The sequence below is a fragment of the Klebsiella sp. C283 genome, assembly GCF_048822555.1.
Lineage (GTDB): Bacteria > Pseudomonadota > Gammaproteobacteria > Enterobacterales > Enterobacteriaceae > Klebsiella > Klebsiella quasipneumoniae.
Window position 1 is genome coordinate 54,604 of record NZ_JBMEZS010000002.1, and the last position, 111,830, is coordinate 166,433.

The window sequence follows — 111,830 nt, forward strand, 5'->3', positions numbered from 1 at the left end:
CCCCGGGCCTGCAGCCAGCGCAGGGCCGCCAGCGACTGGCTGACGGCGGTTTCCACCGGGCAGGAGCGCGTTTTCAGGCTGATCACCACCGCTTCGCTGGTCAGCGGCAGTTCGTGGGGCGGTACGCCGTTTAGCTGCACCGTCGCCATGCCGTTGCGTACGAGGAAGCTGGCAATATCCGTGGCGCCGGTAAAGTCATCGGCAATGACACCAAGCTGCATCTTGTCTCTCCTCACTGTTTATGGCCCGGCAGGGTAATGCCGTTGAAGATCTTGATCACCGCGCTGTCATCTTCCCGGCCGAATCCGGCGTTGCTGGCGGAGGTGAACATATTCAGCGCGGTGGTGGCGAGCGGCAGCGGGAAGGTCAGCGCCCGGGCGGTGTCATTCACCAGGCCGAGATCTTTGACAAAAATATCGACGGCGGATTTTGGCGAGTAATCGCCATCCAGGACGTGCTGCATACGATTCTCAAACATCCACGAATTACCCGCCGCGTGGGTCACCACGTCGTACATCGTCTCCAGCGGGATGCCGGCGCGGGCGGCGAGGGCCATCGCTTCGGCGGCGACGGCGATATGCACCCCGGCCAGCAGCTGATGGATGATTTTTACCGTCGAACCGAGGCCAATGTCGCTCCCGATGCGGTAGACTTTGCCGGCCACCGCGTCCAGTACTGGCGCGAGGCGGGCGAAGGCGGCATCGCTCCCGGAGGCCATCACCGTCATGTCGCCGGCGGCCGCTTTCACCGCGCCGCCCGATACCGGCGCGTCGAGCATCAATAGCTGGTATTCCGCCAGCGCCGCGGCAATCGCCTGGGCATCGGCGGAGGCGATGGTTGACGACACCATCACCGCGGTACCCGGCTTCAGATGGGCGGCGAGGCCGCTCTCGCCGAACAGGATCCCCCGAACCTGGGCGGCATTGACCACCAGCAGCACAACTGCATCCAGTTCCGCGGCGAACGGCACCGCGCTGGGGCCCGCGCCTTTGGCGCCCGCCGCCAGCAGTGCGCGACAGTTGTCGGGATTGATGTCAACGCCCCAGGTGTTCAGGCCCGCCTGCAGGCAGGCGCGGGCGGCGCCCATGCCCATCGAACCCAGTCCAATCACGCAGACGTTAGTGTGTGCAGTCATGACGGTCTCCTTGTGAATATTCGTTAATTAATGTGATTTAATGATAGAATAAAGCGTTGCCATGTGAAATTATGTGAGAGTTATCACGAATAACCCACATGAATATAAAAAATTCACAGACGGAAAGTGGCTGCGCGACGGCGATTCTTGCCCTAAAATAGCGTAAAAAACAGCGGTCAAGCGCGATAACAGCACAGGGGATCTTCAGGTTCCCGGCGTGAGTGGTAAACTCTGGTGTGAAAAAATGGTAAGGGGAGAGCGGTGATTCCAATAGAACGTCATCAGCGTATTTTAGCCCTGGTGGAGCAGCGCGGGGCGGTGAGCATTAATGAGCTGACGGAGATCCTCGGCGTGTCCCATATGACTATCCGTCGCGATGTCAGTAAGCTGGAAGAACAGGGGCTGCTGGTCAGCGTCTCGGGCGGCGTGCGCGCCGTCAGCCGTCTGGCCGCAGAGCCCAGTCATCTGGTGAAAAGCACTCTACAGAGTGAAGAGAAACAGGCCATCGGCGCGCTGGCGGCCAGTCACATCGCCAAAAACAGCTGCATCTATCTCGATGCCGGCACCACCACCCTGGCGCTGGCGCGGGCGATCCTCGACCGGGACGACCTGCAGGTGGTCACCAACGATTTTGAGATAACCCAGCTGCTGATCGATGCCAGCCAGTGCGGCGTGATCCACACCGGCGGCACCCTGTGCCGGGAGAACCGCTCCTGCGTGGGCGAATCGGCGGCGCGTACGTTACGCCACCTGGCTATCGATACGGCCTTTATCTCCGCCAGCGGCTGGGACAGTCGCGGGATATTCACCCCTGATGAGAACAAGGTCACCGTCAAGGAGACCGTCAGCCAGGTCAGCGCCAGAAGCATCCTGCTGTGCGACAGTTCGAAATATAATCAGGTGGCCACGTTTATGGCGTTACCCTTGACCCGCTTTACCACCATCATTACCGACCGGCATCTCTCCGATGCTGCCGCCACACATATCGCCCGGCACGCTTGCGAGGTGCTGCGCGCCGGGTAAGGCGCGCGGCCTTCGCCGGGCTAGCGCTGCCAGTGCTCGATCAGCGCCGCGCCTATTCTGGCGATCTGCTGGTTACGCTCGGCCATGGTCGCCGGCGTATCCCGCAGATAGATCACCACGATGCGCTCCGCTTTGCCGTTCGGGCCGAGCAGGGCGACAATGCCGCGTGAGCCCCGCTCGCCGGCCCCGGTTTTATCGGCGATAAACCAGCCCGCCGGCAGCACGGCGCGGATCAGCGGACCGGCCACCTGGTCGTCCACCATCCACTGCAGCAGCTGCTGCTGCGAACGGGCGCTCAGACGCTGGCTGGTTAGCAGCTTGCGCAGGGTGGCGGCCATGCTGGCTGGGGTGGTGGTGTCGCGCACGTCGCCGGGAAGCGCTTCATTGAGCTCCGTTTCCCAGCGGTCAAGGCGGGTGACGTTGTCACCGATCTGGCGCAGAAAAGCGGTCAATCCCGCGGGGCCGCCAACGCTCTTCAACAGCAGATTGCCGGCGCTGTTGTCGCTCATGGTGATGGCGGCGGCGCAGAGTTCACCAACGGTCATCCCGTCGGCAAGGTGTTTTTCGCTGACCGGGGAGTAGTCCACCAGATCCTGCTGGCGGTAGCGGATCCGCCGATCCAGCTGTTCGTCTCCGGCATCCACCCGGGCCAGCACCGCGCCGCAGAGCAGCACTTTAAAGGTGCTCATCAGTGGAAAGCGCTCACTGGCGCGCCAGGCGGCCAGCGTGCGGCCGCTGGCCAGATCCATTTCTAACATGCCCACGCGGCCCGCCAGCTGACTTTCGCTGCGTGTAACTTGCTCGAGCGGCTGAGGGCTGGCGAATGCCGCCAGTGGCAGGGCGGCAATCAGGGAGATAAGGCACAGGCGAACATAACGCATAACCGCAATACTTCCTTGAATCAGGGCCATTAAAGGCGAGTAGAGGAGTGATAAAATAGAATAACCTGGCGTTTTGCTGATTCACAATTCCTCTTTTTTCCTTCATCATTTGTCATCTTTTATTTCGAATAATCAATATTTAGCTCAGCCTAAGCACGCTATTTTTTGACTCAAGGCCGCAATGAACTATAAGAAAGTACTTAAGACCGCACTCTGGCTGGCGCCGCTGATTGCTGACGATACGCCCGCCGCGCTGCGCGGTTTGCCAATGATCTATGCCATCCCGGGAGGAACTGGTGCACCCGATAATTAAGGTCATGCTGGTGGGCGGTAAGGCGGATGGACTGCTGGTCAGCGTCGCCGACGATGCGACCGAGGTCTCAGTGACCCCTGCGCAATACGGTGCGCCGTCCGGCCAGCCGCTCAGCTATCGTATCGTGAGTCAAACCATTGACGATGAACGCTATTTCTTTGGCGTTTTCAGTGACGCCCATCAGGATAGCGACAAGCTGACGCGGGTGGCGCTGACCCGCGGAATGAAAAAAATGTTCTGTTAAACCCGGTCGGAGAGAGGGGGCGATAGTATCCCTGCCGCGGCTTTGCTACTGTGGCAGCCTTCTCTCTCCGGGCCAGGACGCATCATGATTCAGTACATCCGTATTCAAAACTTTCGCTCAGTCAGGGATATCGCGCTGGAGCTGGGGCCGCTGAACATTGTCTTCGGCCCTAACGGCTGCGGCAAATCCAATATTTACAACGCTATCCATCTGTTGACCGCGGCTGCCGACGGCAGGCTGTCGGGATTTATCAGCGAAGAGGGGGGCCTTGAAAATATGATGTGGTCCGGAGATCGTTCTCCCCTCGATCGCCATCCCCGCCGGCTGCAAATCGCCTGTCGGACGGAGAGCTTTGATTATGAACTGCAGGTTGGTTTCCCGGAAAAATTGCCCTATCCGACGCAGTTCATGCTCGATCCCATCGTCAAAGAAGAGAACATCTGGCTGGCGGGCTATTCCCGTCGGCCTTCCTCCCGCGTACTGCAGCGTAAGAATCAGGCGGCGTTCCTCGTCGATGTCGCCGGGGAGAAAAGCACCTTCACCGAGAGTATTTATGAAAACGAGTCGGTGTTCGGTCAGCTTGGCGAGCCGCACCGTTTTCCTGAGGTGTCGCGGGTGCGCGAGACCCTGCGCCGCTGGCGGTTTTACCATGAATTCGCTATCGGCCGCCATTCACCGCTGCGCCAGCCGACCGTCGGCTACCGTTCGCCGGTGCTCGACAGCGACGGCCATAATCTGGCGGCCGCCTTTCAGACCATTGTCGAGATCGGCGCGGAGGAGATTTTGCACGAGATCCTCGCCGACGCCTTTCCCGGCTGCCAGTTTTACTGTGAAAACGAGCACTCGCGTTTCGCGCTGAAAATGCGCCGGGAGGGGATCCGCCGCCCGCTGCTGGCGGCGGAGATGTCCGACGGCACGCTGCGTTTTCTCTGCCTCGCCGTCGCGCTGCTCAGCCCGCGCCCGCCGGCCTTTCTGGCGATCAATGAACCGGAGAACAGCCTGCATCGCGACATGCTCCCGGCGCTGGCCAGGCTGATCGTCGAGGCCTCCCGCTACAGCCAGATCTGGCTGACCAGCCACTCGGCAGAGCTGGCGGATCTTATCGCCGCCGGGGCTGCCTGCCAGCGCTATGCGCTGGAGAATAGCGGCGGAGAGACGCGCATTGTGGAGTGAACCCCGTCATCCCTGACGGGCGCGCCCGGTCAGGCGGGGGTCTGCGTCTCCGCTGCCGGCAGCAGGCTTTTGCCGCCGCGCAAGGTGATGAACGAGAGCAGGGTAAAGCTCAGGGTGATGCAGCCGAGGATCAGATAGGCCTGATGGAAGCCGACGGTGTCGTACATCCGGCCCACCCAGGCGGAAAGTACCACCCCTGAGAGCTGTTTCGACAGGTTAAAGCCGATCAGAAACAGGGTGGCTGAGAGCCGCGGGTTAAAGGCGGAGGAGATATATTTAAAGGTCCCGACCAGCAGGAAGGGGATCTCAAACATATGCAGCATCTTGAGGATCACCACCTCCACCGCCGATGAGGCAAAAGACGACCCGAGAATACGCACCGACATGATCATCCCCGCGGTCAGCAGGGCGTTTTTGGCCCCGATACGGTTAACGATGGCCGGGGCGCAGAACATGATCACGGCATTGAGCAGCTCGCCACCGGTGGTGACGAAGCCAAACACTTCGGTACCGCGCTGCGGACTGGCGAAGAAGCTTTTGAAAAAGTTAGCAAATTGCTGGTCAAACACGTCGTAGACGCTGGCGACCCCCACCACATAGACGATAAAGCCCCAGAAGCGCGGCATACGCAGCAGCTCTGCCGCCGTACGCAGCGAAAAGGCCTGGCGATTGGCCCCGAGCGCCTCGATAACCTGGGCGCTGTTGCTGCTTTCCGGACGCGACAGCCAGAGCAGAAGACCCAGCACCAGCGCAAAGCCGGAGGCGATCCAGAAGGTAATATTGGGGTCGATGCCGAACAGCACGCCGGTTATCGAGGCGCACAGCGCCCAGCCGACGCAGCCAGCGACCCGCACTTTGCCATATTCAAAGCGGTTTGCCCGGCTGACGCGCTCGATATAGGCTTCCACCGCCCCGGAGCCGCTGGAGAAAACAATCCCCAGGTAGATCCCGCCCACCAGCGAACCGGCGATAATATTCATCTGCAGCAGCGGGGAGAAAACGAAAATAAAGAACGGCGCGAACAGAATTAACAGCACCGTAATAGTCCACAGCAGATGTTTGCGCAGGCCGAGCTTATCCGACATTAAACCAAATACCGGCTGAAAAATAATCGCGAACAACGAGATGGAGGAGAAGACGATCCCGGTTTCCGTTTTGGTTAAATGGTTAACGTCCGCCAGCCACACCGGGAAAAACGGGAAATAGGCCGACATAATGAAATAGTAAAAGAAAAAGAACAGCAGGAAATAGACAAAATTATGCCGTTCTCGCGGCGCCAGTTCAGAGAATTTCATCACCATGATCCCTTGTTATTCTGTTTGTAGGGTGGGGGCTGCCGCCCCCACGGATTAAAGGCAACGCAATGAGACCTCGTACTGCCAGCGCGTTTGGGTCAGGAGCCACTGCGGCAGCACGCTTGGGGTCCAGGAGTCATCGCCTCCCACCCCCATATGCAGGCCGTCAAGGGTGATCCACACGCCGTCTTCGGCCTGCATCTTGTGCCAGTGGTCGGTCTCCATCAGCTGACGGGTGCTCCACGGCTGAACGGAGAAGTGGAAATGACCGTTGACGTGCCAGCGTCCCCAGTCCAGTGCCTGAGTATCACAGCGCAGGCCGTTTTCCGTCGGGAAGATGTAGGGGGTGGTCATCGCCGCCAGCGGCTGCTCCCAGCGGGCGAAGCAGGCGCTGCTCCGCCGGTCGGGGTAGTTCTCATGCGGCCCCAGCCCCAGCCAGCTCACCGGCGCCTGCTGATCCGCCACCTGGAAGTGCAGCCCGACCCGCGGCAGCGGCGGCAGCGTTTCCGCGCGCTCGCCGTCCACCGCCAGCCGCACCGTTCCGTCCGCGGTAAAGCGCAGACGCCAGTGGCTGACAATCACCACCTCGTCGCCGCGCAGGTAGTGCCAGCGGCTGTCGACAAGGGTCTCATTCGCCAGACGCTGGGCGTCGCACTGCACGCAGCGCGCCTCAAGGTCGAACAGGCCGGCGCTTTTCCAGCGCTCCACCCAGGCGTTGGGGTCGATGCGCTCCACTTCGCTGACCCCGATGTCGTTGTCGAGCGGCGCACGGATAAACTGATCCCGCAGGGGGGTCAGCAGCTGCTCCTGACCGCCAACCGACCAGCCACTCAGCAAACCGGTCCGGCGATCGACGGTCCAGCACTGCGTGCCGGCGCGGATCTGCCAGGCCTCATCGCTGACGATAAGATCCGGGGCGCCGGCTGGCACCGTGGGCGCAGGCAGCGCCAGCGGCGCCGGCAGGGGATATTGCTGCCAGGCGACGCGATGATCCGCCGGGGACCAGGCTGTCGCCTGGGGCTGGACCACCTCCAGCGTCAGCCACACGGCGCGGGCGCCTGGCGGCAGGATCAGACTGTCGAGCAGCGTTATCTCGTCGCTGCCCTCAGGCGGGAGCGCCAGCGTCAGGTTGCCGTGGTACAAGGTTTCACCGGCCGCCTGCACCTGCCAGCGCAGCGCTTCGTTATCGGTCTGGCGGAACAGGTATTCGCTGGCGATGCGCACCCGCAGCGGCGAAGTCGACAGCAGGGCGAACTGGAAATACTGCTGGGCGTGCTTCGCCTCGACCAGCGACGGATGCGGCGTGCGATCGGGGAACACCAGGCCGTTCATACAGAACTGGCGATCGTTCGGCTTATCGCCAAAGTCGCCGCCGTAGGCCCAGCCGACGCTGCCGTCGTCAAAGATTTTGCGGATCGCCTGGTCGGCCCAGTCCCAGATAAACCCGCCCTGCAGCCGTGGATACTCGCGGAAGGCCTGCCAGTAATCGGCGAAGTTGCCGAGGCTGTTGCCCATCGCGTGGGCGTACTCGCAGAGGATCAGCGGCCGCTGCTCGCCGGGCAGGCTGATCCATTTTTTGATCCCCCACTTCGGTACCGCCGGGATCGGCTGGTCGCGTTCGACGCGGGCGTACATCGGACAGATAATATCGGTGGCGGTGGTATCCGCGCCGCCGCCCTCGTACTGCACCGGACGGGTCGGGTCGTTACGCTTCAGCCAGTGGTACAGCGCTTCGTGGTTGCCGCCGCCGCCGGATTCGTTGCCCAACGACCAGATGATAATGCACGGATGGTTGCGGTTGCTCTGTACCATCCGGGTGACGCGGGCGCTGAAGGCTGGCAGCCACGCCGGATCGTCTGACAGCCGATTCATCGGCACCATGCCGTGGGTTTCAATATTGGCTTCATCGACCACGTACAGACCGTAGAGGTTGCACAGCTCATACCAGCGCGGGGCGTTGGGGTAGTGCGAGCAGCGGACGGCGTTAAAGTTGTTCTGCTTCATCAACAGAATGTCCTGCACCATATCCGCCTCGGTGACCACCTGACCGCGCAAATGATGATGCTCATGGCGGTTAACGCCGCGGATCAGCAGCGGTTTGCCGTTAAGGCGCAGCAGGCCGTCGGCGATCTCGATGCGGCGAAAACCGATATCCCACGCCTCGGCCTCCAGCAATGCCTCGCCGCGCCACAGGGAGACCACCGCCCGGTAGCAATCCGGGGTTTCCGCGCTCCAGTGCGCCGGCTCCGCCACCGCCAGGGAGAAATCGACCCGTTCGGCGTAGCGGCCGCGTTCATCCACCGTCGGGGTGCCTAACGGCTGACGGTGGGCAACGACAGGCTGCTCGCCGCGCCACAGGCTAACCCCGACGCTGAGCCCGGCAAGCGCCGCTTCTGTCGCCTCGACGGTCGCCTGAACCTGCAGAGTGCCGTCGCGGCAGAGGGCGTCAAGGGTCGGCGTCAGCTGGACGTCGCTCAGCCGCTGGTGCGGCTTATTCAGCAGCCACACCGAGCGGAAAATACCGCTCATCCGCCACATATCCTGGTCTTCCAGCCAGCTGCCGGCGCTCCAGCGCATGACCATCACGCACAGGCGGTTGTCGCCCGGACGCAGAAAGGGGCTGAGATCGAACGCCGCCGGCAGGCGGCTGTCCTGGGAGTAACCGACCCAGGCGCCGTTGCACCAGAGATGAAAGGCCGAGTTAACGCCGTCGAAAATAATCTGCGTCTGCCCGTCCGCGCGCCAGGCGTCATCGATCGCAACGTGCAGGGAGTAACAGCCGGTTGGGTTATCCTCTGGCACCCGCGGCGGGGTGGTGTCGATGGGGTAGCGGACGTTAGTGTAGATCGGCGCGTCATAGCCCTCCATCTGCCAGTTGGAGGGCACCGGCGTGCCGCGGCTGCCCGGCAGGTCCTGCGTCAGCCACTGCGCATCGACGGCAAACGGGCTGCGGGCGTAAGCAAATTGCCACTCGCCGTCCAGCTGACGACGACGGGGCGAAGGATGATTATCGCGGGCGGCAAGCTCATCGCGCCAGCTGGCGAACGCGGGATGGGCCGGCAGACGGTTGAGATGGGTAATGGTCTGGTTCTGCCAGTCTTCGCGGGCGAGGACGGCGTGGAAGTCAGGCGCGTGGCGGCGACTGGTATCGCTTATTGGCATAGTAATCCCCGGTGAGTCAGAAAATGTCGATCGCTAAACAGAATGAAGAACGTTATCGGGTAATTTGTTTTTTCCAGCAACGACGGCGGAAATGAAATTAACAGACGATCACGAAAGCGGGGGTAATACGCTGTTTTTTGTCGTGCGTTAAACATAAAATGTTAGCGCACGACATTTTGTCGATGAGGAGAAACTATGCCGCGTCGTACCGCAACCCTGGAGGATGTCGCCCGCGCGGCGGGCGTCTCCCAACAGACGGTCTCCCGGGTTCTGAACCGTCCGGAAGTGGTGTCAGCCCGCACCCGCGAGCAGGTGATCCGCGCGATGCAGACGCTGCACTACGTGCCTAACCGCTCGGCGCAGCTGCTCGCCGGCAAAGCGGCGCCCTCCATTGGGCTGATTACCGCCTCGCTGACCCTGCATGCCCCCTCGCAGATCGCCGCCGCGGTAAAGAGCCATGCCAGTCTGCACCAGCTGGAGGTGGCGATAGCGATGCCAGCGCAGGCCGACTTCGCCGCGCTGCAGGCCCGGCTGGACGAACTGCGCGCCCAGCATATTCGCGGGGTGATCGTCAGCCTGCCGCTGGAGAGCGCCACCGCCGAGCGGCTGGTTAAAGAGAACCCGGATATGGCCTGCCTGTTTCTTGACGTCTCCCCGGAGGCCGATGTCTGCTGCGTGCGCTTCGACCATCGCGACGGCTGCGGAGCCTGCGTGCGCCATCTTTGGGAGCTCGGGCATCGCGAATTTGGCCTGCTGGCGGGGCCGGAAAGTTCGGTTTCAGCCCGTCTGCGTCTCGCCAGCTGGCGCGAGGCGCTGCACAGTCTGAACATTGCCCGTTCAACCACGGTGTTCGGTGACTGGAGCGCCGCCAGCGGCTGGCAGAAAACCTTCGAACTGCTGCACCTCCAGCCGCGGATCAGCGCCATTGTGGTGGCCAACGATCAGATGGCGCTCGGGGTACTCAGCGCGCTGGCCCAGCTCAATCGCAGCGGCAGCCAGGCGGTGTCGGTGACCGGCTATGACGATACCGCCGACAGTCTCTACTTTCAGCCGCCGCTCACCACGGTGGCGCAGGACTTCGATCTGCTGGGCAAACGGGCCGTGGAGCGGCTGATTGCTCTGATGGCGGCCCCGCAGATGCGGATCCGCGAGCTGCTGCCGACCCGGCTCATCGTGCGCCAGTCGGCGTGGCCGCTCGCCGACGCGGAGGACCGGCAGCAGACCCTGGCGCAGCTAAAAGCGTTGGTGGAGAAGCTTTAGCCGCAGGCCGTTGAGGATTTATTGAGGTTGACCATGCTAACCTCGGGATCAAACGTAGAGAGGTCAGGATCCTCTGCCTGCGAAAAATGCAAAATACAATCTATCCATGCAAGCATTGATTTACCGCCAGTCACATGGCGGTTTTTTTTTGCCTCACCCCCGTTTTCCGCGTTGTTCCGTTGGTTTTTTCGCCTGGCATCCCCGGCGGCGGCATGCTACATCTTTCTTCCGGAATAGATGCCGAACACGGCGGGAGACAAGGTCATGATGGTGATTGAGGGCAAAGAGGCGATTGCGCGGGTAGACTGGCGGCGGGTGCGGACCATCGTCGCCGAGGCCGGGCTGAATGAACGTGATGTTCAGCAGCTGGAGCAGGCGTTTCGCCAGAGCACCTTCTGCTGGTTTGGCTATGAGAACGGTCAGCTGATTGCCGTGGCGCGCGCCATCAGCGACTGCACCTGGAGCAGCTACTTGTCGGATGTGGCGATCGTCCCCGACCGACAGGGGCAGGGTTACGGACAACAGCTGATGCTGGCGGTCCGGGAGCAGCTGCTGCCCTTTGGCAAAATTTTTATCTATGCGGTGGCCGATAAAATCGCGTTCTATCAGCGTTTTGGTTTTGCCATGCTGACCACCGGGATGGTCTGCGCTGGCGAGGAGGGCATGCGCAAAATGCACGAGCAGGGCTATATCCGCCAGCCCTGAGCGCGGATGCCGGGCAACGCCTGGCTTAAGCGTGCAAACCAGGCGCAGGCTCCGTCAGAGGGGCCTTTCAAGCACAAACAGATATGCTTCCCGCGACCAGAACAGGGCGGTACGGCGGCGCTCCACCGACATGGTTTTTACCTCCCAGCCCTCGCGGGTATAGCTGCTGAGAAACTGGCTCATTTTGTCAGGGTCGGCTTTGGCTTCGCCAAAAAACAGGCTGCCCAGCAGGCCCTCTTTATAGATCACTACCCGACACTCTTTCTTCATCATCGACCATCCTGGCGACCGGTTTACTGTGGCCGTCTATTGTCCGTGGCTGCGAGGATTTTGCAATCGGAGAAGCAGCAAACTGTTTACGGTACTGCAGCGGGCTTAGCGCGAAGCGCAGGCGAAAATGGTGGCGCAGGGTGCCAGCGCTGGCAAATCCGCAGCGCTCAGCGATCTGGTCGATGCCCATCGTGCTCTCCGTCAGGTGCTGACGGGCGCGCAGCAGACGCTCCTCCAGCAGCCAGCGGGCGGGGGTTTTGCCAGTGGCCTCTTCAAAGCGGCGCAAAAAGGTGCGCGTTCCCATGCCGGCGCGCTGCGCGAGGGAGGCGACGGTGTGGCTGGCGGCGAGATGCTGGTGCAGATAATCAAACAGCTGGCCAAGGCGCAGACTCTCCCGGCTGCGGGCCACCGGACGCAGGACCTGCTGCGCCTGACCGCCATCGCGATGGGGAGAGACCACCAGGCGGCGAGCGACCACATTCGCTGCCTCGCTGCCGAAATCCTCGCGCACCAGATGCAGACAGAGGTCGATCCCCGCCGCGCTGCCGGCGGACGTCATCAGCAAATCATCGCCCACGTAAAGGACATCCTCCACCACCTGGATCTGTGGAAAACGGGACTGCAGCGCCGCGGTGTAGCGCCAGTGGGTTGTCGCCTGGCGGCCATTGAGCAGCCCGGCGGCGGCGAGAACGAACACTCCGGAACAGATGGAGATTATTCGGCATCCGCGGGCGTGAGCGGCGGCCAGGGCGGCGCACAGCGCTTCGGGGACCGGGGCGTCGATGCCGCGCCAGCCCGGGACCACGATGGTCTGCGCCTGGGCGAGAAGCTCAGGGCCGCCGTCGGTCATCAGGCGGACCCCGCCGGTGGCTCTCAAAGGCCCTTCATCGACGGCGGCGACGGCGAACTGGTACCAGCGCTCGCCCATTTCCGGGCGCGGCAGGCCGAAGATCTCCACGGCCACGCCAAACTCAAACGTGCACAGGCCATCGTAGGCGAGGGCCACCACGCGGTGAGGTGACAGTGTCACCGAAGGGGTTGTCAGGATGTTAGCGTTTTCTGTCATGGTTGCCGGCAGATAAGGGTAATGGGCGTCAGTAAAGTAGTGTTATCACAGACAAGGAGAAGACGCCATGAGTGTAGTAACCCAATTTACCCCCGCCACCTCCGCCGAGGCTATCCGCTGGTTTCGCCATAAGCTGCATCTCGAGACCGACTGCGCCGATGTGCACAGCGCCCAGCGTGCCGGCGAGGTCGACTTTGTCCTGCTGCACGTGGTCGGCAGCGAGGAGGCCTTCGCCAGGCGTCACCTGCCCGGCGCGCTGCATCTTCCGCACAGCCAGATCAGCGCCGAGAGAATGGCGGCCTGGCCGGCGGAAACCCTGTTTGTGGTCTATTGCGCCGGGCCGCACTGCAACGGTGCCGACGTTGCCGCGCTGAAGCTGGCCGAACTGGGGCGGCCGGTGAAAATGATGCTCGGCGGGATCACCGGCTGGGAAGATGAGGGTTATGCGTTTGTCGCCGGTAAGTGAATATTTTTCATGTACCATGAAATATTCTCGTTTGCGGCCCGTCGATCTGCATGCCAGTATCTGGACATATAGCCATCCAGATGTCTAAAAATTCAAATAATGAACTATCACGGTGGGCAACTAACGCGCCCACCGCTAAGGAGACAGCATGCAACGTCAACAGGCCCCGTTCCGCGCAGACATCGTCGGCAGTTTTTTGCGTCCGGACAGTATCAAACAGGCGCGTCAGCAGCTGGCGGAGGGGCTTATCGACGCCGGTCAGCTGCGCGAAATTGAGAATAACGCGATCCGTCATCTGGTCCAGCAGCAGTGCGACTGCGGCCTGCACGTGGTCACCGACGGCGAGTTTCGTCGCGCATGGTGGCATTTCGATTTCTTCGACGGCCTGCAGGGCGTTGAGCGTTACGATGCCGAGCAGGGGATCCAGTTCAACGGCGTGCAGACCAAAGCCCACGGCGTGCGCGTTACCGGCAAGCTGGCGTTCGGCGACCATCCGATGCTGGAGGATTTCCGCTATCTGAAAAGCATCAGCGGCGACGCGCAGCCGAAGATGACCATTCCCAGCCCGAGCGTGCTGCACTTCCGCGGCGGTCGGAAAGATATTGATGCCACCGTTTACCCGGATCTCAGCGACTACTTCGACGACCTGGCCACCACCTGGCGCGACGCGATCCGCGCCTTTTATGACGCCGGCTGTCGCTATCTGCAGCTGGACGATACCGTCTGGGCCTATCTGTGCTCCGATGCCCAGCGTCAGCAGGTGCGCGAGCGCGGCGACGATCCGGATGCGCTGGCGCGCATTTATGCCCGGGTGCTGAACCAGGCGCTGGAGGGCAAACCGGCCGATCTGACGGTGGGCCTCCACGTCTGCCGGGGTAATTTCCGCTCAACCTGGATCTCGGAGGGCGGTTACGAGCCGGTGGCCGAGGTGCTGTTTGGCGGCGTCAATGTCGATGCCTTCTTCCTCGAATATGACAACGACCGCTCCGGGGATTTCGCGCCGCTGCGCTTTATTCGTCCCGGCCATCAGCAGGTGGTCCTCGGGTTGATCACCACCAAAAACGGCGAGCTGGAGAACCCGCAGGGGGTCAAAGCGCGTCTCGCCGAGGCGGCGCAGTATGTTCCGCTTGAGCAGATCTGCCTGAGTCCGCAGTGCGGTTTCGCCTCCACGGAAGAGGGTAACGCCCTCAGCGAAGACCAGCAGTGGCAAAAAGTTCGTCTGGTGACCGCCATCGCCGCCGACGTCTGGTAATGCCTTTCTTAGCGCAGCGTTGCACCGTGATGAGGCAACGCTGCCATCTCCTTCCTCTCCGCTCTCCGCCAGCGCCGCATCCCGCTGTTCTCACAACCTGGCACCGTTTTTGCCTTATCACCTCTGGTTAGCTGTTAATTCTTTATTTTTGCGCTACTCAGGAGTGAATCATGCAACGAAGAACGTTATTAAAAGCTTTTGCACTCTCCGCCTCTGTAATGGCTATGGGTCTCTCATTCCAGGCCTATGCCGCCGACACCATTAAAGTCGGGATTATGCATTCGCTCTCCGGGACGATGGCGATTTCCGAAACGCCGCTGAAGGACGTCGCCCTGATGGCCATCGACGACATCAACGCCAAAGGCGGGGTGCTGGGCAAGAAGCTGGAGCCGGTAGTGGTCGACCCGGCCTCCAACTGGCCGCTGTTCGCCGAGAAGGCGCGCCAGCTGCTGGCCCAGGACAAGGTGGCGGTGGTGTTCGGCTGCTGGACCTCGGTCTCGCGTAAATCGGTGCTACCGGTGTTTGAGGAGCTGAACGGCCTGCTGTTCTACCCGGTACAGTACGAAGGGGAAGAGATGTCCCCCAACGTCTTCTATACCGGCGCGGCGCCTAACCAGCAGGCCATCCCGGCGGTGGAATACCTGCTGAGCGAGGACGGCGGCGGCGCCAAACGCTTCTTCCTGCTGGGAACCGACTACGTCTATCCGCGCACCACCAACAAGATCCTTCGCGCCTTCCTGCATGCCAAAGGGATCCAGGACAAAGATATCGAAGAAGTCTACACCCCGTTCGGCTATAGCGATTACCAGACCATCGTCGCCAATATCAAAAAATTCTCCGCCGGCGGCAAAACGGCGGTGGTCTCCACCATCAACGGCGATTCCAACGTGCCTTTCTACAAAGAGCTGGCTAACCAGGGTCTGAAAGCGACCGACGTGCCGGTGGTGGCCTTCTCGGTGGGGGAAGAGGAGCTGCGCGGCATCGATACCAAACCGCTGGTCGGCAACCTCGCGGCATGGAATTACTTTGAGTCGGTCGATAACCCGACCAATAAAGCCTTTGTCGCCGACTATCGCGCTTACGCCAAAGCGCACAAGCTGCCGAATGCCGATACGGTGGTGACCAACGACCCGATGGAGGCGACCTGGGTGGGTCTGCATATGTGGGCGCAGGCGGTGACCAAAGCCGGCACCACCGACGTGGACAAAGTGCGCGACGCCATGGCCGGGCAAACCTTTAAAGCGCCGTCCGGTTTTACCCTGACGATGGATGCCACCAACCACCATCTGCACAAGCCGGTGATGATCGGTGAAATCGAAGGCAACGGCCAGTTCAATGTGGTCTGGCAGACCGATGAGCCCGTCCGCGCGCAGCCGTGGAGCCCGTGGATCCCCGGTAATGATAAGAAACCTGACCATCCGGTGAAAACCGTCAGCCAGTAAGCGCCAGGGCCGACGGGGCGGGAGCGTCGATCCCGTCGGCCGCTGACCAGAGGAGAACGACATGAACGCATTGCGTCTCATGAGTGTGTTGGCGCTGCTGCTGAGCTTGCTGCCATGGCGGGCGCAGGCCGCGGAGGCGGATGATTTCGTCGCCGCCAGCCGCAGCCAGCAGGCGCAGCTGTTGACCCAGTGGGCGGCAGCGCCGCAGGCGGATCGCCTGCCGTTGCTGCGGGCGTTAACCAGCGAAAGCCTGGTAATGGACGACGGAAAACATGCCTTCCGCGTCCGACAGGGCGGCTTACAACCGCTGGGCGCCGCCGCCGCGCCGCAGGGCGACACCCGGCCGGTCCGTCTGACCAACCGCCTGCGCAATCTGGCTGCCGGCGCGCTGGCCAGCCATCTTATTTTAAGTGACAACGTCACAGATCGAGCGTCCGCGGCGCGCACCCTACAGCGGGAAGCGACCCCGGCCATGGCCGCTCTGCTGCAGCAGCGGCTGAAGGCGGAGAGCGATGATAATGTGCGGGGCCTGCTGGAGGTGGCGCTGGCGCGCCTGCAGTTGACTCAGCCTGAGGCCAGCGCGCGGCTGTCCGCCGTGACGCTGCTCGGCCATTCCGCGGACCCGGAAACCCAGGCGCTGCTGATCCCCTTTACCGATGCCCAGCATGAGCCGGATGCGGCGGTGCGCGAGGCGGCCAGCGACAGCCTGCAAAAGATCAAACATCGTCTGCTGCTCGGCGATCTGCTGGGCCAGGCCTTTATGGGGCTGTCGCTGGGCTCGGTGCTGCTGCTGGCCGCGCTGGGGCTGGCGATCACCTACGGCCTGCTGGGGGTGATTAACATGGCCCATGGCGAGATGCTGATGATCGGCGCCTACAGCTGCTGGCTGGTACAGCAGGTCCTGGCGCAGCTCGCGCCGCAGTGGCTGGCCTTTTATCCGCTGGTCGCGCTGCCAGTGGCCTTCCTGGTCACCGCCGGGATCGGCATGGCGCTCGAGCGCACCATTATTCGTCATCTGTATGGTCGGCCGCTGGAGACGCTACTCGCCACCTGGGGGATCAGCCTGATGCTTATTCAGCTGGTGCGGATGCTGTTCGGCGCGCAGAACGTGGAGGTGGCGAACCCCGCCTGGCTCTCCGGCGGCGTGCAGGTCCTGCCGAACCTGATCCTGCCGTGGAACCGGCTGGCGGTGCTGGCGTTCGTCCTGCTGGTGCTGTGCTTCACCTGGCTCATCCTGAACCGCACCCGCCTCGGAATGAACGTCCGCGCCGTGACGCAGAACCGGGCGATGGCCGCCTGCTGCGGCGTGCCTACCGGGCGGGTGGATATGCTGGCCTTTGGTCTCGGCTCCGGTATTGCCGGGCTGGGCGGCGTGGCGCTGTCGCAGCTTGGCAACGTCGGCCCGGAGCTGGGTCAGGGCTATATCATCGACTCGTTCCTGGTGGTGGTCCTGGGCGGCGTCGGTCAGCTGGCCGGCAGCGTGGCGGCAGCCTTTGGGCTGGGCATTTTCAACAAAATTCTCGAACCCCAAATGGGCGCGGTGCTGGGCAAGATCCTGATCCTGGTGATGATTATTCTGTTTATTCAGAAACGCCCGCAGGGTCTGTTCGCGCTGAAAGGGAGGGTTATTGACTGATGAGCCAACCCATTACCTTAACGCTGGCGCAGCGCGCGCCGCGGCCTCTGCGCTGGCTGGGGATCCTGCTGGTGCTGGGGCTGCTGAGCATGCCATTCCTGGCGCTGCTGCCGGCCTCCCATCCGCTGGCGGTGCCGAGCTGGCTGCTGACCCTGAGCGGTAAAATCCTCTGCTACGCCATCGTGGCGGTGGCGCTGGATCTGGTCTGGGGCTACGCGGGTATGCTATCCCTTGGCCACGGGATTTTCTTTGCCCTCGGCGGGTACGCCATGGGCATGTACCTGATGCGCCAGGCGGCGGGGGACGGTCTGCCAGCGTTCATGTCTTTTCTCTCCTGGAACGAGCTGCCCTGGTTCTGGTGGGGCACGCAGCATTTCGCCTGGGCGATGGCGCTGGTGGTGCTGGTTCCCGGCCTGCTGGCGCTGGTTTTCGGCTGGTTCGCCTTCCGCTCGAAGATCAAAGGGGTCTATTTCTCGATCATGACCCAGGCCTTGACCTATGCCGGTATGCTGCTGTTCTTTCGCAACGAGACCGGGTTTGGCGGTAACAACGGCTTCACCGGATTTACCACGCTGCTGGGCTTTCCGGTCACCGCCACCGGCACCCGGGCGGCGCTGTTTATGGCCACGGTCCTGCTGCTGTTGCTGACCCTGTGGCTGGGCTCGGCGCTGGCGCAGAGTAAGTTTGGCCGCATCCTCACCGCGGTGCGGGATGCCGAGAACCGCCTGATGTTCTGCGGGTATGACCCGCGCGGCTTCAAGCTGCTGGTGTGGACGCTGTCGGCGGTGCTCTGCGGCCTGGCGGGGGCGTTATACGTCCCGCAGGTGGGGATCATCAACCCCAGCGAAATGTCGCCGACCAACTCCATCGAGGCCGCCATCTGGGTGGCGCTCGGCGGGCGCGGCACCCTGATCGGCCCGGTGCTTGGCGCCGGGCTGGTCAATGGCGCGAAAAGCATTTTCACCGTGGCGATGCCGGAGTACTGGCAGCTGTTTCTTGGCCTCATGTTCATCATCGTGACCCTGTTTTTACCCCGCGGGGTGATGGGTCTGCTGCGTCGAGGAGACCGCTAATGCAACCGGATGAAGGACTGTTTACCCGCCAGCTGCCCGGAGATCGCTTCCGTGCGCAAACCGACCCGGTACTGCAGCTGGAGAACATTAACGTCAGCTTTGACGGTTTCCGGGCGCTGACGGATCTGTCGCTGGCGATAGGCGTCGGCGAGTTGCGCTGCGTGATCGGCCCCAACGGCGCGGGCAAGACCACCCTGATGGACGTGATCACCGGCAAAACCCGGCCGCAGAGCGGCAAAGCGATCTATGACCAGTCGGTTGATCTGACCACTCTCGACCCGGTGGCCATCGCCCGCCAGGGTATCGGGCGCAAGTTTCAAAAGCCGACGGTCTTCGAAGCGCTGACGGTGGCGGAAAATCTCGCCCTGGCGATGAAGGGCGATAAATCGGTGTGGGCCAGCCTGCGCGCCCGGCTGAGCAGCGAACAGGACGATCGGCTGAATGAGGTGCTGCGCCTGCTGCGCCTCGACGGCGAACGCTACCGCCAGGCGGGTCTGCTGTCCCATGGCCAGAAACAGTTTCTTGAGATCGGCATGCTGCTGGTGCAGGAGCCGCATCTGCTGCTGCTTGATGAGCCAGCGGCCGGCATGACCGATGCGGAAACCGAATATACCGCGGAGCTGTTTCGCACGCTGGCCGGACAGCACTCCCTGATGGTGGTGGAGCACGACATGGGGTTTGTCGAGACCATCGCCGACCGGGTGACGGTCCTGCATCAGGGTCAGGTGCTGGCGGAGGGGTCGCTGCGGGAGGTGCAGGCCAATGAGCAGGTCATTGAAGTTTATCTGGGACGTTAAGGAGCGCCAATGTTACAGGTGAGTCAGTTACATCAGTACTACGGCGGGAGCCACATCTTGCGCGGGGTGGATTTTACCGCCCGTCAGGGCGAGGTCACCTGCCTGCTGGGGCGCAACGGCGTCGGTAAGACCACCCTGCTGAAATGTCTGATGGGGCTTATTCCGGCGCGCAGCGGCGAGGTGCGCTGGCAGGATCAGAACATCACCCACCGTAAACCGCACCAGCGGGTGCAGGCCGGGGTGGCCTACGTCCCCCAGGGACGCGAGATTTTTCCCCGCCTGACGGTGGAAGAAAACCTGCTGATGGGGCTGTCGCGCTTTCCCGCCCGCGAGGCGCAGCAGGTGCCGGAGGAGATTTACCAGCTTTTCCCGGTGCTCAAGACCATGAGGCAGCGGCGGGGCGGTGACTTATCCGGCGGTCAGCAGCAGCAGCTGGCGATCGGCCGCGCGCTGGCCAGCCGTCCGCAGCTGCTGATCCTCGATGAGCCCACCGAGGGGATCCAGCCCTCGGTCATCAAAGAGATTGGCGAGGTGATCCGTCAGCTGGCGAGCCGCGGGGATATGGCCATTCTGCTGGTGGAGCAATTCTATGACTTTGCCGCCGGGCTGGCGGACCACTACCTGGTGATGTCGCGCGGCGCCATCGTCCAGCAGGGAAAGGGCGGAGATATGGAAACCGACGGCGTGCGCGCCCTGGTGACTATCTGATCGGGCCGGCGGCGCGCGCCGCCGGTTTCCATGCTATTTACGCAGCAGCCGCTGCAGGCGCGCCTGGCGCCAGTTTTTGATCCATTCGCCAAAGACGAACAGACGTAATCCTCTCACCACCAGCAGAGCGCCCCAGATCAGAGCGACCCAGCCGGACCAGTAGTACTGCGGGTTCGTGTACCGGTTGAGCACCGCCAGCAGCACGCAGACCACCAGCGCCACCGACAGCGAACGAAAAAAGCGGCTTTCCTGCTGCACCCGCGCTTTCGCTTCCTCAATACGCAGATCCAGCGAAGCTTGCGGACCCGGCGCGCCCTCCCGCGAGGCTTCGCCGCCGATCTCGGCCACCGTCACCTCAAAGACCGCGGCGAGGGCGCTGAGGGTTTCCAGCCCCGGGCGTTCGCCATTCTCAATGCGCTGGATCGTGCGGACGCTGAGCCCCGCCATTTCGGCCAGCTGTTCCTGGGACCAGGCGCGCTGCAGCCGTAATTGTTTGACCTGATTGATGCTGTTCATATTCATATGCTCCATGACGTTCTGCGGATGTAAACCTGTGATGGAGTATGGAAAAGCGGGCCGCCAGCCACCACGACAGCGACCCGACAACGGCCCGACAGTAACCTGACAGCCGCATGTCAGCTGGCGTCAGGCCCTGGCCAGCGGAGAATCCGGCTGCCAGGGACGGGCATTCATCCCCCGGAAAATCATCAGCCAGGCGGCGACAATAGCCACGATAAGAATGACAAACAGCGACCAGTGCGGCAGATGGGTGAGGATCAACCCGGTGAACATCGGGTTGAAGGCCGCGCCCAGCCATCCCAGCGACTGAGCGGAGAAGTAGCTGGCCTTCATTCCCGGCGGGGCGATATGGTCAATCAGCATATACTCGCCGGGGGCATAAATCACCTCGCCAAGGGTGAAGATCGCCGCCGAGATCCCCCACGCCCACAGGCTGGCGCCGGAGAACATAAAGCCCACGAGGCCGATCACAAAGCAGACGGTACCGAAGGTCATCAGCGGGCGGATATTTCTCGCGCTCAGCCGCCGGCCAACGGCGTACTGCAGGGCGACGACCACCGCGGCGTTAACCGGCAGCACCACGGCCACGACTTTCTCGGCGAAGTCGCTGCTGGCGACCACCAGCACGTACTGCGAGATACAGGAGGCGAAGGCGCCGCCGACGAAGGAGGCCAGCAGCCCGGAACAGGTAAACCACAGCAGCGCGCGGTCTCGCAGCAGCACCGAAGGCGTCCAGGCGGCAGCTCCCGGCTGGGCGGCGGCGGCCCCATCCCGCTGGAGAAACAGCTGAATAAACACCAGCGGGAAGGCGGCGCAGGCCGCCGCCAGCCAGAAGGGCAGATTAATGCTGTGCATCACCAGCAGCGTGCCGATAGGCGGCCCGACGGTCCAACCGATGTTGAGGATGGTGTAGTTCAGCGAGAAGATGCGCGCTTTTTTCTCCGCCGTCAGCCGGTCGGCGAACCAGGCTTTCAGCACGGTGGAAAAGACCGAATAGGCGCAGTTGATCAGCGCAAAGAAGATCACCACCAGGGTCGCGTTATTGACCAGCGGTATCGCGCTGAAACCGAGGATAAATACCAGCACTGACCACACCATATAGCGCTTTTTGTCGAACTTGTCCGCGAGGATGCCAAAGCCCATGCTGAACAGCACGCCGACCACCAGGGCCAGCGACAGGGCGTAGCCAATCACATCCACCTCCAGCTGATAGCGTCGGGTGAGGTAGATGGTCATAAACGGCAGTGTGGCCCCGCGGCCGATAGTCAACAGTAACGACGATGCCAGCAGCGCGATGGTGGAGCGCCGGAGTGTGGTGATCATGATTTCCTTGCCTGTCATGATGTTATAATTTTATGTCTTCGATCACAAATAACACGGTCATCACGCCTTGTACAGGTCGCCCCGGTCGCGATCGGCACTTCTGAACCTGCCAAAAATAATGATCTATCCTGGCGGCCGCTTTTTCGCTACTTTGATTTTGTTCACAAAAATTCTAATAACGACAGAGGCAGGGGTATGACGAGGAAAGATGGACTGCTGGCGCTGCTGGTAGTGGTGGTGTGGGGGCTTAACTTCGTGGTGATTAAGCTGGGATTGCACAATATGCCGCCGCTGATGCTGGCGGGCCTGCGCTTTATGCTGGTGGCCTTCCCGGCGCTGCTGTTTGTCGCCCGGCCAGCCATTCCGTTGCGCCTGCTGTTGGGCTATGGCCTGACCATTAGCTTTGGCCAGTTTGCCTTTCTGTTCTGCGCTATCGGCCTGGGCATGCCGGCGGGGCTGGCGTCGCTGGTTCTGCAGGCGCAAGCCTTCTTTACCATCATCCTCGGCGCCTTCGTCTTTGGCGAACGCCTGCAGGGCAAGCAGCTGGCGGGGATCGCTCTGGCGATCTTCGGCGTGCTGGTGCTGGTGGAGGGGAGCCTCGGAGGGGAACATGTCCCGCTGGTGGGCTTTATGCTCACCCTGGCGGCGGCGCTCAGCTGGGCCTGCGGCAATATTTTCAACAAAAAAATCATGTCCCAGGCGACCCGGCCGCCGATCATGTCGCTGGTGGTGTGGAGCGCATTGATCCCGGTGCTGCCGTTTATGCTCGCCTCGTGGCTGATCGATGGCCCGCAGCTGATGCTGGCGAGTCTGCGCCAGATCGATGTGCTGACGGTTCTCTCGCTGCTTTACCTGGCGTTTATCGCCACTATTGTCGGCTACGGTATCTGGGGCTCGCTGCTGGGGCGGTATGAAACCTGGCGGGTGGCGCCGCTGTCGCTGCTGGTGCCGGTGGTGGGGATGGCCAGCGCCGCGCTGCTGCTGGGAGAGACGCTGAGCGGGCTGCAGCTCGCCGGGGCGGCGCTGATCATGGCCGGGCTCTATATCAACGTTTTCGGTCTGCGTCTGGTGCGGCCGGGCATGGCGCGCGGGTAAAAAAAAGCCCCGGAGACGGGGCTATACACAAGTATGCGTGTAATGGCATCACAGGTCGTGCTGCTGGTAGTACGGCACGCCAAGTTCGTCAGATTTATCATTGCCGGCCGCCATATGATTGAAATCAAACGGCGAGTCGTTATGTTCCGAAGGGAGAATCATTGTGTCACGCTGGTTTTGCCGCACCGGCGTGGTGGTTTGCTCCGCATAGCTGAAGCTGGATGCCAGCGACAGAACGACGATGGCTGCGGCAGCGAATAGTTTCATGATTTCCTCAATACGTCTTTAATAATGCAGGCGATTAACAACAGTTATTTAGCGGATGCAGATAGCGGGATTCGCCAGGTACATTCGTTATGCGATATTTGTGGGGCGGAACATCGAAATAGTTTTTAAACGTTCGCGTCAGGGTCTGCTGCGATTCGAAACCGTAGCGTTCCGCCAGGTACAGGATTGGCTCATTGCTCTGCTTGAGCTTTTGCGCAATCTCCGTCAGCTTACGGCTTCGGATGTACTGGCCGAGGGAATGGCCGGTCTCTTTCTTAAACATACGTTGCAGGTGCCACTTGGAGTAACCTGAGCGCTCAGACACTTTTTCCAGCGACAGGGGCGATTCCAGGTTATCCTCGATCCACGACAAAATACTATGGATAGTGATGGCGTCATTATTACGTCTGGACATCATCTTACCTCTTCTTATTTTTACGGCAGGACCTTCTTGAGGAGTTGCTCAAGCATGGCGACTTCGTCCGCCGACAGATTTTTTGTTAACTCCTGGTGTAACTTCTGACCCACAACCTGATGACACTGCTCGCAAAGGGCTGCGCCGTCTGGCGTCAACTGCACCAGCACGCCACGCTTGTCAGCGGGGTTGGGTAACCGTTCAATCCAGCCTTTACACGCCAGGCGGTCGAGCATACGCGTCATCGCGCCCGGGTCGACGGAAAGCACGGTTTTCAGCTCAACGGGGGTAATACATACCTCGCAACGAATGGAACAGAGCACCCGGAACTGGGTCGCGGTAATATCCATGGGTGAGAGGTAGTCGTTGAGCAGGCGATCTTTTTTCTGGTTAACCATCTGGATCAAGCGGCCCAGCGGGATCATCTCGTTGAACAGGTCGCTGGTACTTTTCATGATGGTTGCCCAGGCAATGATTTAGTTGCGAGTGATACTATTGCCCAGGCAATCATAAGTCAACATTATGAATTGGCCGATGCCACGATTTGCTAAAACAAGAAAATTCGACACGGGTCACTGTTTGTGAATTTTCTAACGCTTGTTAATTTTTGGCGAAGGTGATTTATCAGCAGGCTGGCGTTGGAATTGTTGAAGACGGTATACTCACGGCGTGAAACCATCCTTAAAAAATGAATATTTACGGGACTTTTTTTAACTATGTTTGATTTGTTTAAAGCGATAGGGCTCGGCCTGGCGGTGCTGTTACCGCTGGCGAATCCGCTGACTACCGTGGCGCTGTTCCTTGGCCTGGCGGGCAATATGAACAACGCCGAGCGGAACAAACAGGCGTTGATGGCTTCGGTGTATGTCTTCGCCATCCTGATGGTGTCGTGGTATGCCGGCCAGGTGGTGATGAATACATTCGGCATATCAATACCTGGGCTGCGTATCGCCGGGGGGTTGATTGTGGCCTTTATCGGTTTCCGCATGCTGTTCCCCCAGCAAAAAGCCCACGATTCGATGGAAGCGAAGATCAAATCGGAAGAGCTACAGGATGAGCCAACCGCCAATATCGCCTTTGTGCCGCTGGCCATGCCAAGCACCGCCGGTCCGGGCACCATCGCGATGATCATCAGTTCCGCCTCAACCGTGAAGCACGGCGTGGACTTCCCGGAGTGGGTGGTGCTGGCGGCGCCGCCGATTATCTTTGCCCTGTTGGCGATCATTCTCTGGGGTTGCCTGCGCAGTTCGGGGGCGATTATGCGTCTGGTAGGCAAAGGCGGCATTGAGGCCATTTCGCGGCTGATGGGCTTCCTGCTGGTCTGCATGGGCGTGCAGTTCATTATTAACGGCGTGCTGGAGATCATTTCGACCTGGCATCCCTGACCGCGGTGATGCGCAGAGAGACAAAAGCCCGCCGGAGCGATACCGACGGGCTTTTTTTTGCGGCTCAATCAAGAGTGGTGCGGCTGGTGCTCTTCCAGCGATACCGGCCAGCGACGGAAGATCAGCAGGGCCCAGATCAGGCCTGCCAGCGCCGGGATGGCGCCGATGTAGCCGATGGAGGCCATAGAGAGGTGCAGACTCACCTGGCTGCCTACCAGCGCGCCGGCGCCAATGCCGATGTTAAAGATGCCCGAGAACAGCGACATGGCGACGTCGGTGGCGTCCGGGGCGGAGGCCAGCACTTTCACCTGCATGCCGAGACCGATAATCATGATCGCCACCCCCCAGAAGATGCTGAGCAGCATCAGGTGGTGCGGGTTATGCGAGGCCGGCAAAAGCAGCAGCAGACAGGCCAGCAGCAGGCCGATGGCGAGGCTTATCAGCCCCGAAGCGTGCTGATTACCGAGCTTGCCGAACAGAATGCTGCCGATAATCCCGGCCCCGCCGAGGATCAGCAGCAGTACGGTGGCAAAATTGCCGCTCAGACCCGCCACCGTCTGGACGAAGGGTTCGATATAGCTGTAGGCGGTATAATGGGCGGTCACCACCACCACGGTCAGAATGTACACGCTGACCAGCGCCGGGCGACGGAACAGCACCGGCAGGCTTTTCAGCGAGCCTGAGTGTTCGCTCGGCAGCGTCGGCAGCAGTTTCACCAGGCAGGCCAGAGTGGCTAAGGCGCCGAGGCCGATCGCCAGGAAGGTCATCCGCCAGCCAAAATACTGGCCGATGATGCGGCCGATCGGAATGCCAAACACCATCGCCAGCGCGGTACCGGTGGCGATCAGGCTCAGCGCCTGCGCCCGTTTGCCCGGAGGCGCCATGCGGATGGCCAGCGCCGACGTTATCGACCAGAACACCGCATGGGCGAAGGCGATGCCGATGCGGCTGATGACCAGCACGTCAAAATTCCATGCAAAGAACGACAGCACATGGCTGGCGATAAACAGAATAAACAGGCCGATGAGCAACCGCCGACGCTCCACTTTGCTGGTCAGCAGCATAAACGGCAGCGACATTAACGCCACCACCCATGCGTAGATGGTCAGCATCATGCCCACCTGGGCGGTTTCCATGCCGAAGCTGTCGGCAATATCCGACAGCAGACCGACCGGGGCAAATTCTGTGGTGTTAAAAATAAACGCGGCGATGGCCAACGTCACGACACGTAGCCACGCTACCTTGCGTGAGACCGTATTCGTAGTCATAAGCTCTGGACTGGTGATTCAGGGGAAGATGTGACGCTGATCTTAAAACGTTTGCTGGCGAAAAGACAATCATTTTGTGATCTGCATCTCATTTCACTGCAAGCGGCCAGGTACGGTTAAGCAATTAATTTTGCTATGGATAGTGTCAGGGGGGCGCTTTTATGTCATGTTGAAGGAAAGTAAAAAAAGTAAGGACAGTGTATGCAGGAAATACAATTTTATCTGGTCGATGCCTTCAGCGATAAAAACTTCGGCGGCAATGCCGCGGCCGTTTGCCCCCTCAGCGAGTGGTTAGCCGACGATGTGCTGCTGAAAATGGCCCAACAGCATAACCAGTCCGAAACGGCGTTCTTCGTCCGCACCGACGAAGGCTATGAGCTGCGCTGGTTTACCACCCTTGGCGAGATCAACCTCTGCGGCCACGCCACCCTGGCGACGGCGCACGTTATTTTTGAATATCTCGACCATCCCTCGGCGACGATTACCTTTAGCACCCGTTTTGTCGGCGACCTGCGGGTGACCCGCAGCGGCGACTGGCTGACGCTCGACTTCCCGGCGTGGACGACCACCCCGGTGGCCAATCCGCCGGCGGACCTGCTGGCCGGGCTGGGCCTCGAAGCGGCCGTCGAGGTACGGGAAGGGCGCGATTATCTGGTGCTGCTGGCGGATCGCCGGCAGGTTGAAGCGGTGCAACCGGACATGGCGCGCCTGCAGACGCTCGGTAAAATGATCTGCGTGAGCGCGCCGGATGAGGAATATGACTTTGTCAGCCGCTTCTTCTGCCCGGGAGAAGGGGTGCCGGAGGATCCGGTGACCGGCTCCGCCCACAGCATGCTGATCCCCTGGTGGGGCGACAAGCTGGGGAAAACCACCATGATGGCGCGCCAGGTCTCCGCCCGCGGCGGGGATCTGCGCTGCCAGTGGCAGGGCGACCGGGTGCTGATCGGCGGCCAGGCCACCACCTATCTGCGCGGGACTGTCTATTTACGTTAATCCTCACCGCCGCGTCGTTCCGTTGTCCGGGGACGGCGCGGCGTGCGTCATCAGGCAAGGGAGGCGCCACCGCACATCACCAGCTCCTGTCCGGTCATCGCCGATGCGCCCTCACTCAATAACCAGCTTATCAGCGAGACCACCTCCTGCGGGGTAATGAGCCGCCCCAGCGGCGGCAGCCGCGGCGGAGAGCTTTCCCTGCCAGGCTGATGGAGCATCGGCGTATCGGTTGCCCCGGGCGCCACCACGTTGACCGTCACCCCTGCGGGCGCCAGCTCTGCCGCCCAGCTTCTGGCAAGGGCGACCAGCGCCGCTTTGGTGGCCGTATACTGGGAACGACCCGCTGCGCCTCGTGATGTTCGGCTTCCCAGCAGAACAACCCTCCCGCCCGGCTCCATGGCCGGGGCGAAGTGATTGACCAGCGTTTGGGCCGCGTCGACATGTAAACGCCACAGCGACTCGCCGCGCAGTGGATCAAGATTGCCCAGGGGCGCGGCGGTCATCGAACCCGCGGCGTGGATGATGGCCTGAGGAGGCTCAATCTGTTCCAGCGCCGCCAGCAGCGCGCTGCGTTGGCTGACATCGACCTCCAGATGGCGAAAGTTCGGCTGTGAGAAGGGCGGCAGCGAACGGCTCATGCCGACCACCTGCCAGCCGTCCTCCAGCAATTGCCTCACCACCGCGGCGCCGATCCCGGAGCTGGCCCCGGTGACTATGGCCCGCTTCATTGCGCCTCCAGCATCGCTGCCGGTATCTTGAATACCGCCTTTCTGACCGGCGCTGGCGTCGAAACCGCACACAGCGCCTGGTGCGGTTCGCCGGGGTAAAAGACCGCGAAGTCACCGGGACGCAGCAGAATAGAGACACTCTCCGGGGCCGGCTGACAGAGATAGAGGTCGGGCTTAAGCTCATTATCCTGCGGGCGCATCACGGCAGCCATGCCCGCCTGGATCCGCTCTTCGCCGGCCAGGATGACCTGAATATCCGCCCACTGGCGATGATATTCCGTATGCCGCTCGGCCGCAGGCTGGGTTTGCGCCACGCCGAGGGTGCAGAACCACGGCGCGCCGTCGGGCTGGAAGCGGCCATCCTCTCTGGCGCTCAGGGCGGCCAGCGAACAGGCCTCGCTGCTCAAAAGCTGCTTTAACGCCGGCGGCAGACCAGCCTGGTGCAGCGCCTGCAGGGTACCGATAATCATGCGCTTTCTCCTTTCACCCACTGTGGCGAAACGCGAACATACTTGATCGCCTGACGGTACCAGGTGTAGGCGATATGCAAATTACCGTCTGCTCCCTGTTTGATGCTGGGGTAGGAGAACTCCCGGTTCAGCTTCTGCTCCGAATTATTGGTCATGCAGTAGCCGTCGCCCTCGTCAAGATTACGCAGCCACGGCCAGCTTTTGCCGCCGTCAGGCGAGATCGCCACCGTCATCGGCGCGCGGGGCGCGCCCCAGAAGGCGCTTTTTCCGGTTGTTTCCGGCTCCTTACGGCCATCGTCATCCGCAATTTCATCGTACAGTGAGGCTCGGCGTTCGGTGGCCCCGGCGGCGCTCATATTATTAAACACCAGCGCCAGTTCGCCATTGTCGAGAGTCGTCGCCTGAATGGACGAGTTGTTGTTCGGCAGCGTCGTTGGCACCGGCGCAGACCAGCTTTCACCCTGGTCGCTGGAGCGGCTGAACCAGATGTGATCCGCCCAGCGACTGCGAAAGAAGGCCGCCAGTCCGCCGTCGGGATGCGCGGTGATGCTCATATGGACGCAGCCAAGACTCTCCGGGACCGCCACGTCGCGCCAGCTTCTGCCGCCGTCGGAGGAGATCTTCACCGCGCTGACGTCATTATTACCCACCCATTTCTCGCCGGGTGCAGTGCGGCAGTAAAACACCGGCAGCAGCCAGCTGCCGTCAGGCATGACGCTAATCGGCTGGCGAATAAAGGTACCGGGCTGATCCAACAGGGTGTCGATGGGTCCCCAGCTTTGCCCGCCGTCGTGTGACTGGCGGTAGCGCACAATGGCGGTATCCTGGTTGCCGGCGAATTGCGCCGTCCATAACAGCCACACTACCTGGTCCGGCGCCTGAAACAGCACCGGATTTTGTTCCGAGCGGTCAGGATCGTCGGAGAGCTTAACCGCTTCGCTCCAGCGATCGCTGCCGGGGGCTAACCGCGAACCCCAGATCGAAATGTCGGCTTTCCCCTCCTGGGAGCCGCCGAACCAGACGCACATCAGGCTGCCATCATCCAGCTGAAGCAGGTTGGCGGCATGATTTTGCGGGCAGGCGTTGGGGAGCATCGCCCATGCGATATGTTCATCTTGCTGGTACTGGCGAATGACGCCGTCGAAAGAAGGAATTGCGGACATGTTTTAGACTCCACGTTGCTCAACAGGGGCAGGGGATGATTGTGATTTATTCGGGATCAGGCGATCGATGACCATAATGATCGCCGGGGTCGCCAGGGCGACATACATGTTATTGATGCCGAACGGATCGCCAAGTAAATACCAGACGGAGGTCACCACGCAGGCGCCGATCAGACCGGCATTGGCGCCGCGGGTGCTCCTGAAGAAGGGGGCATAGAAGGCGATGACCGCTACTACGGTAATGGACAGGCGGATGGCGCGGGTGAAGAAGGAGAGTTTCAGCACTTCCGGCACCAGCAGCACAAAGATCAGCGGCAGGAAGCCGATAATTAACGATGCCCAGCGCGTGGCTCTGAACTCCTGGTCCGGAGTTGGGTTACGCCATGGCACGTAGAAATCTTTCACCACCAGCGAGGCAATGGCCAGAGCAACGGTACTTACGCTGACGAATATCGAGGCCACAAGTGACGTTGTCACGAGACCCGCCAGCCAGGGATTCATGTCCTGCAGAAATACCGGCAGGGCGTACAGGCTGTTGATTTCCGGATGCAGATACTTCGCCGCCACGCCGATGATGGCGATGGCAAGGGCGATGGGCAGGCAGAAAAAGAAGGCGATCCACGTGGAGCGCTTTGCTGACCGGACGTCTTTGGTGGAGCTGATCGCCTGGATAACAAACTGGGTGCAGAAGATGGAGCCGATAGTGCCGATAAGCCAGGCGAAGATAGTGCCAGCGCCAATGTTGCCATCCCACGTCCAGTAGTAATCCGGCATCTTCTCAATCATCGGCGTGAAGCCGCCGGTTTTGGACAGAGCAAAACCCAGAATGATCAGCAGACCAGCGTATTTTAACGCGCTGTGTAACATGGTGACCCAGGCGACGCCTTTCATGCCGCCGAAGGCGAAATAGAAGGTACTGACGATGGCGGTAATAAAGGCGGCCACGGGTAAGTTGACTTTTAAGACGGTGGAAATAGCCGCGGCGCCGCTGACGTAGTTGCCCACGTTAACCAGCAACAGCGCATAAATCATGATCAGGGAGATGATATTTTTGGTACTGGTGCCATATTTCTCAGCGATAGCCCCGGATATGGTGATTTTCCCGGTGTTATAGATGCGCTTTACCAGAATCAAACCGAACAGCGGGAAGCCGATGGCCGCCCCCAGCACGGACCATGAGGCGGCAATTCCGCTCTCAAAGGCGGCCTGAGCGGTACCGATGGTTGATTTGGCGCCAATATATTCCGACATCAGTAATATACCGACAATAAAGGCCGGCATGGCGCGCGAGCCTTCCATAAAATCCCCGGAATTCTTACTACGAATACGGAATGTCAGCCAGGTGGTAAACAGAATATAGGCAATGACAATGCCGACAATAATAAAGGTATCTTCAGCGGTAAAATGATTCATCTTAGCCTCTCTCTGGGCGTACGAATCCTGGGTACGGCGGTACCCGGTCTGTTTTATTTACGAAACGCAGCGGGTATTACGCTAAATAACGGGCAATGATGCCGCGTATTTCCTGCAGCTGCTGGTCACTAAACTGCACCGCGTAGCGGCTGTCGCCCACCTCATGGCCCATCAGCTGCAGCGCTTTTTTCACCGCCGCGGGTGAGAACGCTACGTTGTACAGGTCGGTGCGCAGGCCCGTTACCCGCTCCTGCGCCTGGCGCGATCCGGCGATATCACCAGCATGGAACAGCGACCAGATAGCGTTGATCTCGGCAGGCGCGACGTTGGCAAGCCCCGAGATGCAGGCTGAGCAGCCGTCGACAAACCCCTGATGGATAAGCGAGTCCGGGCCGTTGAGAACGTCGAAACCGTCAATGTCGCGTACCGCGTCAAGAAAGCCTTTCAGACTGTCGTAGCTGCCAGCGCTATCCTTGATGCCAATGATATTGTCGTGCTGCGCCAGCTTACGCGCTGTCTCCGGCGCAAGGGTGTTACCGGTGCGGGCGGGAATGTTGTAAAGAAAGAGCGGGACGCTCAGCGCGTCGGCGATCGCCGTATAGTGGTTTATCAGCTCTTCCTGCTTCAGGGGCACGAACCACGGGGTAATGGCCGATACCGCGTCAACCCCGAGGCGGGCGATCTGCTGGCCAAGCCGGCGGGTCTCCCGCGTGGAAACCTCCCCGATGTGGGCTACCACCGGCGCGCGACCGGCGGCCGCCTCCACGCAGGTTCTGGCGACGGCGATCTTCTCTTCCTCATTGAGGACAAAAAACTCGCCGTTGGTGCCGCCGCAGAATATGCCGTTGCCCGCGGCGATCTGGCGCTGCACCTGCTGCTGCAGCGATGGCAGGTTAAGGGCTCCCTCGGTGGTAAAGGGGGTAACGATGGCGGTGAGTACGCCGCTAATGGCTCTCCTCATTTGATTTTCTCCTGTTAGGCATGTTCCGGAAACAGCGTCTGGTAGATAGCCGCGATCTCTTCACGGCTGACGCTGCAGGGGGCGTTATTCATCAGGCGCTTCACGTTCTGCGCCGCCGCGCTGAGGGCGGGGATGCTATCTGCGGGAACGCCGAGCGCGGCGAGGTTATCGGGCAGCGGTAAGCGTTTGACCAGCGCCGCCAGCCATGCCACCAGCGCATGGGATTTCTCTTCCTCGCTGAGGGTGAGGTCCGCGTCGGGGATCAGATCCCAGACCTGAGCGAACTTCGCCACCGCGTGGGGGCGGACCACCCGCATGCAGGGCGCCAGCAGAATGGCGTTGGCCACCCCGTGCGGCAGGTGCCAGGTGCCGCCGAGCGGATAGGAGAGCGCATGCACCAGATGGGTGCCGGCATGGTTGATCGCCGCGCCGCCGTACCACGAGGCCCAGAGCATCTCCAGCTTCGCCGTCAGATCCTGCGGCTGATCCACCGAGCGTTCGATATGACGCACCAGCTTGTGTAAACCGATTAACGCCGCGTTATCGCTTACCGGGTTGGCCACGGTGGAGGTGAAGCACTCCAGCAGATGGCACAGAGCATCGATCCCGGTCGAGGCTGCGATGCTGGCCGGCATGCTGGTGGTCAGCTCCGGCAGCAGGGCGACGTAGTCCGGGAGCAGCACCGGGGAGATGATCCCCACTTTGGTCTGCTGCTCGGGGATCGCCAGAATAGCGTTCGGCGTTGCTTCGGAGCCGGTCCCGGCGGTGGCAGGGATCAGCAGAGAGCATAGCCGTCGTTGCGGCTGTTCACCCGCCAGCAGGGCCGTCAGAGTGGGGGCTTGCGGATGCAGCAGCACCGACAGCAGTTTCGCCACGTCCAGCACGCTCCCACCGCCAATGCCGACGACCATCTGCGGTTGAGAAGCGCCCAGCTGGCTGACGATCTCCGCCACATCCTGATGACTGGGCTCGGCAGGCACACTGTTAATGACCTCAACCTGGCGCCCGTCAGCCGCCAGCAGACGCTGGATCGCCCGGGTCGCCTCCAGCGCCCCGACGTTCTGGTCGGTCACCAGCAGGATACGGATTTTATCTGCCAGCAGCGGGAGCAGGGCCGATGAGGCGCCAGCCCCGCTGATGATCGTGCTGTGTATCGTCGCCACGCGTTTCTCCTTGGTAGTGGTTGATTGAATTCAATCATTCACGAGTCGTTCTACTCGTCTGGTGGGGAAAAGTTATAATTTATACGGCGGTTTAATAACTTGAGCTTGCTCACATTTAATCAAATATGATTGAATATAATCAATTTCAGGTTTGCAACGTTTACAACGACCACAAGGCAGGACAATGAAAGACGGCAATAACAGCGTGCTGGTGCTGGCAGATGACTTTACCGGAGCCAATGACGCCGGGGTCAGCCTGGCGGAGGCGGGTATGTCGGTAGAAGTGGCATTCTCCGCCGGGCAGGCGTCATCCGCACGGGCGTTAATACTCAACAGCGACAGCCGGGCGATGACCGCCGCCGCGGCCGCCGACAAGGTCACCGCTCTGCTGCGCGGCGCGGCGCGATTCGCCCCGCGCTGGCAGATAAAGAAGATCGACTCCACGCTGCGCGGCAACCCCGGCGCCGAACTGGAAGCGATGATGACGGCGCAGGGCTGCCGGGTGGCGGTTGTGGCGCCGGCTTACCCGGCGGCCGGGCGGCATACCCGGGACGGACGCTGCTATGTACACGGGATACCCCTCGATCACACCGAATTTGCCAGCGATCCGAAGACGCCGGTTAGCCGGGCGGATATTGCCGGCATTCTCGCCATGCAGAGCCGGTTGCCGAGCCGGTCGCTGAGCGCCGCCCAGCTTCCGGGAGCGTTAGCGACGGCGGGCGAAGCGAGGCAGGTACTGATTATTGACGCCTGGGAAGAGCGTCATCTGGATCAGGTTATTGACGCCGTCGCTCCTCATGCGCAGGAGACCCTGCTGGTCGGCTCGGCAGGCCTTTGCGAGGCGCTGGCGCGCCGCCTGCGCCGCAGCGAGCAGGGGCCGCTGCTGGCGGTGGTCGGCTCGATGAGCGAGATGGCGCAGCGCCAGGTCGCGGCGCTGCAGGCTCATTCCCGAGTGAGAAAGATCGAAATTGATGTCGAACAGGCCTTTAGCGGATCGCCGAAGGAGGAAGCCTCCCGGATCGCCGAGGTGCTGCGTGAGGGTGATCACTGCGTGGTGACCACCCGCCCGAATAACGCCGTCCGGCACGGGATTGAAGCCCAGTGCCGCGAACGCGGTCTCAGCCGCGCGGCCTACGGGGAGCACATCTGCGCCTGGCTTGCCGACGTTACGGCACAGGCGGTGGCGCTGTGTCCCCCTGGCGCGCTGTACCTCTCCGGTGGCGATGTGGCCATCGCCGTGGCTCAGGCGCTCGGCGCCAGCGGTTTTCAGATCCGCGGCCGGGTCGCGGAGTGCGTCCCCTACGGATACTTCCTCGGCGGCCGCTGGTCGCGGCCGGTGATGACTAAAGCCGGAGGATTCGGCACCGACACCACGCTATTACATGTTGTGAATTTTATTGAGGAGAAACTGAGTGTCTAACATCATTGCAGTCACAATGGGCGACCCGGCAGGGATTGGTCCGGAGATTATTATCAAATCCCTCGCCGAAGGGGCGCTGAGCGGCGCGCCGGTGGTGGTGGTGGGCTGCGCGCAGACGCTGCGGCGTATCCTGGCGTTGAACATCACCCCGCGGGCGGAGCTACGCATCATTGACCATCCCGCCGAGGCAAGCTTTGCCCCGGCGACGATTAACGTCATCGATGAGCCGCTCAGCGACCCGCAGGGGCTGCGTCCTGGCGAAGTGCAGGCCCAGGCCGGGGATCTGGCGTTTCGCTGTATTAAGCGGGCGACCCGCCTCGCGCTGGAGGGCGCCGTCGCGGCCATCGCCACCGCGCCGTTGAATAAAGAGGCGCTGCATCTGGCGGGGCATGCTTTTCCCGGCCATACGGAACTGTTGGCCCACCTGACGCAAACCACCGATTACGCCATGGTGCTGTATACCGAAAAGCTTAAGGTTATCCATATCACCACCCATATCGCCCTGCGCCAGTTCCTTGATACCCTCAACCAGCCGCGGATCGAGACAGTGATCGGCGTGGCGGATCGCTTTCTGCGCCGCGTCGGCTATAAGCGTCCGCGCATTGCGGTCGCTGGCGTGAACCCGCACGCCGGGGAGAATGGCCTGTTTGGCGATGAAGAGATCCGCATCGTCGCCCCCGCGGTTGCCGCCATGCGGGAGCAGGGAGTGGAGGTAACCGGCCCCTGTCCGCCGGACACGGTGTTTATGCAGTGTCATGAGGGGATGTACGACATGGTCGTGGCGATGTATCACGACCAGGGGCATATTCCGCTGAAGCTGCTGGGATTCTATGATGGGGTCAATATCACCGCTGGGCTGCCGTTTATCCGCACCTCTGCGGATCATGGCACCGCGTTTGATATTGCCTGGACAGGTAAAGCGAAGTCTGAGAGCATGGCAACCTCCATTGAGCTCGCCATGCACATCGCGCAGGAATAACATGAAGGGATATAACCGGTTAGAGCAGATTATGGACTTCCTGAAAAGCCATAATCTGGTGACAGTCGACCAGCTGGTGGCGGCGACCAACGCCTCGCCAGCCACCATTCGCCGCGACCTGATCAAACTCGATCAGGAAGGGGTGATCAGCCGCACGCATGGCGGGGTGACGTTGAACCGGTTTATTCCTGCCCAGCCGACGACGCTGGAGAAAGCCCAGCGCAGCCCGCTGGAAAAGCAGGCGATCGCCAGCGCGGCGGCAGCGCTGGTGAAAGCCGGCGACGCCATTGTGCTCGATGCCGGCACCACCATGATTGAGCTGGCGCGGCAGATCACCCATCTGCCGCTGCGGGTGATCACCAGCGATTTACATATCGCCCTGTTTTTGTCGGAATTTAAGCAGATTGAAGTGACGATTATCGGCGGGCGCATCGATGACAGCAGCCAGTCGTGCATCGGCGATCACGGCCGCCGCCTGCTGCAGACCATCTGGCCCGATCTCGCCTTCGTCAGCTGCAACGGCTGGGACCTTGAGAAAGGGATCACCGCCCCGACGGAGGAGAAGGCCGCCCTGAAACGCGATCTGATGGCCAATGCCCGCCGGCGCATTCTGCTGGCGGACAGCTCCAAATACGGCGCCTGGTCACTCTTCAACATTGCCCCGCTGGAGTCGTTGACCGATATCGTCACCGACGGCCACCTGCCGGAAGCGACCCGCGAGGCGCTGGTGACCCTTTCCCCTCAGCTAATCATTGCCGACTGATCCAGACGCGGCCGTCTGCCGTCAGGGCAGACGCGCGATATTGGCTTTGATCACCGCAACCGACTGGCTGAACTTCGCCTGTTCTTCGCCGGCCAGCCGCAGTTCGATAATCTGCTCCACGCCCCCCTGGGCCAGCACCGCCGGCACCCCAGCCGCCGCGCCGCTGACCCCGTACTCACCGTCAAGAATGCAGGAGACCGCCAGCGCGCGGTGGCTGCCGGTAAAAATATTGCGGCAGATCTCGGCGATGGTGCCTGCCACGCCATATTCCGTACAGCCTTTGCCGGCGTAGATCTCAAACCCCAGCTTGCGCACTTTGTCGGCCATCGCCTCCCGGTCGAGCGGCCGGCCGGTGCGTTGCTGGTAGAGGTCGGCGATCGGCGTGCCATATACCGAGGAGTGCGACCATACCGGAAACTGGGTATCGCCGTGCTCGCCGAGGATAAAAGCGTCGATGCTCTGGGCGCCAATGTTCAGCTCCTGCGCCAGCAGACGGCGCAGGCGGGTGGTATCCAGCCAGACGCCGGTGCCCAGCACCTGGCTGCGCGGCAGGCCGGAGAGCTGCCATACCTGCCAGGTGATGATGTCACACGGGTTGGTGGCCACCAGGAAGATGCCGTTAAACCCGTTGGCCATCATGGTCGGCACGATGCTCTTGACGATTTTCGCGGTAGTGGTCAGTTCATCGAGACGGCTCTGGCCGGGGCGCAGCGCGCCGCCGGAGACGGTGATCACCGCGATGTCGACATCGGCGCAGTCGCTGGCCTCGCGGGTGGAGATGGTCATCATTCCCGGCAGATAGGCCGCGGCATCGCTGAGGTCCTGAGCGTGGGCCTCGGCGCGCGGCTGGTTAAGGTCGACGAGGATCAGCTCCTCACAAATGCTCTGGTTGAGCAGGGCGTAGGCCGCTGACGCGCCGACGTTACCGGCGCCAATAATCATCACTTTACGGGCTTTGGTGCGCATATTCAGGTCTCAAAAACGGACGGTAGGGTATAAAGTTAATGCGTTTCAGTTAGTTAGCGCAAGTGGTGGGTGGCAATATAAGTTAATGCTATGGCGGAAACCGTTCCGGGGCGCGCTACAGTGGCGTAAAAAAAGGAGCTCACCTATGTATACCATCACCGACATCGCCCCCACCGACGCCGAATTTACCGCCCTGATTGCCGCCCTCGACGCCTGGCAGGAGACACTCTACCCGGCGGAGAGCAACCATCTGCTGGACCTCGGTCAACTGCCGCCGGAGACAGTGATCGCCCTGGCGATCCGCAGTCCGCAGGGCGAAGCCGTTGGCTGTGGGGCTATCGTCCTCAGCGAGGAAGGTTTTGGCGAGATGAAGCGGGTCTATATTGATCCACAGCATCGTGGGCAACAGCTGGGAGAAAAGCTGCTGGCGGCCCTGGAGGCGAAAGCGCGCCAGCGCGACTGCCATACTCTGCGCCTGGAGACCGGCATCCATCAGCATGCGGCCATCACCCTCTATACGCGCAACGGCTATCAGACCCGCTGCGCGTTTGCTCCCTACCAGCCCGATCCGCTCAGCGTCTTTATGGAGAAACCGCTGTTTGCCGATCTTCGTTCAGCAGCGCTATAAACGCTTCCAGCTGGCGGGTTTTGGCGCCCCGACGCCACACCAGCCAGGTGGTGAGCCAGCGCCACTCTTCCGCCAGCGGCCAGGCGGAAACCTGCTGATGGCCCGGCATACTCTCCAGCATACTGCGCGGGATCAGCGCCAGCCCAGCGCCGGCGATCACGCAGGCCAGCATCCCGTGATAAGACTCCATCTCATGGATCCGGCCCGGAGTGGCTCTGTCGGCATGGAACCAGCTCTCAAAATGCCGGCGGTAGGAACAGTTGGCGCGAAAAGCGTAGACATTAGCCCCGTTCACTTCGCTGGCGCGGGCGATGGGCGCGTGGCCGTATGGGGCGACGATCATCATCTCTTCAGGGAACACCGGCAGCCCCTCCAGGCCCGGGTGCACCAGCGGTCCGTCAACGAACGCGGCGCTCAGGGCTCCCTCCAGCACGCCGTCGATCATCGTCCCGGAGGGGCCGGTGGAGAGGGCGAGATGAATTTTCGGGTAGCGCTGATTAAAGTGGGCCAGGGTGGTGGGGATCCGCACCGCCGCGGTGCTCTCCAGCGAACCGAGAGAGAACAGTCCCTGGGGTTCGTCGCCCGCCACTACCATTCGCGCCTCGTCCACCAGGGCGAGGATCTGCTGGCTGTAGCGTAAGAAGCTGTGGCCCGCGGGCGAGAGGCGCAGCCGCTGGTTCTCGCGGATAAACAGCTCAACGCCAAGATCCGCCTCCAGCTGGCGGATGCGGGTGGTGAGGTTGGACGGCACGCGATGCACTTTCTGCGCCGCCTGGGTAATGCTGCCGGTGCTGGCGACGGCGTTAAACATCTCTAGCTGAGTCAGGTCCATACTATTCTTCTTTTGTGAATGCGTTGCTTAATATTATTCATTTTCAATGAATGGAAAGGTAAGCCAGAATACGTTCACTTCGCAAGCAACGAGAGAGAGAATAACGATGAATTTATCTGCAACGCACGCCGTCTCCGTCAACCCGACTACCGGCGAGGTGGTCTCCTCGCTGCCGTGGGCCAGCGAACGCGAGGTCGACGCGGCTATCGCTCTCGCCGCGGCGGGCTATCGCCAGTGGCGTCAGACGCCGCTCGCCGCACGCGCCGACGCGCTGCGCCGCATCGGGGCCGAGCTGCGCGCCCGCGGTGAAGAGGTGGCCCAGACGATCACTCTCGAGATGGGCAAACCGATTGCTCAGGCTCGCGGCGAGGTGGCGAAATCCGCCAATCTCTGTGACTGGTATGCCGAACATGGCCCGGCGATGCTGGCGACCGAAGCCACGCTGGTGGAAAATAACCAGGCAGTGATCGAATATCGTCCGCTGGGGGCCATTCTGGCGGTGATGCCGTGGAACTTCCCGGTCTGGCAGGTGCTGCGCGGCGCGGTGCCGATCCTGCTGGCCGGCAACAGCTACCTGCTGAAGCACGCCCCGAACGTGATGGGCAGCGCCCGCCTGCTGGGCGAGATTTTTGCCGCCGCCGGCCTGCCGGAGGGCGTGTTTGGCTGGGTCAACGCCACCAATGACGGCGTTACGCAGATTATCAATGACGACCGCATCGCGGCGGTGACCGTCACCGGCAGCGTCCGCGCCGGGAAAGCGATTGGCGCTCAGGCGGGCGCAGCGTTGAAGAAATGCGTGCTCGAGCTGGGGGGATCCGATCCCTTTATCGTTTTGAATGATGCCGATCTGGATGAAGCGGTGAAGGCCGCCGTCACCGGCCGCTATCAGAACAGCGGCCAGGTGTGCGCCGCGTCGAAGCGCTTTATCCTCGAAGCCGGCATTGCCGAGGCCTTCACCCGCAAATTTGTCGACGCCGTCGCGGCGCTGAAGATGGGCGATCCGCGCGACGAGCAGAATTACGTCGGGCCGATGGCGCGATTCGATCTGCGCGATGAACTGCACCAGCAGGTAACGGCGACCCTCGATGAAGGCGCAACCCTGCTGCTGGGGGCGGAAAAAATCGAAGGGGCGGGCAATTACTATGCGCCAACGGTCCTGGGCAACGTCACCGCCGGCATGACCGGCTTCCGCCAGGAGCTGTTTGGTCCGGTCGCGACCCTGACCACCGCCCGTGACGCAGACCATGCGCTGGCCCTCGCCAACGACAGCGAATTTGGCCTGTCGGCAACGGTCTACACCACCGACGAGGCGCAGGCCCAGCGCTTTGCCCGCGAGCTGGAGTGCGGCGGTGTCTTCCTTAACGGCTACTGCGCCAGCGACGCCCGGGTGGCTTTCGGCGGCGTGAAGAAGAGCGGTTTTGGTCGCGAACTGTCGCATTTTGGCCTGCATGAGTTCTGCAATGCGCAGACCGTCTGGAAAGACCGTCGCTAATCTGCGTTTGCCCCTGACGACCGTCGTTCTCGTCTGCTATACTCGCCCACCAAAATTTGACGGTGGGCAAGGAGCCGCGTGTGGCGACGGTGATCAATAACGCAATGCTGGAAGCCATTCTGGCAGAAATCAGGCCGCTGATTGGCCGCGGTAAAGTGGCGGATTATATTCCGGCGCTGGCCAGCGTCAGCGGCGATAAGCTTGGCATCGCTATCTGTACGGTGGACGGGCAGCATTTTGCCGCCGGCGATGCCCATGAACGATTCTCCATCCAGTCGATCTCCAAGGTATTGAGTCTGGTGGTGGCCATGAACCACTATCAGGAAGAGGAGATCTGGCAGCGGGTAGGGAAAGATCCCTCCGGTCAGCCCTTTAACTCGCTTCTGCAGCTCGAGATCGAGCAGGGCAAACCGCGCAACCCGTTTATCAACGCCGGGGCGCTGGTTGTCTGCGACATGCTGCAGAGCCGGCTCAGCGCGCCGCGCCAGCGAATGCTGGAGATTGTCCGCCGCCTGAGCGGCGTGGCCGATATCGCCTACGATCCGCTGGTGGCCCGCTCTGAGTTTGAGCATTCGGCGCGCAACGCCGCTATCGCCTGGCTGATGAAATCCTTCGGCAACTTCCATAATGATGTCGCCACCGTGCTGCAGAACTATTTCCACTACTGTTCGCTGGAGATGAGCTGCGTCGAGCTGGCGCGAACCTTTCTGTTTCTCGCCGACCGCGGCATTGCCCCGCATCTCGAAACGCCGGTTATCGCGCCGATACAGTCCCGCCAGGTGAATGCCCTGATGATGACCAGCGGCATGTACCAGAACGCCGGCGAGTTTGCCTGGCGCGTCGGTCTGCCGGCGAAATCGGGCGTCGGCGGCGGAATTGTGGCAATTGTGCCGCAGGAGATGGCGATCGCGGTCTGGAGCCCGGAGCTTGACGAGGCGGGGAACTCCCTGGCCGGCGTGGCGCTGCTGGAGAAACTGACTCAGCGGATGGGGAGGTCGGTGTTCTGATGGTCGATCAGGATCGATTATTTGCTCGCCTGGCGCGTTCGACGTTTCGTTCACGCTTCCGGCTGGGAATGAAAGAGCGGCAATACTGCCTCGATAAAGGGCCGGAGGTCATCGACCAGCATGCCGCCGATTTTATCCGTCAGCGGCTGGCGTCCGCCGCGCCGGCCAATGATGGCAAGCAGACGCCGATGCGCGGTCACCCGGTGTTTATCGCCCAGCACGCGACCGCCACCTGCTGTCGCGGCTGCCTGGAAAAATGGCACGCCATTCCCCATGGCCGCGCGCTGAGCGAGCAGGAGCAGCGCTATATTGTGCAGGTGATCCACCGCTGGCTGGTGCTGCAGATGAATGGCCCGTCTGTGCGCTAATTTGCATTTGATCGGCGCCGGAGTATGCCTGATAAATATTCTCATGTTATGATAATCCGCTAACTAACTATTAACATAATAATTGCCTGAAACAATTAGACGGATAATTACTGAATGTCTTCACTGTCGATTCGGTCATTTACGCTGTTTCGTGAAGAACAACCCGTGCGCGATGCACTGGTCTTATTTACGTTAACGCTATTGCTGCATTTTCTGGGCGCGATGCTGCGTCTGGTGCAGGAGCTCTCTTTCTTCTGGCCGCTCAACGCAGTGATGGCCGGGATCTTTGCGCGCTACGTATGGCTTAATCGCAGCTATTTTTATGCCGTCTGCTTTGCGGCAATGCTGGTCTATGACGGATTAACTTCGCGCTGGGGAATGGGCTTTGCCTCATTGCTGATTAACTTCTCCAATATTGTCTTTATTGTGACCCTGGCGCAGCTGGTGCTGTGGGATAAACGACGCGCCGACTCGATGCCCGGCCCGATTAACGCGCTTAATTTATTCTGTTTCTGTCTGTTAGCCGCGCTGCTGTGCGCAGCGGTCGGCGCGTTGGGGTCGGTGGACGTCGAGCGCGCCACCTTTATTCCCCAGCTGGCGGACTGGTTTAGCGAGCAGTTCTCGACGGCGGTGCTTATTCTGCCGTTTATTCTGACCCTGACGCTGCCCTCCGCGTTAAGCGGTTTTCGCTTTCGCCAGCTGCTGCCCGCGCTGGCGCTGGTGCTGTCGATTGCCCTCGGCGTGGCGGTGGGCGGCGCCGGCAGCATTACCTTCCCGTTACCGGCCCTGATCTGGTGCGCCGTGCGCTATCCGCTGCCGCTGACCTGCCTGTTGACCTTTCTCACCGGCATCGGCGAGATACTGCTGGTGGCCAACTCGTTAATTCACTTTGCGCCGGATACGCGAATGCAGCCGTGGCAGTTGTTCTCCACTCGCCTGGGGATCGCGGCGATGCTGATAAGTCCGGTGATCGTCGCCTCCAGCGTCGAGGCGATTAACATGCTGGTGAAACAGCTGGCCCTGCGCGCCGATTTTGATTTCCAGACCCGGGTCTATTCCCGTTCCGGGCTGAGCGAGGCGCTGAAGCGTCAGGCCTTGCCGGCCGATAAACTGCTGACGGTGATGGTGCTGGACATCGATGGCTTCAAAAGGGTGAACGATGCCCTGGGCCATGAGGGCGGAGATTGCGTACTGACTCAGTTTGCCCAGCAGGTCAGGCAACTGGTGGGCGAGCAGGGTATGGTCGCCCGTATCGGCGGCGAGGAGTTTGCGGTCGCCGCCGTGGTCGACAGTACCCAGCAGGGTTACCTGCTGGCGGAGAAGATCCGCCACGGCGTAGAGTCGCAAGCTTTCGGTTGGGGACATAACCCGATCCACCTGACCATCAGTATGGGACTGGAGACACGCGAGGTGGGCCAGGCCCGTATTACCGAGCTGTTTAACCAGCTGCTGCTGGCGGCGGACGATGAAATGGTCAAAGCCAAACAGACAGGCCGTAACCGCATCTGTATGCCGACGCTGACGGAAAGCGCACCATAAGAAAATCCTATAGGTGTTATGCTTGTGTTAATGCTTGGTTAAAATATAGTGATGTGGTCAAAAACAAGGAGCTAGTATGATCACATCATTTTCACTGCGCACGCTATCGCGTGACGATATTCTTCATCACCTTCCGGCATTAAGCGATATCCTGGCGAGCTGCGTGAACGGCGGCGCCTCGGTGAGCTTTATGCTGCCTTTCAGTCAGCAGACGGCGACGACCTTCTGGCAACATGTCGCCAACAGCGTGGCGGCCGGGGAGCGCATCGTGCTGGCCGCCCTTGACGCTGAGGAACGTCCCGTCGGCACCGTGCAACTGATCACCAGCCAACCGGAAAACCAGCCCCATCGTGCGGACGTGGCCAAACTTTTGGTTCACCAAAATGCCCGTCGCCTGGGGATTGCCAACGCGCTGATGGCGGAGCTGGAGCAAACCGCCCGGCGGGTAGGCAAGACGGTGCTGGTGCTGGACACGGCGACCGGCAGCGGGGCGGAACAGTTCTATGTCCGCTGTGGCTGGGAAAAAGTGGGCGAAATTCCGCGCTATGCGCTGATGCCTGACGGTGAGATGACCGCCACTTCACTGTTCTATAAGTTTCTTCCCTGACGGCGGTTATTACAGAATCCTTTGATCAAAACAGGGTTTCACTGGTAGTAAAACCTGATAAGTTATTGGACCAATTACTCAGGTTGTATGACTACTCTTAGAGGGAACCCATTGTGAAAACATTAAACCGTCGTGATTTCCCCGGCGCGCAGTACCCTGACCGTATCATCCAGTTTGGAGAAGGTAACTTCCTGCGCGCATTCGTTGACTGGCAGATTGACCTGCTCAACACGCATACCGACCTGAATGCTGGCATCGTGGTCGTTCGTCCTATTGCCACCGATTTCCCACCCTCCCTGAATACCCAGGACGGCCTCTATACCACTATCATTCGCGGTCTCAACGAGCAGGGCGAAGCGGTGAGCGACGCGCGGCTGATCCGCTCGGTCAACCGGGAAATCAGCGCTTACGCTGACTACGACGCTTTTTTACGTCTGGCGCATAACCCCCAGATGCGGTTTGTCTTTTCCAATACCACTGAGGCGGGCATCAGCTACCATGCCGGGGATCGGTTTGATGACGCACCGCCGGTAAGCTATCCGGCAAAACTGACCCGCCTGCTGTTTGAACGCTATCAGCATTTTGCCGGCGCAGCCGATAAGGGATGGGTGATCATCCCCTGCGAACTGATCGATTATAACGGCGAGGCGTTGCAGACGCTGGTGCTGCGCTATGCCTCCGAGTGGCAGCTGCCGCAGGCCTTTATCAACTGGCTGACGTCGGCAAATACCTTCTGTTCCACGCTGGTGGATCGCATTGTGACCGGCTACCCGCGCGATGAAGTGGCGGCTCTGGAGGCGCAAACCGGCTATCAGGACGCTTTCCTCGATACTGCCGAGCACTTTTATTTGTTCGTTATTCAGGGGCCCGCCTCATTAGCCAGCGAGCTGCGACTCGATAAGCTGCCGCTCAATGTGCGCATCGTGGACGATATCAAGCCCTATAAAGAGCGCAAAGTGGCGATCCTCAACGGGGCGCACACCGCCCTGGTGCCGGTGGCCTTCCTGACCGGGATCGACACCGTCGGCGAGGCGATGAACGATGCGGAAATTTGCGCGTTTGTCGAAAAGGCGATTTATGACGAGATTATTCCGGTGCTGGATCTACCGCGCGATGAGCTGGTGTCATTCGCCAGCGCCGTGACCGGACGCTTCCGTAATCCCTATATCAAACATCAGCTGCTCTCGATCGCTCTCAACGGCATGACCAAATACCGCACCCGTATTCTGCCGCAGCTGCTGGCAGGGCAGAAGGCGCATGGCGCGCTGCCGCCGCGCCTGACCTTCGCCCTGGCGGCGCTGATCGCCTTCTACCGGGGAGAGCGGGAGGGGACAAGCTATCCGGTACAGGATGATGCGGAATGGCTGACGCGCTACCAGACGCTCTGGGCGCGCCATCGTGACGGCCAGATATGCACCCGCGAGCTGGTTTCCGCTGTGCTCAGCGTGGAGTCCCACTGGGAGCAGGATCTCAGCCAGATCCCCGGCCTGGTGGAGCAGGTCGCCGCTGACCTTGACGCTATCCTGACCCGCGGTATGCGCGACGCCGTCAGGCCGCTCTGCTGATAGCGGAGTCTATTCACCCGGCTGCGGCCGGGTTTAATCGCACTCGAATTAGTTACAACATACTTTTTTATTAACCGGATTAAGCCGGTCGGCAGCCTCGCTGCAAAAGGCTTTTTAGTGCCAAATCGCCCTGCACAGGGGGAGAATTGTGGTTAAGCCGCTTGAACAAATACCTGCGCAGGAAAATAATGGCCTTAACACATATTTCCTGCCAATGTTCGCAGGCTAATTCATTCATCTGTAAGGAAACTCGCATGGTCATCGATATCCGGGAAATTCGGCCGCATGACAAAGCCGAATGGCTTCAGCTCTGGGAAGGCTATACCCGCTTCTACGGCAGCCCGCAGCCGGAAGAGGTGACCGAATGCACCTGGCAGCGGATGCTGGAGGTGAACTCACCCGTGCTGGGCAGAGTCGCGGTGGTGGATGATACGGTGGTGGGTTTCGCTATCTGCATTCTGCACGAAGGCACCTGGGTCACTACGCCGATCTGCTATCTGGAGGATCTGTTCGTCGATCCTGCCTTCCGCGGACAAGGCATTGCCAGAACGCTGATTAAGTCGCTGCAAACCGAAGGGGCTGAGAAAGGCTGGTCACGTCTGTACTGGCATACTCGCCGTGATAATCCCGCCCGCCACCTGTATGATGAATTCACCCCGGCTGATGATTATGTGCGCTACAGGATCACCCTCGACTCCTGAAGCGATAAGATGTTGTTAAGCTTTTCCCGCTATAACAGGGGAAACAGGCTCAGGAGAAGCAACGATGGAAAAACGTCTCGAAACAGTGGTCAATCTGATAATGTTTCTTTCGCTATTGGCGACGGCCTGGGATCTGTCACTGGTGCATCATCTCGCCTGGTAGCAACAAAATAGCCTGAATCGCGGCGCCCTGCAGGCGCCGCCTGTCTTATTCACCCGCCATTATGCCGGCGCTGAAACTCCAGTCCTCCAGCTGGTTAAACTGGATCACCACCATCACGTCCTGCGGGCTGACCGCCATCTCATCGGCTAACCGCGCGCACAGCCGACGGTAGAGCCCCTGTTTCTGCGCCCGGCGGCGCGGCTTCCCGGCGAAAATATGAAACAGCACGAAGCGGGCGCTGCGCCCGCCGCTGAGATAATGCGGGTCGTAAATGCGCTGTCCGTCGGCGGTCTGCTCGATAAACTGAAATTTGTCCGCCGGCGGCACGTCAAACTCCGCCACCAGGCATTCATGGAATAGCGCCGACAGTTGAGCAAACTCCGCGGGACGCCAGGCCGCGCCAAGCGAAATACGCGTCAGAGGCATGGCGCCTCCTGCGCGTTCAGGCAGGTCAGGGCGCTGGCCGCCGCCGGCCAGCCGGCGTAGAACGCCAGGTGGGTAAACATTTCGACCATCTCCTCCTGGCTCAGGCCATTTTGATAGCCGTAGGCGATATGCCAGGGCAGTTGCTCCGTTTTGCCCAGCGCCGTCAGGGCGGAGAGGGTGATTAAGCTGCGTTCGCGGAGCGACAGCTCGCTACGCGCCCAGATATCGCCAAACAGCACCGTTTCGGTCAGTTCGGCCAGTTTTGGCGCAATGGCAGCCAGCGTGTGGCGATCGACAGGGGGGGTATGCATTGTGACTCCCGTTACAGGTTGAAGTGGTCGTCACTGTCGCACGCTGAGGAATGTGTTGAATATCGCAATGTTCAGGATAGTTAATCCTGAAAATCAGGATGGTCAGCTGGCCCGCTCTTATTTATGTGTTGGTTATGTTTTACGACTTGCTCAGGCCAACCGTCAGGCGGCTCTTTTTCGCGCCACGATAAACAGACGCGGGAAGCGCAGAAGCACCATTCCGTTACACTGTAACGGATAGTGGTCGGCCAGCAATGCCAAATAGCGGGTCAGAAAGGCGCTCCTGGCCGGTTCATCTAGGCCCGTCAGATAAGGTCGCAGTCCGGTGCCCTGCAGCCAGTCGACGATCGCCTGATGCGAAGCGAGCGGATGAAAATAGGTGGTGCGCCAGATATCAACTTCGCAGCCCTGACGGGTGAGCAGATCGTACCAGGCGTTCGGCGGAAGCAAGGGCTGGCGACCACGGTCCGGCAATCCCAGCTCGCCGGCGACCTGACGCATCAGAGTATGGGAGGGCTCCTGCCAGTTATCCGGCATCTGCACCGCCAGCGTACCGTTCTCCGCCAGCTGGTTAACCAGATGCGGAAACAGCGTCTCATGATCCGCCAGCCACTGCAGCGAGGCGTTGGCATAGATGACGTCTGGCGGTTGCGCAGGCCGCCAGCTGGCGATATCGGCCTCGATAAACTCACAGTCAGGTAAGGCCTGCGTCGCCTGGCCCAGCATGGCCGGGGAGTTATCGATACCGACGATCGCCGCCAGCGGCCAGGCGGCACGCAGCAGGCGGGTACTGTTGCCCGGCCCGCAGCCAAGGTCAACGACGCTCTCGACCTGCAGGTGAGCGATACGGGAAAGCAGGTCAGCCGCCGGGCGGGTGCGCTCAGCGTCAAACTGCAGATACAGGGAAGGGTTCCAGTCGGCCATCGGGCGTTGTCCTGTGTAAGGGAGACAGGGCAAAGCATAGAACGCCCGGGGCCGCCTGTCAGGGGGAAATGATCCACTGCAGCATCTGCCGTGCGTGACAGTGTCACCGATAAAGTGACCTCAGCAGGCTATCCCGTGCGTGATGTGCACATTGTCAGGGAGTAAGCGGATTGGGCAGCATCTGCGCCCGCAGCGGGCGCAGTGGCTTATTCGGCGTTCTTGAGCGCTTCGGCGCGGCTGGCGGTGGCGTAAACAAAATCCAGCATCGGCTCGAGATCGGTATCGTAGCCGGCCTGAATAATCTTCCCGCGCAGCCATTCGATTTCACTGGTGATATCGGGAGGGAAAATGTTGTTATCCTGCGCCCGGCGCAGCCATTTCAGCAGAAAGTTGTTCTTTCCTCTGATACCGCCCGACTTTTTCGACTTTCCGTGCATCTTCAGCGCGACCAGGACGCAGTAATAGAAATGAACGCGCTGATTAAAACTTTGGTGCATGTCTGTGTTTCCCGCCAGAATCAGGAATTCACCGTGTGGGTCAGTGATTCGGATTGGACTACGGCGGCGGGCCGGATCGTTGCGCGATCTCTGTTGTTTTCCGCCACCGTCCTTGCATCTGTCGCCAGACGCTGAAGGGGATGTTGGCACGGAAGCCGAATCGTCGTCAATTGCCGATTCGTTTTTTGCCGGTGTCGGCGGCCCGCGGCGTTCCGCGAGCCGGGCCTGGCTACGTCCTGACCGCGGCCCGCTGTTGCAGATATACGCGTAAAATCAGCAGGAAAGCGAACACTACGACGATTGCCGCCAGCAGATACAGGGTGGCGAGATCGTAGTAACCGGCGACCCAGCCGGCCAGCGGCCCGGTCAGCCCCAGCGCGAGATCAAGGAACGCCGAGTAGGTGCCAAGGGCGGTCCCCTGGTTTTGCTCTTCCACCTGTTTTACCGCCTCAACCCCCAACGCCGGGAAGACCAGCGAAAAACCCGAGCCGGTGAGAAAGGCGCCGATCCCCGCCACCCAGGCCGACGGCGCCAGCCAGATAAGCAGCAGGCCGAGACATTCGATGACGAAGCAGGCCAGGGATACCGGGACCCCGCCATAGCGAGTGATGGTGTTCCCCAGCACCAGGCGAACACAGATAAAGCCGACGCTGAACAGCGAGAGGGTAAACGCGGCGCCCTGCCAGCTGTGCGCGGCAAAGTAGAGGGTGATAAAGGTGGCAATAACGCCGAAACCGACGGTGCCAAAGGCCAGCCCCAGCCCATAAGGCCAGATTTTGCGCACCACCGCGTGAAAGGGCGCTCTGACGCCGGCGGTCACGCTGACGTCCTGCCGCGTGCGGGCGAACAGCAGGCCGATGGCGGCGACCAGCACCACCACCGTGGCAAAGCCGCTGATGCCGAAATACTGGTTAAGGGTGACCCCCAGCGGCGCGCCGACCGCCATCGCCACATAGGTTGCCACGCCGTTCCAGGAGATCACCCGCGACGTATGGATCGCGCCGACGGTTTTGATCCCCCATAGCGTGGCGCCGGTGGCGGTAAAGCTTTCGCCGACGCCAAGAAACACCCGGCCCGCCAACAGCGCGGCAATCGCCAGCATCGGCATCGCCTGCAACATTACCGCCAGCAGCGTGAAGGCGCCGCTGAGCAGACAGCAGACGATCCCGAGGCTAACCACTTTTTTCGGGCCCCAGATATCGGTGTAGCGCCCGGCGTGCGGCCGGCTTATCAGCGTCGAGATGTACTGCAGGCTGATCACGATCCCGGCGACAAAGGTGCTGTAGCCCAGCTGATAGTGAATATAACCCGGCAGAACGGCCAGCGGCAGACCAATAGAGAGATAACAGATACAGGTAAAAACAACGATCGAAATGATGCGCAGATTAAGTTGCGTGGTGCTGACGGAAGTGCTCATAGGGATAAAGGGTGAATACATAGGGATGTTTAGCATAACGCGCCGCGAAGAGGCTGGCGAGTGGCGAGGGCGTTTTATCCGTGATCGATGGCCTCGCCGCCGTCATTAACGGTGTTGCCGCTGACGCCGGCTTCGGGGCATGATGACGGTATCTTGCCGCCGCCTTGAGGAGAGAATATGTCCCAGGAATTCGCCGATATTGACGTTATGTTCATTGCGGGCTTCGGCCCTATTACCCAAAGCACCGCGCAAAGCCGTGATTTCTATTGTCAGGCATTGGGATTACCGCTGAAGTCGATGCCGGGTAACGAGGCGTATCTGCTTAGCGAGCAGGATGCCATCGGCGGGGTGAAGCATTTTGCGCTGTGGCCGCTGGCGCAGGCGGCGCAGTCCTGTTTTGGTCAGGAGCAGTGGCCGGAGACGGAGCCGGTGCCGCAGGCGTGGATTGAATTTGAGGTCCGCGACCTTGCTGCGGCGACGGCGCGGCTGCAGCAGCAGGGGTACCATCTCCTTGTTGCCGCGCGCGACGAGCCGTGGGGGCAGACCGTAACCCGTCTGCTCAGTCCGGAAGGTCTGCTGGCCGGGCTTACCGTGACGCCGTGGCTGCGGGCGGAACAGGCTTAACGCCCCCGCCGGGCGCGGTGCGGGTCACCTCCGGGAGGTTATTGAGGCTCCTCGTGATGTGAAACGTTTCGCACTTCCCCCCAGGCGCGGTTTTGCAGCACGGTGCGATAGCCGTCGCGGTCGACGAAAGTGACGCCGTTGACCTCCCAGTAGGGGTTGAATGCCGTGACGCGCAGAAACCCGGCGGCGTCCATGGCGCTGCATTGTGCCTTCCAGGCCTCAGGCTGAGAATAGTACAGCACCAGCAGATCTTCATCTCCTGGCGAGGGGGTAACGGGATGGTGGCGGCAGTGGGTGAATTCCAGATGCCAGCTGGCATCCGGCGAACCGATCATCATCCCGCTGAATCCTTCATGATCGGTAAAGCTTCCAAGTTGCTGCAGCCCCAGCCCGGCGCAATACATGCTGGCGGTGCTCTCCAGTTCGCTGACCGGTCTGGCGATGCGCATGTGGCAGAACGACATAATGACTCCCAAAAGGTGTAGGCCGGGTCAGGCGCAGCCGCCACCCGGCAAAAAAGCGGCATCATGGCCGCGACCTGGCGCCCGGCGGCGCTGCGCTTGCGCGGGCCTACGGAGCGGAGGCGCCCTGTAGCCGGCTAAGCGCCGCCAGTAGGCCGGGTCAGGCGCAGCCGCCACCCGGCAAAAAGCGGCATCATGGCCGCGACCCGTCGCCCGGCGGCGCTGCGCTTGCGCGGGCCTACGGAGCGGAGGAACCCTATAGCCGGCTAAGCGCCGCCATGTAGGCCGGGTCAGGCGCAGCCGCCACCCGGCAAAAAGCGACATCATGGCCGCGACCTGGCGCCCGGCGGCGCTGCGCTTGCGCGGGCCTACGGAGCGGAGGAACCCTATAGCCGGCTAAGCGCCGCTATGTAGGCCGGGTCAGGCGCAGCCGCCACCCGGCAAAAAAGCGGCATCATGGCCGCGACCTGGCGAAAACGATTTTGTCGCTCGGGTGGATACTGTAGCGGCAAAACGCCTCTGCGTTTGTCGGTAAGAGCTCAGGTTCGCCTCCGGCGAGTGCGTCGCGGTTTCCTCTTTTAGCTTAGCCGTTCGCGGCGCTTTGCAACAGGATGCGCCACTCGCTGAGGGCGGAGGTGCTGAACCCCTGGCGCCAGATAAGCTGGGTGGTCGCCTCGCACAGCGGTTCGCTTAGGCTGTTTTCGGGAAGCGTCATCAGCGCCAGCACGCTCTGCGGCAACAGGCAGGCGTAGCGCCCGGAGGCCACGCAGGCCAGCATGCTGTGATAGGAGCTCACCTCATGCACCTCCACGGCCGCCTGTTGTTCCGCCAGCCAGCGCTCTCCCAGCGTCCGATAGCTGCAGCCGCTGGCAAATGCCGCGAACCGCAGCGGGCCAGCGCTCTGCGGACGGACCAGCATCAGGGTTTCCTGAAACACCGGGACAGATCCCAGGCCGGGCGGGCATGCCGGTTGGCCATCCGTCCCTGGCGGCAGGCAGACCAGCGCGGCATCAAGGGCGGCGGTTAATACCCCCTCGGTTAACTGGCGGGTCGGCCGGGTGCTGAGCGTGACATCCACCTGCGGGCACCGCTGTTGGAAGCGGGTGAGCAGCGGCGGCAGACGGCTGGCGGCGGTCGCCTCCATCGCGCCCAGCCGCAGGCTGCCGCCGGGCGTGGTTGGATGCAGACTCTGCTTTGCCTCTTCCGCCAGGCTCAGGATCCGCCGGGCATAGCTGAGAAACTGAACGCCTGCCGGCGACAGCACCATTTTTTTGTTGCCGCGGACGAAGAGTTCCACGGCAAGCTCCTCCTCCAGTTGCTGAATACGGGTGGTGATATTGGACTGGGCGCGGCCAAGCCGTTTTGCTGCCAGAGTGACGCTTTGCGTGTCGGCCACCTGGATAAAAATCTGCAGTGTGCTGTGGTTCATATTTTTATTCTCAATATGATAATGATGTTGATCTTATCATCTTTAAAAGAGATGGTAAGCCTCCGGCATCGCTCATGAACGAGGAACCCATGCAAAATTCACTGCTTTCGCTTCTTGATATTGACTACCCCCTGATCCAGGCCCCGATGGCGGGCGTTTCCACCCCCGCGCTGGCTGCCGCGGTGAGTCATGCCGGGGCGCTAGGTTCGCTGGGGCTGGGCGCTTCAACCGTTGCCCAGGCGGAAGCGATGATCGTCGCCACCCGCCAGCTGACGGACCGGCCGTTCAATGTCAATCTGTTTTGCCATGCGCCGCCCCGGCGCGACGTCCGACGGGAGGCGGACTGGGCTGAGACGCTGCGCCCCCATTTTACCCGCTTTGGCAGTATCCCTCCGGCGTCGCTTAGGGAGATATACCAGACGTTTATCGGCCACACCGCCATGCTGGAGCTGCTTCTCGATCTCTCACCCGCGGTGGTGAGCTTTCATTTCGGCCTTCCTGAGCGCGAGGCGATCCAGCGCCTGCGACAGCAGGGGATCGTCACCATGGCCACGGCGACGTCGCTTAAGGAGGCGCAGGTCATTGAGGAGCAGGGGATTGACGTGGTGGTCGCTCAGGGCTTTGAGGCGGGCGGGCACCGGGGGATCTTCGACCCGCAGGAGCCAGACGCGCAGATGAGCACCTTTACTCTGGTGCAACATCTGCGGCGTCAGCTGACCATCCCGGTGGTCGCCGCCGGGGGCATCATGGATGGCGCGGGGATCGCCAGCGTGATGCAGCTGGGGGCGCAGGGCGCTCAGCTCGGCACGGCGTTTTTACTCTGTCCGGAATCGGCCGCCGACGCCGGCTACCGCGCGGCGATCGCTAACAGCATTGACGGGCGTACGGTACTGACCTCAGCGATATCCGGGCGTCCGGCACGTTGTCTGGCGAATACCTTCTGCGCAGTGGGGGAAGCCTGTCCGGCGAGCGCTGTGCCGGATTATCCGCTGGCATATGATATCGGCAAAGCGCTGGCCGCCGCCGCGAAAGCCCAGGGCGTCCATGAGTATGGCGCACACTGGGCCGGGCAGGGTGTGGGGTTGATCCGCGAGTGTGACGCCGCCAGTCTGGTCCGCCAGCTGGCGGCTGAGTGCGGCTGGAATTAATATCTGACGGTTAGCGGCGGTGTGCCAGGCGGCGCACCAGCCGATCGCCGGCCATTTGTACGCCCTGAACCATCGCCACCAGGATCAGCACCGTGCCAAACATCACCTCATTATTGAACCGCTGATAGCCGTAGCGGATGGCGAGGTCGCCGAGTCCGCCGCCGCCGATCACCCCGGCCATCGACGAAAAGCCAATCAGCATCACGATGGTCAGCGTAATCCCGGCCAGCAGCGTCGGCAGGGCTTCCGGCAGCAGAGATTTAAAAATCACGTGCCAGACGTTGCCGCCCATCGACAGAATGGCTTCGATTCTCCCATAATCCACCTCGTCGAGCGCGTTTTCCGTCAGGCGGGCAAAGAACGGAAAGGCGCCGATGGTCACCGGCACGATAGCGGCGGTGCTGCCCAGCGTGGTGCCGACGATCAGGCGGGTAAAAGGGATCAGCGCGATCAGCAGCACGATAAACGGTAACGATCTGCCGATGTTGATCACCGCCCCCAGCAGCGCGTTCAGTTTCGGCATCGGCGCGAGGCCGTTGGCGCGGGAAATAAATAACAACACACCGGTGGGCAGCCCGATCAGCACGGTAAACAGGGCCGCCAGGCCCACCATATAGAGCGTATCCAGCGTGCCGTCGAGTAATAACGGCCACAAATCTTCCCAGCTCATGCTACTCCGCATAATGGCCTCCCCTGAACGCCGTGACGGGTAAGAAAATCCTGTTCAGCCTGCGGGTCGTGCAGCAGCGACTGACGCAGCCGCGACCACGGGGTCACCAGCAGGTCGGCGAGTTTGCCGCTTTCGACAATTTCGCCCTGTTCCAGCAGCGCCGCGTGGTCACAAATGGTTTTCACCACCTCCAGCTGGTGCGTTATCAGCACAATGGTCAGATTGAGCCGCTGGTTAATATCCGCCAGCAGAGCCAGCACCGAGGCGGTGGTCTCGGGATCCAGCGCGCTGGTCGCCTCATCGCACAGCAGCACCTCCGGTCGGGCGGCCAGCGCCCGGGCGATGCCGACGCGCTGTTTTTGCCCGCCGGAAAGCTGAGACGGGAAGGCGGCGGCCTTGTCGCTGAGATCCACCAGCTCCAGCAGTTCGCGCACCCGCGCTTCGCGAGCGGCTCGCGGCACCCCGGCTATCTCCAGCGGCACCGCGATGTTGTCGGCGACGGTGCGGGCATGCAGCAGATTGAAGTGCTGGAAAATCATCCCGGTACGCAGGCGATAATCCCGCAGCGCCGCCTTATTCAGCTGTGTAATATCCTGTCCGTTCACCAGAATGCGGCCCGAGGTGGGCCGCTCCAGCAAATTGAGACAGCGGATGAGCGTACTTTTGCCGGCGCCGCTGCGCCCGAGAATGCCGTATATCGCCCCTTTCGGGATCTGTAACGCGATATCGTTCAGCGCCGGTCGGCCGGTTCCGGCGTAGGTTTTGCTCAGCCCTTCGATGGTTATCATGACTGAGGGGCCACCGGGATCACCGAGCCGTTGTAGTTTTTACGGATAAACTCCGCTACCTGCGGCGACGTCAGGTCTTTCGCCAGCGCCTTAATGCGCGGGTCATTGGCCAGGGCTGGGGTGGTCACCAGGATATTGGCGTAGGGGTTATGCTCGGCGCTTTCCAGCCCCAGAGCGTCTTTCGCCGGCACCAGCCCGGCTTCGAGGGCGTAGTTACCGTTAATCACCGCCAGGTCGACATCGTCGAGGGAGCGCGGGATCTGCGGCGATTCAATCTCCAGGATCTTCAGGTGTTTCGGGTTCTCGACAATATCCTTCGGCGTCGCCAGAGTGGTGGCCGGGTCGGTAAATTTAGGGTCCAGCTTGATAAGCTTCTGCGCCTGCAGCAGGAACAGCGCACGGCTCAGGTTGGTGGTGTTATTCGGCACCGCCACCGTGGCGTTGTCGGGCAGCGACGAGAAATTTTTATGTTTATGCGAGTATATCCCCAGCGGCTCAATGTGCACGGTGGCCGCGACGGCAAAGGTTTTACCCAGCGCTTTTTCCTGATCCTTCAGGTAGGGAACATGCTGGAAGTAGTTGGCATCCACGTCGCCACTGGCCAGCAGTTCATTGGCGTTGACCCCGCTGGTCAGCTCCACCACCTTCAGATCGAGGCTGGGATCGATTTTTTTGATGTAGTTGAGGATCTCCGCGTGGGGAACCGGGTCCGCGGCGACGCGCAGCGCGGCGGCCTGGGCTGACGTCCATGCCAGAGAAAGAGACAATGCGACCCCTGCCAGTTTAAAAGCGGCATATTTCATGGTGTGTTCCTTTTTAGTTATGGTTAAACGATCAATTGCTCGGCGCGTTCGCGAAACACGTCCTGATAGTAGCGTTCCGCCACGTCCGGATGGGAACGCAGACGGCCCTTGAGATAATTCCAGCCGACATCGCGCAGCAGCGGATTGAGCGGGTCGCTGTCCGGACCGCGCGCCTCACGCGCCAGCTCGGGCGGTAGGGTATAAACCGGCACCACCGCGTCAAGCTGGGCGCCAAGGAAAAAAGCGATGGAGAGGCGCTGCTGCTGCGCCGGCGGCGACACCACCCGGTGAACGGTAGCGCGCAGATAGCCGTTGGTGGCCAGCTCCAGCAGTTCGCCAATATTGACCACAAAGCTGCCGGCCAGCGGCACAGCGTCGATCCACTGCCCGGGCGCCACCTCAACCTGCAGCCCTTTCTGTTCGTCCTGCAGCAGGAAGCTGAGAAAACCGGAATCTTTATGGGCGCCGACGCCCTGGCTGCTTTGCGTCTCCTGCTGGCCGGGATAGCGGATCAGTTTGATATGCTCGTTGGGTTTGTCGCCATAGAGTCGGTCAAAGGCATTCTCCGGTAGCTGCAGCGCTTCGGCAAAGGCGCGCAGCAGGCGGATCCCCACCTGGGTCATCTGCTGTTGCCAGTGAAGTAATACCGGTTTAAGCGACGGCAGGGCGGCAGGCCACAGATTCGGACCCTGCAGGCGCTGCCAGCGCGGGGCGTCATCGCTGAGGGTCAGCGCCGGACGTTCGGCGCCGATATCAAACTGCTCTCGCCAGTCAGGCTGGCCGCGCGTCAGCTCAGAGGCCGCGCGGTTATAGCCGCGAAAATGGGGGGAGTGGATCATCGCCACCTGCTGTTTTTGCGCCTCATCGAGGGCAAAAAAGCGTTGGGACTGGCGCTGAACTTCATATTGAAGCGCGTCGTCGACACCGTGGTTGATCAGATAAAAGAAGCCGATGTCGCGGGCGGCGTGGCGCAGGTCGGCCAGGAAGGCCGCTTTATCCGCGGGGTCCGCGTAGCGGGCCATATCGAGAATCGGCAGGGTTGTCGCGTTCATTGTTTTCTCCGAAAACGGGATAATATGTTATGGGTCGATTCAGGTTCAGGGTTCGGGCACAACAGCAGCGCATGGTGATTTCCTCTGTTCGGGGCTGAGCACAGCTTGCCTCATGGCCAGATAATCAACCAATAACGTTATTTTCTAATTTATGTTCGCGCGGGGTTCAGTGCTTTTGCGTTAAATAGATAAAGGCGTAAGGGCGAACTGAAGCCGTTGCGCCCGTCACCGAGAGTCAGTAAGGTGGGCGCACTTTTTTAATGCGGAACGGATGTATCCTCATGCACAGTTCAAAAGATCCCCTGCACGGCGTGACGCTGGAAGCGCAGCTCAATGCCCTGGTCGCGCGCTACGGCTGGGCGGAAATGGCCCGCCAGGTCAACATTAACTGCTTTAAAAGCGATCCCAGCATCAAGTCCAGCCTGAAATTTCTCCGCCGGACGCCGTGGGCGCGTAAAGAGGTGGAGGCGATGTATCTGGCTTCGCTCTACGACGATGCGCCGGCAGAGAAAGCGGATCCATGGGCAAACTGGCAGAAAAAATAACCCTTACCACAGGACATCATTATGCAGAGCTGGAGCAGTAAAGATTTCACCGCAGACCGCGCGTGGGGCGCGCTGGATATCGCCAATTTTTCCGGTACCACCGTGCGCCTGCACTGGACCGACCAACCCTATATCTGGCACATCAACGACGGTCAGGAGGTGTTTGCCGTCATGGATGGTCAGGTGGCGATGCATGTGAAAGTCAACGGCGAGGAGCAGGTGATCGTGCTGAACGCCGGCGATATCTTCTACGCCGAGGTGGGATGCGAGCATGTCGCTCATCCCCAGGGGGCGGCGCGTATTCTGGTGATTGAGAAAGAAGGGTCGGTCTGATCCCGCCGGCGGGCCATTCGTTAGTCCGCCGTTTCATCGCCTGTCAGACTCCATATACCGCGTTGATATAAATCACTTATCCAGCTTTCGATATACTTAATTCTTGTTTGCCATTCCCTTCACCCCAGCACTATCTTTTGCCGCAGACGCCTGAACAGGCACAACCGCGGGAGAGATCATGGCAACCTTGCAGTGGGACCACGCAGTACAGTTTGTGAATCAGCCGGAAGCGGCGATTGAAACCTTTGCCGGACAGCAGCTGCGGGCGGTGGCCGGCGGGCGCCATCCGGGATGGGGAACCCGCAATGCGCTGAGCTATTTTGGTCTGACCTATATCGAATTCCTCGCCATTTCCGACCCGGACGAACTGCGCGCCGCGACGGACAGGTTTCTGCTCTCGCGGGATGCCGCGCGGTTGCTGCCGGAGAACGAAGCGCTGTTTCGCGTCGCGCTGCGCAGCGACGACATCGACGCTACCCATGACCACTTGCGTCGCAAGGGGCTGGCGGTGTCACCGATCGTCGATGGCCAGCGCCACGATCCGCAGGGCAATGTCATCCGCTGGCGGATCTTCACCATCGATGGCGACACCGACGGACTGGTCTATCCTTTTGTGCTGCAGTGGGGAGAAGACGACGAGACCCGGCTGGCGCGGCTGCGCGCCCAGGGGCTGGACGTGCCTCATCCGCTGGGCGACATTGTGCTCGAGCAGGCGGTGTTCGAGGTGGACAATCCGCAGGCGGTGCGCGATCGCTGGCAGGCGCTGCTGGGCTTCCCGCCACAGGTGGAGCAGGGGCTGGACGTGGGCGGCCAGTGGTTTACTTTCCGCGAAGGAGCCGCCAACCAGCTGACCGAACTGGTGTTTCGCGTCGCCAACCCGGCGCTTAAGGGGCAACGCTTTCGCGTTGGCAACGGCGTGTATCGCTTTATATAAAGGCTGACTCTAGCGTGCCGTGGCGCGCAGGGCCCCCGGCGGCTGGCCGGTGATGCGTTTGAAAGCCCGGCTGAAGGCCGCCAGCGACTGATACCCGAGGCGGAAGGCCACCTTTTCCAGCGCCTGGCCTTCGTGGGTGATGTACTGCACCGCCAGCCGCATACGCAGCTCGGTCAGATAGCGGGCGGGGGTGGTGCCGGTGGCGGCAAGAAAACGCTCGGCGAAGAGAGAGCGCGACAGCCCCGCCTCCCGCGCCAGATCTTCCACTTTCCAGTTCACGCCCGGACGCTGATGCATGGCGTAGATCGCTTTCGCCAGCCGGGGATCGCGCAGGACCTGCACCCAGCCGGTGGCGTTACCGCACCCGCATGCCACCCAGCCGCGGACAATCAGCGCGGCCACCACGTCCGCCAGCCGGGCGAGGATCCCGGCATAGCCCGCCTGGCGGGTGAGCGATTCCCGCTCCATTGCGGCCAGCAGCGGCTGGATCTCCGGCCAGGTGTGGAGCAGGCAACTCACCCGCATCACCTCGGGCATGGCCTTCACCAGCGGCTGCATGCCGCCGAGCTCAAAGTCCATGCAACCGCTGAAAATCACGGCGCGCTCCGGGCAGTCAGGCTGGCCGCCAGCGTTGATGCAACTTACCGTGCTGCACACCGTTTCGCTGTTCAGCTGCGCCACATTCACCACCGCGGCCTGCGGATCGGAGAGCAGGGCGTGTCCGTCACCGTTGGGAATAAACAGCGCGTCGCCGCTCTCCAGGGTGAACTGTTCTCCGCTGGCCATGCGCAGCAGCACCGGCCCGCGGCTGATGAAATGGAACTGGGCTTTGCCCGCCACGGCGCTAAAGCCGACGCCAAACGGGCGGGAGGTTTCGATGCGCCGGTAATTCACGCCGGAGAGGCGCATACCGCGCAGCAGTTCGCTGGTCAGGTCGATAGTAGGCTGGCTCATGGTAATTCCGGACGAATAATCAATAACTGAAGAGTATGCATCATATATCGTCCAGAGGTAAGCCCCTAAGATGGCCAGGATGTTAATAAACCTGGAGAGATGTATATGACTTCCTGCATAGCTGCTGATGCAAGCCTGACCCCCGTCAGGCCTGCCTGGCGTGCCGTCTATGCCCTGGCCCTCGGGGTGTTCGGCCTGATCGTGGCCGAGTTTCTGCCCGCCAGCCTGTTAACGCCGATGGCCAGCAGCCTCGGCGTCAGCGAAGGGATGGCCGGGCAGGCGGTGACCGCCACGGCGCTGGTGGCGTTAGTCACCGGCCTGCTGATCGCCACCGCCACCCGCAATATCGACCGCCGCTGGGTGCTGATGTTTTTTTCCGTGCTGCAGATTGTCTCCAGCCTGATGGTCGCTTTTGCCGGTTCGCTGGCGTTTCTCCTGCTCGGTCGTCTGCTGCTGGGGATCGCCATCGGCGGTTTCTGGGCGATGTCCACCGCCACGGCGATGCGTCTGGTGCCGGCGGCCCATGTGCCGAAGGCGCTGGCGATCATCTTTTCCGCGGTATCTGTCGCCACGGTGGTGGCCGCGCCGCTCGGCAGCTACCTCGGGGAGCTGATCGGCTGGCGCAACGTGTTTATTCTCTGCGCGATACCCAGCCTGCTGGCGCTGCTCTGGCAGCTGTGGGTGCTGCCCTCCATGCGCCCGGAAAGCGTTGGCACCTTCTCCACGCTGTTCAGGGTGCTGCGCCGTCCCGGTATGCTGGGCGGCATGCTGGCGTCGATCCTGATTTTCAGCGGCCATTTCGCCTTCTTCACCTACCTGCGTCCGTTCCTTGAGACCGTCGCGCAGGCCAGCGTTGAAGGCGTTTCACTGATTTTGCTCGGCTTCGGTATCGCTAACTTTATCGGCACCTCGGTAGCGAGCTATCTGCTGAGCCGCAGCCTGCGTCTGACCCTGGCGCTGGTGCCGCTGATGATGAGCGTCCTGGCGCTGCTGATGGTGACGTTTGGTCATCTGAGCGTGCTCGACGGGCTGCTGGTCGCCCTCTGGGGGTTTGCCTTCGGTCTGGTGCCGGTGGCCTGGTCCACCTGGCTGGCCACCACCGTGCCGGATGAGGCGGAAAGCGCGGGCGGTCTGCTGGTGGCCTCTATTCAGCTGGCCATCAGCGCCGGCGCCGCCGGCGGCGGGGCGGTGTTCGATCTGCACGGCGCCAGCGGCGTCTTCACCGGCAGCGGTGTGCTGCTGTTGACCGCGATGGTCGTGGTTTTCACCGCCGTGCGGGTGAAACCGGTCGCCCGCGCCGACCAGCCGGAGACCGGTCGCTTATCCCGCGAGATCGATAACTAAATTGGCCGACAGGCTGCGGGAGCAGCACAGCGCAATATGCTGCTCCGCTGCCTGTTTTTCCGCCTCCGACTGCACGGTATCCCGGTGGTCGACCGTTCCCTCCCGCACCGGCGTCAGGCAGGCGCCGCAGATCCCCATTTCGCAGGAGAGCGGCACATCGACGCCATGCTCCTGCAGCACCCGGGCGATGGTTTTGTTCCCCGGTACCGGCCAGCGCTCCCCGGTGGAGGCGAGGGTGATGGTGAAGGTTCCGTCCGCCGCCGAGGCCGCCGTCGTGGCGGGCGGCTGGAACGCTTCGCTGTGCAGTTGCGCCTCCGCCCAGCCGGCCGCCAGCGCGGTGTCGCGCACCTGGTTCATAAACCCTGCCGGTCCGCAGAAATAGACCCGGGTGTCGGCGTCCGGCGCGCCCAGATCCTGCGTCAGCCGCAGGCGCGGACTCTGTCCGTCGGCAGAGCAGTGGATCAGGCAGGTTCCGCCGGTGAGCTGGCTGGCGATCTCGGTGGCGAAGGCGGCCTCCTGCGCGCGGCTGACGTAGTAGTGCAGCGTAAAGCTGGCGCCGGACGCCGCCCGGGCGTGGGCCATCGCCAGCAGCGGCGTAATGCCGATCCCGGCGGCGAGGAGCACCACGTGGCCGCCCCCGCGCAGGGGAAAGTGGTTGCGCGGGGCAGAGATCAGCAAGGGCTGCCCCGGACGCAGGGTGTCATGAATATAACGGGAGCCGCCTCGCGACTGCGCCTCGCGGGCGACGCAGAGCAGATAGTGATCCCGCCCGGCCGGGCTGCCGGTCAGCGAATACTGACGGATAAGCCCGCAGGGGAGATGGAGGTCGATATGGGCGCCGGGCGTCCACGCCGGCAGCGGTTGCCCATCGGCGCTCACCAGACGAACGGCCAGATTTTTCGCGCCCTGGCGCCACAGGCCATCGACCACCACCGGGAGTATGTCGCGCATAAGACCTCCACTCATACCAGAAAGAAATTGCCAAAGCCCATCTTCTTCAGCCCGCGCCGGTAGGCGATAGAGCTGCGGTCTGCCGGAATATGCGCCTCCAGGGTCAGATCCAGCGGCAGCCGCTCCGGGCGCTGGGTCTCAACCATCAGGCGATCCTCCTCAAACACCCGCAGGTTGAACGCATGAACGTCTTCTACCGGCACATGCAGGTCAAAATTGCGGGCGATAGGGGCGAACATCCGCGTCACGCGCGACGACACCGGCGAGGCGGCGTTCATGATCACCAGCTTCGCATCGGCAGGAAAATGGATGGTCAGCGTGGCGGTGAAGGGCAGATGCATTTCAAAGTGACGCAGCCACTGGAACCCTTCCGGCGCGCGGAAATCGGAGCTGGCCGGATAATTGCCCACCGAGCTCCAGTAGTCGGCAACAAAACCGAACGGTGTCTCCTGCGGGGTGTAGTCCGGCACCTGCTGATTGTCCGGGTCGGCAAAGGTATCAGTGTGGATCCACGCAAAGTGGGCGACATCGAGAAAGCCTTCGACCTGGCGGCCGGCAAAGCCCTTCACCTCGAAGGCCGGGCAGTTGATTTGCTGAAAGCCGGCGTCGTCCCAGTGCGGCATGGTCGGTAACGGCGGCGGATTGTCCGGATCGCAGGCCAAACAGGTCCAGATCAGCCCGTAGCGCTCCTCCACGGCGAAGCTGGTGAGATGCAGTTTGGCTGGAATGGGTTGCCCCGGACTGGAGGGGATGCGGTTGCAGCGGCCATCCTCGCCAAAGCGCAGGCCATGATAGGGGCAGACGATGCCTTCTTCTTCATGAAACCCCAGGGTCAGCGGGACGCCGCGGTGCGGGCAGACGTCGCGGGCGACCACCACCTGACCTTTAATGCGATAGATAACCAGCTGTTCGTCCAGCAGGGTGGCTTTCACCGGGGCGCCGCCAATATCGCAGGCGCGGGCCACCGGGTGCCAGCAGCGGGCCAGCCGCAGCCAGTCCTCTGGATCAAAGGTGCAATGGGCGGGGGGCGTCGGGATGGTTGTCTTCATGATTTCTCTTCCTGCTCACATCGGTGATTGTTTTATTGTTGTGAGATTATTGTTGTCATATTAGGGTGTTCACATCCATCACCATTAATTCACTCTGCTGTTGCAAAAAAGAGTACAGGGTCGCCATGAGTCCATTTTCCCGTTTCGCCCACTATTTCATCGCCGTGGCCCGCTGCGGCAGCCTGCGCCGGGCCGCCGAGCAGCTGCATATCTCCGCCTCGGCGATTAACCGCCAGATCCTGCAGGCCGAGGAGGCCTTCGGGACACCGCTGTTCGAGCGGCTGCCGGAGGGACTGCGGATGACCACCGCGGGCGAACTGCTGTATGACAATCTGCTGCGCTGGCAGAAGGAGTTTCGCCAGACCCGGCAGAAATTTGATGAGCTGCAGGGGATGAAGCGCGGGAGCGTCAGCGTCGGTATGGTGCAGGCGCTGGCGGAAGGTGGCTTCGCCGCCGCGCTGGCGGAGATTATCGCCAGCTGGCCGTGGCTGGAGCTGGATCTGCAGGTGGCCGACAGCCACACCGTCAGCCAGAAAGTGCGTCAGGCGGATCTTGACGTCGGTCTGATCCTCGATCCGCAGGGGCAGGCCGGATTCAGCGTGCTGGCCTTTGCCGAACTGGAGGTGGGGATTGTGATGCGCCCGGACCACCCCCTGGCGGGGGCGAGGGCCCTGTCTTTGGGTGAGCTCAGCCTCGAGCGGCACATTGTGCCCGGCGCGCCGCTGATCGTTCATGAGCGGGTGGCGCTTCTCTATCGCCACCATGACTTTGCGCCGGAGAATACCATCAGCTGCAATGATATCCGGCTCATTAAGTCGCTGGTGCTGCGCGGCAGCGGCGTGACGCTCCTCAGCCTGCTCGACGTGCTGGACGAGGTTCAGCGCGGCCAGCTGGCCTTTGTCCCGCTGCGCAGTACGCTGCTGCGGCCGCTGACCCTGGCGCTGTGCACCGCGCCTTCGCGTCAGCTATCGCGTCCTGCGCAGATGGCCATTCAGACGCTGAGCGCGGTGATTGAATCCATGGCGACCGTCAGCCCAGCGGCCCGCTGAGGATGGTATCGCACATGCCGTTGATAATCCGCTCGCCGGTCTCCTCCCGCAGCTCCTGGTACCAGGCTTCAGTGATCTGCATATCCTTTCCGTGGGTGATATCGCAGCGCTTGCGCGCCTTCAGTACCAGATCGCGGACCCGGTCGCAGCGCTGGGCTTCATACTCGCGCAGGGCGGTCGCAATATCGCGGGTCTGGCGGAAAACGGCGCCCAGCACCACCGCATCTTCCATCGCCGCGCATCCCCCCTGGCCAATATCCGGGGTGGTGCTGTGTCCGGCGTCGCCCAGCAGCGCGACGCGACCGCGCACCAGGCGGCTGAATGGTTCGATATCGTGGATTTCAATACGGTTGGTGGTCTGCGGGTCGAGGGCGGCGATCAGCTTCTGCACCGGCGGCGCCCAGCCGGCAAAGTAGCGGCTGAGGTCAGCGCGCAGGGTGTCACGATCCTCCGCCAGACCCGCCGGCAGCGGCACATCAAAGAAAAAGTAGAACCGGCCGGCGGAGACCGGCATCAGCGAGACGCGCTTGCCTTCGCCGACAAAGGTGGTCCACTGATCGCCGGGCGCCAGCGCTTCATCTATTTCCACCAGACCGTTCCAGTTGACGTAGCCGGCGTAGCGGCGCTGCGGGGTAAAGCCGAGCACCCACGGACGCAGCGCGGAATGGCTGCCGTCGGCGGCAATCAGCAGATCGCCGCTGGCGCTGCTGCCGTCGGTAAACCACACCGTCACGCCGTCGGCGTTTTCTTCACAGCGGGTGACGCGTTTGCCGAACTGCACGCTTTCCCGTCCCCAGTAATCCAGCATTTCTCGCTGCAGCTCTGCGCGGGAGACCGGGCAGGGGCGGCTGCCGGTACGTTCGATCAGCGGCGCGAGGCTGAACTGGGTCATGTTCTCGCCGCTGCGGAAATCGCGATACGCCATACGGCGCAGCGGTCCGCCGAAGGTTTCCATGATATCGCCCATGCCGAGGTGGGCCATGCACTTCACGCCGTTGGGCCACACGGAAATCGCCGCGCCGACCGGTTTGATCTCTTTCACCGCTTCATAGACTTCGCAGTCGATCCCCGACTGTTTGAGCGCCACTGCCGCACTTAAGCCGCCGATGCCGGCGCCAATCACGATTGCTTTCATTTTTTTCTCCTTCTCCCGATGTTGTGACTGACTACAGCAATTTGCGTACCAGTTCGCCGGAGGGAGGAAAACCGCCGGCCTGAGGCACAGCGATAGGTCATGACGCACCAGGTCGGTGCAATGTGACGCATTGGTTGCCTTTTTATGAATCAAAAGTTTCTGTATGTTGCATTAAGAATCTATCGTTTCAGCATCCTTGTTCAGCAGCGGTGGGGAGCGAGGCATGGCTGGAGTGATTTAACTTAATGATTTTAAAGTATTAATAAATTTATTCGTTCGCTTTGGTCGTCTCTGGCCTGCTTTGTGCAGAAGCTCTTGCACTTCTCTTTGCTACGGGATAACACCATGTCTGACGAACATCACAGCGGCCTGCTTTACGGCCTTGAACAGCGGATCCCACCGCTTGCGGCCTTTTTTAGCGCTCTCCAGCATGTGCTGGCGGGTCTGGTGGGGATCATCACGCCGCCGCTGATTATCGGCGCCACCCTCGGACTTGGCGACTGGCTGCCGTATCTCATCAGTATGTCGCTGCTGGCCTCGGGTATCGGTACCTTTCTGCAGTCCAACCGGGTCTGGGGCATTGGCGCCGGGATGATCTGCATGCAGGGCACCAGCTTCGCCTTTCTTGGCGTGGCGGTAGCCGGAGGGATGTGGGTGAAAGCGCAGGGCGGCGGGCCGCAGGATATTATGGCGATGCTGTTTGGCGTTAACTTTGTCGCCGCCCTGGTGCCGGTGATTGTCAGCCGCTTTATTGAACCGCTGAAGAAAATCTTTACTCCCATCATTACCGGCAGCGTGATTGCGCTGATCGGCATCAGCCTGATCAAGGTCAGCGTTATTAACTGGTGCGGTGGCGAAAAGGCGCAGGATTTCGCCAGCATGAGCAATATCGCGCTCGGGGCGGGTACCCTTGGCGTTATCGTCCTGCTGAGCTGCGCCAAAAACCGCTGGCTGCGGCTCTCCTCGGTGGTGGTGGGCATTGCCGTGGGCTGTGTGGCGGCAGGGCTGAGCGGTCAGTTCCACCTTCACAGCCTGGGCGACACCCTGTTTCGCCTGCCGACGCTGTTTCCGTTCGGCTTTCAGTTCAACAGCGCGATTTTTCTGCCGGTGGCGCTGGTGTCGCTGGTCTGTATTCTGGAGGCGGTGGGCGATCTGACGGCCAACTCGCTGATTTCGCAACAGTCTGTTGACGATCGCGCTTTCCGCAACCGGTTGAAGGGCGGTATCCTGGCGGACGGCGTCAGCTGCATGGTGGCCGCGATGCTCAGCGCCTTTCCGAACACGACTTTCGCGCAGAACAACGGCGTGATCCAGATGACCGGGGTGGCCAGCCGCTATGTCGGGCGCTACATTGGCGTGATTCTGATCCTGCTTGGGCTGTTCCCGCCGGTGGGCGAACTGCTGCGGCAGATCCCGGCGCCGGTGCTGGGGGGCGCCACGATGGTGATGTTTGGCTGTGTGGTAGCGGCCGGGATCCGGATCATTACCCAGAACCCGCTCACCCGACGCGATGTGCTGATCGTTGGTCTGGCGTTTGGCGCGGGCCTTGGCGTGGAGTCGGTGCCGGCGTTTCTCAGCCATTTTCCGCCGATGGTCGGCGATCTGTTCGGTTCGGCGGCCACCAGCGGTGGGCTGGTGGCGATAGCGCTGAACCTTGTTCTGCCGCAGGAGCAGGCGGCGACGAAAACGATAAGGAGTCAGGATGATCGCGCTGAGACAGTTTAACCGTCTGAGTCATGATGAGGCAGTGGCGCTGCTGGCCCCCTGCGTGGCGATCCCGGCCTGGAGCGATACGCTGGTGAGCTTGCGACCCTTCGCCTGCCGTGAAGCGCTGCTGCAGGTCGCCCGGGAAGCGATGGGTGACTGGGGGGAGAACGATCTGAACGCGGCGCTCAGCGCCCATCCGCGGATCGGCGAAAAACCGACCGGCAGCCAGGCGCACGCGACGATGTCGCGCCAGGAGCAGTCGGCGGTGGACAGCGATAATGAAAAGCTGGCGCAGGCCCTGCGGGAGGGGAATGCCCGCTACGAGGCTCGTTTTGGCCGGGTGTTTTTAATCCGCGCCAAAGGGCGCAGCGGCGAAGAGATGCTGCAGGCGCTGACGCGCCGGCTGCAGCATACCGCCGACGAAGAAGTGGCTGAGGCGCTTGCCCAGCTGCGGGAAATTACGATGTTAAGACTGGAAGGAGCGATTGGCGAATGAGTACCCTGAGCACCCATATTCTGGATATTTCCACCGGCACGCCGGCGGAAGGCGTGACGGTCAGCCTGAGCTGGGAGGGCGAGACGCTGGCGAACCTGGTGACGAACGCACAGGGGCGTATCGCCACCTTCAGCGCCGCGCCGCTGCCGGCGGGGCGCTACTGCTTAACCGCGGAAACGGGGGCGTGGTTTGCCCGCGTCGGGCGCGAGAGCGTTTTTACCCGGGCGCAGATTGATTTTGTCATTGGCGAGGCGACAGATGACCATTTCCATCTGCCGTTTTTGATAGCCCCGGGCGGGTGGTCGACCTACCGCGGCAGCTAAGCCCGGCTGCCCATTGCCGGGCGGCGCAGCGCTTGCCCGGCCTGAATCGTTACGGAGCGAGGAGAGACTGCCCGTAGGCCCGGTAAGGCGCAGCCGCCACCGGGCATTAAGCCGGCAACAGAGCCGGATGCCCGTTGCCGGGCGGCGCAGCGCTTGCCCGGCCTGAATCGTTGCGGAGCAGGGAGAGACAGCCCGTAGGCCCGGTAAGGCGCAGCCGCCACCGGGCATTAAGCCGGCAACAGAGCCGGCTGCCCGTTGCCGGGCGGCGCTGCGCTTGCCCGGCCTGGATCGTTACGGAGCAGGCAGAGACAGCCGTAGGCCCGGTAAGGCGCAGCCGCCACCGGGCATGTAAAGGTGTCTCCGGCCACCATTGTTCCTGTTTTATCCCCACACAAGGATAATTATACTCCTATCCCCACCAGGGGATAACCTTGACATTATCCCCTGTAGGGTATAAAAGCAGATTTATCCCGATAGGGGGATAAACAATGGTGAGGAACAAGCGATGCATTCCCCTCAGATATACAGTCCCGTTCAGCTGGCCAATTACCTGAAACTGCTGCGCCAGCAAAATCACTGGACTCAGGAGGCGCTGGCCAGCCGGATCGGCATTAAACAGGCGACGCTGTCCAATTTTGAAAATCACCCGGACAAAACCACCTTGACCACCCTGTTCAAGATCCTCCAGTCGCTGGGGGTGGTGATGACCCTGAACGCCAAACCGGCCGAGACGGCGACGGCCCCCGATAACACCACGGATCTGGACTGGTAATGGCGACGCTCACCACCTGGATGAACAATGTGCGCGTGGGAACCTTAACCCGCCAGGCCAACGGGGCGCACAGTTTCCGCTATGATGACGAGTGGCTGCGCAGCCCGCGCGCCAGGCCGCTCTCCCTCTCGCTGCCGCTGCAGTATGGCAATATCACCGCCGACGCGGTGTATCACTATTTTGATAACCTGCTGCCCGACAGCCCACAGGTCCGCGACCGGATCGTCAGGCGCTATCAGGCGCGCTCGAAACAGCCGTTCGATCTGCTGGCCGAGGTCGGCCGGGATAGCGTAGGGGCGGTGACTCTGCTGCCGCCGGGGGAAGAGGCGCATCTTGCAGCGTTGCGCTGGCAGACGCTGGATGAGGCGCAACTGACCGCGTTGCTGACCGCCTACCAGTCGGATATTCCGCTCGGGATGGTGACCGGCCAGGACGATTTTCGTATCTCGGTGGCCGGCGCTCAGGAGAAAACCGCGCTGCTGCGAATGGGCGAGCACTGGTGTATTCCGCAGGGCACCACCCCGACCACCCATATCATTAAACTGCCCATTGGCGAGATAAAACAGCCCAATGCGACGCTGGATCTGCGTGAAAGCGTGGATAACGAATATCTGTGCCTGGCGCTGGCCAGGGCGTTGGGCCTGGCGGTGCCGGAGGCGGAGATTATCACCACCCCGCGGATCCGTGCGCTGGCGGTGACCCGCTTCGACCGGCGCTGGGCGCAGGAGGGGCGCGTGCTGCTGCGGCTGCCGCAAGAGGATCTGTGTCAGGCATTCGGCATCCCGTCGTCGATGAAATACGAGTCTGACGGCGGGCCGGGTATCGCCGCGATCATGACCTTTCTGCTGGGCTCCAGTGAAGCCCTGAAAGATCGCTATGACTTTATGAAGTTCATGGTGTTCCAGTGGCTGACCGGGGCAACGGACGGGCATGCGAAGAATTTCTCGCTCTTTTTGCTGCCCGGCGGCAGCTACCGGCTCACGCCGTTCTACGACATTATTTCGGCATTTCCGGTGCTGGGAGGGACGGGACTGCATCTGCGCGACCTGAAGCTGTCGATGGGGCTCAACGCCACCCGAGGGCGGAAAACGGAGATTAACGCCATCTATCCGCGTCATTTTCTGGCGACCGCCAAAGCGGTTAACTTTCCCCGGGATCAGATGCTGACGATCCTTGACGAGTTTGCCGACCGCGTTCCGCAGGCCATCGAAAGCGCCCGCCGGACGCTGCCGGCGGACTTTTCCGCCCACGTCTGGCGGGCGATCACGGAGAACATGCTGAAACTGCACGCCCGCCTGCAGCAAGGGCTGCAGGCGCGATAGCGAAGCCGAGTGGCGGTTAGCTCTGCGGCTGCCCCCAGCGGCTGCGCAGGTAGTTAACCGCCTGGCGGGTCTGCGGCTGATTGAGGTTGTTTTCGCGGAACAGGATGGTGCCCTGGATCTGCGGCAGGGACTCATTGAGATCGAGCTGCTTTTTCAGCTCCGGCACGCCGCCATCCACCGTCCAGTCAGGCTCATTTTTGGACGGCTCACCCACCTTATACAGCGCCACGCCAATATACAGCCGGGTATGGGTGGGCTTAACCACCTCGGCCCACCAGTTGGCCAGCACATCATAGCGCGCCGCATCGCGGGAAAATGGCCAGTAGATCTGCGGGGCGATGTAGTCGAGCAGTCCCTGCTGCACCCAGCTGCGGGTATCGGCATAGGATTCATCATAGGCGGCCGCGCCACGGGTATCAGACCCCGCTGGATCGTGGGAGCGGTTGCGCCACACCCCGGCCGGGCTTACGCCAAACTCGACGTTCGGATTGAGTTTTTTAATGGTCGCGGAGACCTGGGCAATAAGCTGTTGAGTGTTATGCCGCCGCCAGTCGCCCTTCGAGGCATAGCCCTGCCCGTAACGGCGGAAGGTCTCGTTGTCGTTAAGCGGGGAAGCGGCGGTTTCGGTGTAGAAATAGTCATCGAACTGCACGCCGTCAATCGGGTAGTTCTGCACCACTTCAGCGACGATGCTGGTGATCCAGTCACGCGCTTCGGGAATACCCGGGTCGAGAACAAAGCGATCGCTGGCGGTGCGGATCCAGTTACGGTTCAGGACAAACACGCTGGCCGGCACCTGAGTGAGGGTGTTATTCAGCTCGGCAATAGTCGACGGTTTGGTGTTGACCGAGACGCGGTAAGGGTTAAACCACGCGTGAACCTTCATGCCGCGCTTGTGCGCTTCATCCAGCATAAACTGCAGCGGATCGTAGCCGGGATATTCGCCGATTTTGCCGGTCAGCATATCGGACCACGGGAGAATATCCGACCGCCAGAGCGCCGTACCGTCCGGTTTTACCTGGAAAAAGACGGTGTTGATCCCCAGGCGCTGCAGATTATCGAGTTTGGCGATCAGCGCCAGCTTCTGCTGCGTGATGCGGCTTTCCGGCGTACTGGCGATAATCGACCCGACCGGCGGCCAGTCAAGGCGCGAGACGGTGGTGAGCCAGACACCGCGTACCGGCTCCCGGTGCGTCTGACCGGCTTTAACGGCCGCGCTCTTCGGCGGCGTGACGAGGGATTTCGGGGCCTTACTGGTGCAGCTGAACAGCATGCCGGCGGCGATGAGCGCCGCGCCTGCCAGCGCCACTTTGCTGGCTAAGGGGAATCGACGAGAATGGCTGATGATGAACTCCCGTGTAATCAGATCGTCGCGTGTAGGCGCTATTCTCTTACGATTCGCCGGTCAGAGCAATTCCTTGTTCGGACTGCGGCCATCAAGAGAGAGGCGTCAGTCGGGCTGCCCCGCCAGAAGGTACCTCAGCATTCCCGGCCCCGGGCAGGATTATCCGTTATGGGCGCCTCGGCAAAGCGAACAGGTAACTCAGCGGATCCGCGACTGCTCGTCGTCGCGCAGCGTCAGTATCTCAAAACCGTTGGCGGTCACCGCCACGGTGTGCTCCCACTGCGCGGAGAGTTTTTTATCGCGGGTGACCACCGTCCAGCCATCCTTTTTGGTCTTGATACGACTGTCGCCCTGGTTCACCATCGGTTCAATAGTGAATACCATGCCTTCCCGCAGCACGGCGCCTTCCCCGGGCCTGCCGTAGTGCAGCACCTGCGGCTCTTCATGCATTTCCTGACCGACGCCGTGACCGCAGTATTCTCTGACCACGCTGTAGCCATGGTCCTCGACCCAGCGCTGAATGGCATGGCCGATGTCGCCCAGCGTCGCGCCAGGTTTCACCACCTCAATGCCTTTCCACATCGCTTCATAGGTGGTCTTTACCAGCCGGCGCGCCAGCGGGGAAACGTCGCCTATCAGGTACATCTTACTGGAGTCAGCGATCATGCCCGCTTTCTCGAGGGTAATATCGACGTTAACGATCATCCCGGAGCGCAGATGCTCGGTCGCCTTGGGGATCCCATGGCAGACCACGTCGTTAATCGAGGTGTTCAACACATAGGGAAAGTCGTATTGCCCCTTGCTGGCCGGGCGGGCGTGCAGCTGGTTGACGATAAAATCTTCCACTCGATCGTTGATTTCCATCGTCGTCACGCCGGGAACGATAAAGGTATCCAGCATGGCAAACACCGATGCCAGCAGCTGGCCGGCATGACGCTGGCGCGCGAGCTCATCGGCGGTTTTAATGATTATTGATGGCATTGATCACCTCCAGCAGACGGTCAGAGCCGGATTTCAGCATCAGCAGTTTGATCTGCTGGTGGTTAAGCTCGGGGTAGAGTTCGCTCATCATGCCAAGACGGATCCAGTATTCCGCCTGCGCATTGACGGAGCGGGACATGGCTTTGCTGGCATCACGAATGTCATCGTGCAGCAGATCGGAGATTTTGACGATTCCCATAGCAACAACCCATATATGATTCGTTATGTATCGTATACCAACCAGCGCGGGATGTCCCTGGCATTTTGTGGCCTGGGCGGCGAACACCATGCAAAAAAGCCCGACCGGCGGGCTTATTTTTCAGCATGTGTTCGGGTTAAAAATTCGCGCTGTTTACCATGGCGAAAATTACCCATTAGGTTATCAGTATGCGGAATGAAAATAACATGATGGCGACGCATCAATATATTTTATGCAGGTGTTAATTTTGCGTATGAATATTCTCCCGTCAGGCCGGGAATCCGGGGGATTTACAGCGCGTCAGTGAGTTTATCCACCACCACTTTACCCGCATTATCGAACTGCGTAATGCGGAAGCTGTCGCTCCAGGAGCGGCGGGTGGTGAAGCGGTCAAACAGGGATACCCGACCTTTACGCTGGCCATCTTTACTTAAAATAACCCATTCGGTCACCGAAGAATAATGCTGACTATTGTCATGACGACTCTGTTGTTCAACCAGGCGATCTTCTTTTTCCACTTTTAAATAATCACGCAACATATTTAACCTCCATAGAAAGTATTATTAACATTACTCCTTTTATTTATTCTTTCAATCAAACTTTTTAATCAATAAAAGTAACTATTAGTGGGCGACCTAAGTGGGAAAATCGCCGAGTTTGTCACTCCCGAAGATGGCCAGGTCCACTACGCTTAACAGGCGTGTGCGCCGCGCGGTCGGCGCATGCCCGGGCCGGAAAGGCGACCATAAAACACCTTAACCTTGTATTCATTATGGGCGTGATTCTGTTATATCTAATGCGTTTTGCCACGACCGAGCCACAGAGAGCGCTGTACCATGAGTAACGATCACCTGACGGACATTGCCTATCGCCACTTTATTGAAAGTGTTAAAGATTATGCCATCTATATGTTGAGCGCCGACGGGACGGTCATCAGCTGGAACGAGGGCGCCCGCCGGGCAAAAGGGTACCTGAGCGACGAGATCGTCGGTCGCTACTTCGGTCTCTTCTATAGCGAAGCCGAACAGCTCTCCGGGGTGCCGGCAAAAAATCTGCAAATTGCCCTGCGTAGCGGCCAGTTTGAAGGCGAAGGCTGGCGGTATCGTAAAGATGGCTCCCGGTTCTGGGCGCATGTCATGATCGATGCCATCCGCGATGAACAACATAACCTGCTGGGCTTTGCCAAAATTACCCGCGACATCAGCGAACAGAAGGCGATCAATGACCGCATCGCGTGGATGGCGCGCTACGATGCGCTGACCGGTTTACCCAATCGGGTGGAGTTCTTTGAGCGGGTGGAAAAGCTGATCACCGGTAATAACGCCCGCCGCTTTGCCGTTTTCACCATCGATTTAGATAAGTTTAAAGAGATTAACGATCTGCAGGGCCATCTTATTGGCGATCAGCTGCTGCAGCGCGTGGCAGGCGCCGTGCTGAAAACGCTGCAGAAGGAGGAGATGGTCGCCCGCTTCGGCGGCGATGAGTTTGTGGCCGTCAAACCTTTTGCCGATGAAAGCGAAGTGGACGCCTTTGCCACCCGTCTCTGGCACTGCTTCAGCGGTAAGCAGACGTTTGCCGCGACGGAAGTGATCCTCTCCGCCAGCATAGGTATCTCCGTCTACCCGGAGGACGGGACGGATATTAATACGGTACTGAGCAATTCCGATCTGGCCATGTATCGGGCAAAGAGCAGTCTCGACCACAAGATTTGCTGGTACGAACGTGAGATGGACGACAAGACGCGGCAGCGGAATATGATGGCCGCCGACATCCGCCGCGGTATTCAGGCGGGGGAGTTTTCGCTTCACTATCAGGCGATCCGCAACATTAAAGATCGTCGCATCACCGGTTATGAAGCGCTGTTGCGCTGGCAGCATCCGCAGCTGGGGGCTATCCCACCGGAGGTGTTTATTCCCATCGCTGAAGAGAGTGGCGCTATTGTGCCATTAGGCTACTGGGTACTGGAGCAGGTGTGCAGCGAATCACTGGATAATCGGCTGAATAAAAAAATCTCAGTCAATATCTCACCGGTACAGTTGCGTCACCGCAGCTTTATCGAAAAAGTCCGCGAGATCCTGATGCGAACCGCTTATCCGGTTAGCCTGCTGGAATTTGAAGTGACGGAGACGGCGTTTATCATCAATAAACAGCTGGCGTTCAGCGTGCTGCATCATCTGCAAAAGATGGGCATCAGTATTGCGCTGGATGATTTCGGCACCGGTTACTCCTCTCTGAGCATGCTGCGCGATTTTCATTTCGACGTCATCAAGCTCGACCGTAGCTTTATGCAGGATGTGGAGAGCAATCCTCAGGTTCGCTCGTTCGTGCGGGCGATTATCTCGCTGGGCAACTCAATCAATACCCCGCTTATCGCCGAAGGGGTAGAAACCGAGGGGCAACGGCAGATCCTCGAAGAAGAGGGATGCGACGAAATGCAGGGCTTTCTGTTCGGCGAGCCGGTCGATGTTAAACATCTGCCACGGCAGAATTAACGCACCCGCCGTTGGCTGGTGGGCGCGGGATCGTTACTGATGCGCTAACGTAGGCTGCCCGGAAAGGTGTAGCAGCGCCGCGCGCAGGGAGACCTCGAACATCTGACCGTGCGTCAGGCCAGGGTAGCGCCAGAATTGCACCGTCAGACCGTTGCTGGCCAGCTGCTGCTGGGTCTGACGCAGTACGCCCAGGGAGGCTTCATGCCCGGAGGGCTCGCCAGCGGCTTTTCCGTCGCCTTCCAGCAGATACAGTGACGTCCCGATAAACGCGGTGGCATCAAGGGTCTGGGTGTCCTTCAGGGGAGACGTCTGCGCCTGGCCAAGCGACGGGCTGGCAGAATAGTAAATCCTGAAAAGGGAGTGGTTTCGCCACGCGTCGAGTACAAACAGTCCGCCGTAAGAGTGGCCCCAGATAGCGCGCTGGCGAGGATCGATTTTCAGGTTAGCTTCTGTTTGCGGAACCATCGTTTCGCTCAGCAGCTGACGAAACAGATCATTACCCCCGGTTTTTCGCGGCGGCAGCGCGGTTTTCCCGGGGCGAGGTTCATGCGTCTTCAGTGGCGGAGTGTAATCCCAGGCCCGGGCGGCGGTATCGAAGGGCAGCGCCGTCTGGTAACCAATAGCGACGATGACCGGTGGGGAACCGGCGGAGAGCTGTTGCAGAAACGCGTCGTTGAGTTTATCCATCACCGCATTGCCGTCCAGCATATACAGCACCGGGTAACCGGCGGCCGGCGGCGCTTTATCCGGCACCGCGGTCCACACCCGGTAATGGCGTTCGCCATCGGCAGAGTCGTACTGGCGCTGGGTAAAATGATAGAAAGCTGACCCTTTATCCGCAATATTCGGTCCCAGCGGCTGCAGATCCGGCCGGGCGAAACTGCCGCTGCTGTAAAATAGCGCGCCTATCGCCAGCGTCAGCAATCCGTGCGTCTGCCGCGCTGTGATGATCCCTGAATCCTGCTTCACCTCGTCTGTCCTCCTGTTCTCTGTCATCTGGCGTTTTGCCTGGGCTGACACGTTAGCATAGCTTCATTGATAATGGTTCTCATTTCTTTTTAGGCGCGCAGTAGCAGGTGGCATGCCGCTTAGGCTGGTGGCGGATTCAGACCAATAAATAGAGGGGCCGGGGACAGCGCCCCGGCCGGTGGCGCACTTAATGGGGCAGTGCGTTATGCTGGAGGATCTTCAGGAAGTCATTTTTGTCAGAAATTAATGACAGCGCATTCGCGATCAGCTCATCGCTGAATATCGAGGCAATTTCTTTGAGCACGTCAATATGCTCTTTCTCTTTCGCAATCACGCCAATGGCAATAAACATCACGTTGCCGCGATCCCAGATAACGCCATCAGGAAACTGAAAGATCTCAATCCCGGTTTTAAGGATGATATCCGTCGCTGATTTCGGCAGATGCGGCAGGGTGATGCCATTGCCCAAAAAAGTGGAAACCTGATGTTCACGCTCCAGCAGAAAGTGAACGCACTCCTGATTGACATAGCCTTTGGCTTTACACTCCGCGCCAATCATGGCGATGACTTCCGCTTTATTACTGGCCTTGCAGCCGATGTGCAGATTATCCAGCGTGATGTTATCGATCATAGCCAACCTCCCTGGTGAGACGAGTGGATTTTTTATCCTCATGATTCGCTGACAGCTCTGCTTCTAACTGCTCCAGCGATTTATTGGAGGTCTCCGGCAGGGCGAACACCACGAACAGAATCGCCAAATAGTTGATGGCCGCGAAGATGAAGAAGACCGGCCCCAGGCCCAGTTTCGCCTGCAGCAGCGGGAACAGGTAGCTGACTACCGCGTTCATGATCCACATGAAAAATACCGAGATCCCCATCGACAGTCCGCGGAATTTCAGCGGGAACAGTTCGGCTAATACCACCCAGGTGATAAAGCCCATCGAGCCCTGCATCACGCCGACGAACAGCGCGCCCAGCAGCCAGATAGCGGTGGCTTTCAGATCGCCCACCAGGGTGTAGTCGACCGCGGCGATAATCAGATGCAGCGTGGCCATAATGGCGAAGCCGTAGATGATGATCGTCTTACGTTTGAAGCGGTCGACAAGGAACAGCACGCCAACCAGCATACCGCCGACGGAGAAGACACCGTTCAGCACGTTACAGATCAGCGAGGTACGCTCTGAGAAGCCGGCGGTACTCAGGATTTCCGTACCGTAATACATAATGACGTTCACCCCGGTGGTTTGCTGCAGTGCGGCCCAGGTAATGCCCACCAGCAAAATTTTGAGGATCCATGGCGTTGTGAGGATAGTGGTGAAGGTGTTCTGAGTGCTGTACTTATTGCCGGCTTCAATTTTGATCAGGGTGGAGATGTCGTCATACTCTTTCTGTGCGCGTTCCGCCGGGCGGATCTGTTTGAGAATATGCAGCGCTTCTTCGTGGCGGTTTTTGCTGATCAGCCAGCGCGGACTTTCCGGCGCGCGCCACATACCAACAAACAGGCAGATAGCGGGGATCGCCTGCACTAACAGCATATAGCGCCAGACGTCCGGCAGATGGCCCCAGATGATGCCAATGATCGCGTTAATGGCAAACGCCGCCAGCTGGCCGATAACGATGGCGACTTCATTCAGGCCGGTCAGCTTGCCGCGCATCTCGGTGGGCGCCACTTCAGAAATAAAGGTCGGAGCGGTAACCGAGGCGCCGCCGACGGCGTAGCCCAGCAGGGCGCGGGCAATCAGCAGGGTGGTGATATCGGGAGCCGCGGCGGAAAGCAGGGCGCCGATGAGAAAGATAAAGGAGAGGAAGAGTAAGTATTTGCGCCGGCCGAAGTAGTCGGCAAACTTGCCGCCAAACACGCTGCCCAGCGCGGCGCCGACCAGCAGGACGCTCATCACCAGCCCTTCGGTGGTCGGGGTCAGCGCCATGTACTGCTTCAGTGAGGAAAAGGCGCCGTTGATAACGCCAGTGTCGTAACCGAAAAGCAGGCCGCCGAAGGTGGCCACTAAGGTGATCTGATGAAGTCGTTTTCTCTGTTGCTGGTTCAGGTTTGTTATAAATGACATGGTAGTCCCTTTATTTTGTTGAACGACACAAGATAAAAATACATCTCCCCAGTCAGGATTTATCACGCCTGTGTTGTCGTATCTAACTGAATTAAATGATTTTCTTCTTTGTGTAATTGCTCAGCACATGGCAGGGTACGCTAAGCAATGGCGGTCAAAGAGGTTTACGGCTTGGTGGTGATATGGATGTTGTCGATATCCGTTCTCCTTTTCGGGGTTAGCGGTCTTCAGTGCGTCGGCAGGACAGCGCCCTGGTGTGGCATGTTGCTGTCGTTCCGGCGATTTACTGTGATAAGAATATGGCACAAAGAAATGGAACGAGCATGCTACAAGATCACATTATGAAAATTTAATTTCAAATCAGTGTTGCAGGAAGGTAAATACATGAAGCCAATCACAATGGCATGCAGCGCGATATCCCCATGAAAAGGGGGTTAATTTTGCGATTGAGTAATAATGATGTTGTTTTCAGTGGGTTAATGTAACTCAAAGAATACAACGCAGATCACATTTTTACGCCATAATATCGAAGAATAGAATTTATATTTCATTACTCCGATTAGGGAAAAGCGTGGCTGGCGACTCTGGGGCGTCGGTGTGGAGGAGGTAGCGCAGGCCATTGACGCGTCTGTGCGGAGGGAGGTTATGGGGCAGGCATCGCGGGACGGATGCCGCTGATAACCCTGCGGAGAGAAGGTCTCCCGGCAGGGTTGCGGCAAAAAATCAGTGCAGCGCGGGCCAGTAACCTTCGTTGGCGACGATCAGCTCATCGAGGATCGCTTTCGCCACCGCGGCGCTGGGGACCGTTTTCGACAGGGTGATGGCCTGCCACAGTTTCTGGTAGCTGCCCTCGATCCAGGCGTCAACCACCAGCTTCTCCACCGCCACCTGCTGCTCCATCAACCCTTTCTGGAACGAAGGGATTTTTCCCATCGCCAGCGGTTCCGGGCCGTTGACGCCCACCAGGCAGGGGACTTCCACCATCGCCGTTTCGTCAAAGTTGGCGATTGCCCCGTTGTTCTCCACGATCAACAGCATCCGCTCCTGGGTGTTAAAGGCGATGGCGCAGGCGAGGTCGACGATGAAAGTGGCATGGGCACCGGCGTGGAAATGCGCGCCTTCCGCGGTGCCGCGACGGGTGATCTCCCGGGCCATATCGAAGACCTCTTTTTCACGCCCGGCCATCACCTCGTTGGCCCGCGTAAAGTCCGGGTCAGAGTGCGCCACCTCGTAGTCAGGGTAGAGGTAGTATTTCAGGTAAGTGTTAGGCAGGGTCAGGGGATCAAGGGCAAACACATCCTTCACCTTTTTAAAGGTCTCGATCCAGCTCGGCGCCTTATGCTGAAAATCCTCTTTTGGGCTACTGTAACCCTGCTCCGCCACGTGACGCTTCAGCGTCGGCATCAGGTCGTTACCGGCTTTATCGGTGATGCTGGTCCACCAGCCAAAATGATTCAGGCCGTAGTAACGGACGTTCAGTGCCTTGCGGGACGGCAGACCGAGGATGTCGGCAAACAGCCCCTCGATGGCCACCGGCATATCGCAGATGTTGATAATGCGCGCGTCGGGACGCAGGCGACGGGTCGCTTCCGCGACGATGGCCGCCGGGTTGGAGTAGTTGAGCATCCACGCCCCCGGGGCGTACTGCTGCATATAATCGACCAGCTCCAGTACACCGGCAATCGAGCGCATACCGTAGGCGATCCCCCCCGGCCCACAGGTTTCCTGGCCCGGCACGCCATATTTCAGCGGGATCTTTTCATCCTTTTCCCGCATCTCATACAGGCCAACGCGAATATGCGCCATCACAAAATCAACGTCGGTGAAGGCCGCCTGCGGATCGGTGGTATAGCTGAATTTTACCTGCGGGAAGCGTTCCGCCACCAGAATGGCGCAGGCGTCGCCAATGGTCTTCTGACGCTCGTAATGGTTATCGTACAGACGGATCTCCCGCAGGGGAAAGCGCGCCATATTTTCCAGCAGCATCATGACAATCCCTGGCGTATAGGTACTCCCGCCGCCGGCAATCGTGACCACAAAGTTATCTTTCATTTACCACCTCGTTATTCAGTTACACCCAGACTGGCGTTGACCGCCGTTCGAATTTTGTTAACCCCCAGGCCATAGATCACCTGGACATGATTGCCTTTAATCAGCACGCTGTTCCCGCCGCTCTCTTTCAACAGCGTCTGCTGGATGAGCGCGGGGTCGCGCACATCGACCCGCAGACGGGTAAAACAGTTTTCCACCGTACAAACATTCTCTTTACCGCCCAGCCCCGCAATCACCAGCGCGCCTTTGTCTGAATCGCCATGCGCCTGATCCGTCTGTGGGGAAGACGCCGCATCGGCAGCGGCTTCGCGCCCCGGGGTAAGCATTCGCAGGCGGGTAATGCAGAAGGTGCCGACCAGGTACATGGTGGCGGTTTCCAGCAGGCCGAGCAGGACAAATACCGGCCAGCGCGTCACGCTGGCGCCGGCGGGCAGGTTATAGACGACAAAATCGATAAGACCGTTTGTGGCGCAGACCCGCACGTGAAGCAGCCAGGCCAGCATCTGGAAGAAACCGTCCAGCAGGGAGTAGATAAGCCACAGCAGCGGGGCGGTGAAGATAAAGAGAAACTCAAAAGGTTCGGTGATCCCCACCAGCACTGAGGTGACAATTAAGGGGATCAGCGTGACTTTGAGTCGCTGTTTATTCTCCGGTTTCGCCGTGCGGTAGAAGGCGAGCGCCATACCGGCGGTGCCAAAAATCTTCACCATCCCATAGGTTAAAAAGCGGGCGGAATCACTGAGCGCGTCAACGGGATGACGGGCTATTTCGGCGAGGAAAATAGGCTTGGCGCCAATGACGGTCTGGCCATCAATCAGCAGCTGACCGCCGATAGAGGTAAAGACGAACGGCGACCAGATCAGATGATGCAGCCCGGTGGGGATCAGGAACCGGTTGAGAAAGCCGTACAGGAAGACCCCGATGGCGCCAAACGATTTCATAAAGCCGGTCAGCGCCGAGATGCCCAGCTCCACCACCGGCCAGAGATAGACGGTGGCGATAGCAAACAGGCCCACCAGCGGCAGCATCACGATCAGCACCAGCTTGCTGTTGCCGTAGATCGACAGCGCGCCGCGAAATTCGATGCCGACCACGCGATTGTGAACAAAGGCGACAGCGCAGCCAAGGATAATACCGAGGAACACGCCCATATCGATGACCTGAAAACCGAAGATATAGGTTTGTCCGCTGCCATACAGTTGCGCGTTGGTGGCCCCGGTCGCCAGGCGATGGGTCAGGGTCAGCCAGCTGTTGTTCGCCGCCAGATAGACCAGCCAGGTCATGGCCGCCACGAAAGCGGCTTCGGCTTTGCGGGTTTTCGCCAGACCGCTTGCCAGCCCGAGGCAGAACAGAAACCCGAGATTGTTCATCAGCGCCCAGAGCATGCTGGAGACGAATTTCCCTAACAAATAGATCCCGCTGCTTTCCTCCACCCACAGCCGGTTGGTGGTCATGCTGAACAGGGCGATCAACAGGCCGATAGCCGGCAGATACAGCACCGGCCCGATCATCGCCTTGGAAAAGTCCTGAAGCTTTTTCACGCCAATCATGGTTGTCCTCTCGTCTTCATAGCCTGCTGTCATCACCTGATCAATAGGCTTATCAGACTAGGAGCAGACCACCGGGATCCCGAGCAGAAAAATGGCCATCTGTGACGAAAGTCATATATATTGTTGCAGGAGAGATATATAAATATAGCCATTTTTATAGATGAGTTAACGTCTGACTTTTCGCATAAAAGTTAAACTTTATCTATAAATACAATGCGTTATTTGTGGTTTCTTTCTACGCCCTCCATCTCACCGAGACATCTAAAAGTGATTTATAAAAAGATTGCCACCGAACTGAAGGCCCGTATCAACAGCGACGACTACGCCGTCGGGGATATGCTGCCCAGCGAAAAAGCGCTGGCTGCGGAGCTGCAGGTCTCAGTGATGACGCTGCGCAAAGCGCTGGCGCTACTGGAGGAGGAAAAGCTGATCGCCCGACGGCACGGCAGCGGAACCTGCATTGTGCGTAAGAGTAACTATCATGGCGGCGAGCTGGAGGGGTTTAACTACCAGATGCAGGTGGTGGGGGTCACCAACTACCGTAATAAGGTCATTGAGTTCACGTTGCTTGACGCCCCGCCGGCCATTGCCCAGCAGTTAAAGATCCAGCCGGGAGAGAAAGTCTACTACGTCAGGCGGCTGCGCCTGATTGATGAGGTCCCGATCCTGGTGGAGAACAGCTACATTCCGTACGCCGCTTTTCCGTGGCTCAGCGTGGGTAACCTTGAGCAGTCTAAGTTCAACTATTTCAAAAAAGAGTGCCATATCACCATTATCGAGAGCCACCGCAGCTATACGCCGGTGCTGGCGACCCGCGAGCAGGCGGAGCTGCTGCAGGTGGCGCCTAACAGCCTCCTGCTACGGGTACAGTCTGTCAGCTACGCCCAGAACCGGGCGATCGTTGATTTCTCAGAGATCTACCAGAACACCAGTAAATACAATGTGAAGCACATTACCCGCCGCTAGGCCGATCCCCCCAGCAGCCCCCGGAGGACAAGCTCCAGCCCCAGCGCCAGCAGGAACAACAGAAAGCCCTGACGAAAGCGCTGCGGGCTGAGACGCGAGCGGATCCGCTGTCCCAGCCACATGCCGAGCAGCGCGGGCAACAGCGCCAGCGCCGACAGCAGCAGCGAATCTGCGCGCCAGCCAGCGTGCAGGGAGAGGCCGGCCGCCATCGCCAGAGTGGAGAGGGTGAACGACAGTCCCAGGGCCTGGACCAGCTCGTCGCGACGAAAGCCCAGCGCCTGCAGCCAGGGCACCGCCGGAATAACGAATACCCCGGTCGCCCCGGTGATCACTCCGGTCAGTCCGCCCATCAGCGGCGACAGGCGCTTTTCCACGCGGGCTGAAACCTGCACCGCCGGACCACGGAGCGCGTATCCGGCATAAGCTATCAGCACGGCGCCCAGCGCCAGCGCCGACCACCGCGGGTTCAGGTGGATGAGCAGTGACGACCCCGCCAGCGTGCCGATAATCATCCCGGTCATCATTAACCAGAGGCGACGCACAATCTGCGCCAGCGCGGGGCCTGCCAGCAGCTGCCAGAGATTGGTTAACAGCGAGGGGAGCACCAGCAGGGCCGCCGCGGCCGGTGGCGGCATCAGCAGTCCAAGCAGGCCCATCGCCACGGTGGGCAGTCCCATGCCGGTCACCCCTTTGACCAGCCCGGCGGCGATAAAGATCAGCAGTAAACAGAGAGTGTGAAGATCAAACATCATGGCTCACTTATCGGTTCAGAGGAGGCCATTGAAACAACTGGTCGCCGGGTGGACAATGCGGTATGTTGCCCGCAGGCTACGGTAAAACCGAAGGGAAAGGAGGGCGTTATGCGACTGGATCTCGCCGATCTGCGACTGTTTATCGCCATCGTGGATAGCGGCAGCATTACCGGCGGGGCGGCGGCGGCCCATCTGGCGCTGGCCTCCGCCAGCGAAAGGCTGCGCAAAATGGAGGCGGAGGTCGGTGTGCCGCTGCTGCACCGTCATGCCCGGGGGGTGACAACGACCGAGGCCGGGGAGGTGCTGGCGCGCCATGCTCGTCCGTTGTTAGAGCAGCAGCGGCGTCTGCGCCAGGCGATGCACGCCTTCGCCCGCGGTCAGCAGGGCACGCTGCGCCTGTTTGCCAATACCTCGGCGATGTCGGCTTTTCTGCCGGGCAAGCTCGCCACGTGGATGGCCGCGCATCCCGGGATACAGATCGACACCGAAGAGCGCACCAGCGCGGATATTGTCAGCAGCATTCTGGCTGGCGTGGCGCAGGTCGGGGTGGTGTCCGATGCGGTCGACCCCGGGCCGTTGCGCCTGGAGCCCGTCGCGGAGGATCCCCTGGTGCTGATCGTGCCGCCGGCCCATGCCTTGAGTGACGCCGCCGAGGTGGCTTTCGCAACGATCATCCATGAGCCGCTGGTCGCGCTCTATCAGACCAGTGCGCTACAGCAGCATATCGAAGAGCAGGCCGCCGGAGTCGGCCAGGCGCTGAACGTCCGCATCAGGATGAGCCATTTTGAAGGGCTTTGCGAGATGGTGGCTCACGGCGCCGGCGCGGCGATCCTGCCGCGCGTTATTGCCGAACGCTACCTGCCACGCTACCGGTTCGCCGTTATCACATTGCAGGATCGCTGGGCGCTGCGTCGGCTGTGCCTGTGCTATCAGGATGACGAACGCCTGTCGCCAGCGATACGCCGCTTGCTGGAGTGGCTCCGCCAGCCCTGAGCCGGGATAAACATGGCTATCATATAGTGACAGTGTCACTTTATATGGCGGTTATTGCTACTGACATCCGTGCCAGAGATGCGATAGTAGACGTCCGCCATTTATTAACACGCGAATCAGGACAGACAAGATGAGTACATTACCAAAAGTTGCGGTGCTGGGACTCGGCGCCATGGGACACGCTTTTGCCAGCAATCTGCTGAAGAAGGGCTTTACCGTCGCGGGCTGGAACCGTTCGCCAGCGCGCGGCGAGGATTTACAGGCGCAGGGATTATCCCTGCACGCCACGCCGCAGCAGGCGGTGGCCGATGCCGAGGTGATCATCAGTATGCTCGCCGATGGTCAGGCTACCCTGCAGGTACTGGCGCAAATAGCGCCTGCCTGTCAGCCGCAGGCGATCTATTGCCAGATGGGCACCATCGGCCTGGCGGAGACCCAGGAGGCTATCGCTTTGTTGCGGGAGCGTCAGCCGGCGATGACCTTCGTCGATGCCCCGGTTTCAGGGACCAAAGCCCCGGCGGAGAAGGCGCAGATCCTGGTGCTCGCCAGCGGAGATCGTGAAAAGTGTGGCGCGGCGGAACAGGTATTTGCCGCTATCTCACGTGGGACGCAGTGGTTTGGCGAGGCGGGCAACAGCCAGAAAATGAAGCTGGTCCTCAATGCCTGGCTGATTGCGATGATGCAGGGCATCGCGGAAAGCGCACAGCTGGCGAAGACGCTGGGCTTTACCCCCGACCAGCTGTGGAGCGCCCTGGAGGGCGGCCCGCTGGCGGCGCCCTATGTCAAAGTCAAACTGGACGCCATCGCCAATGAGCAATTCGCGCCGCAGATGCAGCTGGCGCATGCGCTGAAAGATGCCCGGCTGGCCTTGTCCCTGTCCGAGCCGCACACCATGCCGGGACTGGATAACATCGCCGAACTGTGGCAGCAGGCGGCGGATGCGGGATTTGCCGGGCAGGATCTGTCCTCGATATATCAGTGGCTGTCGACGTCGGCGAAAGCATAGTGTAGCGCCCTCAGGAAAAAGTGGCCTCGGCGGCCACTTATCCAGAGGGGAGTTATTTTCCGGAGAGCGCCGGGGGAGTGTCGATCCCTTCGTCAATGCGCTTGATCATATAGGGAAAGAACGGATTGGAAGACTGGCGCATCAGCGAGTCCAGACCCACAACCAGCACAGAACGCTCGCCGCGAGCTGCAAACGTGCCAAGGCTGATCCCGTATTGATTCAGCGGATGGGGATAGCGCCCGTACAGCGAATCGCTCAAGGGGAAGGGGAGCGCGACATGAGAAAGAGAGTAGACGTCCGGTAAATAGTGCATTCCCTGCAGCTTTTCCACCGTGGTGTCTGTTTTCCCGGCGCGGGTGGTGCGAATTTCCATCTCTGTACTGGCGGAATTGGCGTTAGTGATGATCGTGGTTTGATAAGCCCGCGGCGCCGCGGGCAGCAACCGCGCCAGCGCGGTGTAAGACGTCCGGCGTAATAATGAATTAAACCTGACCGCATGATTTAAATCGAAGAGGACAATTTCACTGCCATTATCCGGCAAGCGGTTATACAGCGCCGTCACGATCGCCCGCGTACTGACCGTTGAATCCACAACGGACTGAAAGGTCAATACCGGCGGTAAGCTGTTAAGCCTATGATTTCTCGAATCCGTCACTATCTGCTTTTGCAGCGCTTTGGTCAGCAGAAACGACTGACGGGCGGCATTCGTCGGGAAGGAGTTATATTTGAACGGATTAAACTCAGGCATGATGTTTAACCATGCGGCTTTCGAGAAGGCGGGAAGAAACGCGGGCCAGCCCGCGAGGCCGGAAAAGCGCGCGAAGCGGGTAATACCGATCATCGGAGAAATCAGGATCACCCGCTGGGGTTTTGCCAGTCCGGCATTATCCAGCGCGTCCAGCGAATACTTCATTGCCAGCGCGCCGCCGTTGGAAAATCCGACGATATGCAGGGGCGCATCATGACCCGTCAGTCGTTTCGCTTCTCTCACCGCCAGGCGCGTGGCGGCCAGCCAGTCCTGCCAGTCCACGTCGGTCAGCCCGGCGGTTACCGTCCCGTGGCCCGGTAACCTGATACCGATCGCGACATAACCCTGTTGCCGGTAATTTTCGGCGATATGCCGCAGACTGTAGGGTGTATCCGTCAGACCATGCAGCAACACCACAGCGCCTTTCGGTTTGCCATCCGGCATCATAATGTATGACCGATTCCAGTTGGTGGGAAACGAGTCCGGATAGATGGGGCTGTGACTGTAGTAACGATTCAGTTCGGTTTGCTGTTCAGCGTCCAGCTTATCGGAAACCTGGCGTTTTACCTCACCGAAGAGCGCATTCTCTTTGTTGAGGTAATCGTTCCAGTCAGCATCGTCGATTTCATCCGCGCCCATTTCATGCGGAACCCAGGTATGCCAGAGCTGCAGTTCGGGCCCGCGCTGAATGTCATAAACGCGTAGTCCCAGAGCGCCAACAATCAACAGCAGCATGGACAACACGATACGTTTTAACCAGGTTACCCATTTCAACGCGTGGCTTCCTTTCTTAATGACCTGTTTTCTGAGTATAAATAATCATAGTCAGGGAAGGTTTACTTTTTACGTAAGCGTGAAGATGAAAACAAACTCTGTGAGTTCGTAGCATGATTTGCATGTTCCATGCAGCAGACATGGTATTCAAAGCGCGACGAAGATTTGTATTAATGGTAAAGGATGCTTCCTCCCATGGCTGCATACAATATCGGCCCCCTTGAGCGCGACTGATACCCAGTATTCAAGGCCGTAGCGGGAGCGAGCAGAACTTACGCTGAATCGCTCTTGCTGGGGAGGTTTCCGGGATTTTCGGTGTTATTAAACGCGTGAGCTTGCTCAATTATCCACTTACGAAAATTGGCAATTTTCGGCAGGCTTTCACACCCTGGCCTGTAGACCAGATAATAAGACAGCGGGCTTGTCAGAGAAACGTCCGGACATAAGCGAAGAAGGCGCCCGCTTTTGATGTCATCATCAACCATTATGCTCCTCGCCAGCGCGATGCCGTGACCATCAATAGCTGCCTGAAGTACCGCGGCGGAGTTATTTATTCGCAGGCCGGGTTTACGGGCTATCGACTGGACGTTAAAGCGCCGTAACCAGCGATCCCAGGTGATAAAATCCTGGTGTTGCTCCATCGACAGATCGTGAATAAGCGTCTGCTCAGTGACCCCCGTCAGACAGTTAATCGCTGGATTCACTGACATAAGAGCGGGGGCGCATACTGGGAAAACCTCCTCAGACATTAAGCGTTCTGCCTCTAATCCTTCCCATTGCCCCAGACCATAGCGAATACCTACGTCTATACCCTGTGCGGTAAAATCCATTAACTTCAGGCTGGTTTCCAGGCGCACGTCAATATCAGGCCATTTATGCTGGAAATCTTCAATACGTGGTAATAACCACTTAGCCGCAAAGGCAGGGCTGACGGTTACGTTCAGAATACCGTTTGTCGCGCCCTCCCGCAGGAGCGTCATCCCCAGGTTCAGGCTTTGAAAACCCATGCGTATATCGGGGAGCGCACGCAGCGCAGGCTCTGTTAAAACGAGGGCGGCACGACGATTATTGCTACGATGAAATAGCGGAAAACCGACCACTTCTTCAAGTGAACGCACCAGCTGTCCGACGGCTGCCGGGGTGACATTTAACTCCTCGGCTGCAAGAGAAAAGCTCTGGTGGCGCGCGCTGGCTTCAAAGGCACGTAGTGCATTGAGATGAACGGGTGTTTTCATACCTGATAGAAAACCTTCTTACAAAACCAAGATTATCTCATTTGTTCATGAGGGTATTGCTTAACATAATGCAGAAACGGTGAGGGTTACAAAATAAATTATTGTACCCCCCAACACTTAGTGGCGACTTTATGCGCAAAGCTTTTCTTTGCAATGGGCAAGCGAGTGTCACCGTAACGAAGTATGGCCTGAGGCTATCTTTATGACTTCCGCGAATAAATGAATTAAGGAGTTTTCAATGGCTTATTTGCAGATCAACCTGGATATCAGCGAAAAGAACAGAGCAGCAGCTGCAGCGGTATATCAAAAATACAAAGCACCATTCCTCTCAACGATCGACGGCGCTGTTTCAAAAGAACTGTTGGTACGTGCCGAAGATGTGCAAGTTCTGCATGGTTTCCACACGGTTAAACAGGCTGAAGCGTATCTCGGATCTCAGTTATTTACCGCGGATGTGGTTGAGGCACTCAAACCCTATTTGAACCGCGCGCCTGACGTGCGTATCTACGACCTTGCCTGATAACGCATTATAAAACGGAGGTAGCAGTGATGGTTCACTGGACTGAAATGCGCAAAGAACTACGGGCAGCGATCGGAGAATTCGCAGGTTTGCAACCCGATGTGATGCAAGGCATCGATAAGATGCAAAATGCGGCTGTCGCAACAGGCCACCTGGACGCGAAAACTCATGAGCTGATCGCGCTTGCCGTGGCGGTCACGACCCGGTGTGATGGATGTCTGTCCGTCCATGCTGAAGCTGCTGCAAAACAGGGGGCAACGCGCGAAGAGATCGCTGAGGCGCTTGGTGTGGCAATCACACTAAACACGGGCGCCGCGCTGGTCTATTCCAGCCGAGCACTTGACGCCTTCGATAACCTGCCTAAGTAAAAATAGTCGCGGCTTCCGTGTGGGGCCGCCTTACACATATCCTGGAAAATGCATGTTAATAAACCACGATTTCACCCAGCGCGTTACCGTTTCCTGTGATGATTACCACTGGGTTCACTCCCCTCAGACAGGGATTGATCGGGTTATGTTGGATCGTATCGGTGGTGAGCAGGCCCGCGCCACCAGCGTGGTTCGTTATTTGCCTCTTACAGTATTCCCGCAACATCAACATCCCGGTGGAGAAGAGATCCTGGTTCTGCAGGGTCAATTCTCAGAAGGTAACCGCGATTATCCCACCGGCTGGTATTTGCGTAACCCACCGGGTTCTTCCCATCAACCTCACAGCAAAAACGGCACGCTGTTGTTCGTTAAGCTTGGCCAGATGACAACCCAGGAAACTGTTCCGTTACGTATCGATACCCGTGCGCCTGAAAATTGGCTTGCGGACGGCGGAATGTCTGTTTGTCCGTTATTTGAGAGTGCACAAGAAAGTGTTTGTCTGCTGGGTATTCATGCTGGTGCGCTACTGGTGGACCCTGCACTGAAGGGAGGGGCAGAGTTGCTCATCGTGGAAGGGAGCATGATAGAAGGCAACCGCATTCATGCGAAGGGGAGCTGGATACGCATCCCGTCCGGGCAGGCAATGGCGTTTACTGCCGGGATCGACAACACCCTGGTGTATCTCAAAAAAGGCCATCTCGACGTTGAGCAGGTAACAGTACCATGATGAATGCTGAGGTCATCATTGTGGGAGGGGGGCTCAGCGGGTTATACGCGGCCAGATTGCTGGAGAAAGCGGATATTGACTACGCACTTCTCGAAGGTCGTGAGCGTATGGGGGGGCGTATCTTACAGGCGAATGCCGCTGAGGCAGATTTAGGCGCGACCTGGTTCTGGCCAACGATACAACCTGCATTGAAGCAGTTATTCAGAGAACTGAACATTGAGTCATTCAGTCACCAGGAGAGGGGGGACATGCTTTTTGAGCGTCCCAAAGATGCCCCTTCTCGCCATCCTGGATTTGTCTCTTCGCCTGCAGCCGCCCGTGTAAGTGGTGGGATGTCACGACTGCCCAATGTATTACTGGCGGAGTTAAAGCCTGGGCGCATTCAGACCGGACTGCAGGTTAAACACATCGAACAGCAAAATGGCAACCTGAACGTTTGCGGAACTTATGCCGATGGACGCCCGTTTAGCCGGCAGGCGCAACATGTACTGTTGGCATTGCCCCCTATGCTGGCTGCAGGGATCAATTTTTTCCCCGCGCTACCCACGACGTTATTGCACGCATGGCGTAACACCGGAACCTGGATGGCGCCCCATGCAAAGTATGTCGCTGTGTATCCCGATAATTTCTGGAAAAGGAAGGGACTATCCGGGGAGGTAAGAAGCAACATTGGGCCTATGGTTGAAATTCACGATGTTTCAGAACCTGACAGGATGTTTGCGTTATTCGGGTTTATTGGCGTGCCTTTTCACGAGCGTCATAAGATAGGTGACGCGGTCCTGAGAGATTTATGCAGAAACCAGTTGATAAGACTGTTTGGCGAGGAAGCCGCCTATCCCCATGCTGAATTTCTTAAAGACTGGGCGGCAGATCCCTTTACCTCCACCTCGCGCGATCTAACCCTACCCGCAGGTCATTCTGTACCACCCGCCAGCGCAAATCACGGTCCGTGGCGTAACTGTCTTACCGGTATCGCGAGCGAATGGTCCACCGTCTTTCCTGGCTATCTGGCAGGGGCGATTGATGCCGCTGCGGCAGGCGTACAACACATAATCGAGAAATAAAAGATGAAGCAAACTTATAAAGCAATGCAGGTTTCTCGTCCTGGTCAACTGGAATACGTGGAAAAAGAACTCCCGGATCCCGGCCCAGGCGAAGTGCTGATAAAAGTGGAAGCCTGTGGAATTTGCGGAGCGGATTCTGGCGTCGTTGAAGGTCTGGAAAAGCGTGTTGAGTATCCTCGCGTACCGGGTCATGAAGTGGTCGGTACGATCTGCAAAACATCGGGGCCGCTCCCTGCCTGGCTCAAACCTGGTCAACGTGTCGGCGTTGGGCGACTAGGTGGTCATTGCAACGCTTGCGAGCAATGCCGTCTTGGTCACTTTAATCTCTGTCAAAATCAACCGGTTACTGGCAGCACAAGAGACGGGGGGTATGCAGAATACATGCTGGCGCGTGAGACGGGACTGGTCGCTATACCGGATGACTTGTCCTCCGTCGACGCCGCACCATTACTTTGTGCGGGAGTAGCGACCTTTAATGCCTTAAAAAAATCTCAAGCGCAGGCTGGCGATACGGTTGTTGTTCAGGGGATCGGGGGGTTAGGACATTTAGCTTTGCAATATGCACGCAAAATGGGTTTTCGCGTTATCGCCGTTGGCAGGGGCGATGATATTGCACGAGAAGTCATTGCGCTCGGAGCCCATCACTACGTCGATACCAACATCGAAGAGGCTGTTGAAGCCATTAAGGCGTTGGGCGGCGCCAAAATTATTTTGTCGACCATCACTGACAGCCACGCCGTTTCCACTCTGCTACCCGCGCTGCTTCCCCAGGGAAGGCTGATGGTCGTTGGTGTGGGTAAAGCGCCACTGAGCTTTGCCCCGGGTCTCATGGTCGGGCGGGAGTTACAGATAAACGGCGCCATGACCGGGACGGCAATTGAATTAGAAAAAACGCTTCATTTCAGCCTGCTGGCAGCTGTGCGCGCGCAGATTGAAACGCGTTCTCTGGCACAAGCACAAGAGGCGTATGAAAAAATGCGTAGCGGAAAGGCGTCTTTTCGCATGGTTCTCACCATGGGACATCGTTGAATACCTACCTGTGTTGACCGATCTATCCTCCATAAACGTTAATGTCGACGCCGCAGTCATTGCGTCACTGAAAAGTCTCTTCGGTGAAGCCAAAACAGTTGAGACCGTGGCTGCTTACAAGGTGGTTTCGCGTTTTCTGGTGGCGCTGGATATCTAGCGTCACCATCCTCTCTCTGTCCACTATCTATCGGGACCGTCGTTTATGCTGGCCGGTATCCTGGTGATTATCCCTACACCTACTGGCGCTGTGACGTCTTCCCGGGCCTTGAGATCTGCAGCGGGTCTGAAAGCATAACCGTACGAATGCTATCCGGGCCTGCTGCCTGGATGGCTTTGTTAAAAGAAAAACTATATTAGCCAGGAAGTTTATCTGCTTGGTATGACCTCGGTTTCCATTTCATACTGCTTCATAGTGAGATTATCAAACGCCACAGGCATGACGGTTGAAAAGAACGATGACCATTCCATTGACGATCAAACAAATTGAAATGCTGGTAAAAATAAGTGAAGGGAAGGGGCTGTCAGAAGCGGCGCGCTTGCTTAATTTATCGCCCTCCGCCGTGAGTAAGGGGCTGGCGGTAATGGAAGAAAACCTGGGCGTTCCGCTGATCCAAAGAACAACCCGTTCATTTCAGTTGACTGAAGCCGGGGAGTACTTCGTTTCCAGAGCTTCGGAATTGCTCAAAGAGTTCGACGATATCATTAACACGACCTGTGGCTATTTCAACCATCCGCACGGGGCCTTGAAGGTCACCAGTTCTGTGGCGTTTGGCTACGCACATTTGATTGATATTTTCGAAGAATATCGTAAGAAAAATCATAATGTCGAACTTATACTGGAACTTGACGATCACCTGACGAACCTGAACGAAAACAATGTTGATATCGCATTGAGGGTTACCGCCACGCCCCCGCAGAACTATGCCGCCAGAAAACTTTCAAAAATCAGCTGGCTATACTGCGCTTCCCCTGATTATCTTGCACGGATGGGCTCGCCGACTAAACGCGCCGAGCTTGCAAGCCATGAGTGCCTGATCTATCCAGGGTTAACGCCGCCCTTGCGCTATAACGATATCGTATCCCCGCATCCGCAGTGCGCGATAAAACCCCGAACGCCGGTTCAAGCCAACAGCAGCCTGTTGCTCTTGAAGGCGGCTCTTTCAGGGCAGGGTATTGCCTGGCTTCCCTCTTATCTCATCAGCCAGCACATCGATGCAGGGGAACTTGTTCCTTTAAAGCTTGATGGTAAATACGCTTACCCGACGCATAGCCTCTATGCACTCTATTTCCCCAGCAAGTTTCGTAATCCAAAAGTAAGATCCTTTATTGATTTTTTGGTGGAAGAAAACCAGCCATGGAATCACTGGGAAAAAGCGATAGATAATTTGCTCTAATAGGTAAAAATCAACGTGCGTCAGATCACAATAATTAGCCGTGGCGAAATTATAAGTATAAGAAAAAGCTATTGCATCGATCACACTTTAAGATAAAAGGAACTATATTTTGTGGTGCGTGTCATATTGTGCTGAAATAAATTTGATGTGAATAAAAGTATAAACTGTTTTCTCTAATATTCATTAGCCTCCCTTTGTATGCTGTGTAAAGCTTCATGCATTCAATCAAAGATATCTATCGGGTATTTGATTGAAATATCGTCAGGGACTTGTAGGTTGCTGGATTAAATGTAGACAAGTCATTCCAGTATGTAATTAAAACATGCATAACTTTGTGTTTTTGTTAAGTCTATTGGGGACTCCTATGACCGTAGGAATTAATACTGAAGCAATTAATAATAAGAATATTCCCTTTACCATGTATGATTTAGGGTGGGTGGTGCTTTGCATCGGAGCTGCCATTGGTTCCGGAATCGTCTTTTTCCCGTTACAGGTTGGATTGAAAGGGGTGTGGGTCTTTGCCCTGGCCGTTATCCTGGGCTATCCGGCAGTTTATTACATGCAGAAGCTATTCATCGAAACGATGGCGCGCAGCGATGAGCAAGATTCCTATCTGAGTATCATCACCAGCTACGTTGGCAGTCGCTGGGGCGTGCTGCTTGGCGCGCTTTACTCCTTCACCATGCTGAAATCGATGGTGGAGTATGCTCTTGCCATTACCAACGACAGCGCCTCGTATCTGAAAACCTTTGGGCTTACTAACCAGACGCTGTCCGAACACTGGTGGTGGTCTCTGCTGTTAATCGCCGGGCTCTCGCTGGTCGCGTCGAAAGGAGAAAAGCTGCTCTTCAAAGTCTCAGGCAGCATGATCGCCGTAAAGCTGGTGATCATCGTAGCGATTGGTTTCGTGGTGATCCCCTTCTGGGATCTGAGCAATATTGGTGCATTCCCAACCGTTAGCCACCTTGTCGTAGGTACGTTCCCGACGCTTCCGTTCGCTATCTTCTCCATTATGTTTGTTGGGATACTAAATCCGATGAACATCGCCTACAAAAAACGTGAAGAAGATAAGGACGTGGCAAAGTATAAAATTTTACGCGTACATAAAGTGGCTTATTTAGTTCTGGTCGCTACCGTGCTGTTGTTTGTCATGTCCATCGTACTCTCTATCAGTGAAGCCGATGCGCTACGAGCCTATCAGGACAATATCTCGGCCCTGGCTCTGGCCGCTAAGGTCATTCCTGGTGCCGCGGTCAAGTATATGAGCGTTGTTCTCAATGTGTTTTCCATCGTGACGGCGTTCCTGGCGCTCTATCTGGCCGTACATGAATCTTTCGTAGGTCTGATCAAAGTCACTGTTGAAAAAATGGTTAAGCCTCAGGCAAACAACAGCAAGGCGATTTCAGTTGCCGCTTTTGTCATGGTTGTACTGGTGCTGTGGTTGATCGTGCTAACGAACTTTCCCATTCTGAAGGTGTTCGTGTTTGGTGGCGTGACTTACGGTCTTATAAGCTGCATCATTCCCGGTTTTATTATTCTTAAAAATGACAAGTTTTCTGACCTGCGTGGCGTCTCGGTTTACTATGTGATTTTAATCGGCATGCTCATGTGCATTGGTCCTTTTGTCATGTTATTTTCACAATAAGTATTACCTATACAACTTGCACCTTACTGCAACCTTGATATTTGCATTGCGTAATCATTAGTCCTGTTGTGGGTCATCATTAATTCAATTCATGTTGACCCACAAATAAAAGTGCCAGCGAAAAAATTATTATCATCGCTGCGTACCTGTGATATTAAAAGCGTTATATAAAAAAGGTGGGGAGCGGAGATGTCGCGCAATAAGATCGCAAAAAAGTTACAAAACCTTCAATCATCTGCAATTAGAGAACTACTGAAACACAGCAAAATGGACGGTGTTATTTCCCTGGGCGGCGGAATACCAGATCCAAACTTGTTTGATCGGGAAGGCTTACAGATTGCTATGGATAATATCCTGACCCATGGTTGGAAAGACGCGTTTCAGTATGGATTGAGTGAGGGTCATTCTGAACTGCGGGCAGCCATCTGCCAGATCATGCGTGACCGGGGAATTCACTGCAGCATAGAGGATGTCGTTGTGACCTCTGGCTCGCAGCAATCTCTGGATATTCTTGCTCGGGCACTGATTAATCCTGGCGATGTAGTGGTGTTAGAACGGCCTACTTACCTGGCGGCACAGCAGGTATTTCAGCTTGCTGAAGCGAACCTGATGTCGGTAGGAACTGATGCTCAGGGTATGATTGTCGATGAGCTGGAAACGCTGCTTCTAACGACCCGGATAAAAGCAGTGTATATCGTACCCACGTTTGGTAATCCCAGCGGCGTTACCCTCGCGGAGCAACGGCGTAAACAGCTGGTGGAACTCTCGCTACGCTACGATTTTATCATCATCGAAGACGACCCTTACGGCGAAATCAATTTTACGGATACGTCATTCATTCCGCTCAGAGCATGGTCTGCGGAAAGGGGTAACAGTGATAACGTTGTTTACACATCAACCTTTTCGAAGATCCTCGCGCCAGGCGCTCGGGTAGGGTGGCTGGTGCTACCGGATTGGCTCAAAAGAGGGGTTGTCAACATCAAGCAAACCACAGATTTACATACAAGTTCTCTCTCGCAGTCGCTTACCTACCACTATTTAAGCAGTGGCCGCTTGCCGGGACAGATCACACTCATCCGAAAGGCTTATGAGCGCAAATGTCGAGTTCTAAGCCACCATTTGTTGAACGAACTAGGTGACCACATCACGTTCCACCAGCCGATGGGCGGCATGTTTTTATGGGCAAAGTTTAAATATGAGATGGATACCACGCAGTGGCTTCAGAAAACATTGCGCAACGGCGTGGTGTACGTGCCTGGTGAATTTTTCTACTGCGAAGAACCGGATCATTCCACCCTACGAATGTCGTATGTCAGCGCGACAGAAGAGAGCCTTAAAGAAGCGGTAAAACGCCTAAAAACCGCGCTTAATGAGTTGTCCTCTCCAGTTATCCCGTGAGAGGTCAAAGGCCATAAATAAGACAGTAAGAGTTGTAATCAGAGGAATAGTAATAATGTCTAATCATAGTTTTGATAACCAGATATCACCAGAAACGTATCTATGTCATGGTCCGTTCGATCCCGAAGTATTTGGTGGCGTGGTTAACCCGCCTGTATATCACGCCTCAACGGTCATCTTCAAAAACTGCAAAGAGCTCAATGAGCGCCACCAGGCGCTGTTTGAAGATGCGGAAGATGAAGTGATGTATTATGGTCGATTTGGAACGCCTATCACCTTCGCCGTGCAGAAAGCCCTGGCCGAACTGGAGGGGGGGTACCGATCTTTACTGGTGCCTACTGGACTTGCAGCCTGCACAAGTGCGTTACTGGCTCTGGTTAAAAATGGCGATCATATCCTGGTCAGTAGTAGCGTTTACGGCCCGACGCGTGGATTCGTCAATAATGTGCTGGCCAAAATGGGCGTTTCGGCAACCTTTTTCGATCCGACTATTGGCGATCGCATTGCTGAACTGTTCCAGGAAAACACGACCGTAGTGTTTACAGAATCTCCTGGCTCCCAAACTTTCGATATCCAGGATATTCCGGCAATAACTCGCGTGGCGCATGCCCACAACGCTAAAGTTATTATTGATAATACCTGGGCGACACCGCTGTTTTTCAAGCCATTTGAGCACGGTGTGGATGTCTCCGTGCATGCTGCCACTAAATATATCGTTGGACATTCTGACGCGCAGATGGGGTTGATCACCACAAATAAAGAAACCTGGCTTGCCATTCGTCGCTTTATCTATCTCTTTGGTCTGCATGCTGCGCCGGATGATGTTTATCTCGCACAGCGCGGATTGCGTACTATGTCTTTGCGTCTCGGACGCCATCAGGATTCAGCGCTTAAAATTGCTAAATGGTTTGAGGAACGTGAAGAAGTGGAGCAGGTGCTACATCCGGCATTACCTTCCTGTCCGGGTCACGAAATTTGGAAACGTGACTTCACCGGTTCCAGCGGTTTGTTTAGCGTGGTGCTTAAACCTCACTATTCAAAAGAGTCCGTGGAGAAGTTTATTGATAGCCTGGAGTATTTCGGCATCGGTTTTTCGTGGGGCGGTTTTGAAAGCCTGGCTATTCCGTTTAACCCGCGTAAAGATCGTCCGGAATATCACTGGCCGTACGAAGGGCACTCCTTCCGTTTACAGATCGGCTTAGAAGATCCCGTAGATTTAGTAAAAGACCTGGATCGGGCGCTACGTCATCTAAAGGCGTAAGAACCAGGAAAAGCGCCAGTCAGGCTGGCGCTTGTTATACTAGCGCTATGACAAAACGTTGTGATTAACGGAAGCAGTAATGGATATTCCGATAGACCTTAAGCACTTACAAACTCTTTTAGCATTGCGTAAAACAGGAAGCCTGACGCGCGCGGCAGCAGCTATGCAACTGACTCAATCGGCATTATCGCACCAGATCAAACAGCTCGAAGAGCACTATAACGTTTCTCTGTTTATGCGAAAAACATCGCCCGTAAAGTTTACCCTGGCGGGTGAGCGTCTGTTACAGCTTGCTGAAACCGTGCTTAATGCAATGGAGGAAGCCAACAGGGATCTTTATAAGTTAGCGCTCGGAAAACAGGGCGCGCTCCGGATAACCCTTGAGTGTCACACCTGTTATGGCTGGTTACTACCGGTGATGGATGAGTTTCGTAAGAAATGGTCTGAGGTTGAAATTGATATTTTGCCTGGTTTTCAACCAGATCCAGTGGGTCTTCTGTTGCAAAACAGAGCTGATGTTGCCATCGTGGATGAAACCGAGCAGACAGACCTGGTGAGTTATAGCTCCTTATTTAAATATGAAATGGTTGCTATTTTGGCAAATGAACATCCTTTAACGCGAAAGCCCTGGCTTGAAGCGGAGGACTTCCGTGGTGAATCGCTCATCACCTACGCAGTACCGGATGAACGTATCGATCTTTGTCGAAAAGTCCTTAAACCTGCCGGCATTCCAATAAGGAGGAAAACAACAGAGCTCACCATGGCTATCATTCAACAGGTTGCCTGCCAGCGGGGTATTGCCGCATTGCCTATCTGGGCAGTATCAGAATATCTTGATAAAAAATACGTCACAGCAAAGTCAATTACAGAAAATAAACTAATTTCAGAAATTTGGCTTGCTACACTTACAGAAAACATCAATAAGGACTATATCACTGACTTTATTAACTTTACCCGACAGCACTGCTTACGCTTGTTAACTGAAATCCAAACAACGTAATAATGATGTAAATCAGATTTTTTTGCGCGAGAAGACGGCATTTTTTATTTTCAGGAGATAAAGATGAAAAAAATTATTAATACCAAAGCAGCTCCAGCAGCCATTGGACCTTATTCTCAAGGGGTGTCATTTGGTAATTTGGTGATGACTTCAGGCCAGCTACCTCTGGATCCATCAACAATGAAATTTCCCGAAGGAGGAGTAAGGGAACAGACTCGTCAATCATTATTGAATGTAAAAGCCGTTTTGGAGCAATCAGGCGCCTCGCTGGATACTGTGCTTAAAACCACTTGTTTTCTCGCAAAGATGGAGGATTTTGCAGTATTTAATGAAGTATACACCGAATTTTTTGGCGACTCAGGAGCGCCAGCACGTTCATGCATTCAGGCCGGCAAATTACCAAAAGAAGCCTTAGTTGAAATCGAAGCTATCGTGTATATTAGGTAATACAACAGGAGGCAAAGTGGATAGACGCTGTAAACACAGGTGCACTATTTTTGCTTTGGCCTCCGTGTTTCTTTCCTGGATTGACGATATTGAATTTATTTACTACATGTAAAATAAGAAGACAGAAATAATATTTGTTTTAATCCTGTTAACTGAAGAAGTTGAATGATGAGGGCATAACTGCGTAGGCAAGGACCAGGGGCGGGCACGCGTCAATGAGTGAGAAAATCAGTGTTAATTTTGACTCGCTCCTGAATCTACAGCAGCAGGGATAACATGTTTAGAATGAAAGATATTGCAAGAAAGGGGCTGGCACCGCCGGTGCTTTTACTACTATGTTTACTGGTCAATATGTGGGCGCGTTGGCCTGTACTTATGCATATTGATGAGATATTCACCGTATCATGGAGAGTATGCACCGCCCTGGTCACTGGAGGCATTAGTCTTGGCCTGTCTCTGACGGGACTGGTAACGTTGATGAGCAATCACACAACCCTCAATGCATTACATCCGGAACGAACCAGTACGCTGGTGACCAGTGGATGTTTTCGTTTTTCCCGTAACCCCGTGTACCTTGGATTTATAGGGATACATATCGCTTTTGCCCTATTGTTAAGTAGTGTAGCTGGTTTAATGATTACCCCGCTTCTCATTTTACTTCTGAGCAACTTGCATATACAGGTTGAAGAGGCTGGCATGCAAGAACTGTTTGGCCGACAATGGGAAGAATATTGTAATAATACCCCTCGCTGGTTCTCTCTGGCAGCATTATATGCAGTTATTAGGGGGCGCGCCAAGTGATCGCAAACCGTTTTATTCATCATTCTGTAATTTGTGAATGGTCTTCATTTCACACATATCACGTATAATCCATTCATTACATAATGTTTGCCAGTCAATCGCGATATGGGGTATCGTTCCCGTGGCCTGAGATTGCAACTATATCAGTCCAACGAAGGGAGACAGTCTTCTATCATGACCTGGCACCCGGTGATTTTATCTCTGAATAAGTTTAAAGATGAAAGACGAGCTATATGCACACATTAAATTTATGACAGAAAATGTTATGGCGCGTAAATCTAAAACCAGATATGGCTATATTTAATCTCGCGTTATATTACTATGCTTTCTCGTAGAACAATGGCGACACGTGAGTGTCGCCATTGTTAATATCAAAACAATGAATAGCGCTTACTTTAAAAATTAATTTCTGCGACGGCTAAATAATAATGAAAACAAACCGCCAAGTATCACTATCCCAACCAGGAGATACATAACAACGTAAAAGTTATGAGTAACACTCAGAATAAAACCAATTAATACAGGTGATAATGCACCAAAACCAACGGCCATGCCATTTAAAGCCCCCGCAGCTGCAGACATCGCTTCTGCAGGAACCATTGATTGCAAAAGGGTAAACACACAGGGCAGCTGCATTGAGGAGGCACCGATACCGAAAGAGATCACGATGGCAGCGAAAACATTATTAGTTATATTCACTCCAATCAGGATGCTTGCAGCACACAACATGGCGGAGGCAAACATTACCATGCCTTTCCTGTCAGTTTTGTCGACAATGAACCCAGCGAGCACTTTGAACAAAAGTCCAAATATAAAAGGAAGCGCTGACATCCAACCGACATTTGCCCATGAAAAACCGCGCTCGGTATTTAAATATGTTGGAAGCCAAGTTACGACACCCCATGACAGCATGGAGTTAGAGGAAAAAACAGCCAATAAAATCCAAAAGTTAAAATTGCACAGATATACTTTGGCACGTTCAATAACTGAAATTTTTTCACTGCTATTTTTATGTAAAACTTCCTCCGTGGTGCTTTTATTGATTGTTTTGAGTTCAAGATCGTTTACATATTTATTCTCCTGTGGGAAGTTTGATGTAAAAAAATAGATTAGAACAAGGGGTAACAAGGTTAACGAAAATGAAAAATAAAAAGTATGACGCCAGGAGTGCTCAGCTATGATCCAGGTATAAAGAGGCATGGCTAGTGCAGGAGCGAGGGACTGCCCTAAGATCCATGCCGTATTTGCTCGACCTCGTTCTCCAGCAGGGAACCAATTTTTTATGATTGTATTTTGCATCGGGTAGTAAAGACCTTCACCAATACCTAGCAAAATTCTGGTTCCTAATAATATAGCAAAGAAACTTGACATCCCCCCAACCAAAAGTGACAGGCTTATCACCACATAAGCGATAAGCATGGCTCTTCGAGGGCCAATATAATCTCCTATAGGGCTTAAAAAAACATTAGCAATCCCGTAACTCGCTAAGAATAAAGACATCAACAAGCCAACTAATATTGGTTTGTCATTAAGATGCATTTCGTTTAAAAAATGTGTATTCGCTGCAATAATAGAAATATTGACACGGTCAAGATATATAATCGATAAGCTAATGAATAAAATCCCTAACACAAAAAAACGCTGTCGGGTAGGTTTTTGTACATGCTCTAAAATTGTGACACTTTGGGGCAAATCAGTATCATTTTTCATTTATTAATCCTTATGATTATTATAGGGCGATAAATTATTATTTTCCTGATATTTGGAGAGAGCAAATTTTACCTGTTAGGACTTTACGGGCGAAATGACAGCTAACTATGTGTAACCTCTGTAATAAACCATTGACGTGCCAGTTTTTCCCAAAAGAGAGCACCTAATTCGAGGTTTTTATCATTGAAGTCATATGATGTACTATGAAGATCCCCTTGAGAAAGTGCATCATTACCATTCCCAATCCATCCATATGCGCCAGGTACTTCCTGGAGCATAAAACCAAAATCTTCGGCGGTCATCGCTGGAAGAACATTATCATGCGCATTATTTTCACCAACAATTTCCCGCATCATTTTAGCCATAAATCGAGCTTCTTTGGGATGATTGTTTGTATTTGGATAACCACCTTCTTTTATAATTACCTCAGCATGTGCGCCATGTGCTTCTGCTATGCTGATGGCAATGTGCTGCATATTATCCAAAATTAATGATTGCGCTTCGTTTGTTAAGGTACGGCATGTACCCATAATTTTTGCTTCAGAAGGGATTATATTCGGAGAACTGCCTGCCTCAATTTTTCCAATAGTCAACACGGCGGCGTCCAGAGGATTCATCCGACGTGATATTAAAGTCTGTAGATGTGTTACAATAAAGCAGGCGATCGGCACAGGATCAATAGTTGACTGGGGGAGAGCCGCGTGTCCACCTTTTCCAAAAACGGTGATCTCAAAGGTGACTCCCGATGCCATTATTGGGCCAATTTTTGTCCCCATCTGTCCTTGCGGAAGGTGAGGCCAGTTATGCAAAGCAAATACGGCCTGACAAGGAAAGAGCTTAAACAGCCCTTCGTTCATCATAACGCGTGCCCCGGCGCCGCCTTCTTCCCCTGGCTGAAAAATCAGATGAATGGTCCCATCAAAATCTCGATTAGCTGAAAGCAGTTCGGCTGCGCCAAGTAACATAGCGGTGTGCCCGTCATGTCCGCATCCATGCATACATCCTTTACGCTTACTAGCATGCATGAATTTATTCGCTTCTTCTAATGGCAGGGCATCAATATCTGCTCTTATACCTAATGCTGGTCCAGGATCATTAGCGCTACGATTTTTACCGTATATACTGCCAACAATACCCGTAGAAGCTAGCCCTCGCGTGTAGGGGATATCCAGATCCGCAAGAAAATCTGCGATTTTATCGGATGTCCGATGCTCCATAAATTTTAATTCTGGATGCATATGTAAATCATGCCTAAATTCTGTGAGCCTCTTCACATTAAGAGTTGTTATATTCTTATCTGACATGAGAAATCTCTTTTTAGTTAGCGTTAACCCTCGAAAAGGTAACAAATATTTTATCTTTATTGATCTAATTCACATAAAATCAATCTTCTCAAACTACCTTAGTGAATTCCTGCCCGAAAAATACTTGCTTGAATTCTTTCTACATGGATGATAGAGAATGCTAGCTATGTCGTAAAATACCTTTTCAACATCTAACTCATACCATCGAGGTATATCTATGGAATTGCGTCAATGCCGCTACTTCATCTCAGTAGCGAAGCTAGGCAGCATTAGTCAAGCAGCCTTAGAACTCCATATTGCTCAACCTGCTCTAACTCGGCAGATCCAAAAACTGGAAGAGGATCTTCAAGTCATGCTCTTCAAACGAACGGGGCGAGGAGTGCAACTTACTGATGCAGGAAGTCAGTTCCTCATTGACGCAGAAATATTAATCGACAATGTTACGGTCATAAAGGAACGTGCTATTCGGGCCTCCCGTGGAGAATGTGGTAATATCTCTCTAGCACTTCCTGTAATACAAAATGCAGCGCCGCCGATCACGGCATTATTAAAAAAATTCAAGAAAACGTCACCGCTCGTCGGCATTACGCTTCACCACCTCATATCTGAAGTGCAACTTTCAAAGATCGCTGAGGGAGATCTTGATGCTGGTTTTTTATTGTTCAGACCACTTAATGATCCTCTTTTTGCAGGAATCCCCGTTTTCAAAGAAAAAATGTTATTAGCTTATCCGGCTGAATGGAAGTGGCCTGATAATAAGGAACCTCGTTACTTAAGAGATTTGCAAAATCTTGACTTTATATGGCTTCCTCGTACCGCCGCACCTGCGTGGCATGATCGACTTATTCATTCCTTTTACGATGCGGGTTTTACGCCGCGTTCCGTTATGCACGGGGTGGATGCAGTTTCCATGCTTACGTTAGTTAGCGCCGGGATGGGATGTACCATCGTTGCAGAAGGGATTAGACACCTTGCTCCGCCAAACGTGTCGTTTGTGGTTTTAGAAGATTTAAACCTGGTTCAGGAATGGGAGTTAGTATGGCGCAAAGACAGATGCTCTGAAGTTTTAAAAAGGTTAATAAATCTGGTTTGAGCATATACCGCGCTAACTGTTGAGTACGTGACTGCTGCTTTTTGAGCGCATGCGATCAAACGGGACTAATGCCATGATATTATGCTTTCGACTGACGATAAGGGAGGAGACCTCTATGCAGACGCTTAGTCTCCTGAAACGTCGGCCTGTGCGCCATCGTGCTGGTATGACACGCGTGGCCAGCAGTTGTCCTGCATTGATCCGATCGCCAATAGGGACCTTCAGAAGGTCAGCACTATAAGCGAGTATCGACGCAACAGAGTAAGAGCAAAATAAAGCGTCACCAATAGAACCGTGATGCCCGAGCATTTTGATTTCACAGGCGAGAAGTAGGGATTATGAAAAGGCTTGTGTTTGAGGGCTACCACATCTTTTATCCTTACCGCCGACAGGATTCTCCCGCCTTTATGGCTTTCCTGCAAGTTTTGCGCGACCGGAACAATAACAAGATAAGATAAAATACATAACGATAATACTAAAGCTTACCAGCTGACTTTCTCAGCACAGTAATATCCCTCTTGGGTGACTCCCCGAACATCCGCGTATATTCCCGGCTGAAATGGGATAAGCTTTCGTAACCGACAGCATAGGCTGCTGTGGTGACATCATAATGTTCATTCAGCATCAGTCGCCTGGCTTCATTGAGGCGCAGCCATTTCTGATACCGGAGCGGGCTCATTCCCGCAAGCTGCCTGAAGTGTTGGTGAAAAGAGGGGGTGCTCATTTGCACCCGACTTGCCAGTTCCTCTACGCGTAAGGGTGACGCAATATTGGTTTTTAACCAGTCGATAGCTTTACCGATACGGTAGCCATGGCCGTCTACTGCTGCAATCTGTCTGAGATGATCGGACTGATCGCTCATCAAAAGTCGGTAATGTATCTCCCTTTGAATCAGCGGCCCGAGGACAGGAATGGCTTCAGGCTCGTTAAGCAAAGAAAGCAGACGGCAGAAAGGTTCCAGCAAAACATCAGTAACCGTTCCTATACCGACACCCGTTCCCGCGTCTCGTTTTTTGACCGGCGGCAGGCTTCCCTGGGCAATTAATTCCATCAGCACGCGCTGGTCAAGTTTATAGGCTACGCCGACGCAGGGCCGGGATGTCGAAGCCTGTAAAACCTCCGAGCTGGCTGGCAGGTCAAGGGAGGTGATCAGGAATTTTTCCGCATTGTATTCGTAAGGTTCACCACCAACCCACATGATCTTCGCGCCATCGGCCACCAGAACGATACTGGGAGGGACCAGGCAGCTCACCGGAGGAGCGGGTTCGTTTCGGCGGAACAGTTGGAGTCCTTCTACCGCTGTTGGGAAATCACCGGTGCCCGGAGTGCGCTGAGCAATATCCCGGGAAAGCACGCCGAGTAGTTTTTCAACCGTCTTGTCAGAAATCATTCTGTAATACCTCACATTTGTTACGTCTTTTGTCGTTAACAACTTAGCAGCGATGAAAATTGAAATATACGCTTTAAATTCAGTTTCAGAGGATCAGGCAAATAATGCAGAGTATTTTAATAACAACTTTCATGTAAGGCACTCAAAATAACAACACTGAAATGAAGCTGTGACCTGTCAGTCAGCTTTCACAGCGAGCCAATTTAACCCGTTCAGGTTAAAGCCATTTTTAACTGCCAGACAGGTTATCCAGAGGAGACATACGTGAAAGAGTTTACTTTCTACAACCCAACCCGAATCGAATTCGGTTCCGGAAAAGAGAGTTGTAACTGAAATACTCATGCATGCTGTCTGAAACTATCCCTCAACATCCAATGAAAGGTTTTAATATCATGACGCTAAAATCTTCAACGCGCTTTTTTAATCGCGCACTCATCGCCGGAGCGATGGCTCTGATTTCAACAGAAGCTGCGGTCGCCCAGCCGGCACCAGGCACAGCAGATTCTTCAGTCCATCTGGTTCAGACGTGGGATAAAACTTTCCCAAGGAGCGAAAAAGTGGATCATCAAAAAGTTACTTTTAAAAATCGTTACGGTATTACGCTGGCCGCAGATGTGTATCTTCCTAAAGATCGCGGGAACAAGAAGCTTGCTGCGCTTGTGATTTCCGGGCCATTTGGCGCGGTAAAAGAGCAGGCTTCAGGTCTTTATGCTCAGACCCTGGCAGAGCGCGGATTCGTGACGCTGGCATTTGATCCGTCTTATACCGGTGAAAGCAGTGGTGAACCCCGCAATATTGCTTCCCCTGATATCAATACCGAAGACTTTATGGCCGCAGTCGATTTCATTGGACTGCAACCTTATGTGGATCGTGAACGTATCGGTGTCATTGGTATCTGCGGCATGGGAGGGATTGCCCTGAACGCTGTTGCCGTGGATAAACGCGTAAAAGCGGTCGTTGCCAGCACCATGTATGATATGAGCCGCGTGATGTCGAAAGGCTACAATGACAGCGTAACGCCGGAGCAACGCGAGCAGGCGCTGGAGAAGATGAGTCTTCAGCGCTGGGAAGATGCGGCAAACGGCAAACCTGCATACCAGCCAGCCTATAATAAACTGAAGGGCGGGGAAGCACAGTTCCTCGTGGACTATGCGGATTACTACATGACCAAACGCGGTTATCATCCACGAGCCGTCAACTCTGGCAATTCATGGTCGGTGACAACGCCGATGGCCTTCATGAATTTCCCGCTCATGACCTATATCAAGGAAATTTCTCCGCGTCCGATCCTGTTCATCCATGGCGAAAAAGCGCATTCGCTTTACTTCTCCAAAACGGCTTATGAAGCGGCAAATCAACCAAAAGAGCTTCTGATTGTTAAAGATGCCACACATGTCGATTTATATGATCGTATGGATAAGATCCCGTTCGATAACATCACTGCATTTTTTAACAAAAATCTTAATAAGTAAGCCATAGCACCGTCCGGTGCTTTCAGATGCAGTGTCTGTGCGACAAACGACAGACACTGCTCTTGAAAGAGGAGAAGTTTATGTTCTGGAACCCTGAATTATTAACAAGAATAGATGCGGCCGACGACCTGAAAATCGCTCCGTATCATCCCGATATGAATACGACCGGTACGCCGACGTGGATTTGGGAAGTGAAGGTGGAGAACAGACTTTTCGTCCGAGCCTATAGTGGTACCCGTTCAAAATGGTATCAGGCTGCATTGTCCCAGCAGGCGGGTAAGATACTGGCTATTGGACAGGAGTTCGACGTCCTGTTCGCAAAACCATCAGACCCTGAGCTTGAAAGTAAAATTGATCAGGCTTATCAGAAAAAGTACTCCAGCAGCAGCTATGTTTCAGCAATGACAGGGACACGCGCCAGAGCGGCCACGATTGAGATTTTACCTTCGTGATTTCCTGTCAAAGTGATACTGGGTGTTCTGTGAGACAAAATCTGCCTGTTTAACTTTAATTTCCCTGAAACTGGAGGCAAGTATAAAACATACATAACCGCCAGTTTCTGGTCTGGTGAAAGTTCATCTTCAGGAAGCATTGTCCATTAAGGGAGGAGTTTGAATATCAGATGACAGGGCGCATGTACTATAAACATAACGCAAGAAAAGGGATGTCAGTCATAAATAAGTACCGTGTTGATTTGTTAAGAGGCCGCTGTCAAATATGAAGTTATTGGGTAGCACATGCAATTTAACATAATATACATTATGCGCACTTTGATTATAGTGGCTGAGTTGTAAGGTCTGCTCCTGGATAAGTGACACGTGGATTCACCATGGAGGGATTCTGATAACGTCTCATGCAGCGGACGTTTTCACTTTGGATGAAGTTAACCGACTCAAAATCATTCAGGACGTTGTCGACCGGCGACTGACCACGCAGATGGCCGCGCAGCGCCTGGGAATTTCCGATCGCCAGTGCCGACGCCTTCTGTCGCGTTACCGTGAATCAGGCCCGCTTGGTATGGCTAACCGCCGTCGCGGAAAACCCAGCAATAACCAGTTGCCTGATGGTCTTGCCCGGTACGTACTCAGTATTATCCGCGAGCGCTATACCGACTTCGGGCCGACGCTGGCGTGCGAGAAACTCGCAGAGCTGCACGATGTTCACCTGTCCAAAGAGACCGTCCGTTCACTCATGGTCAAAGCCGGTCTCTGGATCCCACGCAAACAACGTGCGCCGAAAATTCAGCAACCACGCTATCGCCGGGCCTGCTGCGGCGAACTGATCCAGATTGATGGCTGCGACCATCACTGGTTCGAGAACCGTGCGCCCGCCTGTACCGCACTGGTCTACGTCGACGATGCGACGAGTCGCCTGATGCAGCTTCGTTTCGTGAAATCGGAATCGACCTTCACGTATTTTGAGGCCACCCGGGGCTATCTGGAAAAGCATGGTAAACCACTGGCATTGTACAGTGACAAAGCCAGCGTCTTCAGAATCAACAATAAAAATGCCACCGGCGGCGATGGTTACACCCAGTTTGGCCGTGCGATGCACGAACTGAGCATCCAGACTATCTGCGCCAATACCAGCTCCGCCAAAGGCCGTGTGGAACGTGCCCATCTGACGCTTCAGGATCGCCTCGTAAAGGAGCTCAGGCTCAGGGGCATCTCTTCAATGGATTCAGCTAATGATTATGCCGATGAATTTATGGCCGATTACAACCGACGTTTTGCTAAAGCGCCCCGGCATGACTTTGATGTGCATCGACCACTTGAAACTGACGATGACCTGGCAGCATTTTTCACATGGAGGGAGCCGCGCCGTGTGTCAAAATCCCTGACAGTGCAATATGACAAAGTGCTCTATCTGATTGAAGATAATGAGTTAAGCCGCAGGGCTATCGGAAAATATATTGAGGTCTGGCATTACCCGGATGGTCGTAAAGAGCTCCGCCTTAATGGCGCTGTTCTTCCCTACTCCACCTATGATCGCCTTCAGGAAATAGACCAGGGCGCTATCGTGGACAACAAGCGCCTCGGGCGGACACTTGAGTTTATTAAGCTGGTTCAGGGCAAACGCGACGATAACCGTTCGCAAGCTCTCCCTGCCGGAGATGGCCCTTCCCGGCGGCGCAGAAAACCGACAGAGAAGAAATCCCAGCGTTCCCTGAATGGTGACGATATGCTGGAAGCATTGAAGACATTACAGTCCCGTTCTGAGGAAATTTTCGGTACAAGGAAATGACATGGATCTGATGGCAGACATAAGCCCGCCCCTTATAGAACTTTCCAATGCCTTCAGAATCAAACGCCATATGAATACTTATTCCGTAATAGTTGTTGGAAGAAATAATCACATAATTAAGTAGAAAGACTACTTACTTCTGCATGGATTCCAAGCAGCCTGTAAAGTGACTCCTTCATCCGGATTGTATTACCAGTGGTGTAAAAGCGGTATTTCTCCTTGCCGCGCTCTTCAGGCCAGTTGCAGCTATTCAACATTGAGGCCGCATGGCTGATAACCGCAGGGGCAGGATCATGTATTGTCACTTCTGCTGGAACAATCTGTTCAATGAGATAGCGGAGGAAGGGATAATGTGTACATCCGAGAACGATTTGGTCCACTCCGGCATCAATCAGAGGCTGAACAACGCGGTTAACCATTTTACGCACTTCAAATAGGGCATGAGGATGCCCCTCTACAGCATCAACCCAGCCTTCAGGTGTTACAGCGTACACGTCAACCCGGATAATTATACTCCTTTAAAATGCTGAAGATAACATCAGCGTCTATGCATCTGCATGCCCTGATAATCGTTATAAATGAAGGGCTGCGTCAGAGAATGTGAAGTCCTCAGTGCAGCCCTGGTACATTATTCCTCGACTGATTTACCGTTGGTCGCAATGAGTTTCTGATACCAGTAGTAGCTTTTCTTGCAGAAACGCCTGCCGTCACCACGCCCCAGATCGTCAAGATTGACGTAAACCAGGCCATAACGTTTTGACATCTGGTTTGACGAGCAGCTGATGATGTCGATCGGAGACCACATATAGTAGCCCAGCACTTCCACGCCATCGGCAATGGCTTCACCGACAGAGCGGATATGATCCCTGAAGAAGGCGATACGGTAATCATCCTCTACGGTTTCGTTAACCAGCTCGTCAAAGCAGCCAATACCGTTCTCGGTGATCATGATAGGCTTTTGCCAGCGATCCCAGAAGAAATTCAGCACATAGCGAAGCCCTACCGGGTCAATTGCCCAGCCCCAGGGGGTCTGCGATAAAAGCGGGTTACGCTTGTTATTCCCCCTGAACTGGTGCGCAATCTCAGCATTGCTTACATAGGTGGTGTAATAAGAAAACGTCATGAAATCTGCCGTATTCTTCAGGAGAGCTTTATCCTCATCCGTGATGCTGAGAACGATGTTTTTCTCTTTGAAGAACCGTTTGATATAGCCGGGATATTCACCACGCAGAAGCACATCCGCGAAGTAGATTTCATACTGGTTTTTCTGCCATGTGGCAAAGTTGTCTTCCGGACTTGTCGTTTCAGGGTAGGCAAAATCGGTATACAGCATCATGCCGATCTTAATATCTCCGCCCAGGGAGGCAGCATATTTTTTTACCATGGCCGAAGCCAACAGTTCGTGGTGAACGCCCTGATATTTATCCTGTTCCAGATAGGTGCCTTCGTCCTCAAAAATGCCCAGATGATTGAAGGACTCGTAGCGAATGAGGTTAATCTGGTTAAAAGGGATCCAGTACTTAACGCGATCGTGATAGCGATCGAGGCAAGTGCGGGCAAAGTTAAAATAAAAATCGATTAACTGACGGTTCTTCCAGCCATTATAATTCAGCGCGAGGTTCAGGGGCATCTCATAATGGGCGAGCGTAATCATCGGCTCCATGCCATTTTTGATGATTTCGTCTATCAGCTCATCGTAAAATTTCAGGCCCGCTTCGTTAGGTGCCGTGTTATCCCCGTCAGGAAAAATACGCGCCCAGCTGATTGAGGTACGGAAGGTCTTCAGACCGGCGGCCTTGAGCAGCGCCAGATCTTCACGGAAGGTGTGGTAAAAATCGATACCCGTTCTTTTAGGAAACACGCCGTCTTTATCATCCTGTGCCTGAACAGCATAGTCCCGGGTGAGCTCGATATTATACATCTTGCGCATGTCTTCATTGAAAACATATTCATTGATATCGGCAACGCTGATACCTTTACCATCAAGATTCCAGGCCCCCTCAGCCTGGTTGGCCGCGATAGCGCCGCCCCAGAGGAAGTTCTCAGGAAAATTCAGTGTTTCGTTACTCATGTTCTCTCCCATTTTTAAGACCGGCTCTTGTAACCAAAAATAACCGGTAAAACTGCGCCAGTAATTAAAGTGGCGAATAGACCCACGCTGTAAATCAGCATGTTACTTGCGGTCGGGATGGAAAGCAGACTCGCAAAAACAAGGTTATTAATCGTGATGTTATAGCCACCCACAATTCCTCCGCCTACCGCACCGGCAATAATGATGTAATAAATCGTGCGGCGGTTAGGGATGATGAGGCCGTATAAGATAGGCTCAGTCACACCGCTGATTAATGAAGGGAAGAAGGCACTGCTGGCAAGCTGACGCGTACCTGCATCACGCGTTCTGATAAGGATCCCGAGTGCCACGCCCATCTGAGCGATGGCTGACATACCGCCAATGGCATAGATAGGGTCACCGCCATGGGCAATGTTTGAAAAGACTACCGGAATAATGGCCCAGTGCAGCCCAAACAGGACGATAAAGGAATAGGCTGCCCCGATGATCATCCCGGCCACAAGACTGTTCACGCCAATGATGTAAACGATGGCTGATGCCAGATAATCACCGAGGTACTTGCCGAAGGGGCCAAGTAAAAACATGGTGAGCGGAACCACAATCACGACGCATAACAACGGCACCATAAACAGCTGTACTGAATCCCACAACCTGGCCTTCAGGAAGCGCTCCAGCGCGGCAGCAACCGGTACGGCAAAGAATACCGGAAAGATGCTGTAGCCGTATTCCATAACCACAAGCGGCAGGCCGATGATATTCAGCGTCTGCCCTGCCAGACTGGTAAATTCGGGATACAGTAATGACGCGCCGATGATCGCGCCTGTTAGCTCACTGGATTTAAGCTTCCTGGCGATGGTAAAACCAAGTAGCACTGGCATGAAATAAAACGGCACATTAGCGATAAATGACAGCAGGGTTAGCGTACTGTTTCCCGTCAGAGAAGGCAGGCTCAGCAACAATGTGGTGAAAGCACGTAGCAGACCTGCGGCGGCGAGAATACCGATCAAAGGCAGGAAGCTGCCTGAAATGAATGCGAAGATACGGCTGATGAAAGATTCCCGGTTTGCTGCCGTCCCGGAAGAGGACAGCGCGCTGTTCTGACCACCGGTTTCAAGCACGCCATGCAGGGCACTGTATACTGCCCCTACCTTGTTGCCGATAATGAGCTGGCACTGTCCGCTGGCCTGCACGACTGAGAGGACCAGC

At 57.6% G+C, this 111,830-nt stretch carries 113 protein-coding genes (2 of these 113 only partly in view); 59 read left to right on the forward strand and 54 right to left on the reverse strand.

Annotation, left to right across the window (positions count from 1 at the left end):
* Positions 1-221, reverse strand: partial view of a 3-oxo-tetronate kinase gene (otnK, locus tag ACOI7Z_RS03270; protein WP_048297465.1) — the 5' portion only. The gene continues 1,045 nt to the left of window position 1, outside the view; the window shows 221 of its 1,266 coding nt (coding positions 1-221); the start codon lies at positions 219-221; its stop codon lies beyond the left edge, outside the window.
* 11 nt (positions 222-232) lie between these two features.
* On the reverse strand, positions 233-1,135 hold the full coding sequence (ltnD, locus tag ACOI7Z_RS03275; RefSeq protein WP_420701970.1) for an L-threonate dehydrogenase: 903 nt from the start codon (positions 1,133-1,135) through the stop codon (positions 233-235).
* Between the two features lie 261 nt (positions 1,136-1,396).
* Between ltnD and ACOI7Z_RS03280 the strand changes: the two genes are divergently transcribed.
* Positions 1,397-2,158: a DeoR/GlpR family DNA-binding transcription regulator gene (locus ACOI7Z_RS03280; protein ID WP_023289604.1), complete on the forward strand. Its 762-nt coding sequence runs from the start codon at positions 1,397-1,399 to the stop codon at positions 2,156-2,158.
* 20 nt (positions 2,159-2,178) lie between these two features.
* Here the strand turns inward: ACOI7Z_RS03280 and blaOKP are convergent, their stop codons facing one another.
* Positions 2,179-3,039: an OKP family broad-spectrum class A beta-lactamase gene (gene blaOKP / locus ACOI7Z_RS03285; protein WP_420701972.1), complete on the reverse strand. Its 861-nt coding sequence runs from the start codon at positions 3,037-3,039 to the stop codon at positions 2,179-2,181.
* A gap of 181 nt (positions 3,040-3,220) precedes the next feature.
* Here blaOKP and ACOI7Z_RS03290 point away from each other — a divergent pair, with 181 nt between their 5' ends.
* The 3 genes from ACOI7Z_RS03290 to ACOI7Z_RS03300 all read left to right on the forward strand — a co-directional run bounded on the left by ACOI7Z_RS03290 (position 3,221) and on the right by ACOI7Z_RS03300 (position 4,769).
* Positions 3,221-3,352 carry a hypothetical protein gene (locus ACOI7Z_RS03290; protein WP_258959434.1) on the forward strand — a complete coding sequence of 44 codons (132 nt, stop codon included), beginning with the start codon at positions 3,221-3,223 and terminating at the stop codon, positions 3,350-3,352.
* The gene (locus tag ACOI7Z_RS03295) at positions 3,336-3,596 is read left to right on the forward strand and encodes a hypothetical protein (RefSeq protein ID WP_004205993.1); all 261 of its coding nucleotides are present in this window, start codon (positions 3,336-3,338) and stop codon (positions 3,594-3,596) included. Before ACOI7Z_RS03290 ends, ACOI7Z_RS03295 begins: the two co-directional genes overlap by 17 nt.
* Positions 3,597-3,680: 84 nt before the next feature.
* Entirely contained in the window at positions 3,681-4,769 is a 1,089-nt protein-coding gene (locus ACOI7Z_RS03300) for an AAA family ATPase (RefSeq protein ID WP_137916276.1), read from the forward strand.
* Between the two features lie 29 nt (positions 4,770-4,798).
* Here the strand turns inward: ACOI7Z_RS03300 and ACOI7Z_RS03305 are convergent, their stop codons facing one another.
* Complete coding sequence (locus ACOI7Z_RS03305; protein WP_023289608.1) at positions 4,799-6,064, reverse strand: MFS transporter; 1,266 nt, start codon at positions 6,062-6,064, stop codon at positions 4,799-4,801.
* 54 nt (positions 6,065-6,118) lie between these two features.
* Positions 6,119-9,226: a beta-galactosidase gene (locus ACOI7Z_RS03310; protein WP_264947411.1), complete on the reverse strand. Its 3,108-nt coding sequence runs from the start codon at positions 9,224-9,226 to the stop codon at positions 6,119-6,121.
* 195 nt (positions 9,227-9,421) lie between these two features.
* Here ACOI7Z_RS03310 and ACOI7Z_RS03315 point away from each other — a divergent pair, with 195 nt between their 5' ends.
* Both ACOI7Z_RS03315 and ACOI7Z_RS03320 read left to right on the forward strand, forming a co-directional pair.
* The gene (locus tag ACOI7Z_RS03315; protein ID WP_086076324.1) at positions 9,422-10,486 is read left to right on the forward strand and encodes a LacI family DNA-binding transcriptional regulator; all 1,065 of its coding nucleotides are present in this window, start codon (positions 9,422-9,424) and stop codon (positions 10,484-10,486) included.
* Positions 10,487-10,750: 264 nt separating this feature from the next.
* Positions 10,751-11,191, forward strand: coding sequence for a GNAT family N-acetyltransferase (locus ACOI7Z_RS03320; protein WP_023289611.1), 441 nt, complete (start codon positions 10,751-10,753; stop codon positions 11,189-11,191).
* A gap of 54 nt (positions 11,192-11,245) precedes the next feature.
* On the opposite strand, the gene ACOI7Z_RS03325 is transcribed toward ACOI7Z_RS03320, so the two are convergent.
* Together ACOI7Z_RS03325 and ftrA are read right to left on the reverse strand one after the other, a co-directional pair.
* Positions 11,246-11,461 carry a DUF4177 domain-containing protein gene (locus ACOI7Z_RS03325; RefSeq protein ID WP_004205985.1) on the reverse strand — a complete coding sequence of 72 codons (216 nt, stop codon included), beginning with the start codon at positions 11,459-11,461 and terminating at the stop codon, positions 11,246-11,248.
* A complete protein-coding gene (ftrA, locus tag ACOI7Z_RS03330; protein ID WP_087849105.1) occupies positions 11,430-12,527 on the reverse strand; it encodes a transcriptional regulator FtrA in 1,098 nt (365 codons plus the stop codon). The genes ACOI7Z_RS03325 and ftrA overlap by 32 nt, the downstream gene beginning before the upstream one ends.
* Positions 12,528-12,594: 67 nt before the next feature.
* Here ftrA and ACOI7Z_RS03335 point away from each other — a divergent pair, with 67 nt between their 5' ends.
* The 7 genes from ACOI7Z_RS03335 to urtE all read left to right on the forward strand — a co-directional run bounded on the left by ACOI7Z_RS03335 (position 12,595) and on the right by urtE (position 19,901).
* Positions 12,595-12,993, forward strand: coding sequence for a rhodanese-like domain-containing protein (locus ACOI7Z_RS03335; protein WP_017900351.1), 399 nt, complete (start codon positions 12,595-12,597; stop codon positions 12,991-12,993).
* A 148-nt stretch (positions 12,994-13,141) separates the two neighbouring features.
* On the forward strand, positions 13,142-14,245 hold the full coding sequence (locus tag ACOI7Z_RS03340; RefSeq protein ID WP_004205982.1) for a cobalamin-independent methionine synthase II family protein: 1,104 nt from the start codon (positions 13,142-13,144) through the stop codon (positions 14,243-14,245).
* Positions 14,246-14,415: 170 nt separating this feature from the next.
* A complete protein-coding gene (gene urtA, locus ACOI7Z_RS03345; protein WP_004205981.1) occupies positions 14,416-15,687 on the forward strand; it encodes an urea ABC transporter substrate-binding protein in 1,272 nt (423 codons plus the stop codon).
* 61 nt (positions 15,688-15,748) lie between these two features.
* Positions 15,749-17,323 carry an urea ABC transporter permease subunit UrtB gene (gene urtB, locus ACOI7Z_RS03350; RefSeq protein ID WP_065882352.1) on the forward strand — a complete coding sequence of 525 codons (1,575 nt, stop codon included), beginning with the start codon at positions 15,749-15,751 and terminating at the stop codon, positions 17,321-17,323.
* Positions 17,323-18,396, forward strand: coding sequence for an urea ABC transporter permease subunit UrtC (gene urtC / locus ACOI7Z_RS03355; protein WP_044522890.1), 1,074 nt, complete (start codon positions 17,323-17,325; stop codon positions 18,394-18,396). The genes urtB and urtC overlap by 1 nt, the downstream gene beginning before the upstream one ends.
* A complete protein-coding gene (gene urtD / locus ACOI7Z_RS03360) occupies positions 18,396-19,193 on the forward strand; it encodes an urea ABC transporter ATP-binding protein UrtD (protein ID WP_023289616.1) in 798 nt (265 codons plus the stop codon). The genes urtC and urtD overlap by 1 nt, the downstream gene beginning before the upstream one ends.
* A 9-nt stretch (positions 19,194-19,202) precedes the next feature.
* Positions 19,203-19,901, forward strand: coding sequence for an urea ABC transporter ATP-binding subunit UrtE (gene urtE / locus ACOI7Z_RS03365; RefSeq protein ID WP_032452769.1), 699 nt, complete (start codon positions 19,203-19,205; stop codon positions 19,899-19,901).
* A gap of 33 nt (positions 19,902-19,934) precedes the next feature.
* Here the strand turns inward: urtE and ACOI7Z_RS03370 are convergent, their stop codons facing one another.
* Both ACOI7Z_RS03370 and ydeE read right to left on the reverse strand, forming a co-directional pair.
* Positions 19,935-20,417 carry a helix-turn-helix domain-containing protein gene (locus tag ACOI7Z_RS03370; protein ID WP_023289618.1) on the reverse strand — a complete coding sequence of 161 codons (483 nt, stop codon included), beginning with the start codon at positions 20,415-20,417 and terminating at the stop codon, positions 19,935-19,937.
* 129 nt (positions 20,418-20,546) lie between these two features.
* Complete coding sequence (ydeE, locus tag ACOI7Z_RS03375) at positions 20,547-21,743, reverse strand: efflux MFS transporter YdeE (RefSeq protein WP_137916273.1); 1,197 nt, start codon at positions 21,741-21,743, stop codon at positions 20,547-20,549.
* 195 nt (positions 21,744-21,938) lie between these two features.
* Here ydeE and eamA point away from each other — a divergent pair, with 195 nt between their 5' ends.
* Entirely contained in the window at positions 21,939-22,838 is a 900-nt protein-coding gene (eamA, locus tag ACOI7Z_RS03380) for an O-acetylserine/cysteine exporter (RefSeq protein ID WP_023289620.1), read from the forward strand.
* A 48-nt stretch (positions 22,839-22,886) separates the two neighbouring features.
* Here eamA and marB read toward each other — a convergent pair whose 3' ends face one another.
* Genes marB through marR form a run of 3 tightly spaced genes read right to left on the reverse strand, consistent with a single transcriptional unit; the run spans position 22,887 to position 23,975 of the window.
* Complete coding sequence (marB, locus tag ACOI7Z_RS03385) at positions 22,887-23,105, reverse strand: multiple antibiotic resistance protein MarB (protein WP_044522908.1); 219 nt, start codon at positions 23,103-23,105, stop codon at positions 22,887-22,889.
* A 34-nt stretch (positions 23,106-23,139) separates the two neighbouring features.
* Entirely contained in the window at positions 23,140-23,520 is a 381-nt protein-coding gene (marA, locus tag ACOI7Z_RS03390; RefSeq protein WP_004205971.1) for an MDR efflux pump AcrAB transcriptional activator MarA, read from the reverse strand.
* 20 nt (positions 23,521-23,540) lie between these two features.
* Complete coding sequence (gene marR / locus ACOI7Z_RS03395; protein ID WP_004143563.1) at positions 23,541-23,975, reverse strand: multiple antibiotic resistance transcriptional regulator MarR; 435 nt, start codon at positions 23,973-23,975, stop codon at positions 23,541-23,543.
* Between the two features lie 261 nt (positions 23,976-24,236).
* Here marR and ACOI7Z_RS03400 point away from each other — a divergent pair, with 261 nt between their 5' ends.
* Entirely contained in the window at positions 24,237-24,905 is a 669-nt protein-coding gene (locus ACOI7Z_RS03400) for a MarC family NAAT transporter (protein ID WP_004205969.1), read from the forward strand.
* A gap of 68 nt (positions 24,906-24,973) precedes the next feature.
* On the opposite strand, the gene ACOI7Z_RS03405 is transcribed toward ACOI7Z_RS03400, so the two are convergent.
* Positions 24,974-26,173: a sugar transporter gene (locus tag ACOI7Z_RS03405; protein WP_032452773.1), complete on the reverse strand. Its 1,200-nt coding sequence runs from the start codon at positions 26,171-26,173 to the stop codon at positions 24,974-24,976.
* A gap of 201 nt (positions 26,174-26,374) precedes the next feature.
* Between ACOI7Z_RS03405 and ACOI7Z_RS03410 the strand changes: the two genes are divergently transcribed.
* Positions 26,375-27,166 (forward strand): PhzF family phenazine biosynthesis protein, encoded by a 792-nt coding sequence (locus ACOI7Z_RS03410; RefSeq protein WP_023289623.1) that lies wholly within the window; start codon positions 26,375-26,377, stop codon positions 27,164-27,166.
* A 50-nt stretch (positions 27,167-27,216) separates the two neighbouring features.
* On the opposite strand, the gene ACOI7Z_RS03415 is transcribed toward ACOI7Z_RS03410, so the two are convergent.
* The 6 genes from ACOI7Z_RS03415 to ACOI7Z_RS03440 form a co-directional block, all read right to left on the reverse strand.
* The gene (locus tag ACOI7Z_RS03415; RefSeq protein WP_048297478.1) at positions 27,217-27,894 is read right to left on the reverse strand and encodes an SDR family NAD(P)-dependent oxidoreductase; all 678 of its coding nucleotides are present in this window, start codon (positions 27,892-27,894) and stop codon (positions 27,217-27,219) included.
* The gene (locus ACOI7Z_RS03420) at positions 27,891-28,364 is read right to left on the reverse strand and encodes a YhcH/YjgK/YiaL family protein (protein ID WP_048297479.1); all 474 of its coding nucleotides are present in this window, start codon (positions 28,362-28,364) and stop codon (positions 27,891-27,893) included. Before ACOI7Z_RS03420 ends, ACOI7Z_RS03415 begins: the two co-directional genes overlap by 4 nt.
* Entirely contained in the window at positions 28,361-29,527 is a 1,167-nt protein-coding gene (locus ACOI7Z_RS03425) for a sialidase family protein (protein ID WP_137916272.1), read from the reverse strand. The genes ACOI7Z_RS03420 and ACOI7Z_RS03425 overlap by 4 nt, the downstream gene beginning before the upstream one ends.
* Positions 29,528-29,530: 3 nt before the next feature.
* A complete protein-coding gene (locus ACOI7Z_RS03430; protein WP_023289627.1) occupies positions 29,531-30,940 on the reverse strand; it encodes a sodium:solute symporter family protein in 1,410 nt (469 codons plus the stop codon).
* A 76-nt stretch (positions 30,941-31,016) separates the two neighbouring features.
* Positions 31,017-31,901 (reverse strand): dihydrodipicolinate synthase family protein, encoded by an 885-nt coding sequence (locus ACOI7Z_RS03435; RefSeq protein ID WP_137916271.1) that lies wholly within the window; start codon positions 31,899-31,901, stop codon positions 31,017-31,019.
* A 14-nt stretch (positions 31,902-31,915) separates the two neighbouring features.
* On the reverse strand, positions 31,916-33,064 hold the full coding sequence (locus tag ACOI7Z_RS03440) for an iron-containing alcohol dehydrogenase (protein ID WP_137916270.1): 1,149 nt from the start codon (positions 33,062-33,064) through the stop codon (positions 31,916-31,918).
* Between the two features lie 184 nt (positions 33,065-33,248).
* On the opposite strand from ACOI7Z_RS03440, the gene dtnK reads away from it, so the two are divergent.
* From dtnK to ACOI7Z_RS03455, 3 genes are read left to right on the forward strand one after another with little or no spacing between them, the layout of a single operon-like run.
* Complete coding sequence (gene dtnK / locus ACOI7Z_RS03445) at positions 33,249-34,484, forward strand: D-threonate kinase (RefSeq protein WP_137916269.1); 1,236 nt, start codon at positions 33,249-33,251, stop codon at positions 34,482-34,484.
* Positions 34,477-35,463 carry a D-threonate 4-phosphate dehydrogenase gene (locus ACOI7Z_RS03450; RefSeq protein ID WP_137916268.1) on the forward strand — a complete coding sequence of 329 codons (987 nt, stop codon included), beginning with the start codon at positions 34,477-34,479 and terminating at the stop codon, positions 35,461-35,463. The genes dtnK and ACOI7Z_RS03450 overlap by 8 nt, the downstream gene beginning before the upstream one ends.
* A 1-nt stretch (position 35,464) precedes the next feature.
* A complete protein-coding gene (locus tag ACOI7Z_RS03455; protein ID WP_023289632.1) occupies positions 35,465-36,226 on the forward strand; it encodes a DeoR/GlpR family DNA-binding transcription regulator in 762 nt (253 codons plus the stop codon).
* Between the two features lie 21 nt (positions 36,227-36,247).
* Here ACOI7Z_RS03455 and ACOI7Z_RS03460 read toward each other — a convergent pair whose 3' ends face one another.
* Positions 36,248-37,192, reverse strand: a complete 945-nt coding sequence (locus ACOI7Z_RS03460) for an L-lactate dehydrogenase (protein WP_044522927.1) — start codon at positions 37,190-37,192, stop codon at positions 36,248-36,250.
* A 145-nt stretch (positions 37,193-37,337) separates the two neighbouring features.
* Between ACOI7Z_RS03460 and ACOI7Z_RS03465 the strand changes: the two genes are divergently transcribed.
* Positions 37,338-37,820 (forward strand): GNAT family N-acetyltransferase, encoded by a 483-nt coding sequence (locus ACOI7Z_RS03465; protein WP_023289634.1) that lies wholly within the window; start codon positions 37,338-37,340, stop codon positions 37,818-37,820.
* On the opposite strand, the gene ptrR is transcribed toward ACOI7Z_RS03465, so the two are convergent.
* Positions 37,774-38,652, reverse strand: coding sequence for a putrescine utilization regulator PtrR (gene ptrR, locus ACOI7Z_RS03470; protein WP_023289635.1), 879 nt, complete (start codon positions 38,650-38,652; stop codon positions 37,774-37,776). The genes ACOI7Z_RS03465 and ptrR overlap by 47 nt on opposite strands.
* A gap of 106 nt (positions 38,653-38,758) precedes the next feature.
* Between ptrR and sad the strand changes: the two genes are divergently transcribed.
* The 7 genes from sad to ACOI7Z_RS03505 all read left to right on the forward strand — a co-directional run bounded on the left by sad (position 38,759) and on the right by ACOI7Z_RS03505 (position 45,931).
* Positions 38,759-40,144 (forward strand): succinate-semialdehyde dehydrogenase, encoded by a 1,386-nt coding sequence (gene sad, locus ACOI7Z_RS03475; protein ID WP_065882378.1) that lies wholly within the window; start codon positions 38,759-38,761, stop codon positions 40,142-40,144.
* Positions 40,145-40,224: 80 nt separating this feature from the next.
* On the forward strand, positions 40,225-41,151 hold the full coding sequence (gene glsB, locus ACOI7Z_RS03480) for a glutaminase B (RefSeq protein WP_050534214.1): 927 nt from the start codon (positions 40,225-40,227) through the stop codon (positions 41,149-41,151).
* Positions 41,151-41,519 (forward strand): DUF4186 domain-containing protein, encoded by a 369-nt coding sequence (locus ACOI7Z_RS03485; protein WP_023289638.1) that lies wholly within the window; start codon positions 41,151-41,153, stop codon positions 41,517-41,519. Before glsB ends, ACOI7Z_RS03485 begins: the two co-directional genes overlap by 1 nt.
* Before the next feature lie 114 nt (positions 41,520-41,633).
* Positions 41,634-43,058, forward strand: a complete 1,425-nt coding sequence (locus ACOI7Z_RS03490; RefSeq protein ID WP_023289639.1) for a GGDEF domain-containing protein — start codon at positions 41,634-41,636, stop codon at positions 43,056-43,058.
* Positions 43,059-43,134: 76 nt separating this feature from the next.
* Entirely contained in the window at positions 43,135-43,665 is a 531-nt protein-coding gene (locus ACOI7Z_RS03495) for a GNAT family N-acetyltransferase (protein ID WP_065882383.1), read from the forward strand.
* 113 nt (positions 43,666-43,778) lie between these two features.
* Complete coding sequence (locus ACOI7Z_RS03500; RefSeq protein WP_065882386.1) at positions 43,779-45,230, forward strand: tagaturonate reductase; 1,452 nt, start codon at positions 43,779-43,781, stop codon at positions 45,228-45,230.
* 254 nt (positions 45,231-45,484) lie between these two features.
* Positions 45,485-45,931, forward strand: a complete 447-nt coding sequence (locus tag ACOI7Z_RS03505) for a GNAT family N-acetyltransferase (RefSeq protein WP_137916266.1) — start codon at positions 45,485-45,487, stop codon at positions 45,929-45,931.
* A 208-nt stretch (positions 45,932-46,139) separates the two neighbouring features.
* Here the strand turns inward: ACOI7Z_RS03505 and ACOI7Z_RS03510 are convergent, their stop codons facing one another.
* From ACOI7Z_RS03510 to ACOI7Z_RS03530, 5 genes are all read right to left on the reverse strand, one after another.
* The gene (locus tag ACOI7Z_RS03510; RefSeq protein ID WP_023289643.1) at positions 46,140-46,520 is read right to left on the reverse strand and encodes a tautomerase family protein; all 381 of its coding nucleotides are present in this window, start codon (positions 46,518-46,520) and stop codon (positions 46,140-46,142) included.
* Positions 46,511-46,831, reverse strand: a complete 321-nt coding sequence (locus ACOI7Z_RS03515) for a carboxymuconolactone decarboxylase family protein (RefSeq protein ID WP_023289644.1) — start codon at positions 46,829-46,831, stop codon at positions 46,511-46,513. The genes ACOI7Z_RS03510 and ACOI7Z_RS03515 overlap by 10 nt, the downstream gene beginning before the upstream one ends.
* Positions 46,832-46,993: 162 nt before the next feature.
* A complete protein-coding gene (gene tam / locus ACOI7Z_RS03520; RefSeq protein ID WP_137916265.1) occupies positions 46,994-47,755 on the reverse strand; it encodes a trans-aconitate 2-methyltransferase in 762 nt (253 codons plus the stop codon).
* Between the two features lie 206 nt (positions 47,756-47,961).
* A complete protein-coding gene (locus ACOI7Z_RS03525) occupies positions 47,962-48,252 on the reverse strand; it encodes a hypothetical protein (protein ID WP_008804940.1) in 291 nt (96 codons plus the stop codon).
* Between the two features lie 229 nt (positions 48,253-48,481).
* Positions 48,482-49,669, reverse strand: coding sequence for an MFS transporter (locus ACOI7Z_RS03530; protein WP_023289646.1), 1,188 nt, complete (start codon positions 49,667-49,669; stop codon positions 48,482-48,484).
* Between the two features lie 177 nt (positions 49,670-49,846).
* Here ACOI7Z_RS03530 and ACOI7Z_RS03535 point away from each other — a divergent pair, with 177 nt between their 5' ends.
* The gene (locus ACOI7Z_RS03535) at positions 49,847-50,293 is read left to right on the forward strand and encodes a VOC family protein (protein WP_137916264.1); all 447 of its coding nucleotides are present in this window, start codon (positions 49,847-49,849) and stop codon (positions 50,291-50,293) included.
* A gap of 38 nt (positions 50,294-50,331) precedes the next feature.
* Here the strand turns inward: ACOI7Z_RS03535 and ACOI7Z_RS03540 are convergent, their stop codons facing one another.
* Complete coding sequence (locus tag ACOI7Z_RS03540; RefSeq protein WP_048297490.1) at positions 50,332-50,757, reverse strand: VOC family protein; 426 nt, start codon at positions 50,755-50,757, stop codon at positions 50,332-50,334.
* A gap of 580 nt (positions 50,758-51,337) precedes the next feature.
* Positions 51,338-52,183 (reverse strand): LysR substrate-binding domain-containing protein, encoded by an 846-nt coding sequence (locus ACOI7Z_RS03545; protein WP_023289650.1) that lies wholly within the window; start codon positions 52,181-52,183, stop codon positions 51,338-51,340.
* An 89-nt stretch (positions 52,184-52,272) separates the two neighbouring features.
* Here ACOI7Z_RS03545 and ACOI7Z_RS03550 point away from each other — a divergent pair, with 89 nt between their 5' ends.
* A complete protein-coding gene (locus ACOI7Z_RS03550) occupies positions 52,273-53,331 on the forward strand; it encodes an NAD(P)H-dependent flavin oxidoreductase (RefSeq protein WP_373877080.1) in 1,059 nt (352 codons plus the stop codon).
* A gap of 10 nt (positions 53,332-53,341) precedes the next feature.
* On the opposite strand, the gene ACOI7Z_RS03555 is transcribed toward ACOI7Z_RS03550, so the two are convergent.
* Genes ACOI7Z_RS03555 through ACOI7Z_RS03570 form a run of 4 tightly spaced genes read right to left on the reverse strand, consistent with a single transcriptional unit; the run spans position 53,342 to position 56,644 of the window.
* On the reverse strand, positions 53,342-54,001 hold the full coding sequence (locus ACOI7Z_RS03555; RefSeq protein WP_021440109.1) for a methionine ABC transporter permease: 660 nt from the start codon (positions 53,999-54,001) through the stop codon (positions 53,342-53,344).
* Positions 53,998-54,789, reverse strand: a complete 792-nt coding sequence (locus ACOI7Z_RS03560) for a methionine ABC transporter ATP-binding protein (RefSeq protein ID WP_023289653.1) — start codon at positions 54,787-54,789, stop codon at positions 53,998-54,000. Before ACOI7Z_RS03560 ends, ACOI7Z_RS03555 begins: the two co-directional genes overlap by 4 nt.
* On the reverse strand, positions 54,786-55,592 hold the full coding sequence (locus ACOI7Z_RS03565; RefSeq protein ID WP_032452814.1) for a MetQ/NlpA family ABC transporter substrate-binding protein: 807 nt from the start codon (positions 55,590-55,592) through the stop codon (positions 54,786-54,788). Before ACOI7Z_RS03565 ends, ACOI7Z_RS03560 begins: the two co-directional genes overlap by 4 nt.
* A gap of 23 nt (positions 55,593-55,615) precedes the next feature.
* The gene (locus tag ACOI7Z_RS03570; RefSeq protein WP_137916262.1) at positions 55,616-56,644 is read right to left on the reverse strand and encodes an isopenicillin N synthase family dioxygenase; all 1,029 of its coding nucleotides are present in this window, start codon (positions 56,642-56,644) and stop codon (positions 55,616-55,618) included.
* 281 nt (positions 56,645-56,925) lie between these two features.
* On the opposite strand from ACOI7Z_RS03570, the gene ACOI7Z_RS03575 reads away from it, so the two are divergent.
* The 3 genes from ACOI7Z_RS03575 to ACOI7Z_RS03585 all read left to right on the forward strand — a co-directional run bounded on the left by ACOI7Z_RS03575 (position 56,926) and on the right by ACOI7Z_RS03585 (position 58,456).
* Positions 56,926-57,189 carry a VF530 family DNA-binding protein gene (locus tag ACOI7Z_RS03575; RefSeq protein WP_137916261.1) on the forward strand — a complete coding sequence of 88 codons (264 nt, stop codon included), beginning with the start codon at positions 56,926-56,928 and terminating at the stop codon, positions 57,187-57,189.
* Positions 57,190-57,210: 21 nt separating this feature from the next.
* Positions 57,211-57,522, forward strand: coding sequence for a cupin domain-containing protein (locus ACOI7Z_RS03580; RefSeq protein ID WP_023289656.1), 312 nt, complete (start codon positions 57,211-57,213; stop codon positions 57,520-57,522).
* 178 nt (positions 57,523-57,700) lie between these two features.
* Positions 57,701-58,456, forward strand: coding sequence for a VOC family protein (locus tag ACOI7Z_RS03585; RefSeq protein ID WP_137916260.1), 756 nt, complete (start codon positions 57,701-57,703; stop codon positions 58,454-58,456).
* 9 nt (positions 58,457-58,465) lie between these two features.
* On the opposite strand, the gene ACOI7Z_RS03590 is transcribed toward ACOI7Z_RS03585, so the two are convergent.
* Positions 58,466-59,410, reverse strand: a complete 945-nt coding sequence (locus ACOI7Z_RS03590) for an AraC family transcriptional regulator (protein ID WP_044522989.1) — start codon at positions 59,408-59,410, stop codon at positions 58,466-58,468.
* A gap of 105 nt (positions 59,411-59,515) precedes the next feature.
* Between ACOI7Z_RS03590 and ACOI7Z_RS03595 the strand changes: the two genes are divergently transcribed.
* Positions 59,516-60,754: an MFS transporter gene (locus ACOI7Z_RS03595; RefSeq protein WP_137916259.1), complete on the forward strand. Its 1,239-nt coding sequence runs from the start codon at positions 59,516-59,518 to the stop codon at positions 60,752-60,754.
* Here the strand turns inward: ACOI7Z_RS03595 and hpxE are convergent.
* Positions 60,731-61,705, reverse strand: coding sequence for a molybdenum cofactor-independent xanthine hydroxylase subunit HpxE (gene hpxE, locus ACOI7Z_RS03600; RefSeq protein WP_171003147.1), 975 nt, complete (start codon positions 61,703-61,705; stop codon positions 60,731-60,733). The two genes, ACOI7Z_RS03595 and hpxE, sit on opposite strands and share 24 nt — an antisense overlap.
* A gap of 11 nt (positions 61,706-61,716) precedes the next feature.
* Positions 61,717-62,754, reverse strand: a complete 1,038-nt coding sequence (gene hpxD / locus ACOI7Z_RS03605) for a molybdenum cofactor-independent xanthine hydroxylase subunit HpxD (protein ID WP_137916257.1) — start codon at positions 62,752-62,754, stop codon at positions 61,717-61,719.
* A gap of 125 nt (positions 62,755-62,879) precedes the next feature.
* Between hpxD and hpxR the strand changes: the two genes are divergently transcribed.
* Positions 62,880-63,803 (forward strand): LysR family hpxDE operon transcriptional regulator HpxR, encoded by a 924-nt coding sequence (hpxR, locus tag ACOI7Z_RS03610; protein WP_137916256.1) that lies wholly within the window; start codon positions 62,880-62,882, stop codon positions 63,801-63,803.
* On the opposite strand, the gene hpxO is transcribed toward hpxR, so the two are convergent.
* On the reverse strand, positions 63,784-64,938 hold the full coding sequence (gene hpxO, locus ACOI7Z_RS03615) for an FAD-dependent urate hydroxylase HpxO (RefSeq protein WP_137916255.1): 1,155 nt from the start codon (positions 64,936-64,938) through the stop codon (positions 63,784-63,786). The genes hpxR and hpxO overlap by 20 nt on opposite strands.
* A gap of 345 nt (positions 64,939-65,283) precedes the next feature.
* Between hpxO and ACOI7Z_RS03620 the strand changes: the two genes are divergently transcribed.
* From ACOI7Z_RS03620 to ACOI7Z_RS03640, 5 genes are all read left to right on the forward strand, one after another.
* Positions 65,284-66,663 (forward strand): nucleobase:cation symporter-2 family protein, encoded by a 1,380-nt coding sequence (locus ACOI7Z_RS03620; protein ID WP_032452824.1) that lies wholly within the window; start codon positions 65,284-65,286, stop codon positions 66,661-66,663.
* Positions 66,641-67,141, forward strand: a complete 501-nt coding sequence (uraD, locus tag ACOI7Z_RS03625) for a 2-oxo-4-hydroxy-4-carboxy-5-ureidoimidazoline decarboxylase (protein ID WP_065882398.1) — start codon at positions 66,641-66,643, stop codon at positions 67,139-67,141. The genes ACOI7Z_RS03620 and uraD overlap by 23 nt, the downstream gene beginning before the upstream one ends.
* Positions 67,138-67,464, forward strand: coding sequence for a hydroxyisourate hydrolase (gene uraH, locus ACOI7Z_RS03630; RefSeq protein WP_137916254.1), 327 nt, complete (start codon positions 67,138-67,140; stop codon positions 67,462-67,464). The genes uraD and uraH overlap by 4 nt, the downstream gene beginning before the upstream one ends.
* Before the next feature lie 505 nt (positions 67,465-67,969).
* Positions 67,970-68,236 carry a type II toxin-antitoxin system antitoxin HipB gene (gene hipB / locus ACOI7Z_RS03635; RefSeq protein WP_023289667.1) on the forward strand — a complete coding sequence of 89 codons (267 nt, stop codon included), beginning with the start codon at positions 67,970-67,972 and terminating at the stop codon, positions 68,234-68,236.
* Positions 68,236-69,558, forward strand: a complete 1,323-nt coding sequence (locus ACOI7Z_RS03640) for a type II toxin-antitoxin system HipA family toxin (protein WP_087849115.1) — start codon at positions 68,236-68,238, stop codon at positions 69,556-69,558. Before hipB ends, ACOI7Z_RS03640 begins: the two co-directional genes overlap by 1 nt.
* Positions 69,559-69,574: 16 nt before the next feature.
* Here the strand turns inward: ACOI7Z_RS03640 and ACOI7Z_RS03645 are convergent, their stop codons facing one another.
* From ACOI7Z_RS03645 to ACOI7Z_RS03660, 4 genes are all read right to left on the reverse strand, one after another.
* The gene (locus ACOI7Z_RS03645; RefSeq protein WP_087849116.1) at positions 69,575-70,867 is read right to left on the reverse strand and encodes a glycoside hydrolase family 10 protein; all 1,293 of its coding nucleotides are present in this window, start codon (positions 70,865-70,867) and stop codon (positions 69,575-69,577) included.
* A gap of 234 nt (positions 70,868-71,101) precedes the next feature.
* Positions 71,102-71,884, reverse strand: a complete 783-nt coding sequence (map, locus tag ACOI7Z_RS03650; RefSeq protein ID WP_048297502.1) for a type I methionyl aminopeptidase — start codon at positions 71,882-71,884, stop codon at positions 71,102-71,104.
* On the reverse strand, positions 71,865-72,083 hold the full coding sequence (locus ACOI7Z_RS03655) for a ParD-like family protein (protein ID WP_002904808.1): 219 nt from the start codon (positions 72,081-72,083) through the stop codon (positions 71,865-71,867). The genes map and ACOI7Z_RS03655 overlap by 20 nt, the downstream gene beginning before the upstream one ends.
* A 290-nt stretch (positions 72,084-72,373) precedes the next feature.
* Positions 72,374-72,622 (reverse strand): hypothetical protein, encoded by a 249-nt coding sequence (locus tag ACOI7Z_RS03660; protein ID WP_004205912.1) that lies wholly within the window; start codon positions 72,620-72,622, stop codon positions 72,374-72,376.
* Positions 72,623-72,919: 297 nt separating this feature from the next.
* Here ACOI7Z_RS03660 and ACOI7Z_RS03665 point away from each other — a divergent pair, with 297 nt between their 5' ends.
* Entirely contained in the window at positions 72,920-74,575 is a 1,656-nt protein-coding gene (locus ACOI7Z_RS03665) for a putative bifunctional diguanylate cyclase/phosphodiesterase (protein ID WP_087849117.1), read from the forward strand.
* 33 nt (positions 74,576-74,608) lie between these two features.
* Here ACOI7Z_RS03665 and ACOI7Z_RS03670 read toward each other — a convergent pair whose 3' ends face one another.
* The 5 genes from ACOI7Z_RS03670 to ACOI7Z_RS03690 form a co-directional block, all read right to left on the reverse strand.
* Complete coding sequence (locus ACOI7Z_RS03670; RefSeq protein WP_087776236.1) at positions 74,609-75,544, reverse strand: alpha/beta hydrolase; 936 nt, start codon at positions 75,542-75,544, stop codon at positions 74,609-74,611.
* 187 nt (positions 75,545-75,731) lie between these two features.
* A complete protein-coding gene (locus tag ACOI7Z_RS03675) occupies positions 75,732-76,175 on the reverse strand; it encodes a PTS sugar transporter subunit IIA (RefSeq protein WP_032452832.1) in 444 nt (147 codons plus the stop codon).
* Positions 76,165-77,610 (reverse strand): sugar porter family MFS transporter, encoded by a 1,446-nt coding sequence (locus tag ACOI7Z_RS03680; RefSeq protein ID WP_087849118.1) that lies wholly within the window; start codon positions 77,608-77,610, stop codon positions 76,165-76,167. The genes ACOI7Z_RS03675 and ACOI7Z_RS03680 overlap by 11 nt, the downstream gene beginning before the upstream one ends.
* 723 nt (positions 77,611-78,333) lie before the next feature.
* On the reverse strand, positions 78,334-79,662 hold the full coding sequence (locus ACOI7Z_RS03685) for a 6-phospho-alpha-glucosidase (RefSeq protein ID WP_087849119.1): 1,329 nt from the start codon (positions 79,660-79,662) through the stop codon (positions 78,334-78,336).
* 11 nt (positions 79,663-79,673) lie between these two features.
* Positions 79,674-81,212 carry a PTS transporter subunit EIIC gene (locus ACOI7Z_RS03690; RefSeq protein ID WP_087849120.1) on the reverse strand — a complete coding sequence of 513 codons (1,539 nt, stop codon included), beginning with the start codon at positions 81,210-81,212 and terminating at the stop codon, positions 79,674-79,676.
* A 267-nt stretch (positions 81,213-81,479) separates the two neighbouring features.
* On the opposite strand from ACOI7Z_RS03690, the gene ACOI7Z_RS03695 reads away from it, so the two are divergent.
* A complete protein-coding gene (locus ACOI7Z_RS03695) occupies positions 81,480-82,178 on the forward strand; it encodes a GntR family transcriptional regulator (protein ID WP_004205898.1) in 699 nt (232 codons plus the stop codon).
* On the opposite strand, the gene ACOI7Z_RS03700 is transcribed toward ACOI7Z_RS03695, so the two are convergent.
* Positions 82,175-82,927 (reverse strand): sulfite exporter TauE/SafE family protein, encoded by a 753-nt coding sequence (locus ACOI7Z_RS03700; protein WP_087849124.1) that lies wholly within the window; start codon positions 82,925-82,927, stop codon positions 82,175-82,177. The genes ACOI7Z_RS03695 and ACOI7Z_RS03700 overlap by 4 nt on opposite strands.
* Before the next feature lie 111 nt (positions 82,928-83,038).
* Between ACOI7Z_RS03700 and ACOI7Z_RS03705 the strand changes: the two genes are divergently transcribed.
* Together ACOI7Z_RS03705 and ACOI7Z_RS03710 are read left to right on the forward strand one after the other, a co-directional pair.
* On the forward strand, positions 83,039-83,923 hold the full coding sequence (locus ACOI7Z_RS03705) for a LysR substrate-binding domain-containing protein (RefSeq protein ID WP_087849121.1): 885 nt from the start codon (positions 83,039-83,041) through the stop codon (positions 83,921-83,923).
* A gap of 130 nt (positions 83,924-84,053) precedes the next feature.
* Positions 84,054-84,929: an NAD(P)-dependent oxidoreductase gene (locus ACOI7Z_RS03710; protein WP_023289681.1), complete on the forward strand. Its 876-nt coding sequence runs from the start codon at positions 84,054-84,056 to the stop codon at positions 84,927-84,929.
* Positions 84,930-84,981: 52 nt separating this feature from the next.
* Here ACOI7Z_RS03710 and ACOI7Z_RS03715 read toward each other — a convergent pair whose 3' ends face one another.
* Positions 84,982-86,412 carry an alpha/beta hydrolase gene (locus tag ACOI7Z_RS03715; protein ID WP_240513443.1) on the reverse strand — a complete coding sequence of 477 codons (1,431 nt, stop codon included), beginning with the start codon at positions 86,410-86,412 and terminating at the stop codon, positions 84,982-84,984.
* Positions 86,413-86,723: 311 nt separating this feature from the next.
* Positions 86,724-87,686, reverse strand: a complete 963-nt coding sequence (gene gcvA, locus ACOI7Z_RS03720; RefSeq protein WP_087849123.1) for a transcriptional regulator GcvA — start codon at positions 87,684-87,686, stop codon at positions 86,724-86,726.
* 238 nt (positions 87,687-87,924) lie between these two features.
* On the opposite strand from gcvA, the gene ACOI7Z_RS03725 reads away from it, so the two are divergent.
* From ACOI7Z_RS03725 to ACOI7Z_RS03780, 12 genes are all read left to right on the forward strand, one after another.
* Positions 87,925-88,206, forward strand: coding sequence for a hypothetical protein (locus tag ACOI7Z_RS03725; protein ID WP_032452841.1), 282 nt, complete (start codon positions 87,925-87,927; stop codon positions 88,204-88,206).
* 29 nt (positions 88,207-88,235) lie between these two features.
* Positions 88,236-88,574: a carboxymuconolactone decarboxylase family protein gene (locus tag ACOI7Z_RS03730; protein ID WP_101990377.1), complete on the forward strand. Its 339-nt coding sequence runs from the start codon at positions 88,236-88,238 to the stop codon at positions 88,572-88,574.
* A 52-nt stretch (positions 88,575-88,626) separates the two neighbouring features.
* Positions 88,627-89,301: a cupin domain-containing protein gene (locus ACOI7Z_RS03735; RefSeq protein ID WP_087849372.1), complete on the forward strand. Its 675-nt coding sequence runs from the start codon at positions 88,627-88,629 to the stop codon at positions 89,299-89,301.
* Positions 89,298-90,365, forward strand: coding sequence for a flavin monoamine oxidase family protein (locus tag ACOI7Z_RS03740; protein WP_065806195.1), 1,068 nt, complete (start codon positions 89,298-89,300; stop codon positions 90,363-90,365). Before ACOI7Z_RS03735 ends, ACOI7Z_RS03740 begins: the two co-directional genes overlap by 4 nt.
* A 3-nt stretch (positions 90,366-90,368) precedes the next feature.
* Complete coding sequence (locus tag ACOI7Z_RS03745; protein ID WP_044523066.1) at positions 90,369-91,394, forward strand: alcohol dehydrogenase catalytic domain-containing protein; 1,026 nt, start codon at positions 90,369-90,371, stop codon at positions 91,392-91,394.
* A gap of 455 nt (positions 91,395-91,849) precedes the next feature.
* Entirely contained in the window at positions 91,850-92,788 is a 939-nt protein-coding gene (locus tag ACOI7Z_RS03750; protein ID WP_032452846.1) for a LysR family transcriptional regulator, read from the forward strand.
* Between the two features lie 364 nt (positions 92,789-93,152).
* Positions 93,153-94,433, forward strand: a complete 1,281-nt coding sequence (locus tag ACOI7Z_RS03755) for an amino acid permease (protein ID WP_032452847.1) — start codon at positions 93,153-93,155, stop codon at positions 94,431-94,433.
* Between the two features lie 189 nt (positions 94,434-94,622).
* Positions 94,623-95,831: a PLP-dependent aminotransferase family protein gene (locus tag ACOI7Z_RS03760; protein WP_087849373.1), complete on the forward strand. Its 1,209-nt coding sequence runs from the start codon at positions 94,623-94,625 to the stop codon at positions 95,829-95,831.
* A gap of 55 nt (positions 95,832-95,886) precedes the next feature.
* Positions 95,887-97,092, forward strand: a complete 1,206-nt coding sequence (metC, locus tag ACOI7Z_RS03765) for a cystathionine beta-lyase (protein WP_075206815.1) — start codon at positions 95,887-95,889, stop codon at positions 97,090-97,092.
* 79 nt (positions 97,093-97,171) lie between these two features.
* A complete protein-coding gene (locus ACOI7Z_RS03770; RefSeq protein ID WP_049014112.1) occupies positions 97,172-98,092 on the forward strand; it encodes a LysR family transcriptional regulator in 921 nt (306 codons plus the stop codon).
* A gap of 63 nt (positions 98,093-98,155) precedes the next feature.
* Entirely contained in the window at positions 98,156-98,539 is a 384-nt protein-coding gene (locus ACOI7Z_RS03775) for a RidA family protein (protein WP_087849374.1), read from the forward strand.
* 285 nt (positions 98,540-98,824) lie between these two features.
* Positions 98,825-99,340: a methyltransferase family protein gene (locus ACOI7Z_RS03780; protein WP_240513449.1), complete on the forward strand. Its 516-nt coding sequence runs from the start codon at positions 98,825-98,827 to the stop codon at positions 99,338-99,340.
* 402 nt (positions 99,341-99,742) lie between these two features.
* On the opposite strand, the gene ACOI7Z_RS03785 is transcribed toward ACOI7Z_RS03780, so the two are convergent.
* Entirely contained in the window at positions 99,743-101,050 is a 1,308-nt protein-coding gene (locus tag ACOI7Z_RS03785; protein WP_087849376.1) for an MFS transporter, read from the reverse strand.
* Between the two features lie 101 nt (positions 101,051-101,151).
* Entirely contained in the window at positions 101,152-102,354 is a 1,203-nt protein-coding gene (locus ACOI7Z_RS03790) for a M20 aminoacylase family protein (RefSeq protein ID WP_087849377.1), read from the reverse strand.
* A gap of 217 nt (positions 102,355-102,571) precedes the next feature.
* Here ACOI7Z_RS03790 and ACOI7Z_RS03795 point away from each other — a divergent pair, with 217 nt between their 5' ends.
* On the forward strand, positions 102,572-103,447 hold the full coding sequence (locus ACOI7Z_RS03795) for a LysR family transcriptional regulator (RefSeq protein ID WP_087849378.1): 876 nt from the start codon (positions 102,572-102,574) through the stop codon (positions 103,445-103,447).
* A 475-nt stretch (positions 103,448-103,922) separates the two neighbouring features.
* Here ACOI7Z_RS03795 and ACOI7Z_RS03800 read toward each other — a convergent pair whose 3' ends face one another.
* A complete protein-coding gene (locus ACOI7Z_RS03800; protein ID WP_087849379.1) occupies positions 103,923-104,837 on the reverse strand; it encodes an AraC family transcriptional regulator in 915 nt (304 codons plus the stop codon).
* A 374-nt stretch (positions 104,838-105,211) separates the two neighbouring features.
* Between ACOI7Z_RS03800 and ACOI7Z_RS03805 the strand changes: the two genes are divergently transcribed.
* From ACOI7Z_RS03805 to ACOI7Z_RS03815, 3 genes are all read left to right on the forward strand, one after another.
* A complete protein-coding gene (locus tag ACOI7Z_RS03805; RefSeq protein WP_048324209.1) occupies positions 105,212-106,309 on the forward strand; it encodes an alpha/beta hydrolase in 1,098 nt (365 codons plus the stop codon).
* A gap of 80 nt (positions 106,310-106,389) precedes the next feature.
* The gene (locus tag ACOI7Z_RS03810; RefSeq protein WP_025999258.1) at positions 106,390-106,761 is read left to right on the forward strand and encodes a DUF2255 family protein; all 372 of its coding nucleotides are present in this window, start codon (positions 106,390-106,392) and stop codon (positions 106,759-106,761) included.
* A gap of 391 nt (positions 106,762-107,152) precedes the next feature.
* Entirely contained in the window at positions 107,153-108,553 is a 1,401-nt protein-coding gene (locus tag ACOI7Z_RS03815) for an ISNCY family transposase (RefSeq protein ID WP_087849380.1), read from the forward strand.
* Between the two features lie 116 nt (positions 108,554-108,669).
* Here the strand turns inward: ACOI7Z_RS03815 and ACOI7Z_RS03820 are convergent, their stop codons facing one another.
* The 3 genes from ACOI7Z_RS03820 to ACOI7Z_RS03830 all read right to left on the reverse strand — a co-directional run.
* Entirely contained in the window at positions 108,670-109,047 is a 378-nt protein-coding gene (locus tag ACOI7Z_RS03820; RefSeq protein WP_137916253.1) for a glutamate racemase, read from the reverse strand.
* A gap of 134 nt (positions 109,048-109,181) precedes the next feature.
* Complete coding sequence (locus ACOI7Z_RS03825) at positions 109,182-110,624, reverse strand: glycoside hydrolase family 1 protein (RefSeq protein ID WP_240513450.1); 1,443 nt, start codon at positions 110,622-110,624, stop codon at positions 109,182-109,184.
* 14 nt (positions 110,625-110,638) lie between these two features.
* Positions 110,639-111,830, reverse strand: the 3' portion of a protein-coding gene (locus tag ACOI7Z_RS03830) for a PTS transporter subunit EIIC (protein ID WP_065883975.1). It continues 146 nt past the right edge of the window; only the last 1,192 of its 1,338 coding nucleotides appear in the window; its start codon lies off the right edge, out of view; it ends in the stop codon at positions 110,639-110,641.

Coding starts and splice junctions, on each gene's coding strand:
- ltnD (WP_420701970.1), bottom strand. CDS start 1,135: ATGACTGCACACACTAACGTCTGCGTGATTGGACTGGGTTCGATGGGC.
- blaOKP (WP_420701972.1), bottom strand. CDS start 3,039: ATGCGTTATGTTCGCCTGTGCCTTATCTCCCTGATTGCCGCCCTGCCA.
- ACOI7Z_RS03290 (WP_258959434.1), top strand. CDS start 3,221: ATGAACTATAAGAAAGTACTTAAGACCGCACTCTGGCTGGCGCCGCTG.
- ACOI7Z_RS03300 (WP_137916276.1), top strand. CDS start 3,681: ATGATTCAGTACATCCGTATTCAAAACTTTCGCTCAGTCAGGGATATC.
- ACOI7Z_RS03305 (WP_023289608.1), bottom strand. CDS start 6,064: ATGAAATTCTCTGAACTGGCGCCGCGAGAACGGCATAATTTTGTCTAT.
- ACOI7Z_RS03310 (WP_264947411.1), bottom strand. CDS start 9,226: ATGCCAATAAGCGATACCAGTCGCCGCCACGCGCCTGACTTCCACGCC.
- ACOI7Z_RS03315 (WP_086076324.1), top strand. CDS start 9,422: ATGCCGCGTCGTACCGCAACCCTGGAGGATGTCGCCCGCGCGGCGGGC.
- ACOI7Z_RS03320 (WP_023289611.1), top strand. CDS start 10,751: ATGATGGTGATTGAGGGCAAAGAGGCGATTGCGCGGGTAGACTGGCGG.
- ACOI7Z_RS03325 (WP_004205985.1), bottom strand. CDS start 11,461: ATGAAGAAAGAGTGTCGGGTAGTGATCTATAAAGAGGGCCTGCTGGGC.
- ftrA (WP_087849105.1), bottom strand. CDS start 12,527: ATGACAGAAAACGCTAACATCCTGACAACCCCTTCGGTGACACTGTCA.
- ACOI7Z_RS03335 (WP_017900351.1), top strand. CDS start 12,595: ATGAGTGTAGTAACCCAATTTACCCCCGCCACCTCCGCCGAGGCTATC.
- ACOI7Z_RS03340 (WP_004205982.1), top strand. CDS start 13,142: ATGCAACGTCAACAGGCCCCGTTCCGCGCAGACATCGTCGGCAGTTTT.
- urtA (WP_004205981.1), top strand. CDS start 14,416: ATGCAACGAAGAACGTTATTAAAAGCTTTTGCACTCTCCGCCTCTGTA.
- urtB (WP_065882352.1), top strand. CDS start 15,749: ATGAACGCATTGCGTCTCATGAGTGTGTTGGCGCTGCTGCTGAGCTTG.
- urtC (WP_044522890.1), top strand. CDS start 17,323: ATGAGCCAACCCATTACCTTAACGCTGGCGCAGCGCGCGCCGCGGCCT.
- urtD (WP_023289616.1), top strand. CDS start 18,396: ATGCAACCGGATGAAGGACTGTTTACCCGCCAGCTGCCCGGAGATCGC.
- urtE (WP_032452769.1), top strand. CDS start 19,203: ATGTTACAGGTGAGTCAGTTACATCAGTACTACGGCGGGAGCCACATC.
- ACOI7Z_RS03370 (WP_023289618.1), bottom strand. CDS start 20,417: ATGAACAGCATCAATCAGGTCAAACAATTACGGCTGCAGCGCGCCTGG.
- ydeE (WP_137916273.1), bottom strand. CDS start 21,743: ATGATCACCACACTCCGGCGCTCCACCATCGCGCTGCTGGCATCGTCG.
- eamA (WP_023289620.1), top strand. CDS start 21,939: ATGACGAGGAAAGATGGACTGCTGGCGCTGCTGGTAGTGGTGGTGTGG.
- marB (WP_044522908.1), bottom strand. CDS start 23,105: ATGAAACTATTCGCTGCCGCAGCCATCGTCGTTCTGTCGCTGGCATCC.
- marA (WP_004205971.1), bottom strand. CDS start 23,520: ATGTCCAGACGTAATAATGACGCCATCACTATCCATAGTATTTTGTCG.
- marR (WP_004143563.1), bottom strand. CDS start 23,975: ATGAAAAGTACCAGCGACCTGTTCAACGAGATGATCCCGCTGGGCCGC.
- ACOI7Z_RS03400 (WP_004205969.1), top strand. CDS start 24,237: ATGTTTGATTTGTTTAAAGCGATAGGGCTCGGCCTGGCGGTGCTGTTA.
- ACOI7Z_RS03405 (WP_032452773.1), bottom strand. CDS start 26,173: ATGACTACGAATACGGTCTCACGCAAGGTAGCGTGGCTACGTGTCGTG.
- ACOI7Z_RS03410 (WP_023289623.1), top strand. CDS start 26,375: ATGCAGGAAATACAATTTTATCTGGTCGATGCCTTCAGCGATAAAAAC.
- ACOI7Z_RS03415 (WP_048297478.1), bottom strand. CDS start 27,894: ATGAAGCGGGCCATAGTCACCGGGGCCAGCTCCGGGATCGGCGCCGCG.
- ACOI7Z_RS03420 (WP_048297479.1), bottom strand. CDS start 28,364: ATGATTATCGGTACCCTGCAGGCGCTGCACCAGGCTGGTCTGCCGCCG.
- ACOI7Z_RS03425 (WP_137916272.1), bottom strand. CDS start 29,527: ATGTCCGCAATTCCTTCTTTCGACGGCGTCATTCGCCAGTACCAGCAA.
- ACOI7Z_RS03430 (WP_023289627.1), bottom strand. CDS start 30,940: ATGAATCATTTTACCGCTGAAGATACCTTTATTATTGTCGGCATTGTC.
- ACOI7Z_RS03435 (WP_137916271.1), bottom strand. CDS start 31,901: ATGAGGAGAGCCATTAGCGGCGTACTCACCGCCATCGTTACCCCCTTT.
- dtnK (WP_137916269.1), top strand. CDS start 33,249: ATGAAAGACGGCAATAACAGCGTGCTGGTGCTGGCAGATGACTTTACC.
- ACOI7Z_RS03455 (WP_023289632.1), top strand. CDS start 35,465: ATGAAGGGATATAACCGGTTAGAGCAGATTATGGACTTCCTGAAAAGC.
- ACOI7Z_RS03460 (WP_044522927.1), bottom strand. CDS start 37,192: ATGCGCACCAAAGCCCGTAAAGTGATGATTATTGGCGCCGGTAACGTC.
- ACOI7Z_RS03465 (WP_023289634.1), top strand. CDS start 37,338: ATGTATACCATCACCGACATCGCCCCCACCGACGCCGAATTTACCGCC.
- ptrR (WP_023289635.1), bottom strand. CDS start 38,652: ATGGACCTGACTCAGCTAGAGATGTTTAACGCCGTCGCCAGCACCGGC.
- sad (WP_065882378.1), top strand. CDS start 38,759: ATGAATTTATCTGCAACGCACGCCGTCTCCGTCAACCCGACTACCGGC.
- ACOI7Z_RS03485 (WP_023289638.1), top strand. CDS start 41,151: ATGGTCGATCAGGATCGATTATTTGCTCGCCTGGCGCGTTCGACGTTT.
- ACOI7Z_RS03490 (WP_023289639.1), top strand. CDS start 41,634: ATGTCTTCACTGTCGATTCGGTCATTTACGCTGTTTCGTGAAGAACAA.
- ACOI7Z_RS03495 (WP_065882383.1), top strand. CDS start 43,135: ATGATCACATCATTTTCACTGCGCACGCTATCGCGTGACGATATTCTT.
- ACOI7Z_RS03505 (WP_137916266.1), top strand. CDS start 45,485: ATGGTCATCGATATCCGGGAAATTCGGCCGCATGACAAAGCCGAATGG.
- ACOI7Z_RS03510 (WP_023289643.1), bottom strand. CDS start 46,520: ATGCCTCTGACGCGTATTTCGCTTGGCGCGGCCTGGCGTCCCGCGGAG.
- ACOI7Z_RS03515 (WP_023289644.1), bottom strand. CDS start 46,831: ATGCATACCCCCCCTGTCGATCGCCACACGCTGGCTGCCATTGCGCCA.
- tam (WP_137916265.1), bottom strand. CDS start 47,755: ATGGCCGACTGGAACCCTTCCCTGTATCTGCAGTTTGACGCTGAGCGC.
- ACOI7Z_RS03525 (WP_008804940.1), bottom strand. CDS start 48,252: ATGCACCAAAGTTTTAATCAGCGCGTTCATTTCTATTACTGCGTCCTG.
- ACOI7Z_RS03530 (WP_023289646.1), bottom strand. CDS start 49,669: ATGAGCACTTCCGTCAGCACCACGCAACTTAATCTGCGCATCATTTCG.
- ACOI7Z_RS03535 (WP_137916264.1), top strand. CDS start 49,847: ATGTCCCAGGAATTCGCCGATATTGACGTTATGTTCATTGCGGGCTTC.
- ACOI7Z_RS03540 (WP_048297490.1), bottom strand. CDS start 50,757: ATGTCGTTCTGCCACATGCGCATCGCCAGACCGGTCAGCGAACTGGAG.
- ACOI7Z_RS03545 (WP_023289650.1), bottom strand. CDS start 52,183: ATGAACCACAGCACACTGCAGATTTTTATCCAGGTGGCCGACACGCAA.
- ACOI7Z_RS03550 (WP_373877080.1), top strand. CDS start 52,273: ATGCAAAATTCACTGCTTTCGCTTCTTGATATTGACTACCCCCTGATC.
- ACOI7Z_RS03555 (WP_021440109.1), bottom strand. CDS start 54,001: ATGAGCTGGGAAGATTTGTGGCCGTTATTACTCGACGGCACGCTGGAT.
- ACOI7Z_RS03560 (WP_023289653.1), bottom strand. CDS start 54,789: ATGATAACCATCGAAGGGCTGAGCAAAACCTACGCCGGAACCGGCCGA.
- ACOI7Z_RS03565 (WP_032452814.1), bottom strand. CDS start 55,592: ATGAAATATGCCGCTTTTAAACTGGCAGGGGTCGCATTGTCTCTTTCT.
- ACOI7Z_RS03570 (WP_137916262.1), bottom strand. CDS start 56,644: ATGAACGCGACAACCCTGCCGATTCTCGATATGGCCCGCTACGCGGAC.
- ACOI7Z_RS03575 (WP_137916261.1), top strand. CDS start 56,926: ATGCACAGTTCAAAAGATCCCCTGCACGGCGTGACGCTGGAAGCGCAG.
- ACOI7Z_RS03580 (WP_023289656.1), top strand. CDS start 57,211: ATGCAGAGCTGGAGCAGTAAAGATTTCACCGCAGACCGCGCGTGGGGC.
- ACOI7Z_RS03585 (WP_137916260.1), top strand. CDS start 57,701: ATGGCAACCTTGCAGTGGGACCACGCAGTACAGTTTGTGAATCAGCCG.
- ACOI7Z_RS03590 (WP_044522989.1), bottom strand. CDS start 59,410: ATGAGCCAGCCTACTATCGACCTGACCAGCGAACTGCTGCGCGGTATG.
- ACOI7Z_RS03595 (WP_137916259.1), top strand. CDS start 59,516: ATGACTTCCTGCATAGCTGCTGATGCAAGCCTGACCCCCGTCAGGCCT.
- hpxE (WP_171003147.1), bottom strand. CDS start 61,705: ATGCGCGACATACTCCCGGTGGTGGTCGATGGCCTGTGGCGCCAGGGC.
- hpxD (WP_137916257.1), bottom strand. CDS start 62,754: ATGAAGACAACCATCCCGACGCCCCCCGCCCATTGCACCTTTGATCCA.
- hpxR (WP_137916256.1), top strand. CDS start 62,880: ATGAGTCCATTTTCCCGTTTCGCCCACTATTTCATCGCCGTGGCCCGC.
- hpxO (WP_137916255.1), bottom strand. CDS start 64,938: ATGAAAGCAATCGTGATTGGCGCCGGCATCGGCGGCTTAAGTGCGGCA.
- ACOI7Z_RS03620 (WP_032452824.1), top strand. CDS start 65,284: ATGTCTGACGAACATCACAGCGGCCTGCTTTACGGCCTTGAACAGCGG.
- uraD (WP_065882398.1), top strand. CDS start 66,641: ATGATCGCGCTGAGACAGTTTAACCGTCTGAGTCATGATGAGGCAGTG.
- uraH (WP_137916254.1), top strand. CDS start 67,138: ATGAGTACCCTGAGCACCCATATTCTGGATATTTCCACCGGCACGCCG.
- hipB (WP_023289667.1), top strand. CDS start 67,970: ATGCATTCCCCTCAGATATACAGTCCCGTTCAGCTGGCCAATTACCTG.
- ACOI7Z_RS03640 (WP_087849115.1), top strand. CDS start 68,236: ATGGCGACGCTCACCACCTGGATGAACAATGTGCGCGTGGGAACCTTA.
- map (WP_048297502.1), bottom strand. CDS start 71,884: ATGCCATCAATAATCATTAAAACCGCCGATGAGCTCGCGCGCCAGCGT.
- ACOI7Z_RS03655 (WP_002904808.1), bottom strand. CDS start 72,083: ATGGGAATCGTCAAAATCTCCGATCTGCTGCACGATGACATTCGTGAT.
- ACOI7Z_RS03660 (WP_004205912.1), bottom strand. CDS start 72,622: ATGTTGCGTGATTATTTAAAAGTGGAAAAAGAAGATCGCCTGGTTGAA.
- ACOI7Z_RS03665 (WP_087849117.1), top strand. CDS start 72,920: ATGAGTAACGATCACCTGACGGACATTGCCTATCGCCACTTTATTGAA.
- ACOI7Z_RS03675 (WP_032452832.1), bottom strand. CDS start 76,175: ATGATCGATAACATCACGCTGGATAATCTGCACATCGGCTGCAAGGCC.
- ACOI7Z_RS03680 (WP_087849118.1), bottom strand. CDS start 77,610: ATGTCATTTATAACAAACCTGAACCAGCAACAGAGAAAACGACTTCAT.
- ACOI7Z_RS03685 (WP_087849119.1), bottom strand. CDS start 79,662: ATGAAAGATAACTTTGTGGTCACGATTGCCGGCGGCGGGAGTACCTAT.
- ACOI7Z_RS03690 (WP_087849120.1), bottom strand. CDS start 81,212: ATGATTGGCGTGAAAAAGCTTCAGGACTTTTCCAAGGCGATGATCGGG.
- ACOI7Z_RS03700 (WP_087849124.1), bottom strand. CDS start 82,927: ATGTTTGATCTTCACACTCTCTGTTTACTGCTGATCTTTATCGCCGCC.
- ACOI7Z_RS03705 (WP_087849121.1), top strand. CDS start 83,039: ATGCGACTGGATCTCGCCGATCTGCGACTGTTTATCGCCATCGTGGAT.
- ACOI7Z_RS03710 (WP_023289681.1), top strand. CDS start 84,054: ATGAGTACATTACCAAAAGTTGCGGTGCTGGGACTCGGCGCCATGGGA.
- ACOI7Z_RS03715 (WP_240513443.1), bottom strand. CDS start 86,412: ATGCTGCTGTTGATTGTTGGCGCTCTGGGACTACGCGTTTATGACATT.
- gcvA (WP_087849123.1), bottom strand. CDS start 87,686: ATGAAAACACCCGTTCATCTCAATGCACTACGTGCCTTTGAAGCCAGC.
- ACOI7Z_RS03725 (WP_032452841.1), top strand. CDS start 87,925: ATGGCTTATTTGCAGATCAACCTGGATATCAGCGAAAAGAACAGAGCA.
- ACOI7Z_RS03730 (WP_101990377.1), top strand. CDS start 88,236: ATGGTTCACTGGACTGAAATGCGCAAAGAACTACGGGCAGCGATCGGA.
- ACOI7Z_RS03735 (WP_087849372.1), top strand. CDS start 88,627: ATGTTAATAAACCACGATTTCACCCAGCGCGTTACCGTTTCCTGTGAT.
- ACOI7Z_RS03740 (WP_065806195.1), top strand. CDS start 89,298: ATGATGAATGCTGAGGTCATCATTGTGGGAGGGGGGCTCAGCGGGTTA.
- ACOI7Z_RS03745 (WP_044523066.1), top strand. CDS start 90,369: ATGAAGCAAACTTATAAAGCAATGCAGGTTTCTCGTCCTGGTCAACTG.
- ACOI7Z_RS03750 (WP_032452846.1), top strand. CDS start 91,850: ATGACCATTCCATTGACGATCAAACAAATTGAAATGCTGGTAAAAATA.
- ACOI7Z_RS03755 (WP_032452847.1), top strand. CDS start 93,153: ATGACCGTAGGAATTAATACTGAAGCAATTAATAATAAGAATATTCCC.
- ACOI7Z_RS03760 (WP_087849373.1), top strand. CDS start 94,623: ATGTCGCGCAATAAGATCGCAAAAAAGTTACAAAACCTTCAATCATCT.
- metC (WP_075206815.1), top strand. CDS start 95,887: ATGTCTAATCATAGTTTTGATAACCAGATATCACCAGAAACGTATCTA.
- ACOI7Z_RS03770 (WP_049014112.1), top strand. CDS start 97,172: ATGGATATTCCGATAGACCTTAAGCACTTACAAACTCTTTTAGCATTG.
- ACOI7Z_RS03775 (WP_087849374.1), top strand. CDS start 98,156: ATGAAAAAAATTATTAATACCAAAGCAGCTCCAGCAGCCATTGGACCT.
- ACOI7Z_RS03780 (WP_240513449.1), top strand. CDS start 98,825: ATGAAAGATATTGCAAGAAAGGGGCTGGCACCGCCGGTGCTTTTACTA.
- ACOI7Z_RS03785 (WP_087849376.1), bottom strand. CDS start 101,050: ATGAAAAATGATACTGATTTGCCCCAAAGTGTCACAATTTTAGAGCAT.
- ACOI7Z_RS03790 (WP_087849377.1), bottom strand. CDS start 102,354: ATGTCAGATAAGAATATAACAACTCTTAATGTGAAGAGGCTCACAGAA.
- ACOI7Z_RS03795 (WP_087849378.1), top strand. CDS start 102,572: ATGGAATTGCGTCAATGCCGCTACTTCATCTCAGTAGCGAAGCTAGGC.
- ACOI7Z_RS03800 (WP_087849379.1), bottom strand. CDS start 104,837: ATGATTTCTGACAAGACGGTTGAAAAACTACTCGGCGTGCTTTCCCGG.
- ACOI7Z_RS03805 (WP_048324209.1), top strand. CDS start 105,212: ATGAAAGGTTTTAATATCATGACGCTAAAATCTTCAACGCGCTTTTTT.
- ACOI7Z_RS03810 (WP_025999258.1), top strand. CDS start 106,390: ATGTTCTGGAACCCTGAATTATTAACAAGAATAGATGCGGCCGACGAC.
- ACOI7Z_RS03825 (WP_240513450.1), bottom strand. CDS start 110,624: ATGAGTAACGAAACACTGAATTTTCCTGAGAACTTCCTCTGGGGCGGC.